A 115343-nucleotide genomic window follows, 5' to 3' on the forward strand; every position below is an offset into this window, starting at 1 on the left:
CATGCCAATGGGTTCCGCACCTATGGGATACCAGTTGTTCGCCAAGACGATGAATCATAACCCGGATCACCCAACTTGGGTAAACCGTGACCGTTTTGTATTGTCCGCCGGACATGGCTCCATGCTGCTCTACAGCTTACTTCACCTGAGCGGCTATGATCTGCCGATGGAAGAATTGAAGCAGTTCCGCCAATGGGGCAGCTTGACACCGGGACATCCGGAGTTCGGCCACACTGCAGGTGTAGATGCGACAACCGGTCCGCTTGGACAAGGTATCGGTATGGCTGTAGGTATGGCGATGGCTGAAGCGCAGCTGGGTGCTACTTACAATAAAGACGAACATAATGTAATTGACCATTACACATATGCGATCTGTGGCGATGGCGACTTGATGGAAGGGATCTCTTCCGAGTCCGCTTCGCTTGCCGGCCATTTGAAGCTGGGCAAACTGATTGTAATGTACGATTCCAATGATATTTCCCTCGACGGCAAGCTGAACCTCGCGTTCTCCGAGAATGTGGCCAAACGTTTCGAAGCTTACGGCTGGCAGGTTCTGCGCGTAGAAGACGGCAACGATCTTCCTGCACTCGGTAAGGCTCTTGCCGAAGCTCAAGCAGACAGTAGCAAACCAACATTGATCGAAGTGAAGACCGTTATCGGCTACGGCAGCCCGAACAAACAAGGTAAAGGCGGACATGGCGGTACTCACGGTTCCCCGCTGGGTGCTGATGAAGCGAAGCTTACGAAGGACTTCTACAAATGGGTATATGAAGAAGATTTCTTTGTACCGGACGAAGTGCGCGCCAGCTTTGCTGAAGTGAAGGCCAAAGGAATCGCGGCTAACAAAGCATGGGATGAGAAGTTTGCAGCCTACAAGAAAGCTTATCCTGAGCTTGCAGCACAGCTTGAGACTGCACTCAGCGGCGAGCTTCCTGAAGGCTGGGATGCCAATCTGCCATTCTACAAAGCAGAAGACAAAGCAGTGTCCACCCGTGTAGCTTCCGGTAATGCGCTGAACGGTTTGACTGCCGGTATCCCGCAGCTGGTTGGGGGTTCTGCTGACCTTGAGAGCTCGACGATGACTCACTTGAACGGTCTGTCCCAGTTCACTTCGGAATCTTATGACGGCCGTAACATTTACTTCGGCGTCCGTGAATTCGGTATGGCTGCGGCTATGAACGGAATTGCACTGCACAGCGGTCTCAAAGTATTCGGCGGTACGTTCTTCGTATTCACGGATTACCTGCGTCCGGCTGTCCGTCTGGCTTCCATCATGAAGCTGCCGGTAACCTACGTGCTCACGCATGACAGTATCGCTGTCGGTGAAGACGGCCCTACCCATGAGCCGATTGAACAGCTGGCTTCCCTGCGTATCATTCCAGGCCTTACGGTGCTTCGTCCGGCTGACGGTAACGAAACTTCAGCAGCCTGGGCTTATGCTATGGAGAACACTGCAAATCCGGTAGCGCTGGTACTGACCCGTCAGAACCTGCCGATCCTGCCAGGAACAGTGGAAGGCGTACGTGATAACATCAAACGCGGCGGTTATGTAGTATCTGATTCCAAGAACGGTACTCCACAGGCTCAGATCATTGCTACAGGCTCTGAAGTACAACTGGCTGTTAAAGCTCAGGCTGCTCTTGCCGAAGAAGGTATCGATGTTCGTGTAATCAGCTTGCCGAGCTGGGATCTATTCGAGAAACAGGACAAGGCTTACCGTGATTCCGTAATTCTGCCTGAAGTGAAAGCCCGCCTGGCGATTGAAATGGCACAAACCTTCGGCTGGGAACGTTATACAGGCGATCAAGGCGACATCCTGGGTATCACTACCTTCGGCGCATCCGCCCCTGGCGATACAGTAATCAGAGAGTATGGCTTCACCGTGGAAAATGTAGTCAGCCGCGTGAAAGCCCTGCTATAATAGACCGATTAACCTTAAAGGGGAGAATAAGCATATGAGTCAGTTCACCAATGCGACAATTCAAAAAGCAGCGAACATCTATTACGACGGAAAAGTTACCAGCCGTACAGTTACTTTAGAGGACGGCACCAAGGTGACACTCGGCATTATGCTGCCTGGAGTGTATGAATTCGGCACAGAAGGTCCAGAGACGATGGAAATCCTCTCCGGCAATCTTAAAGTACTGCTTCCCGGTACTGACGTGTGGAAAGACATCGACGGAACAGAAACGTTCCATGTTCCCGGCAACTCCAAGTTTGCGCTGGAGGTCTTCGCATTAACTGATTATTGCTGTTCTTACCCGATTGTGTAATTCAAAGCACTGAAATGAAGAAGTATTCCGGAGCCCTTGCTTCCGGGGTGCTTCTTTTTTTATTCCACTATTCGACAAAAGAAGAATATATTTAATCCATTATTGACGAAATAGATACATTCTCATATACTTCCACTATCAATTTGCCAACTGGCGCTTCTGCTAGTAAAAAGATAGAGGAGATGGGGATGTGAGCAAGTCAGGCTTTTGCAAGGAAATACATAAGGTTGCGCTATTATTGTTCAGTTGTCTATTATCGCTACTGATATTTGTACCTTCAGGGACAATCTATGCAGGGGCAAATATAGTGAATCCCAATCAGGTCTATTCCTATACCCTTATGCAAAGGGATATTGAGAGATTAGTAGCGGAATACCCCGACCTGGTATCATCCGAATCTTTGGGGGAGACTCCGTATGGACGTCAGCTGTGGGCTGTGAAGCTGGGGCGGGGAGAATCTGCGCTGTTTCTTAACGGTTCCCATCATGCCAGAGAATGGATGACCAGCAGCCTGTTGATGAAAATGACCGACACTTACGCCCAGGCTTATGATAATAATGAGACGATAGGCGGCTATAACGTACGCAGTTTACTGAATGAAGTCAGCATTTGGATCGTACCGATGGTCAATCCGGATGGGGTTGCCTTGTCCCAGCAAGGGACGGCAGGACTGCCGGCTGATTTGGCCCAGATGCTGCGTAAATATAACGGGAACAGCAGCGATTTTACCCGCTGGAAAGCAAATATGCAGGGAATTGATCTTAACCGCCAGTATCCGGCGAACTGGAACAGCATTAAGAATGCAGGTTCGTATCCATGGTATCAGAATTATAAGGGAAAGATGCCGGGGGAAGCTCCTGAAGTGCAGATGATGATGAACTTTACGCAAAGAATTGATCCGGAAGTAACGATTTCTTATCATAGCTCCGGTGAAATTATTTTTTGGCACTTCAACACACCCGGCAGCAATGTGAACCGCGACAAAGCCATGGCCAGATCGCTTGCCAATCTGACCGGATATTCTCTGGTCGCTCCTGAGAAGAATCCTTCGGGCGGCGGATATAAGGATTGGTTCATCCAGGAATACGGCCGTCCAGGATTCACGATTGAAATTGCAAGCTATGCAGGGGAGAGCAATGTTCCGTTAAGACAGTTCAGCGGCATCTGGTCTGAGAACAAGGTGGTTGGATTGTATTCTGCAGGACAGTCCTATTCCTTGTGGCTGAATAAGCAAAAGGCGGAGTATCTGCAGCAATCCATGAGCCTGCTGGCGGGCACGGAGCTTTATACGAAGATAGGGGCTTCTGCCGGAGGTATCCCTCTGCAGCCGCAGCAGCTTCAAGTCATTGCCAGGAAGGGTGACTGGTATCAGGTTCAGGCAACGGAAGGACTGGGATGGATTCATCCGTCCCCCGGGAAGCTGGCCATCATCGAGGAGATTACGGCAAATGCCGGATGGAGCGAACGTATACCTGCTTATCAGTATCCGGATGCATACTCGCCGAAAGTAACCTTTCTCGATCCGCAGACCGTCCCGGTATCGGGAAGATGGGGGACCTGGCTGCTGGCTTTGACGCCGGGCGGGAACCTGTGGATTGACGGGCGTAAGGCAACGATTACCTGGCCCGAAGAGGAGATAGTGCAGGATCCGGCAACAGGTGCCGGGATAACCGGAGGAGAACAGCCGGAAAGTGCTGCGGGTACTCTTTGAACAATGATAGGATCTTTACACTGTGATATTTAGCCTTCCGGGGGGCTGCTGTTGTCACAGGAATCTCTCGATCAAAGAGCTCAGGTAACTTTTTTGAAATCCTGCCCGGAATACAACATTTTCCTCATTAAATCAGCCCGAATCCATTTCATACAACAATTCTCCTGTACACCCAGGTATCGAGGAATCAGAGTTATATAACTTACAACATGTATGTCTACAGCGTTACTAAGACTAAGAAGTCTACATTCTGCAGGCAACGAATTAGCCTTTATAATTATGTATTTACAGATGCTCCGCTAATTAGCGGGGCTTTTTGGTGTGAAATAGGAAGCGTATATTCATATGTTAATGCTTGCCATATAACCGGAAATTTGTTACCATTATATAAGAACGTATGTTTGCTAATGGTTATTTAGGGTTGTTCAGAGGAGTGGAATATATATGCGGTACTCAGATAATTACATAAGCTTCAACTATGAGGAAGCCGGGAAGGGCAAGCCATTGCTGATCATTCACGGTAACGGTCCGGATCACCGGATGATGGCCGCATGTATGGAACCACTGTTCACAGAGCAGGATCACTATAGGCGGATATATATTGATCTTCCCGGAATGGGCATGTCACCAGGAGCAGACTGGATCAGATCCTCAGATGATATGCTGCAGGCGGTGAAGCTGATGATTGAAGCCTTGATTCCCGGAGAACGTTTCATACTTGCCGGCCAATCCTATGGCGGATATCTGGCGAGAGGATTATTACGGGATTACGCGGAGCTTATTGATGGCTTGTTGCTGCTCTGCCCATGTATCATTGCTGAATCCTCCAAGAGGACGCTTCCTCGCCATGAAGTGATGGAACATGATGAAGAATTGCTGGGAGAACTAAGCGCAGCGGACAGGGAAGAATTCATTTCCATTGCAGTCGTTCAGAATAGAGCAATATGGGAGCGGTTCGAGCATGAGATACTAAGCGGACTGAAGCTGGCAGATGAGGCCTTTATGGAACGGATAAAAGCGGCAGGCGGATATTCGTTCAGCTTTGACGTGGATGCTGTCCCGCGCTTTGACAAGCCGGCTCTAATTATAACAGGAAGACAGGATTCGCTGACAGGGTTCAAGGATGCGTGGAAGCTGCTGGATGTCTATCCGCATGCGACTTTCGCCGTGCTCGACCGTGCCGGCCATAATCTGCAGCTGGAACAGGAAGAGCTGTTCGCGGTGATGACCAAAGAATGGCTGGCCAGAGTAAGCAGCGGCAGTTAGCGGCAATTAAAGAGAAGTTTGTTTTATATAATGCTGCATTTAAAAAGCGCAGCCAGAAATCCGGCTGCGCCTGCAGGAATTGTTGATTGAGTATGGTTTATTATTTCTGGTCAGCCTTGCCGCCGATCTTCTGGCCGATCCAGTCTTCGTAAGATTTCACCACAGCAGACAGGTCTTCATCCCCGTAGCCGTGATTGAAGCCCGCCTGGAACATACTCTTGGCGACACCAAGCATAGGCGAAGGTACGCCGGTAGAATCGCTGAGCGAGGATGCCAGCTTGAGATCCTTGAGCATCAGAGCAAGGGAGAACTGGTTGCTGAAATCATTATCAATAATCTTCTGTCCCTTCAGCTCAGCCTGCTTGCTGCCTGCCGATCCGTTCTTCACCAGCTCGAGGAACTTATCTGCGGGAACACCTGATTTCACGGCGATGGAGAAGCCTTCGGCGAGGGCGACATTATGAATGCCGACCATGGCATTGTGAGCGAGCTTGGCTACGGCACCGCTGCCGTTAGCACCCATATGCAGCAGCAGTCTGCCCATGGAGTCAAAGATATCACGGTGCTCTTCAATCACTTCGGCGCTGCCGCCAACCATGAAGACCAGTGTGCCTTCGATGGCAGCAGGTTTGCTGCCCGTTACCGGAGCATCGAGGAAGCTGCCGCCCCGTTCTTCTACAGCTGCGGCAATTTCCTTTGCGAGCCCGGGGGAGATGGTGCTTGAATCTACGACGGTTGTTCCCGGCTGGAGGACAGCCAGAATACCGTTATCACCGTAGAATACTTCCCGGATCGAATCATCATTGCTGATCATGGTGATAATAACATTCTTGCCTTCAGCCGCAGCCTGCGGAGTTGCGGCAACCTTCGCGCCTTCCTGCTCCAGAGGTCTGCATTTCTCTGCTGTGCGGTTGTACACCGTAACCTCAAAGCCGCTGCGCAGCAGGTTAGACGCCATAGGCGCTCCCATCGTTCCGAGTCCGATAAAGCCGATCTGTTTCATTTCATTTCCACCTTTGCTCTTTGAGATCATAATATAGAAACTAAGTTTGTCTACATTCTATCAGAAGGTCCTGGCATGTTCCACAGAACAGGTTTCCGGTTCCGGGCAGTAAACGCTTCCATGAAATTTTCATAAACATGGTTCCAAAGCCGGGGATATGCCTTAAGACCTTGCCAGTCAAGGCAAATTAAAGTATCCTAGATAATAATGTTGCAACAAACGGTGTCAAATCTAAAGAGATAAACAGGAGGCTACCATTACCGATGTCCAAGAAGATTAATTTTGACTACACCAAAGCCCTTTCCTTCTTCAGCCAGACTGAGATTGACTATTTCGCCGCTCCGGTGAAACTGGCCCACGAACAGCTGCATAACAAGAGCGGAGCCGGCTCCGATTACCTGGGCTGGATTGATCTCCCTACAGCGTACGACAAGGAAGAATTCGCCCGTATTCAGCAGGCTGCCAAGAAAATCCAAAGTGATTCCGATGTACTGATCGTTATCGGTATCGGCGGATCTTACCTGGGAGCACGCGCAGCTATTGAGGCGCTTTCGCATTCGTTCTACAACAACCTGTCCAAGGACAAGCGCAAGACTCCGGAAGTTTATTTTGCCGGCAACAACATCAGCTCTACCTACATCACACATTTGCTTGATCTGGTAGAAGGCAAAGACTTCTCCGTGAACGTAATCTCCAAATCGGGTACGACTACTGAACCGGCTATTGCCTTCCGTATCTTCCGTGCAGCACTGGAGAAGAAATACGGCAAGGAAGAAGCCCGCAAACGTATCTACGCAACTACAGACAAGGAGAAGGGCGCACTCAAGAAGCTGGCTAACGAAGAAGGCTACGAGTCGTTCATTATTCCTGATGATGTAGGCGGACGTTATTCCGTTCTGACACCGGTAGGCCTTCTGCCAATCGCTGTAGCTGGAATCAACATTGAAGAAATGATGCAAGGGGCCGCAGCTGCAGCCGATGAGTTCAACAATCCGGATGTAGCTACGAACCAGAGCTATCAATATGCCGCAGTACGTAACGCACTTTACCGCAAAGGCAAGACTACGGAAATCCTCGTGAACTACGAGCCGTCCCTGCACTTTGTATCTGAATGGTGGAAACAGCTCTACGGAGAAAGCGAAGGCAAGGATTACAAAGGAATCTATCCTTCCTCCGTTGACTTCTCGACAGACCTGCACTCCATGGGTCAGTTCATTCAAGAAGGTAACCGCAATATCTTTGAAACGGTTATCCAGGTAGAACAGGTACAGCACCATGTATCGATCGAGTCTGATCCTGATGATCTGGACGGACTGAACTTCCTGACAGGCAAGACGATGGACTTCGTGAACAAGAAGGCCTTCCAGGGAACCATGCTGGCGCACACAGACGGCCAAGTGCCGAACCTGATCGTCACTATTCCTGACCAGACGCCTTATACTTTCGGCTATCTGGTGTACTTCTTCGAGAAAGCCTGCGGCATCAGCGGATACCTGCTGGGTGTGAATCCGTTCGATCAGCCGGGCGTTGAAGCTTACAAGAAGAATATGTTCGCATTGCTCGGTAAACCGGGCTACGAGAAAGAAAAGGCAGAGCTGGAAGCCAGACTTACTGAGTAGTTGTAACCATACGCGCAGATCATTCATACTAAATGTAAGTCATCAGGGAGCAGTCCATAGGTAACCATTACCGGGGGCTGCTCCTAATATATATCAAGTTATCATATGTATATTAAGGAATGGACAACAAATGCTGGAACAATACCGGACGGTACGTGCTCCCGGTTCACGGGAAGTCGTAATCCGTAAATCACGCTTCATCGGACATGTAATGCCGGTGGAGAGCGAAGAAGAAGCCGTGCTATTCATTGAAGACATCAAGAAGCAGCACTGGAACGCTACACATAACTGTTCTGCTTATATGATTGGTGAGAGGGATGAGATCCAAAGACAGTCGGATGACGGTGAACCGAGTGGAACGGCCGGGAAGCCGATTTTGGAAGTAATCCGCAGCCAAAAGGTTAAAAATGTCGCTATTGTAGTTACCCGTTATTTCGGAGGCATTATGCTGGGCGCAGGCGGACTGATTCGTGCCTATACAGACGGCGCAGTGCTGGCACTTGAAGCCGGAGAGGTGATCACCCGTGTGCTGAGGCGGGAGGTGTTCGTGGAAATCGAATACACCTGGCTGGGCAAGGTGGAGAACGCGCTGCGGGGCAGAGGCATCCAGACTGGCGAAACTTTATTTACGGATAAAGTTACGCTGCTATGTCTTCCGCGCAATGATGAAGGTGACGCATTTATCGCATGGATAACCGATCTTACCGGGGCGCAAGCCCAGGTTACGGAAGGGCGGCGGCTTTACTACAGCGAAGGGGAATAAATTTATGGCAAGAAGAGCAGTGGAGCAGGAATTGTCGAGAGAAAGGATATTGGAGGCGGCGAGGCATCTTTTTATAACCAAAGGGTACCGGGCCATTTCGATGCGCAGCATCGGCCAGCATCTGGGTTATAGTCACGGTTCTCTCTATTATCACTTCAAAGAGAAGGCTGAATTATTCTACGCAATCGTAGTCGAGGATTTCAATCATGTGGCCACACTGCTGAATCAGGCAATGAGCATGCCCCCTGAAGAGGGAATGACCCGTGTTGAACAACTGATCATGGAGTTCATCCGTTTCGGGCTGGATCATCCGTACCAGTATGAGATTATGTTCATGATCCGCGATGAAGAGCTGCTTGCCTATTGTAGAGCAGAACAGGGCCGATGTTTCGAGTTGTTTGCAGGTATTGTCCGCCGTCATATGAAGGAAGAGGGATATGTGTCGGAAGACTGGCAAAGTGTGCCGCTGACCCTGTTCTTGTCTGCTCACGGATTTATTTCATATTATATTCAAGATAAGGTGCTGTTCGAAGATGTGAAGCAAGCCGCACTTACGCATGTCAAAGTACTAAGCCGCAGTTTATAATAGCTGTTTTTTTTAGCAATCCGCACTTTAGAGCGTTGCATTGGTATAACATTGATTGGTGAAAGTGTTATAGAAGCTATAAATAATATAGAAAGCAGCTCCGCAGGAACCGGCGAAGCTGCTTTTCTATAAGCTTTTATACGGAATAACGGACTACCCCCCGATGATTTTCAGATAATACTGCCGGTGTCTTGGACCGTCGAACTCACAGAAATAGATCCCCTGCCAGCGGCCCAGCAGCAAGGCTCCATCATGAATAATAATGGTTTGGGAAGGGCCTGCTGTGATTGACTTCAGATGGGAAGCGGTATTGCCCTCGGCGTGGCGGTATTTCGGATGTTCCCACGGATAGACTTCATCCAGGCGCATCAGCACATCATGTTTCACATCCGGGTCGGCGTTCTCGTTAATCGCAATCCCCGCGGTGGTGTGCGGACAATACACTACAATAATTCCGCTTCGCACTGCGCTTTTCTTCACATAAGCTTGGACCTCGCGGGTGATATCCCGTAACTCATCCCGTTTGCTGGTGCTGATCTCCATAGTATGAAGCATAATGAACTCCCCTCTCTTACATAGGCAAAATGAATGTTATATACTTTAACCCAAAAGCTACGAAAGTAATTGACGGCAGCAAGCGGTCTTTGGTAAAGTAGTGATAACTTTAAACCAAGTATATTAATAGGAATAATTACAGCTTTAAAGACGAGTATACCGACCGGATAGCCGGAGGTGGGAGGCTTAACCATTGAATTCGTTGATTAGACACAAAGGCTGGACCTGGGGATTCCGTACAACTATTTTACTTTATTTTGTAGTGCTGATCGTGCTGCCGATACTCGGTGTCTATTACAATTCATTCTCGCTCGGTATTGGCAGTTTTGTCGAGAGTATTATGGATCCGATTGCCTGGAAGTCGGTTTTACTGACGCTTAAGCTGGCGGTTATCGCCACACTCATTAATGTGCTGCTGGGGACGATGATTGCCTGGGTGCTTATACGCTATAAGTTTCCCGGCAAAGCGCTGCTGAACAGCCTGGTTGATCTCCCGTTTGCCCTGCCTACTGCCGTTGGAGGCCTAATGATCCTTCTGCTGCTGGGTCCAGGGAGCCTAATCGGCGGTCTGGCGGAGTCGCTGGGGTTCGAGATTGTTTTTCACCAGCCGGCGATTGTGATTGCCATGGTCTTCGTCACTTTTCCCTTCGTGATCCGGGCGGTGCAGCCGCTGCTGGAGGAGCTGGACGCTTCTGAAGAAGAGGCGGCGTATACGATGGGGGCTAAGCCCAGCCGGGTCTTCCTGCAGGTCATTCTGCCGTCGATGTCACCGGGTATGATTGGCGGGGGGATGCTGGCCTTCTCCCGGGCGCTCGCTGAATTCGGAGCGGTTGTGCTGGTGGCGGGCAATATTCCGGGGCGGACGCTGGTGTCATCGGTATTTATTTTCGGCGAAGTTGAGAGTGATAATCCGGTGGGGGCCGCAGCGGTCTCGATTATTCTCCTGACCTTGTCCTTTCTTATTCTCTGGCTGATTAGTCTGCTGCAGATGCGGGGGAGAAGATCATGAGAAGACTCTGGATTACACTGACGTATCTCGTATTCTTCCTGCTGATTGCCGCGCCGCTGGGTAAAATGACGATCGGTGCCTTCAGCGAAGGCTGGGGCGGCTTCTGGAATGCCCTGACCCGGCCGGAGGCGCTGCACGCGCTGATGATGACCGGATTCGTGGTGGTCGTAGTCACGCTGCTGAATACGCTGTTTGGCATCATGATGGCTTTGTATCTGGTGCGGGCGAACTGGCTGGGACGGCGCCTGAAAAGCCTGCTGAACAGCATCGTTGACCTGCCTTATGCGGTATCGCCGGTGATCGGCGGTCTGATGATCGTCCTTCTGCTGGGGCCGGACAGTGCGCTGGGTGCGCTGTTTGAACAAATCGGAGTGAAGATTGTGTATGCTTTTCCCGGAATGGTCATTGCCACATTGTTCGTGACCTTCCCGCTGATGGTGCGTGAGGTGATGCCGGTGCTGCAGGAGATTGGCTCCCAGCAGGAGGAAGCGGCTTCGACGCTTGGTGCATATGGATGGACCACCTTCTGGAAAGTAACCTGGCCTTCGATCCGCTGGGCCGTGATCTATGGAGTGATTCTGACGGTGGCCCGTTCGCTTGGTGAATTCGGTGCGGTGCTCGTTGTGTCCGGCAATATTATGAACAAAACGCAGACTGCGACCACGCTGGTCTATCAGGATGTCGAGAATTTCAATGTTACGGCTGCGGGCGGTATAGCGCTGGTGCTGGCCGCGTTCTCCGCGGGTCTGCTGCTGTTGATGGAATGGAGCAAGAGAAGAAAGGGTGTGCACTAGTTATGCATGTAGAGGTCCGGGGACTGAATAAGCATTTTGGAGATTTCCACGCCGTGAAGGACGTCAATTTCGGGATTACCAAAGGTCATCTGATCGGGCTGCTCGGCCCAAGCGGAGGCGGCAAAACCTCCATCCTGCGCATGCTGGCGGGACTGGAGACACCGGACAGCGGGGAGATTATTTTCCATGGCAAAACTGTGAATAACTTGCCGCCCCAGGAGCGTGAGATCGGCTTTGTGTTCCAGAACTATGCGCTGTTCAAGCACATGACCGTGTTTGAGAATATTGCCTTCGGGCTGAAGGTGAAAAAGAGTTCGAAAAATGCCATCCGTGACCGCGTGGCCGAGCTGGTGGAGCTTACCGGGCTGAAGAGCTTCGAGAAGCGGTATCCGCATCAGCTGTCAGGAGGTCAGCGCCAGCGGGTGGCTTTTGCCCGGGCGCTCGCGCCTGAGCCGCAGCTGCTGCTGCTGGATGAGCCGTTCGCGGCGATTGATGCCAAGATCCGCCAAGAGCTGCGCTCCTGGCTGCGGGAGCTGATTGAGCGTGTCGGCATAACCTCGATCTTCGTTACCCATGACCAGGATGAAGCGATTGAGGTGGCGGATGAGATTATGATCATCAACCAGGGCCGCCTGGAGCAAAAGGGTACGCCATGGGATATCTACAAGGAGCCGAAGACACCGTTCGTGGCGACCTTTATCGGGGAATCGACGCTGATTGAGAGTGCCTCCGAGCTGAAGGGCTTCAAAGGGGCAGGCGGCGGCAAACCGACCAAGGCACTGATCCGTCCCGAGTATATCGAGGTAGGCCACCTGCATGAATTCAAAATGGCTTCGGCCACCGAGCAGGGCATCGTGAAGCATCTGCATTTCCGCGGCAGCGAATGGCTGGTGGAGGTTGAGGTGAACGGTCATAAGCTGGTAACCTATCGCTCGTTGGAGAAGGAGACGCTGACTCCCGGGCAGGAAATTTCCGTGCTTGTGCACCGCGCCTACCTGTTCAATGATGAACACAGCTGGATTCAGGAGAACGGGCTGAAGGAAGATCCGATGCCTGTATTTATCTAGAAATATTTAAAAATATAAGATGTAGGATGTGTCGCCGGTATGAGGCTTTTCAGAAGGAGCAGACAACTGCACGGCTGGCTGGCTGTCTTAATGCTGGCGGTGCTCACACTGACCGCCGCCGGCTGCGGAAATGAACAGGAAGGTTCAACAGCTGCTGCGGCGCAGCAGGGGGATTTGACCCTGGTGGTCGGTGCGTACAGCGTAGCGAAGGATGCGATGGGTGAAATTCTGCCCTTGTTCGCGGAGGAATGGCAGGCTAAGACCGGCCAAAAAATCGTATTCCAGGAGTCCTATGAGGCTTCCGGAACCCAGGCGCGGGCGATTGCCGGCGGATTCGAGGCGGATGTCACTCTGCTGGCGATGGAAGGCGATGTTGAGAAGCTGGTCAAAGCGGGCCTAGTGGAGAAGAGCTGGAAGGAACGCGGCGAGGCTGGAATGGTCACGCGTTCGGTTGTGGCCTTGGGTACACGGGAAGGCAACCCCAAGGGCATTCATGATTTTGCCGATCTGGCGAAGCCGGGTGTGAAGGTGCTCTATCCGAATCCGAAGACGTCCGGCGGTGCGCAGTGGGACATCAATGCGATCTACGGGGCGGGTCTGAAGCTGTCTGAGGCGCAGGAGGGGGCGAAAGACCCTGCTGCCGCGAAAGCTTTTCTGGAGAGCATACACGCCAACGTGGAGTCTCTGGATAAAAGCGGACGCGCTTCGATGGCGGCCTTCGAATACGGGGTAGGCGATGTAATCGTCACTTATGAGAATGAGCTGCTGGCGCGGATAGCCCAAGGGGTGAAGTATGAGGTGATCATCCCGCAGAATACAATCCTGATCGAGAACCCCGCTGCAGTGGTGGACAAATATGCGGATGAGCATGGCACCCGCGAGGCATCAGAGGCGCTGGTGGATTATCTGACCACGCCGGAGGCGCAGGAGGTCTTCGCCAAATTCGGCTTCCGTCCGGTGAACGAGCAGGTCTACGCGGAGCATGAGAGCCAGTATCCGGTTCCAGCGGGACTGTTCGATATCAGCTACCTTGGCGGCTGGGAAGAAGTCCGTACGACCCTCTATTCCAAGCGTGGAATCTGGTATCAGGTGCTGGCCGGGATTTAGTTGGGAAGTTCGGACGGATACGGTATGACAGATGGTTGCTTATGGGAATCGCAAGATTCGTGATTCCTGCTTGCGGTGAGATGCGGGCGATTATGAGAGCTGGTCTGCGGCGGATGCTGCCGGACGGCTCTTTGTTTTTGTATCGGAATCCCTCTGAATCCGCCGAAAGTGGGCGGTATGAGGAAATTAAAGGGATAAATCCCTCTGATTCCGCTGAAAGTGGGCGGTATGAGGAAATTAAAGGGATAAATTCCTCTAATTCCGCTGGAAGTGGACGGTATGAGGAAATTAAAGGGATATATCCCTCTGATTCCGCTGGAAGTGGACGGTATGGGGAAATTAAAGGGATAAATCCCTCTGATTCTGTTGAAAGTGGGCGGTATGAGGAAATTAAAGGGATAAATCCCTCTGAATCCGCCGAAAGTGGGCGGCAGGAGGAAATGAAGGGCAAAAGTGCCCCTGAATCCGCCGAAAGTAAGCGGCCTATAATCTACATAAGCTGCACAGGCTGCATAAGCCGATGAGTTTGTTCGTCTTCGTGTTGTGGGAGGGGGAGCGGCGGGAATCGGGATGCAAAGGGACGGCTGCTGTTTTATAATATACAGATTGAGATACTCTGAAATATTGCACAATGAAGGAGGGCGGGCTTATGGATACATTGATTTTTGGGGGAACAGGGGATGCCATGGGCGTACCCCGGGTCTATTGCGACTGTGAAACCTGCACGGAAGCAAGAACGAGCGGCCGAAATAACCGGCTGCGTTCTTCTGTCTTTATAGATAACGGCAGCGGCTTTCTGACGATTGACTGCGGACCAGACTGGCGCAAGCAGATGGAGCTGCTGGGGCACCGCAGCATGCAGCGGTTGCTGGTGACGCATGCTCACTTTGACCATATCGGCGGATTGCCGGAATGGGCGGACAGCTGCCGCTGGATGGGCTTCAGGGGGGAGCTCTACGCTCCGGCGGAGGTGATTCCCGTGATCCTGCGCCAATACCCGTGGCTAAGTGCTCATATCGACATGATTCCCTGCGATGACGGCATTACACTGGACGGCTGGCAGATCAGCACGTGGCGGGTCAACCATGGCAAGAACGGCTACTCTTACGCCTTCCGGCTGGAGAAAGAAGGTTATGTCTGGGTCTACTGTCCGGACTCCATCTCCCTCACACCGGAGGAAACCAAACATATGCACGGAGCAGACCTGCTGGTGCTGGGAACAAGCTTTTATTACGAGGCGGCAGAATTGTCTACGCGTTCTGTATATGATATGACAGAAGCAGCAGACCTGCTGGAGATTGTGCAGCCGCGCCGCGCGGTATATACGCATATGTCCCATGATGTGAATCTGGAGAAGGATTATATTCTGCCGGAGAAGGTCACCCTTGCCGTTACCGGGATGAGGCTTCCGCTGTATCGCGAGGAGTCTTGAACAGCCGGATCAGCGGGTGACTTCAGCATGAACGATCCGTGTATATACAAACAAAGAAGCTCCGGATCTCCCGGAGCTTCTTAACATGCAACCCTAATTATTCTTGCCCAAGCAGCTTCTCTGTTTTGGATAAGAAGGTATCCAGTGCTGCAGCGAAGTCAATATTCATCCGTTCAGCCAAAACCATCAGCCACCACGCACATTCGCCAAGCTTATGCTCCAGTTCAGCTGCAGTATCCCCTTGAGCCAGCCAGCGCCCCTGCTGTGACATGGTCAGACGGCCCACCAATCCGGCATCTGTCAGGAATGCCAGTGCATCCTCTTCGACTGTCCACTCCTTATCATGATGCTGCCGTTCCAATTGATGATAGAGCTGTCTGATTTGAGCGGAACGTAATGCCGCCTCGTTAATATTCATATCTATTGCACTTCTCCCCTATGGCAAGTTAGTATATCGCCTGCCCAATATAGCACGCCTAATTAGACGGCATTATGTCATATTAGAATATGACTCCTGCTTAATATGACATAATGTAGTCCTGTTACAGGGCGTATAGTGGACTTGTGAACTTGGCCGGTAGCCGGGCTGGCAGCGAAGATGACGGACAGGAGTGAGTATACTAATGAGTCAAAATGAACCATCAATACCACAGGTTATTATTGATTATATGGATGCTTCCAATGCACACGACGTCGAGGCCTACATGAATACGTTAACGGCAGATCTGCTGTAAGCGCGGGTGAACATATACATGACAACACTGCAGCATGATTTTGAGCTGGATAATGCAATTTTTTTCGGCAGCTATGTTCTGGTTATAACAGAGGGGAAGATGACTGGCGGAGGGCGTGTGAACGGGTATGATGAGAATGAGGTAGTGGTGGGAGGACGGCAGCATTCGCGGCGCACCTCAACGTTCATTCTTACGCAGCCTCCGCAAATTCAGATAGACTTTATTTAATGCTTAGTCAGAAGGAACTCCGCTTCAGAACTCGAATATCTAACGTAATCGGCTAGCTGACAATGTGATGATGGAGAGGAGTCGGATGCGATGATAAAAGGTTTCGGAGGAATATTCTGGAGAACTACTAATCTTGAGTCTGTAAAAAAATGGTATAGTGATGTGCTGAAGCTTGAAATCAACAACTGGAATGGGACTGTGATTAATCCCCAATCCGGGGATGAGACGATCTTTTCGTTCTTTGCGGAGGATGACAGTTATTTTCCAACCGACCAACAGGTGATGCTGAATTTCCAGGTGTATGATATAAACGAGACTATTCAGCACTTCGAAACAATAGGCGTACCGCTTGCCAAGGAACAAGAGAGCAGCGAATACGGCAAGTTTGTGTGGATTAAAGATCCTGACGGGCGGCTGATTGAGCTTTGGGAGAAATAGAAGGTAGAAATTCAATTTCATACGGCGAATCTGTTAAAAAGGGACTTCACCCGGCGGCGCCTGCCGCAGGTGAAGTCCTTTTATTGTAATAATAAATTTGAAAAGTTATCAGGGTCCATGAGAGGCCCCGCTTTATGGGGGGATTGCGTTAGTTCATCGTCATGCCGCCGGTGACATTGATTGCCTGGCCGGTCATGTAGGAGGCGAGCGGGCTGGCGAGGAACAGCACTACGTTCGCTACATCCTCCGGCTCAGCCGTCCGGCCGAGCGGGACCTGCGAACGGTCCTCGGCGAGAATATCCTCCGGTGTCATTCCGCGCAGGGCAGCACCTTCCACACGCTCGCGCTTCTTCATGTCCGTCTCGACGATCCCCGGGCAGACCGCGTTCACGAGAATCTGCTCCCGGGCCAGCTCCAGCGCCATGACCTTGGTGAAACCAAGGACCGCATGCTTGGAGGCTACATAATTGCCCATGCAGCGGTAGCCGTTCTTGCCCGCCTGTGAGGCAATATTGATGATCCGGCCGCCGCCGCCTTGGCGGAGCATCTGGCGCGCCCCGGCCTGGGAGACCAGATATACGCCCTTGGCGTTGATATCCATTACCTTATCCCAGTCTTCCTCCTTGATGTCAACGGCAAAGTCCATCGTCGATGTCCCGCTGTTGTTCACCAGGAAGTCGATCCGGCCAAAAGAATCCACCGCACATTCAACCAGCCGCGCGGCATCCTCACTTGACGTGACATCGATGCGGATCTGCACCAGCCGCTCATGGATCTGTTCCACGCCAGGCTTACAGGCGATATCGCCAATCACGACATTCGCACCAGCCTGCAGGAATAAATCGGCAATGCCTTTGCCGATTCCGGTCAGCCCCCCGGTGACTACCAGCGTTTTTCCAGTAAAATCGATGTTCAGCATGGCAGCAGGCTTCCTCTCATTCTAGCTTCTGAAGGGATCATCGCTGATTCCGGCATCCAGGACCTGTCTGGCGTACTCTTGGGCGCTGAATAGGGAATGGTCTCTATAGTTGCCGCATTCCAGTGCAGAGACCGCAGGAACAACCTCTGTATCCAGTACTTTATGCAGAACTTTGGTCAGCGCGGCAGCAACATCGGCAGGGTTATGCTCATCCCAGATAATCAGATAGAAGCCGGTCCGGCAGCCCATCGGCGAGATATCAATAATGCCCTCCAGCTCATCACGCAAATAAGTGGCCAGCAAATGCTCCAGGGTGTGGACAGCGGCAGTAGGCAATGCATCCGCATTCGGCTGCAGGAAGCGCAAATCATATTTCTGGATGGTGCTGCCTTTCTCATTCTTCTCCGTACCTGCAACCCGCACATAAGGGGCCTTTACCTTCGTATGATCCAATTGGAAACTTTCAACCTTCGCCATGTTATTCCTCTTCCTTTCAAGCTTTTCATATCAAACTATCACAACGTATAAAAGATGTAAATAGACAAAGCCGATTAATCCAATCATCTTAATTAAAATGTGTTGACATGAATATTAATGCATTGTAACATATGAATCAACTTAATTCTGATGCTTTTACTAGGTTTAATTGTCGGTTGTTGTTGCCGGATCGTCTGGCTTGGGTTTCTGCAGAAATATCTACATTGGGGGAGAAATTACATGTTGAAGAAAAAATGGATTCATTCCGCGCTGTTAGTCATTGCCACCACTTTGGTTATCGCAGGCTGCGGTAATAACAGTGAAGCTTCCGGTTCAGGCAGTAATTCCTCCGAACAAGAGAAGAAGACGCTGCGCATCAGCTTCAATCCCGGACCTTACAGTGACCAGTTCAAGAACGGTGTTGCACCCTACCTGGAGAGCAAGGGCTACACCATTACTTATAAAGAATTCACCGATGGTATCCAGCCCAATGTTGCCGTAGCGAATGACGAGATTGACGCCAACGTGTTCCAGCATTCGCTGTACCTCGAATCTATCAATGAGCGTGAGAAAATCGACCTGGTAGGTGTGGTGAAGGTGCCTACTCCGCCGATGGGCCTCTATTCCAAAAAACACACCAGCCTGGATGAAGTCAGCGACGGCGATCAGGTCAACCTGCCGAACGAACCGGTGAATATGCTCCGCGCGCTTAACGTCCTGAAGGATGTGGGCTGGATTACACTGAAGGAGGATATTGATCCGCTGCAGACTTCACTGGCAGATATTACATCCAATCCCCACAATCTGAAGTTCATCGCCACTGAGCCGGCCCAGGGCCCGCGCGCACTGGAGGATGTGGATTACGCTGCTATTCAGGGGAACTTCGCCGTCTCCAATAATATTAAGCTGACCACGGCATTGCAGCTGGAGAACATGACGGACCCGTTCACGAATATCGTGGCGGTCGACAGCAAGAACAAGGATGCCCAATTTGTCAAAGATATTATCGAAGGCTACCATTCTGCTGAGTTCCAGGAGTACATCACGTCGAATCCGGATTATGAAGGCTACAAGCTGCCGGACTACTTTACGAAATAACAAACCATTATAGCGCTGCCTGGTGATCTGTCATTTCCCTGTCTGGGAGAAGTGGCAGATCGCCTTTGTATATTCCAGCCTGAAGCTTGAAGTCTCAGAGATCTTGTGAAGAGGTGTAAGTGTATGGATTTTGAACCCGCTAATGTTGTAAAAGAGTTGTCCGGGAATTACTTTAACGCGCTGAAAGCCAGAATCGCCGATTACCGCAGCAAAGGGATAGACGTGATCGATCTGGCCAGCGGCAACCCGGATCAGCCCACGCCGCAGCCCATAATTGATGCCCTGAAAGCGGCAATCGATAAACCGGAGAATCAGGGCTACCCGCCGTTTTACGGTAAAAAAAGTACGCTAGAAGCCATCGCCGTCTTCTATGAAAGGGAGTATGGCGTTGAGCTTGACCCGGAGCATGAGGTCGCTGTGTTCACTGGCTCGGGCATTGGGGTGGTCGGCATCCCTCAGAGTCTGCTGAATCCGGGGGATCTGATGCTTACCGCCGATCCGGCTTATCCGGCCTATCATGCCGCTGCCCAGCTGGCGGGAGCCCGGGTTCATACCCTCTCTGTCTATGAAGAGGACGGCTACCTGCCGGAGTACGGGCGTGTTCCTGAAGAGATCCTCCGGCAGGTGAAGCTGCTGATGCTGAACTATCCCAATAATCCGACCGGGGCGGTGGCTACGAGGGAATTCTGGGAACGGACGCTGGAGCTTGCCGCCCGCTATAAGTTCCCGGTGCTGAATGATTTTGCCTATGGCGCGTTCGGCTTCGACGGCCACAAGCCGCTTAGCCTGCTTCAGCATGCGGACGGCAAAGTCTATGGAATTGAAACCTATACTGTGTCCAAAACCTACAACATGGCAGGCTGGAGGTTCGGCTTCGCCGCCGGCAACGCTTCGATCATTGCTGCCTTGAAGCATTATCATACGCAGGCGTACAGCACCGTGTTCGGTGCAGTGCAGGATGCGGCAGCGGCGGCTCTGCTCGGACCGCAGGATGCGGTGAGGCGGCTGGGAAGCCTGTATCAGCGGCGGCGCGATGTGCTGGTAGAGAGACTTCGGGGCATCGGCTGGGAGGTTCCGGCTCCGCAGGGCACCTTCTTCGCGTGGTTCAAAGTGCCTTCAGGCTATACAGCGGAAACCTTCGCCCAGCGGCTGCTGGATGAAGCGCAGGTGGCTGTGGCGCAGGGGGAAGGCTTCGGAGAACAAGGAAGGCAGTATGTGCGGCTTAGCCTGGTGAACAGCGAGGACAGGCTGAACGAAGCGGTAGACCGGATAGACGCGGCGGGTATTTTCAAGCAGACGGTGGTCACGGACCTGAGGGGGGCAGCTCAGCATGATTGAGCTAAGAGATATTTATAAGACGTTTGAACGGAAGGGCCAATCCATTGAAGCTTTGCGCGGGGTAAGCCTGCATGTGGACAAGGGTGATATTTACGGGGTTATCGGCTACAGTGGTGCAGGTAAAAGCACCCTGATCCGGCTGGTCAACTATCTGGAGCGGCCGACAAGCGGTGAGGTGCTAGTGGAAGGTGAGCCGCTGGCGGAGTACAATCCGGCGCAGCTGCGTGCGGCCAAGAAGAAGATCGGCATGATCTTTCAGCATTTCAACCTGCTGGAATCCAAGACCGTATTCGACAATATCGCGATTCCGCTGGTGCTGCTGAAGCGCAGCAAGAAGGAGATACAGGACCGGGTCACCGAGTTGCTGAAATTCACCGGGCTGGAGGATAAGGCGAAGAGTTATCCCAAGGAGCTGTCCGGCGGCCAGAAGCAGCGGGTGGGCATTGCCCGGGCGCTGGCTACCAATCCGTCGATCCTGCTATGTGATGAAGCGACCTCGGCGCTTGATCCGCAGACGACCAAATCCATTCTGGAGCTGCTCAAAAAAATAAATAAAGAGTACAACATCACCATTATGATCATTACGCATGAAATGGCTGTCATACAGCAGATCTGCAACAAGGTTGCCGTGATGGAGCAGGGGGAGATCATCGAGCAGGGCAAGGTGCTGGATGTGTTCGGCAGTCCGCATCACCCCACTACGCAGAGCTTCGTGCAGACGGTTATTCATAACAGTGTGCCGCAAAGTGTGCTGAATACGCTGAAGGCCGAACCGGGGCGGCGGCTGTTCCGGCTGAAGTTCGTTGGAGGCACAGCCTCGGAGCCGATTATTAACAGCCTGATCCGCAGATTCGAAGTCAATGCGAATATCCTGTTCGCCAACATGACGGAAATCCAGCAGACAACGCTGGGGACAATGATTCTGCAGCTGCACGGCGAGCATACAGTGATTGATCAGGCGGCGGCTTTTATCGTCAGCCAGGGTGTGGACATTCAGGAGGTGGAGGTTTAATGCTGGATACAGTGATTACCTCGGAGCAGCTGTTTCAGGCGCTGCGGGAAACGGTGGTTATGGTTGGGGTTTCGTTGTTTTTTGGAGCGCTGCTGGGGATTCCGATCGGTATCATCCTTGTTATTACACGTCCGGGCGGTGTGCTGCCGAACAGAATCATCTATTCGGTGCTTAATCCGATCATTAATATTGTCCGTTCCCTGCCATTTATCATCTTGCTTGTAGCTATTATTCCATTCACGCGGCTGCTTGTGCACACCTCTATTGGCACCAGCGCAGCGATTGTACCGCTTGTTGTATACATAGCGCCTTATATTGGACGCCTGGTCGAGAACTCTCTGCTTGAGGTTAGCCCGGGGATTCTAGAGGCTGCGGAAGCGATGGGAGCGACTACGTTTCAGGTGATCTGGCATTTCCTGCTGCCGGAGGCGTTCGGGTCGCTAATCCTGACGATGACCACGGCGATGATCGGACTCGTCGGGGCCACAGCAATGGCGGGAACGGTCGGGGGCGGCGGGATCGGCGATCTGGCGATCTCGTATGGCTACCAGCGGTTCGACACCTTCGTCATGATCGTTACCGTGGCCATTCTAATTATTTTCGTTCAGGGCATTCAGTCTGCAGGGAACCGGCTGGCTCGTAAGGCGCGGCGGGACTAGGAATGAGGCTGAGGTGGTTGTTAGGCTGAGCGTAGGATTACAAAACTTAAGCGGATGCTTCCGAAGCAAGTTTTGTATGAAGGTGATTCAAGAAGCGTAGGATTACAAAACTTTGAAGGAGGGTCCATTATGGCGGAACGTCTTATCGTGCGCGCGGCACCGCAGGAATTCGTCTGCCGGGAGGGCAGCTGGAATGACCTGGAGGAGCATCTGCGCAGACGGGGAATTGAGCGGGTACTGGTGGTGCGCGGTGTGAAGTCCTGGGCGGCGGCCGGGCGGTATTGGCCGCAGCTTGACGGAACGGAGATCCATTATCATGTCTATGGCGGAGAATGCACCTACGGGGAGCGTGATGCCATAGCCGGTTACGCGGCCGAGCATCAGCTGCAGGCGATTGTTGCTGTAGGCGGCGGGAAGATCACGGATGTGGTCAAATCTGCTGCAGCCAAGCTGAATCTGCCGGCGGTTATTCTGCCGACGCTGGCCGCTACCTGCGCCGCCTGGTCCTCACTGAGTGTGATGTACGATGCTCAGGGCGCTTACATCCGCTTCGATGTGTTCCCGCGCAGCAACGCGCTGGTGCTGCTCGATCCGGCCGTCATCGCCGCTTCACCTCCAGAGCTGCTGGCAGCCGGCATTGGCGATACGCTGGCCAAATGGTATGAGGCTGACGCCATCATCCGCCATCTGCCTGCGCCTCCGGTTGAAGTGGAGCTGGCCTTGTTCACGGCGCGTAAATGCCGTGATCACCTGCTGGAGTACAGCGCAGCAGCGCTCGCGGCCGTTTCGGCGGGAGTGCTGGATGATGCGTTGACCCGGACGGTAGAAACGATCATCATGGTGGGCGGTCTGGTCGGCGGCTTCGGTGAAGATTACGGCCGAACTGCCGGTGCGCACTCCGTCCATGATGCGCTTACGGCTATCCCGGAGGCCCACAGCCTGCTGCATGGCAGCAAGGTGGCTTACGGTGTGCTGGTTCAGCTTGCGCTGGAAGAGAACTTCGCGGAGATAGAAGAACTGCTACCGTTCTACCGGCAGATCGGCCTGCCAGCCAGTCTGGCGGATATGGGGCTGGACTTCCTGACTCCGGGCGATCTGCTGGAGCTGGGAGAACGTGCGGCGGCGCCGGAGGCCTCCATTCACAGGATGCACGGCGTGATTACTGCCGCGCGGATTGCGGATGCGGCGGCTGAACTGGAGCGGTTCGTTGGCAGCTGGCGCCGGGATTCCGCCGGAGGACCGGGACGGGCGTTAGGTACCGGTGAAGTGGCTCAGACAAACGATACTGCAGGAGCAGGGTATGTGGACGAAGCTGGCTGGAAAGTGGACACGGACGATAGCTATCAAAGAGGGCAGACGGCGTCCGGTGTGCGTCAACAAAATATCATGGTCAGGGGGCAGTAACATCATGAGTATTGCGATTATCGGCGCAATGGAAGAGGAAGTAGCGCTCTTGCTGTCACGGATGACGGGGGTGCGCAGCCTGAAGGCAGGCGTGGGAAGAATTCATTCCGGCAGGCTGAACGGGCTGGATGTGGTTCTGCTGCAGTCCGGCATCGGCAAAGTGAATGCGGCAGTAACTACAACGCTGCTGCTGGAGCGGTTCCACTGTGAGCTCATCATTAATACCGGCGCTGCCGGTGGCTTGGCTCCGGAGCTTAGGGTTGGCGATGTGGTCATCGCCGAGGAACTGATCTACAGCGATGTGGACGCAACAGCATTCAGCTATGCCTATGGGCAGGTGCCGCAGATGCCGGACCGTTATCCGGTCGCGGGCGATCTGCTGGCTGCGGCGAAGCAGGTGATTGCCCGCACTTCCAGGGCGGAGGCAGTCGTCACCGGACTGATTACTACGGCGGATTCGTTCATCAGCCGACCGGAGCGGGCCGATGAGATCCGCAGCCGCTTCCCTGCAGCTAAGGCTACAGATATGGAAGGTGCAGCGATTGCGCAAACCGCCTACCAATTCGGTGTGCTGTTCCTTGCTGTCCGTGCGATCTCCGACATAGCCGGATCAGAAGCGGCCGGATTATTCAAGTCGCATCTGGAGCTCGCCGCCACCAACTCGGCGGAGATCGTTACGGAGATTCTGGCACTGTATACGGCGGCGGAGACTCGTGGCGCGAAGTGAGTGCCTGATAGGTGACTAAATTCTAAGTGACTGAATACTAAGTGACTAAATAATAAGTGACTGAATACTAAGTGGACGGACCAGTAACAGTGAGCAACTGGCCTGAGCAACTACTATCGGCCAATTTACTAAGAAGAACAACTACTATAAACCGCACTATTGATCAAAACCAAAACAAGTATCCGGTCAACACTAGCAATTGTTGTACGTATTACAACTTGGCTCCCCAGAAAGCAACATGATTGGACAGATTGTTGTATGAAATACAATAATTGTCCCTTTAAACCGTTTGGATGAGCGGGAATGATGCCTTTTATACAACAATTTTGGATTTCGCTCGATATTAGGAAGGAATTGTTGTATTCCGTACAACATTCACTGAGGAAAGGTAAGTATGCGTAAGTATTCAAGTTCAGCCTATAGAGTTGAATATAATAAACTTGTGTAGCTTGAATTGAAGAAGACAATAACAGATGAGAATAACTGAGGGGGATTTTGGAACTGTAGGAGCGCCAGCGACCGCCTTTGTCACCGGATTCTACCGCTAAAAGCGGTAACAATCAAGAAATCTGGTGACAACAGCAGCTGAAAGTCCAAGTATTCACCGCAGTTATGAACAACATCCCAATTGGAATAATTTCAAGTTCAATCTACCCGGAACCGCCTGTGAGTACTGAACGGAGCTGCTGAAGAGCTTTGTTCGTGGCTTTAAGAGCGGTTTTTTGCTGTGTAATAGTTACATTTTTCAGCCCCAAGACCGACCCGCGAATCCGCCTGCCGCCGCTGGGCGCTTTCCCGCAAGCTCTGTAAACTAAAGGCATCCAAGCACGGAATGTAAATAAACAATGAGCCCGCCTTCCAATTTTAAGCAACTAATGTGTATTTTTCATTATTTCCAAGAAAAGGAGGACGCACTATAATATAACGATATTCGATTATAGTGGAGGATGAATTTGGTATGAGTGAGAATTTGCTTCCAATTCTACTGGATATTCCAGAGAGCTTTGAAACGGAGCGCCTGCTCGTCCGGGCTGCGCGGCCGGGAGACGGGGCGGAAATGAATAAGGCGATCGGAGAGAGCCTGAACGAGCTGAAGCCGTGGATGCCTTTTGCCCAGAGCATGCCGGCGGTGGAAGAGACCGAGGTCTATGTCCGGGAGTCGCGGGTAGCGTATCTGAAGCGCTCGACACTGAATATGCAGATCTACAGCAAGGTGGACGGCACATATATCGGCAACATCGGCCTGCATCATATCGACTGGGATTGCCGCCGTTTCGAGACAGGCTACTGGATTAGGAGCTCCTGCGCGGGCAACGGATACATCACGGAAGCGGTGAACGGAATTACCGCCTTCGCAATACGAGAGCTGGAGGCCAGCCGGATTGAGATCCGCTGCAGTGCGCGGAATGCCAAAAGCGCTGCTGTCGCCGAGCGTGCCGGGTTCACGCTGGACGGCATTTTGCGCCGGAGCACACGCGAGGCGGACGGGGAACTCCATGACAGCAAAGTGTACGCTAAGGTGCGGGGTGTTGAATTCTAAAGGGAGATGATGATGTGAAGAAGAAGAAAGGTGCTTTTGCCAGATTAAGTACATACATGCTCAGACATAAGCTGATTTATAGCATATTACTGCTAGTTACCCTGTTTAGTATTGTCCTTGATCTGACGATGGCCTGGTTCCTGTCCCGGATTACGGATGCGGCGGTCCGTCTGGACGTAGAGGCTTTTACAGACCTTGCCTGGTTCGGAGTTATATTCTTGACGGTCGCCGGAATCAACACCTTTCTAAGTGTGTATCTCAAAACCAATATCTCGGCCAAAATCAGAAATGAACTGCGCCAGGACATGATGGGACATACCCTGGCTTTGCCGCAGTCTTATTTCGACCGCAATCATTCAGGCGATCTGTTGTCCCGGTTCACGAACGACAATCAGTCGGTCGGTGAAGCCTGCGGACATGTCATGATGGACCTGCTGCGCAATCCGCTGCTGGCGGTGGCCTCCTTCGCTTATCTGATCTATATCAACTGGCTGCTTGCGCTGATCTGTCTGTCCGTAGGGCCGCTGCTGTTCCTGACCGGCAAAATATTCGGCAATGCGATGCGTGCCAACAGTGTGCGGGTACAGGAAAATATGAGCAGAACGACGGCTTTTCTGAATGATATCCTGGGCAGCAGCATGGTGTTCAAAGCGTTCTCGATTGAGCGCAGGCTGCAGAAGCAGTATATAGAATATAGTGAGAGCATTGCCTCCGGGGAGAAGAAGAAGGCGAGAATCGAAGGAGCAACGGGGGCGATCTCCTCTGTACTGGGCAACCTTACCTTCCTGCTTGCGCTGGTCATTGCCGGGTGGTTTGTGGCCAAAGGTTCGCTTGAGGTCGGGGCGATGATTGCCTTCATCCAATTGATGAATTATCTGGTGGGGCCGTTCTCGGTACTGCCGGGCCTGGTCGCTTCCATGCAGCAGTCGCTGGGTGCGGCGGAACGGATTTTTGAAGTGATGGATGCTGCTCCCGAGGTTGAGGTACTGCCTGACCAGCAGATGCAGCAGCCTGATTTCAATGTGCTACAGCTCGCAGACCTGTCATTCGGATATCCGGAGAGTGAGAAGCAGAGTCTAAGCAAGGTTAATCTGGAGTTAATGCGCGGAAAGCAGATGGCCGTGGTGGGCCCGAGCGGCGGCGGTAAATCAACGCTATTCAAGCTACTGCTCGGTTTCTATAAACCGGATGCAGGTGAGATTTCAATTAATAATCAGGCGATTGCCGGGATGCCGCTTGAGCAGCTGAGAAGTTATTTCGCCTATGTGCCTCAGGAGTCGGGTCTGTATACCGGAAGCATCCGTGACAATATCGGTAACGGCAGACCGGGCGCTACGGAAGAAGAGATTATAGAAGCGCTGCGGCAGGCGAACGCTTATGATTTCCTGATGGAACTGCCGGAAGGCATCCACACCGATATTGGTGAGCATGGTTCGAGATTGTCCGGAGGGCAGAGACAGCGTCTCTCCATTGCCCGAGCGATGCTGAAGAACGCGCCGATTCTGCTGCTGGATGAAGCTACGGCGGCTCTCGACAATGAGTCGGAGAAAATGGTCCAGCAGGCGATCCGCAAGCTGATGAAGGATAAAACAACGCTGGTCATCGCCCACCGCCTCTCAACCATCCAGAATGCCGATATTATTCTGGTGATGGAGAACGGGGAGATTGTGGAGCGGGGCGGACATGAGGAGCTGCTGGCGGCAGAGGGACGGTACTTCGAGCTGTATAATTCCCAGCTGGAGCAGGAGGCTGTGGAGGAAGGGCAATATTCTTCTTTGGGCGGTGAGAGCTTGAGCAGCGGCGGAACGGCCCCCCTCAAGCAGGAGACAGCTGCAGCAGGTACGTTATAATAGTCTTCTTCAGCTATGTTCTTGGCTTTCAGCATGCGCTACGCGCTACTTGGCAGAGAGAGCGTCAATCGCTTGAACAGCCAGCTTCAAGGCTTGGAGTCTTCTTTCTAAAAGAGTTTGTTGTGGACTGCGAGCCTTGGATTTTGCGTAACTATGTTCAACAGATGGAGTTATTTCAATCAGAACTTTGCGGGCTTCTGCTATATCTTCATGGGAGTACTGATGAGGTTGTTGATTCCAGACGTTCTCCAGAACCGCTAAGCCGATGCGTGAAGCATTGAGCCGTTTCTTTACCAGCGTAATGTTTGTGCCTTTTTGAGTCATTTGAGCAAAGGCATTTTCAAGTTTTTTGATGGTCGATTGCCAAGATTTAATGGATTCGAGCTGGTCCGCAGCAGATACTTCTTCCATGGATGACCTTCCTTTCTTCTTGGATTATAAAAGGTGGCTTACAGCGGTTCAATAAACTGAACCGCTGTAAGCCACCTTTGTCATATAAGATATCCGCTCAGAGAGGTATGCCTGTTATTCTGCACCGAGAATGAATTTATCGATGGCGAATTTCACGCCGTCCTCATTGTTGCTGAGGGTAACGAAATCGGCAATTTCCTTCAGGGCAGGAATGGCATTCGCCATAGCGACACCGAGGCCGGCGGCTTCGAGCATCTCGTGATCGTTCCAGGAATCGCCGACAGCGATGGTCTCGGACAGCTCGCAGCCGAAATGCTTAGCCAGGAATTCAAGCGCCAGGCCTTTGGTGCCTTCGTGATGCATGATTTCCAGGAAATGCGGCTTGGACTTCGTGATGTGAACCGAATCACCGAGCAGGTTGCGCAGGATCGGGGACAGCTCATCCAGGAAGGCCGGATCGTCGATGATGAGCATTTTAGGTGTTTTTTGCGGGACCAGCTTCTCTTCCCAATTAGGCTCAATGTAGTACTGGGTCTTGTTCAAGGCAGCATAATCGATCAGCTTCTGGTTCTCCTCACGGGCATACAGCTTGTCGTCGATGTAAGTCTGCAGATGCAGGTCATGCTCCACACAATACTGGAACAGCTTGCGCACCGCATCCTGCGGTACATAACGCTCATAGAGCACTTCCTCGTCCAGCAGATTCTTAACGAGTGCCCCCTGATAGGTGATGATCGGCACATTCAGTCCGGTCTGGCGGGCAATCGCCTGGGCGGAAGCATAAGCGCGTCCGGTAGCGAGGGTAACCACAACGCCAGCGGCAACAGCCTGTTCCAGCGCAGTTTGGGTGGCAGGGGTAACTTCCTTGTCGTCATTAATCAGGGTGTCGTCAATATCGATAGCAATCAATTTGTACATTTGGGTTCTCTCCTAAAAGGTTGGTTTAGTCCGGCTTTCCGGGGAATCTTCTATAAGAAGGGGAACGGAAGCACGACTTTTTGTCTGAAGCATGTAACTATAAAATGCTGCTAGCCCTCCGCCTGCGTCCGCGCCGGATCAGGACTCAGCTCCGCCATCAGCATGGCGGCAAGAATGCATCCACAGCCTAGCGCAGCAGACAGGCCGAGTGTCTCTCCGCCGAAGAGCAGGCCTGTTACTGCAGCGAATACCGGCTCTGTGGCATAAATAATCGCCACCCGGGACGGGGTGGTGTATTTCTGGCAGGCGGTCTGAATCCAGAAGGCGAAGGCGCTGGTCGGGCCGATGGAGATTAGCATGGCCCAGAGCACTTCCGGCTTCGCGAGCAGCTCCCCGCTGTGCATAAGCGGTGCGGGGCCATCCACCAGAAGGGTGGCCAGAACGCTGAACAGGCCCACAAAGGCAAGCTGCAGCGCGGCCAGCGGCAAGGCCGGATAACGCGGCGCATATATGCCGGTATACACGATCTGCAGCGCAAAGAAGGCAGCGCAGAGCAGGATCAGGCCATCGCCCTTATTAAGGGAGAACGCAGAGCCGGTGAAGGTCAGCAGATACAGGCCAACCGCTGCGAGGCCGGCACTGAACCAGGTGTAACGGGATATGGCATGCTTCAGCAGCGCCAGAGACAGGAAAGGTACAAGTACCACCGACAGTCCGGTAATGAACCCTGTATTGGAGGTGGTGGTATACAGCAGTCCCATGGTCTGGAAGCCATAGCCCAGGAAGAGCAGCAGGCCCAGCAGCAGAGCATGCAGAACCATACGTAAGCTTAGCTTCTTCCATTCCTGACGGTAGAAGACGGCGGTAATTAGTGCAAGCAGCAGGGCGGCGCCTGTAAACCGGATGCTGTTGAAGGCAAGTGGCGGCAGTACCCGGACGGCAGATTGCACAATAAGAAACGTACATCCCCACATCATCGCCACCAGCAGCAGACTTAGATCGGCGATTCGGGAGCGGTTCACAGGGTGTCATCCTTTCAGGGCCGTATGAGTTGTCCAAATTGTATCCTAAATCAGGGGGCAGGACAAGCCGAAACTGCGTAGCGGCCGTGTCCGCACGGGATGAAGGAGGCCTGTAACCCGTTATACGCTGGACAAAAAAGGAAAGCCTTGGTATACTTCGATAACCGCACACTTGTTCTTATTTCGGGCATCCAGAATCATTATACTCTCATATGAAGGAGCGGATTCACCATGATGGGCAAATCCCATTTAGTTATCAGCACCGGGGTTACCTTGTCCGCCATGAGTTTGCTTGGGCTTGAAATCACTCTTCCGGCCGTCGCCGTTGCGGTGGTCAGCTCGCTGCTGCCCGATATCGACGAGCCGAATTCACTGCTGGTACGCAAGGCAGTTCCCGAGTTTCTGCTGCGTATCCTTCAGGTATCCCTGATCGGGGCAGCTATTTATCTTTATTTTGCCGGAATCGCTGCTCCGCCGTGGAATATTGCCCTGGCTCTGCTGGTCGGCAGTGTGTCTTTCCTGCCGGGCCGCAGGCTGAGGCATCTGGTGATGCTGCTGATTGCGCTGGCGCTGTTTGCTTTTGCCGATGCCTATGATCCATGGAACTATATTGCCGCCTGTGTGCTGGTCGTAGCTTCCGTTGTCCCGCACCGGGGAATCACGCATACGCTGTATGCCGTGGCCGGCTGGGGGGCGCTGCTGTATTTTGTATCAAAGGGCATGGATGACGGCGGCAGTCTCTGGATTGCCGGGAGTATGTCCTACGGCCTGCATCTGCTGGCCGATTCCCTGACCCAGCGCGGAATTACGCCGCTGCCCCCGCTGCCGGTCAAGCTGCGGCTGAAGCTGATGAGCACCGGCACGAAGAAAGGTAATGCAGTGGAGAAGGTGTGCGTAATGCTTACGCTGGCGCTGGTTGTCTATGTTTTTGTGCTTACGCCTTCTTTGGTGTAAAGGGCAAGCAAGAGCTGGGCAGCAGCTTAAGAGATGAACAACGAGATAAGAGATGGACGGCAAGACAAGAACCCCACGATCAGCTGCGCAGGATGCGGCAGGATAGCGGGGTTCTTTTTACTGTATAAGTACCTGCTTGCCGGAGTGGTGTCTGCGGTGCAGAGCCCTACTCCTCAAGAAATACCAGACCGATGAAGTCCTCCGGCTCAATGCGGCCGAAGTAATGCTTCAGATCGAGATCAGCCAGTGCCTCTCTGACCTCAGCTTCCGCATAACGTTTGCCGCGCAGCGCGTTCTCCACATCCGCCACATCGCCGACACCGAAGAAGTCCCCGTAGATTTTGATCTCGCGGATGATGGAATCCTCAATGTCCATGCGGATATCCACTAGACCGGCCGGGAATTTGCGGGTGTGCTTCACATTGCTCTTCGGCGACAGGCCGTAGTTCCAGTCCCAGTTCTGGTAGTGTTCCTTGGAGATTTCATTGATCCGTACCCAGTCATCCATTGTCAGCTTGTACTGGGGAACCTCGGACGCCTCCATACCGAAGATGGAACGCAGCAGACCTTCGCGGAACTCCTCAATCGTCATATCGGGGTTGCCCAGCAGCTCCTTGATATTGGCTACACGGCTGCGTACGGACTTGGTGCTCTTCGACTTGAACTTCTCGGGATTTACGTTGAGTGAAGCCTGCACATCATCCAGATTAAGGTCAAACATCAATGTGCCGTGGCTGAACATGCGTCCGCGTGTGGAGAACTGGGCATTGCCGGAGATTTTCTGCTCCCCGACCTGAAGATCGTTGCGTCCACTCAGCTCGGCATTCACTCCCATCGACTGCAGATAATCAATCACAGGCTGGGTGAATTTGAGGAAGTTATGGAAAGACTGTCCGTCATCCTTGGTAATGAAGCTGAAGTTCAGATTGCCCAGATCATGATAGACTGCGCCGCCGCCGGATAACCGCCGTACGACCTGGATATTGTTGTCCTTCACATATTCCTGGTTGATCTCTTCGATGGTGTTCTGATGCTTGCCGATAATAATCGACGGGCTGTTGATATAAAAAAGCAGATAGCTCTCGTCCATCGGCAGGTTCTTGAGTGCAAATTCCTCAATTGCCAGATTGACCGATGCGTCTGTAATTCCGGTGTTATCGATAAAAAGCATAGTGATTCCTCCGCTTGGCCATAGTAAACTGCTGTACTTATTCTAAACTAAAAGAGAGATTTCCACAAAATCGAAAGTTTAACTTATCCGGCTGGCGTTACGCAAGGGCCGCCAGTTTACCCTCCATTGAGGCTGCAAGCGGACTTCTGCCGGCAGAATAAGCTTCGCCCGGTACTTCTCCGCTTGATAAGTGCCAGGGATCATCATGCCGGGCGCACCTGTGCGTTGCTGTAAGAGCATTGACGTACTTCCGGCAATAGGCCGATAATTGGGTGAAGGATTGCTAAGTTTCACACAGATTGTTGTATGAGATACAAGAATTGTCCTGCTAAACCGCTTGGAGGGGACGAAATGCTGCCTTTTATACAACAGTTCTGGATTATTGGCGGGATCATGCGGAGAATGTTGTATTATGGGCAGGATTATTGCAGCGGCTGATCCGCTACTCAAATAAGTGTAGTTCAATTAAATTAATGAAGTAATGATTGAGCGTAAAGGGAGTGTACTCATGCTTGAAAAATACGGACACGGCGGCGATCTGCTGACAGCGGCCGAGCTATACGGGGAGAATAGCGGCGGCTTCCTGGATTTCAGCGCCAATATTAATCCGCTGGGCCCGCCGCCGGAGGTGCTCGCGCTGCTGCGGGATGCGGTCTCCGCGATTACAGCTTATCCTGATCCGGGACACCGGAGGCTGAAAGCGCTGCTCGCGGAAAATCTGGGAGTGGGCACGGACTGGATTACCGTTGCCAATGGAGCCGCCGAGTCGATGGCCCTGCTTCTGCTGGCGTCGGCCCCGCGCCGCGTAGGCATCGTCGAGCCCTGCTTCTCCGAATACCGCCAGCTGGCGGAGCAGTTCGGTGCAGAGGTTTCATCCGTTCAAGGGACCCGCGGCAGCGATTACCGGGCCTCCGTGGACGAGATCTCCGGCCTGCTGGAGCAGACGGATCTGCTGTTCCTCGGCCAGCCGAATAATCCGAACGGCGTCCAGTATCCGCTGGACGAGCTGCGGGTGCTGGCCCGCAGGGCGGAAGCCTGCGGGACGATTCTTGCCGTGGATGAAGCGTTCATTGACTTCATCCCGGAGGCGGACCGGCAATCCCTGCTGCCGGAGCTGGGGGCTTACCGTCATATGGTGCTGGTGCGCTCGATGACGAAGTTCTTCGCCATTCCCGGGCTGCGGCTGGGCTTCACTGCCGCACATCCGGAGCTTGCCGCGGCAATGACCGGCAAGCAGGTGACCTGGAGCGTGAACGGCCTGGCCCTGCTGGCCGGGGAAGCTTGTCTGCAGAGCGGCGACGGCTACGTGCAGGAGACGCGCGCGCTGATCGCAGCAGAGCGGCAGCTGCTGCGCCAAGGTCTGCTTGAGCTCGGCTGCGAAGTGCCGCCGGGCGAAGCGAACTTCCTGCTGCTGCGGCTGCCCGCTCCGTGGAGCGCGCAGGAGATGCAGCGGCGGCTGGGCGCGGGCGGCATTCTCGTCCGCAGCTGCGCGATGTACCCCGGCCTTGAGCCGGGGCATATGCGCGTCGCGGTGAAGGGCCGGGCGGACAATGCCCGGCTGCTGCGGGAGCTGGGGGCGCTGTTGCGGGCGGGGATCTGAGAGCTGCAGCAGTTGAGAGCGTGCCAGCCACCAGCAGTTAGCGTGCCCAGCCACCAGCCGTCAGCGTGCCAGAAGCCAGCCGCAGGGGGCCAGAAGCCAACAGTTAGCGAGCCAGCCGTCAAAGGTTCTCCGACTCACTTCGCTCGGTGTGCACGCAGCCTCTCCACAAGAAATAAGTGGAAAAAGAGCATTTATTTAGCCTGAACCAGACAATTTCGGGACAGCAGTTGGAAAAAGTACATCTATTCGTCCCGCATCCCCGTTTGGAGGCGGAATCAAGAGAATTAGATGCCATTTTTCCACTTAATAAATGCATATACGGTTAAATCATATAATTAAATGTCATAAATCCACTTATTTAGCCGGCTTTAGCACGGAACGGAACCCGTCTCTTACCGGAAGGGTCCATCATCAACCTAATGTACAAAGAAATCGCTCCTTTTGAAATGGCGGGTAGTACCTCCATTAATTACAGGAACGGTTTTTTTTGTGTTGTTTTGAAGTATGTATGTTACCGGAAAGTTAATTCGCCACGTGTTCACCCCGCAGACTTGTTACTAAGCGTGCATGAACCCAAACATTATGTTTACCCGGATGGCCGGGCCGTAAAGAGGTAAAAAAAGTCGGCTGGATGTAAAGATATTCGTATGTTTAAATTTGCCGGGTTTTTATATGCTTAAATCAAATACACAAGGAGGTTAAAGAATGCTCAGAATACCCTTACGAAAAATCCCCATCTTGATATTGCTGGCTTCACTGGTCCTATCCTCAACCCCGCTTGGCCAGCCCCGGGCCGCCTATGGAGCAGACGGTGCAGACGCCGCAGATGCCGCTGTAAGCTCCTCCGCACTTGATATTACCCAAAGTAAAGTAGAAGGTGAGTATGCGCTGGATCTGTCGGAGATTGGGAATGTAGACTGGCTGCATCTGAAAGGCAACGGCCCGGATGACATCATTCAGATTAAAAAGGCCGTTCCCAGCTCTGTAACCTTCAGCGTGTACGGGAACGGTACGACAGGTACCGAAGGGAAGCCAGATAGGGGCAATGACGGGAATTATTTGTCCTATTCCTGGAATGACGGCATGGCAGGTTATGAAAGGGCTGTCAAGGATACCGGATTCGGCGTGTTTTTCCCCAAGAACAGAGATTCGGGGATATACGGGGATGTAGGCTGGACCTTCCAAGTTGTCCCGCAGCCGCAGGAGTCAACGGTCGTCTTCGGCATCGGGTTATGGCAGGCGAAAGCTGCTGTGAGGATCTATGCAGATATGAACCTCATGGAGACGAAGGAGATCAGTGCGGGTGGGACTTCGGAAGTATATAAGTATCAAATTAAGGTACCCGCCAATGTGCAATTAAAGGTTGAGGGTCTGCAGGCAGAAACCCTTTCACGGTACGGTAACATGTCCCTCTCGGGACTTGCGGTAAGCAGCAAGGAGGTAGCCGATAAAAGCATGCTCCAGCTTGCCTATAATCGAGTGAAGGACAAGCTCCAAGGCGTATACACGGATGAATCCTGGCAGGAATTTGCCAAAGTAAGGATTCAAGCCAAGGAGGTTCTGGACAAGCAGGATGCCCTACAGGAGGAAATCGACAGCGCCCTGTCGCTTCTGGAGCAGAAGCAAGCGGCTCTGGTAAGAAGAGAAACCAATCTGATGATCGATTACACAGGTGCTGCGGAGAATGAATACGAATTCGGCAGCAGCGGGGATCAGCAGGACAGATATCAGACCTTTACGGCTCAGGAGAGCTTCGAGATGCAGTACGCACAAGTAAATGTGAGAAAAATGTCCAATAGCGTAAGCGACTTGACCGTGAAGCTATATGGGACAGACCCTTCCGGCTTCCCGGCAGGTACTCTTCTTGCAGAAACAGTGGTCAGCCGTGACCGTGTTGCGGACGGTGAAATGACTACGATTCCACTCCGTTATAGTCTCGCCGGAAATACACGGTACGCTCTGGTTTTATCGCAGAAGAATCTGTCCGCCGGCAAATACCGCTGGATGGTCATGAAGAAGAACGGGGAAACGGCAAGTGAATTTTTCGGCAAAAGTGTCTCCGGTGCCTTCCAATCCGAAGCACATCTGGGCACCGGCATCTTAAGAATTATTAAGAATACGGATGTGGACAGAACCGCCTTACAGGTCTTAATCGATGATATTGCCAAATCTAACTACAACAGCAGGCTGTACACCGTGCAGTCGTGGTCTGCACTCGAAGCTGCGTTGGCTAATGCCGGCCTGGTTTTGAACGATTTTGACGCTGACCTGGAGGAGATCAATGCAGCGCTCAGCCATTTACAGGCGGCAAGGGGCCAGCTGGAGATTAATATGGATATGGCGGCGATTGCCGGGCAGATCGATCTTATTAGCCGGGCCGTCATCAAAGGCTACACCCTCAGTTCCCTGAACACCTTGAATGCAGCTGTGCAAGCCGCCAAGGCGCTGGATGTTAACGCTCCGGATAACGAGAAGCTGACCGCCTTCTCCACTGTTTTGGAAGCGGTTCATAATTTGAAGACCGCAGGCAAATACCAGTACGATACGCATGCGCAAATGACAGCAGCCTTCGGCTTCGAAGGCGACAAGAATGCTTCGCTTGCTTTTCTGGACGGATCATATCAGATCGGCGGAAGCCGTCCGGAGCAGCATGGTCCGGTAGCCCCTAAGCAAATGGTCACGTTCGGAGTTGCAGATACAAGCAACATCCAGTGGACCAAGGGGGAAGGTTATTTACCTGTAATGATCAGTGAATATACGAAGAATAAAGTAGACTACAAGATTGAGACCTTCGCCAACAAGCACACGGTGGACCAGAAGGATTATGTCGTCAACTATTCCAGAGTCACGGCTACGAATCATTCAGGCGAGCTCATGCTGCTGCCGGTCGTCTCGGGCAATCTGGTTCCAATCAATGCGGACGCTGTAAATATGTACACCGTTCAGCCGGGCGGGAGCGTTGTCAGGGAATATGCAATTGAAGCTGATAAATATGAATATTTTGACAAGAACGTGACCCGGTTTACTTCCTTGACCAAAGAGCAGGTGGCGGGTCTGGGAACCTTCGAAGCCAACTACAGTGAGATGAAAGCTTATTGGCTGAATAGACTCTCCGCAGTAGTGGATATCGGCTTGCCGAACCGGGAGCTTGAGAATGCGTTCAAATCCGGCTATATCGATACGCTGATTATTAAAGATGATACGTATCTGCATGTGGGTGAAAACGGCTATGCCCGGTTATTCTCCCATGATACGCTGGGCATTCTGGTAAATCTGATTCAGAGCGGGGATTTCGCTCATGCGCAGGATTATCTGAAGAGTATCCCGCTGACAGGCGGAATCAACATTGAGACGGGTCAGGTGGACAGCAATCTGTATTGGGATACCAACTGGAAAATTCCATGGGCCTACGCTGTTTACTTAAGTAAAACCGGTGACGCCTCTATCTTCGATGAGCAGATGACCGCCGATGACGGCTCTACCGGCACCGTATTTGAGAAGCGGGTTAAATTCGGAGCGCGAACCATTGAGAGTGACCGCAACGCTGACGGAATTATGAAAAAAACGTATGCGATTGATTCCGAGGGCAACTGGACGATCGACAATTACTCTGCCCTGACCGGTCTGACCGCTTATGAATATGTAACCCGCGAACTCTACCGTTTAAAAAATGATGAAACCTATTTGCAGGAAGCGGAGTGGGCAAAAGCAAGGTATGACGACTTATTGGCCAAATTCACAGCCAAGCTGCAGCAGACGATAACCGAAGAAGGGCTTGATTATATTCCGGCATCGGTCGTTGAGACCAATGATGAGAACCGGATGAGAGACTCCAGAGATGCGAACTGGGCCTCCATGTTCCTGTTCGGCAGATGGCACTGGGACGGGTATCTGTATGGGGCAGAGCAGCCCGAGGATAATATCAACCTGAAGCTGCTGGATGATACGTATTCCTATGGAATCAACCGGCGTATCCAGGAGGATACGACAGATTCTCCTTACAATTTCGGGGGTTATCCGCATGGCTTCTACTCAAGCGCATATAATGCTGGTTACGGAAGCGCTGCACTGCGCGGAGAAGAATACCGGGATATGGGCATCAAAGCGTATGAATTCATGATTGAAAATTCGATGAGCGGGCCGTTCAGCTGGTGGGAAGGGATCAATTATCCTGTCGCAGGAAGCCCTTGGGCACAGACGAATGATCAGCTGAACCTTCAGAATACACCGGGCGGCGGCGGATCGGCCCAGCATATGTGGGGACAATCCGTGAACTCCAAGGTGCTCATTGATTCCCTGATTGCCGAGCGGATTTATGATCAGAATCAGAAGGCTGAGATTATTGTAGGCCGCGGGATCCCTAAGGAGTGGGTCAAGGACGCTGCCAAGAACAATAATGTGGTGGCCAGTGTGCAGAATTACCCCGCTCTGCAGGGCGGCAGAGTCGGGTACAGCATTGTAAGACAAGACAATCAGCTCGTGGTGACCTTCAGCAGCGATTTGAGTCAGGCGAAGGTAGAGGCCGGAGGGGCCAGCTTCAGTGTCCAATTGCCAAGCATGGTGAACAATATTACGGATGTATCTGCAGGCATAATGGATAACAGCAAAGGTATCGTTACGGTCCCGTTAAATACAGCCTCAGTAACGATAACTTTAGGGGATTTACCGAAACCGCTGGCTGTTAACTTAGATAAGGATAAGCTTGAAATAGTTTATGCTGATGGAGACCTCCAGACCTCGGTTACGAAAGATGTTATTTTGCCGGCAGCAGGCGAACATGGAAGTGAAATTACCTGGACCTCAAGTAATCCCGATATCATCTCCAGTAAAGGGGAGGTTAAGCGTTCGGCGAGCACAACCGGGGTGACTTTGACGGCCACTCTGAAGAAAGACGGGGCAGAGGCCCAGAAAAGCTTCGTATTGACGGTGCTAAAGGCAGACACCAAGCCTGACGGAGGCACGGATACAGGGAACAATGGCAACAACGGTAACAACGGTAATAACGGCAACAACGGCAATAATGGGAATGCGGGTAACAACACAGGGAATACCGGTACTATCGGCACTATCGTAACCACCGGCAATACGGGCAGCATAGGCGGCGCAGGAAATACAGGCGATGGCGGTATGGCTACTCAGCCTGCGTTCAAGGATGTAGAGAAGCACTGGGCAAAAGAGAGCATTATAACTGCGGCGCAGCGCAAGCTGGTGAACGGTTATGCAGACGGAACCTTCCGTCCGGACGGAGCCGTTACGCGCAGTGAATTCGCGGTGATCCTGGGTCGCGCCTTACAGGTGGACCTTGCGCTATCCGGACTTTCCTTCACGGATGAAGGCAGCATTCAGCCATGGGCGGAGCCGTATGTTGCCGCTGCGGTTAAATCCGGCTGGATTACAGGCTATACGGATCAGTCCTTCCGGCCCGGCGGAAAGATTACCCGCCTTGAGATGATTGCCATGATTGTCCGGGCGCTGGAATGGAAGACAGACTCCAAGGCTAAGGCAGCTTTTGCTGATGCGGAGCTTATTCCTTCATGGGGTCAGCCGTATGCGGCAGCCGCCTATGAAGCGGGTCTGGTTGAAGGCCAAGGCAATAACCGGCTGGCTCCGAATGATCAGGCAACGCGGGCAGAGGCAGTAACCCTGATTCTAAGACTGTTAGACATAACTGAACAGCAGTAGCATACGGCAGAGCAAGCTGGCGTCCGGATTTCCGGCGTCAGCTTTTTGTTTGCAGGCTACAAACATTGATACAGAGAAAACGAGATACTATATAATGATATAGTCGGTTTAGGAATAGTTTACTGCGCGAGAGGAGCGGATGTATTGTGAAAAAAGTGAATGTGAACCTACCCTTTAATCTTGACGGTGGATTGGCGGTGTACCAGAGCAGGGTCTGGCAGGGACTAACGCTGGAGTGGCGGGAAGGCCATCTGCTGCTGGAATTTCCGGCTGAGGTAGACAGTATATCAAGCGCAGTGTATGGCGGAGGAACAGGCCGCCTGAAGCGGGCGGTGAACCAATATGTCACCCGGGACTACGAATGCAGCAATCCGGTACGGGATATGGAAAATAAGCTGCAGGAGTGGGGTTATCCGCTGGAAGGCTGTGCCGGACTGATGACGGCAGTTCCGCTTGAGCATGCTGCAGTTGCCGAGGAGAATACCGGCTCTGCGGGGATAATGTGCTGCGTGACAGCGGCTGCGGGCAATGCCGCCCGCGCCGGATCGCAGCGCAGCGTGCTGGCGGCTTACCGCCCGGGCACGATCAACATCATGCTTGGCATTGACGGCTGGCTGTCGCCGTCTGCCATGGTCAACGCCGTGATGACGGCCACGGAAGCGAAGGCTGCCGCACTGGCGGATCTCGGAATCACGGATTCCGAGAATGGGCTAACCGCAACCGGAACCACCACGGATGCGATCGTGCTCGCGGTGAGCGGAAGCCGCCGCTACGCAGCGGAGCATGTCTACGCCGGAACTGCGACTGACTTGGGCGGAGCCATCGGCAGGCTGGTGTACAGTGCGGTGACGGAAAGTCTGAGTTCGGTGAAGGCGGCAGAGGCTGCGCGGAGAGCGGAACTAGCTAACTTGGCGCAGGCAGAGCAACTTGCAGCTTCTGCGGAAACTGGGCAAGCTGCGGGTGGAGAAGAAGCAGTTGCAGTCGAAGCAGTAGTGGCAGCTGAACTGTTACCGCCTCAAGAAGCACTAAATGGGCAGCCCGGCCATCTGATGAAGGGCGGCCGGGAATAATGTCTGGAATGATGAAGAAGGACCGCCAGGAACCGCAGCGGGGTGAACCAAGGTGAAGCTTGCCATCATACTGTTGGCCGCTTATGTTGTGGACCGGATTGTCGGCGATCCGCGTAATCTTCCCCATCCCGTTGTCTATATGGGGAAGGCCATCAGCGCGATAGAGCAGCTTATCCGCCGCTTCGCATCGGCGCCCCGCGCCCTGAAGCGGGCGGGGCTGCTGCTTCCGCTCCTGGTAGCAGGAGGCGCATGGGTGCTGACAGCGCTGCTTGTCATGCTACTCTATAAGATATCCCCCTGGCTGTCCGGGGCTGCCGAAGTATGGCTGATCTCCACAACGATTGCCTCCAAAGGGTTGAAGGATGCAGGGTTGGCGGTATTCGCAGAACTCCGCCAAGGAGATATTCCCGCTGCCCGCAGAGCGCTGGGAATGATCGTCGGCCGGGATACGGCGCATCTGGAGAGCCCGGAGATCGTCCGCGGCACAGTGGAAACAGTGGCGGAGAACATCGTCGACGCGATCATCTCGCCGCTGTTCTTCGCCCTGCTGGGCGGGGCTCCGCTGGCTATGGCTTACCGTGCGGTGAACACGCTGGATTCCATGGTCGGCTACAAGAACGACAAGTACCGCGACCTCGGCTGGGCATCTGCCCGTCTGGATGACGTGGTCAATTACATACCGGCGCGGATTACAGCGCTATTGCTAACCTTGTGTGCAGCTCTGCTGCGGCTGGACTGGCGGAGATGCTGGCGTTCCGTGCGGAGGGATGCACGTCTTCATCCCAGCCCGAACAGCGGCTACCCGGAATCGGCAGTTGCCGGAGCACTGGGCATCCGCCTGGGCGGAGAAAATGTATACCACGGCGTAACCTCCTTCCGCGCTTACATGGGGGATCCCCTGCGGACAATGGAGCCGGAGGATATTATCGTGACTTCGCGGATGATGATGCTGTCTTCAGCCATATTTGTCTGCCTGTGTGCAGCGGTTGCCTTGTTATGGCAGGGGATGGGGGGCTGAGCGGAGTGCAGATGGACAAGGACGAGGGTAAGGATACGGACAAGGACAATGACAAGGACAATGACAAGGGCAAGGGCAAGGGCAAGGGCAAGGGCAAGGGCAAGGGCAAGGGCAAGGGCAAGGGCAAGGGCAAGGGCAAGGGCAAGGGCAAGGGCAAGGGCAAGGGCAAGGGCAAGGGCAAGGGCAAGGGCAAGGGCAAGGGCAAGGGCAAGGGCAAGGGCAAGGACAAGGACAAGGACAAGGACAAGGACAAGGACAAGGACAAGGATGCGGACAATGACAAGATAAGCCACTTGAAGGATTCGGCTCTGGTAGCTCGCAGCGTTCTAAGTAACCCGGCACCGCAGCAGGAGTTGGGGCTGGGGCTAGGGCGGGAGTTGGAGCAAGAGCTGGGGCTAGGGCAGAAGTTGGAGCAGGAGCTGGCGCGGGAGCCTCAACATGAGCAGGAACTGGAGCAGGAGTTAGAACTGGAGTTGGAGCAGGAGCAGGAACCTCAACTGGAATTAGAGCTGGTGCTTATCCGCCATGGGCATACGCAGTGGAACAAGGAGCGCCGTTATTTGGGCAGCACCGATCTGCCGCTGCTGCCGGAGGCGCGTCAGCAATTGTCCGCACTAAGCGACCAGTCGGCGCTCGGCGGGGAATTCTGGCGTGTCTATTGCAGTGACCTGCTCAGGTGCAGGGAGACGCTGGCAGCTGTGGCTCCACACCTGGAGCGGCAGGCCATCTATGATTCGCAGCTGCGCGAGCTGGATTTTGGTGCTTGGGAAGGCGGCGATTATGAGCAGCTGAAGGATAACGGGCATTACCGCAGCTGGATTGACCACCCCGAATTAGTAACACCGCCGGAAGGGGAAGCGTGGGAACAATTTGAAGCCCGGGTGGATGATTTCTGGACTCAGCTGGAGCAGGAACTGGAGCATACAAGCATTAACAGGGGGATGCCCTGGATTGAAACCAGCGAACCAAGGGTGGTTCCACCAGCGGTAGTTCCACCAGTGGCAGATTCACCAGTGCCCATTTCATCTGTGATAGTTCCACCAGTACCAGATTCACGAGTGCCGATTCCATTTGCGGCAGTTCCACCAGCGGCAGATTCACCAGTACCAATTTCATCTTCGGCAGTTTCACTAGTGCCAGACTCATCACCCAATCCCCCGCCTCCGCGCGTGCTGATTGTGACTCATGGCGGCATCATCCGGCTGCTGCTGGCGCGTCTGACCGAAGGAGTAACCTTCTATACAGTAGCTGCACCCGCTCCGGGTGAAGTCACTGTACTGAATCTTCGGAAGGATGAAGGAGCCTGGCGCATGATGCCACGCGAAGTGTAGCTACCGCAGCTGGACTAGGGACCGCTACAACTCGGGTGCGAAAAACCGAATACAATGCGCCGCCGATAGGGTTAATTAGCCAAATGTATGCGAAAAACCGAATACAATGCGCCGCCGATACGGTTAACGAGCCAAATGTATGCGAAAAACCGAATACAATGTACCGCTGTTCGGGTTAACAAGCCAAGTGTATGCGAAAAACCGAATACAATGCACCGCCGATAGGGTTAACGAACCAAATGTATGCGAAAAACCGAATACAATGCGCCGCCGATAGGGTTAACGAACCAAATGTATGCGAAAAACCGAATACAATGCGCCGCCGATACGGTTAACGAACCAAATGTATGCGAAAAACCGAATACAATGCACCGCCGTTCGGGTTAACGAGCCAAATGTATGCGAAAAACCGAATACAATGCACCGCCGTTCGGGTTAACAAGCCAAATGTATGCGAAAAACCGACTACATTATCCCCCTTAGAACCACAGCCGGAAGAAAATCCCGGGGCTGTGGTTCTTTTTTTACGGCGGCGTCTGTGCCATGATAGCTATGGGGGCGATAGCGGTATGTTTAAGGATTTCAAGCTCATTGCCGGACGTCCGGTATATATCCAGGTGAAGGATTACATGAAGCATCTTATTATCAAAAGCGCGCTCCAGGGCGGGCAGAAGCTCCCCTCAACACGGGAACTCAGCACACTCCTCAAGGTCAGCCGCAACTCGATTATCTCGGCTTATGAGAGTCTGGAGGATGACGGCTTCGCGTATACGGTGCAGGGCCAGGGGAGTTATGTCTCACATGGCGCAGCAGCGGGGCACGGAGATCCGGAAGCGGCATCCTGGAGCGTGGACTGGAAAGAGCGGCTCAGCGGCCAGGCGCTGCTCGCGGAAGAGCTGGACATTATGAAGCGGGGAATCCGCGCGGGGAAAGGAACGATTTCTTTTACCAGTATCGCGCCGGATGAGAGCCTCTTCGATCTGGATCATGTCCGAAGAGCTTTTCTGGAACGCATGTCCGTGGAGGGCAACGTTCTGCTGAATTATGGATATGCCAAGGGATATAAACCTTTAATAGATTATTTGCGGCAATATATGGAGCACAAGGGCGTGGATATGCGCGGGAAGGATCTGCTGATTACGAACGGGTTCACGGAGGGCTTCGACATAGTGTTGTCTGCTCTGGGTAAGCGGCATGGCGCTGTGATCTGTGAGAACCCGACGCATCATACGGCGATCAAGAATCTGAAGCTGCACGGCTTCGGGATACACGGGGTAACGATGGAGCGGGATGGCATCCACCTCGGCGAACTCAAGCGCGCGCTCGAAGAGCGGGAATACGACTGTGCGTATCTGGTCCCCTCCTACCACAATCCTACCGGAATTGTGATGTCTCCCGAGAAAAGACAAGGCCTGATGAAGCTCATGTCGGATTACAAAGTGCCGGTTATCGAGGATGGTTTCAACGAGGAGCTGCGTTATTCGGGTGCCCATGTGGCTCCGTTAATGGCGGCGGCGGGCAGCGGGAACAGTGTCATCTACCTCGGCAGCTTCTCCAAAGTGCTATTCCCCGGACTGCGGGTGGGCTGGGTGCTGGCGGATCAGGAGCTGATCTATTATCTCGAAAGTGTCAAAAGGGCACGCAGCATTCATACCTCAACGCTCGACCAGTCTATTTTGTACCAATATCTCCTGGGCGGCAATCTGGAGAAGTATCTGAAGAAGGCCCGGCTGGAGTATAAACGCAAATACGAGCTGACGCTGGCCTGCTGCAAGGAGCATATTCCGTATGCCTCATTATCGGGGGACGGGGGGCTACATCTGTTTGTAACGTTCGCTGAAGGCTTCAGCACAAGGGAATTGCTGGCGGCGTGCCACGGGCAGGGGGTTATTTTTACGGCGGGGGACATCTTCTTCACAGACGGTACAGGGCAGAACACGCTGCGGCTGGGCTTCTCCAGAGTGGCGGATGAGGATATACGCAGAGGGATCGAAATTATCGGCAGGACAGCACGGCAACTTATGGGATGAAGGGGTGTACGGATATGATTAGAGTGGGAGTTATTATGGGCGGCGTATCGTCTGAATATGAGGTGTCCATGAATACCGGCAGGGAGATGCTGAAGGCGCTGGATCCGGCAAAATACACCGGGATTCCGGTTCCCATCACCTCGCGTAAAGAGCTGCTGGAGGGAGTCGTGGGGCTGGACTTCGCTCTGCTCGCCCTGCATGGGACTTACGGCGAGGATGGCACCGTACAAGGTGCGCTTGAAACGCTAGGCATTCCTTATTCGGGGAGCGGCGTGCTGTCCAGCAGTCTCTGCATGGATAAAGGGCTGGCCAAGACGGTTATCCGCAGCAAAAGCATCCCCACACCCGACTGGCTGTGCTGGGACAATATCAATGAATATGCACCTGAAGCCGTGGACCGGCTGGGTTATCCGGTGATGGTCAAGCCGAATTCCGGCGGCTCCAGCATCGGCATGACCAAGGTGAATCATCCGCAGGAGCTGCGCGGGGCGGTGGAGAAGGCTTTTGCCGCTGACTGTTCGGTGCTGATTGAGCGTTATACAACAGGGCAGGAGATTACCTGCTCCATTCTCGGTGGAGAGCTGCTGCCGGTAATCGGGATTCAGTCGCTCGGTGCCGACTGGTTCGATTACAGCGCCAAATATGAGCAGGGCGGGGCGGAGGAACAGATCATCCAGTTGCCTGCGGAGGTCGAGGAACGGGTGCGTACGGCGGCACTTACCTGCTACCGGGCGCTGAAATGCGCGGTGTATGCACGGGTGGATATGCTGCTGAAGGACGGCATTCCTTATGTGCTGGAAGTGAACACGCTGCCCGGCATGACCGCAACCAGCCTGCTGCCGCAAAGTGCAAGGGCGTCTGGCATCTCCTTCACCCGGCTGCTGGATGAGATTATCACCGGATCGCTGCGGGAGCGCGGAGGTATGGGTGGAGCAGCGGAAGCACCAGAAGCACCAGAAGCACCAGAAGCACAACTGGCACAGCAAGGGGGTGGCAGGTTATGAACAGAAAACAATCTGCTTTGCCTGTGGACCGCCACCCCCGCATCCCGAGCCTCACTGGCATCTCCCTGCACAGCGACCCCATTACTCCGCGCTTAAGGGAGATCCCGCCTTCGGGCATCCGCGCTTTTTTTGATCTGGCTGCGGGTAACAACGATATTATTTCACTCGGGGTTGGTGAGCCCGACTTCGCTACTCCTGAACAGGTCAGAGCGGCCTGTATCCGCGCCCTGGACCGCGGGGAGACGATGTATACGCCTAACAGCGGGAGGATGGAGCTGCGGGAGGAGATTGCCGGGTATTTGCAGAAGGGCTTCGACCTGCAGTACGATCCTGCGGACGAAATATTGGTTACTGTAGGGAGCAGTGAAGCCGTGGATCTGGCGCTGCGCGCCTTCATCGCACCGGGCGATGAGATTCTGATTCCTTCCCCGGGTTATGTCGCCTATGCGCCTATCGCCTATCTGAATGGCGGAACGCTGGCCACGGTGGAGACGACTGTGGAGCAGGGCTTTAAGCTCACGGCCGAAGCACTGAAGCGGGCAATCACTCCGCGATCCAAGCTGCTGATGGTGAATTTTCCAAGCAACCCTACGGGGGCGGTAATGACCTATGAGGACTGGCTGCCGGTAGCTGAGGTGGTGAAGGAGCATGGGCTGATCGTGATTTCGGATGAGATCTATGCCGAGCTGACCTACGACAGCACACATGTAAGTATTGCCTCACTCCCGGGCATGAAGGAGCGGACGGTGGTGATCAGCGGGTTCTCGAAGGCTTTTGCCATGACCGGCTGGCGGGTCGGATATGCCTGCGGGAACCGCGAACTGCTGGCGGCTATGCTCAAAATTCATCAATACACAGCCATGTGTGCGCCTGTGCTGGGACAGATCGCCGCTGCCGAATCCCTGCGCAGTGCTCTGCCGGATAAAGACCGGATGAAGGCCTGCTTCAAGGACCGCCGGACGCTGTTTGTGGAGGGGCTGCGCGATGCCGGACTGCACTGCCATATGCCTGCAGGGGCATTCTACGCCTTCCCGTCCATTGCCCACACCGGCATGAGCTCGGAGGAATTCGCCTTAAGGCTGCTGAAGGAGGCGGGAGTCGCAGTGGTTCCGGGCCATGTGTTCGGGGCTGGCGGAGAAGGGTATATCCGCTGCTCCTATGCGGCTTCTACAGCGAAGCTGACCGAGGCGCTGGAGCGGCTGGAAGGCTTCATGAAGGTAAAAATCTAATTGTAAGATCAATCTATATCACCTATAATCCTTTAAGGAAGAAATAGGGATATGTTAGAATTCAATTGGCTTGCAGCCAAGTCAGCGGAAGCTCCCTTCTTCAGAGCAGGGGAGCTTTTTTTGTGTTCTGATGACAGTATGCAGAGCAGATAGAAGTGGATTATTTTCAGTAGATTGTTTTCAATAGAATATACAATAGATAACAGGAGGTAATATCATGATCACAGCCATACAAGAAGTAACCGGACGGATCGCTCCGCCTGATGAAAAAGCGACCTTACGCGCGGTGCTCCGCCTGAACAGCCTGACCAAGCCGCCGGGAAGCCTCGGGCGGCTGGAGGCGCTGGCCGTCCGGCTGGCCGGGATCTCCAAAGTAGAACAGCCCTGTTACAGCAAACGTACGGTAGTAGTTATGGCAGCGGATCATGGGGTCTGTTGTGAAGGGGTCAGTGCTTTTCCGCAGGAGGTTACAATGCAGATGGCCTATAACTTCCTGAGCGGCGGCGCCGCAGTGAATGTGCTGGCCCGCCAAGGCGGTGCAGAGGTGCAGTTCGTGGATATCGGCATTAACGGTGACATCAGCCATCCGCAGCTCATCGACCGCAAAGTGCGCCGCGGCACGGACAATATGGCGGCAGGTCCGGCCATGAGCCGCGATGATGCGCTGCGTGCGATTCTGGCCGGGGTTCAGGTGGCCCAGGAAGCGGTGAAGAACGGAACGGAGATTTTTATTACCGGTGAGATGGGAATCGGTAACACTACGGCCAGTGCTGCGGTGCTGTGCGCACTGGAAGGTATTCCGCCAGAGACGGCAGCCGGACGTGGAACAGGCATCGACGACGAGCGGCTGCGCCACAAAATATCGGTGATCGAACGCGCCCTGAAGGTTAATGCGCCGAATCCGGCTGACCCGATCGATGTACTCTCGAAGGTAGGCGGACTTGAGATTGCCGGCCTGGCCGGTCTGATTCTGGGAGCGGCTGCGCTGCGGATTCCGGTCATTCTGGACGGTTTTATTTCCGGAGCGGCAGCTCTGGTAGCAAAGGCATTAGCGCCGGAATCCACGGCTTATATGATTGCTTCCCATGTCTCAGGCGAGCAGGGGCATAAGCTGATGCTGGACCGCCTCGGTCTGGAGGCCCTGCTGGATCTCGGACTGCGCCTCGGTGAAGGCACCGGCGGCGCGCTGTGCCTGCATTTCATTGAAGCGGTCTGCCGGATTATGCGGGAGATGGCGACCTTCGAGAGTGCGGGGGTCTCCGGGTCGGAGAGCGTATGAGCATCCTTGTAACCGGAGGGGCACGCAGCGGGAAAAGCGGCTTCGCCGAGCGCTTAACCAAGAAGCTGGCAGACCCGCAGCAGGCGGTCTATGTGGCGACCGGGCAAGCGTTCGATGAAGAGATGAAGGCCCGGATTGCCCTGCACCGGCAGCAGCGGGAGGAGGGCGGCTTCCGCTGGGAGACTCTGGAGGAGCCGCTTGAACTGTCGGCGCTGCTCCGGCGGCTGTCCGGCAGCGGCAGCGGTCAGACAGTCTTGGTGGACTGCCTGACGCTCTGGCTGTCCAACCAGCTGCTGGCTGTGGAGGAACGCAGTGACCGGCAGCAGCTGGTGGAAGCTGCAATTGCCGGACTGGAGCAGAGTGTCTCCAGCTTCCAGGGAACGCTAATTTTGGTTACCAATGAAGTAGGCGACGGCATTGTGCCGGAGTATTCACTCGGCCGGCTGTACCGTGACTTGGCCGGACGGATGAACGCGCGGCTTGCCCGGCAGTGTGAGCAGGTATTCCTGGTTACGGCCGGAATACCTGTTGAGCTAAAGAGCCGGGAGTACCTGCTGTGAGCGCGCGGGGGGATGCCGCTGCCGCGTTTCAGTTCCTGTCGCGGTTTCCGGTCAAATACAGCCCGGATTTCTCGCCTGAGCTGCTGCGCCGCAGCGTGGTCTATTATCCGCTGGTCGGCGCAGCCATCGGCCTCAGCGCCGCGCTTGGCGGAGCTGCCGCCGCCTGGCTGCTGCCGGCCTGGCCTGCCGCTGTCATCACCCTCATCCTCTGGGTGGGGCTGACCGGCGGGCTGCATCTGGACGGCTGGATGGACAGCGCCGATGCGCTGCTCAGCTACCGCTCGCGGGAGCGGATGCTGGAGATTATGAAGGACAGCCGCGTAGGCGCTATGGGCGTGCTGGCCTGCGTGCTGCTCCTGCTGCTGAAGGCCTCGCTGCTGGCGGCATTGATTGAAGGCGGCAGCTACAGCATGCTGCCGCTGCTCCTGCTGCCGCCGGTCTGGAGCCGCTGGTACATGGTGCGGGCCATGGCCCGCTATCCGCTGGCCCGCGGCAATGAAGGGCTGGCCGCCAGCTTCGGCGGGCTGCCTGCCCGGCTGGAGCGGCGAGCGCGTCTAACCGCCGCGCTGCTTACGCTGGCCGCTGCCGCGGCGCCTTTGGCGCTCGGCGCGGGCAGCGGGGCCTGGCCGCAGCTGGCAGCGGCGGCCGTCCTGGCGCCGGCGGCTGCGGCAGCCTGCGGCATGCTCGCAGCGCGGCGGATCGCCAGCCGGCTCGGCGGGCTCACCGGCGACGTCTACGGCGCGCTGGGTGAGCTGCTGGAGACGGTGGTTCTGCTGGTGCTGGTGCTGCTGCAGCACAACCTGTAGCGGACAGCGTCCGCCATGCACTTAGGGCAGCGCCGCACAGCGCTCCAATAGGCCATAGGGCTGCACCGCCCTGAACACCGGCTGCAGCCAGAAAGCGAGGAAGATCAATATGGAAGATACAACTGCATGTAAGGCTGCCGCCCAGGCCGCACCGGGGCCTGCGGGTGAAGCGGATAAGCAGCAGCCAGTTACCGTCCAGGCAGCGCCGGGGGTTGCAGATGGACGCGGCAAGCAGCACCCCGCCGCTGTGCTGATGGTGCAGGGAACTGCCTCCGATGTCGGCAAAAGCCTCGTCACCGCCGCCATCGGACGGATTATGACCCGGGACGGATACCGTACGGCACCGTTCAAGTCGCAGAATATGGCGCTGAATTCATATGTTACAGCAGACGGCAAAGAAATCGGCCGCGCCCAGGGGATGCAGGCGGAAGCCTTCGGTATTACGGCTACCAGCGACATGAATCCGATCCTGCTGAAGCCATCTGGTGAGATGAGCGCGCAGATTGTGGTGCATGGTGTGCCGCATGCCGCGCTCAGTGCAAGAGAATACCGTGAGAAGTTTCTCCCCGAAGCCAAAGGGACGGTGATGGATGCGCTTGGCCGTCTGCGGGAGGCCTATGATGTTGTGCTGATGGAAGGCGCAGGCAGCCCCGCGGAGATCAACCTCAAGGCGCGGGATATCGTCAATATGAATCTGGCAGGCTGGGCGGATGCCCCGGTGCTGCTGGTTGCCGATATTGACCGGGGCGGCGTGTTTGCCTTCATTGTAGGCACGCTGGAGCTGCTGGAGCCGCATGAACGGGCCCGGGTCAAAGGCTTCATTATCAATAAATTCCGCGGCGATGTCTCGCTGCTGCAGCCCGGGCTGGACTGGCTGGAGGAGCGTACAGGCATTCCGGTGCTGGGGGTGCTGCCGTTCCTGCCGCAGCTGCGGATTGAGGCGGAGGACTCCGTAGTTCTGGAAGGAACCTCAGGCCGCGTGCACCAAGAATCCGCCAGGGAACTTGATATTGCCGTCATCCGTTATCCGCGCATCTCCAATTTCACCGACTTCGATCCGCTGGAGGATGAGCCGGATGCTGCCGTACGCTATGTCCTGTCGGCAGACGAGCTTGGAACGCCGGATGTCATTATATTGCCGGGCACGAAGAATACAGCTGCCGACCTGCAGTATTTGCGGGAGCAGGGGTTCCCGGAGGCCATAGAGCGTGCACTGGGACAGGGGACGCAGCAGCTTGCCGGAATCTGCGGCGGGTATCAGATGCTGGGGTTGAAGCTGCTTGATCCTCATGCGGTTGAGAGTGCTGAACCGGGTGAGAGTGAGGGCCTCGGGTATCTGCCGCTGTCAACGGCGTTCCTGCAGCAGAAGACCACAGTACGCGTAAGCGGAACACTGACTGCGGATCATCCGCTGCAACTAAGCACACAGGCGCCTGCCTCAATCGGAGAGATGCCCATTACCGGCTACGAGATACATATGGGAACGACGACGAATCATGATGATGCTTCGGTACGCAGCCTGTTCAGTCTGGACGGACCGGAAGGGCAGGCTGTGCCGGAAGGCTGGGGAACCCCGGACGGCAGAATCTGGGGCAGCTATCTGCATGGCTTGTTCCACAATGACGGGCTGCGCCGCAGCTGGCTGGACGGATTGCGTATTGCCAAAGGACTCGCACCGCTATCCGTAACCTTCTCGGCTGCTGCGCTCCGTGAGCAGGAATTTGACCGGCTGGCGGATGCTGTAAGATCACATCTGGACATGGAAGCCGTGTACAATATTATGGGCTTGCGGGGAGGAGGTGAATAGGGATGTTTATTGCGGTTCTGCTGTTTATTGTTGCCGGACTGGCCGAGATCGGGGGCGGGTACCTGGTCTGGCTCTGGCTGCGGGAATCGCGGCCGCTGTGGTACGGATTGGCAGGCTCTGCCATCCTGATCGCGTATGGTATTATCCCGACGCTGCAGAAGTTTCCTTCCTTTGGCCGGGTATATGCCGCCTATGGCGGAGTATTCGTCGTGCTTGCTGTGCTGTGGGGCTGGCTGGTGGACCGGAAAACACCGGATCTCTACGACTGGATCGGCGCCGGCATCTGCGTGATTGGGGTCTCTGTCATCTTGTGGGCACCGAGACACTGAGCATGGTCCTAATCAGTTATCGCACGAATCCCTCTATTCTCATCCACGGATTGTGATGGAACCTTGTTATTCTATGAATCCTGCCCAAAATACAACATTTTGCGGATTACATCGCTTTTATATTCAAAAATGTTGTACGGAAGGCAGGATTTCTCCTTTTCTAAACAGGGAATCAGGAAAATTATTGTATTACATACAACAATCCTTCTAAAAAACCTGGTATCTATGAAGCGGAGTTGTAAATCGTACAACATTTATGCTGAAATGGCGTGAACTTAACAAACCCAATTTGCCGGTTACGAATCAAATTTGAGGAATTGAAGGATTGTGCTTGTCCCTATGCAAAAAAGCAGCTCCAACAGCCACGAGGCCTTTGGAGCTGCTTTTTATATTTTACTATTAAACAGCTTTATAGATTTGATTGAACAGAAACTAGCTAAATCTTAAACTGCTCGACAGCCTTCTGCAGCTTCACGGCCTGCTCATGCAGATGCTCTACGGTCAGCGCGTGGCCTTCCAGCTCCTGGTGCTGGCGGGCAGAGTTGCCGGCCAGCGTATCGGCGCTCTGCTGCGACTTGGCTGTAATCTGTGCCGTTTCTTCCACCGAGGCGCTGACTTCTTCGGTGCCTGCCGAAATCTGCTGGGTAGCGGCAGATACGGACTGGATGCTGTGGTTGATGCTCTGGATAAGAATCAGCAGATGATTGAAGGCATTGCCTGCTTCCACCACTTTGTTCATACCTGAAGCTACTTCTGTATTTACGTGGTTCATCTCGGATACCGAGTGGTTCATATCTTCCTGAAGTCCGAGCAGGAATTCGCGGATCTGCTCATTGGATTCCTTGGACTGCTCAGACAGCTTGCGCACTTCACCGGCCACGACAGCGAATCCCCGGCCATGCTCTCCGGCGCGCGCTGCTTCAATAGATGCGTTAAGCGACAGCATCTGAATCTGCTTCGTGATTTCGGTAATGCCCTGCACCACTTCCCCGATCATCAGCGAGCGTTCATTCATGATACGGAATTGCTCCAGCGACTGTACTGAGGCCTGTTCCACCTGGCGCATCTGCTGCACAGCACTCTGGGCAATGTCATTACCGCCCATCGCTTCGGCGGAGGCTTCACTGATCTGCTCCGTGACCTCACCGGCGGCGGAAGCGATATGCTGGATGCCAATGTTGATCTCATCCATGGCCCGGGAATTATCGAGTGCGCTGCTCGCAATCGTGGTGCTGCCTTTACCGATTTCCTCTACAGAGACAGCGGATTGCTCAGCCATATTGTTCAGAATCTGAACACGTTCCTTCAGATCATTGGAATCGGCAACTACTGCGCCCGATGTATCCAGCACATGTCCGATCATCTCCTTGAGCCGCTCGCTCATGATCCGGAAGCTCTCGGAGAGCTGGCCTACTTCATCGTTGCCTTTGATCGTAAGTGCTTCGGTGAAATCGCCTCCGGCCAGCTTGTTGCTGTAGGCCGCCAGCAGTTTGATCGGACGGATGATTCTGCGGCTCATCAGTGTGGCGCCGGAGAGCCCGATAATAAGTGCCAGCAGGGTGATTCCCGCACTGGTCCACAGAATGCTGCTCATCTTTTCTTGGATAAAGCCGACATCCGAGCTTACGCCAACGAGCATGGTGGTACCGGGAACGCCAACAAATGCACTCTTATGTATACCATGACTATCACTATAGATTTCACTAAGTCCGGATTTTCCTTTGGAGGCTTGCTCCATGGCAGGCAATACCTCAATGGACTCTTCACGCTGAAGCTTGGCGCTATGATCCGCGACCAGAACAGTAGCTTTGCCTTCCTTCAGGTCAATGAGGAAAATGGTTTCAACATCGTGCTGCTTCCGCTTTTCCTCGAAATAGAATTCTACATTGGTCCCCGCCTGTTCATTCTTGTTAAGGGCCTGCTGCGCGCTTGTAGCATTCAGATTCTTATATACATCCTGGGCTGAGGCAGTCAGAGACTTGTTGATCTGCGGCATCACATAGCTGTCGATGATATTAATGGATATGAAGTAGAAGCTGATGCTTAGCAAAAGAGAAGTGAGTAACAGAACGACAAACAGCAGAAGCGTAAACTTGCGGCTAATTGATTTTTTGAAACGGAACATTTCTTTCTCTCCTTTTCTGTCAATTGCATCTGAATATCCCAAGCCAGACAAAGAGCCAGGCAAGCAGCAATATATTCCATTGGTGTAGGTCATATATGAAGCTATCTGTGAACGGGAATTGTGATTGATAACTATTCTATAGAATTAACCTCAGGTTGAATAGTGAAAGTTTGCTCTATACTGCATTATTTTTCAGAAAAAATTGAATATTTAACGAGTCTATCACCAATTTACCGAAAAAAATGAATTATACGCTGTTTTCATGAAAATTTTAAATTTCATAGCATGTTAGCTTTTTCTGTGGTAGAGTATTAATGTTTTGTTTCTATAAGAGTGGATAGCCGCGGTTCGTAACCATCCCGCGTAACCAAAACTAGGAGGAGTTAACCGAAATATGTTTAATTTGTTGTGGGGGATTTTGTTTGTTGTTGTTAATTTTGTGTTTTTTCTGCTCTGCTACCGGTTGTTCGGTAAAAAAGGCCTCTATGCCTGGGTCGGCATGGCAACCGTGGTCGCCAATATACAAGTCGCCAAGACAATTGCGATGCCTTTCGATATTGTAATGACGCTTGGAAATACGATGTATGTCACGTTATATATGACCAGTGACCTGCTGAATGAGAGATACGGGCGGGCTGAAGCGCGGAACGCCGTCTGGTTCGGATTCTTCACTCTGCTGATGACTACCGTCATAATGCAGATGGTGCTTGTATTTGAGCCGCAGGAGACGGATATTGCCCAATCCTCACTCCAGACGATCTTCGGCCTGATGCCGAGACTTGCACTGGGCAGTCTTACCGCATATTTTATCAGCCAGTTTCTGGATGTGCGCTTATACGCATGGATCCGCAAGTACTACGGCAGCTCACGGCAGCTCTGGATCCGCTCTAACGGTAGCACCATGATCAGCTCTTTTGTTGACACTTTGATCTTCTGTACGATTGCTTTTGCCGGAACCTATGACCTGAAGGTATGGACAGAGATTCTGCTGACCACCTATCTGGCCAAATTCCTGCTTACAGGTGCAGGCACACCGGTGCTATACCTTGCCCGTTCCTTTAAGTTCGCTGAAGAAGAGCAGACCGTCCCCTCCCAGGAGACCAAGCGCAATATTTCATAGAATAGTTTTATATAAAAAAGCCCTAACCTCCAGTGATCGGGAGATTGGGGCTTTTTTGGATTTCTGAATTACAGGCTCAGCACTGTCAATTCTTTGGGGAAGCTGGTCAGCGTCTGCGGGCCCTCTGCCGTAACGAGCACATCATCCTCAATGCGCACGCCGCCAAGATTCGGCACATAAATCCCCGGTTCTACTGTGAAGACGTTGCCGTTTGCGATAATATCCGTGTTGAGTCCATGCAGTGATGGATATTCATGGGTATCCATGCCGAGACCATGTCCGACGCGGTGCATGAAGTATTCGCCGTAGCCGGCGGCTTCAATAACGTCCCGGGCAGCCTTGTCAACAGAACCGAAGGTGGCTCCGGCAACAGAAGCGGCAATACCAGCTTCATTGGCAGCAAGCACAGTATTATAGATATCTGTCAGCTTGCTGTCGATTTCGCCTACAGCGAAGGTGCGGGTAATATCGGAGGCATAGCCAGCGGCGTATACGCCAAGATCGAACATCAGCAGATCACCCGGCTGGATGATGCGTTCACCCGGTACGCCATGCGGCAGGGCCGTATTCGGGCCGGAGAGCACCATGGTGTCGAAGGAGGGGCCGGAGGCTCCGGCTTTTTTCATCAGGTATTCAAGCTCCGCTACCAGCTCATTCTCGCTGACACCGGCTTTGACATGCGACAGGCCCCGGCGGAGAACTTCCTCCACAAGTTCGGCGGCATGCTTCATAATGCGGATTTCTTCAGGCGTCTTCATGGCGCGCATAGCGCGGAGCAGATGGCCGATGTCGCTGAATGCCCCCGCTGGGATGGCGTCTGCCAGCAACTCATAGCGGCTGACGGAGAAGTGCTCCTTCTCTATGCCGAAGCTGCCCGGAGCAGCGCCGCCGAAGCGGGATTTGAGCAGCTCGTACGGGTTGTCCGTATCGCTGTGCGTCAGAATAGTCTTCACCGAGGAGGCGGCATGCGCCGCTTCGGCGTCCAGCGCCGGAACGATCAGCACAGGCTCCCCGCCGCGGATTAGCAGCAGGCCCAGAAAGCGTTCATGCGGGTTGCTGGCGAAGCCGGTCAGATAGTATACATGCTTGGGATCGGTTACGAGGAGAGCATCCAAGCCCCCTTCTGTAAGTCCTTGCTCCAGTTTAAGCAGAGCTTCATTCATTGCAATAATTCCCCTTTCATATACACGCGTGAAACAGCATTATTCTCATTATAATTCATAATCCGGGAGGCTGCACGTCCCTCGAGCGGATGCTAAAGGGGGTTTAGTGAAGTTAAGCACCGGGTAATAGTTGCCACAATCATTTCTGGTTTCTATTCCCGCTTCACTTAACAGGAGGTTATGAATATGTCCGGTACATCAGTCCTCTTCCGTACATTTCTGCTGCGCGGAACTTTGGTCCTGCTGATGGGCCTGCTGTCAGCCTGCACCTCTTCTGAACAAGATACTATGCAAGGGCAGCTGACAGGAGAGAATCCGCGTCTTGACGCACAGCCTGCCGGCACTGCTCTTCCATCTTCGATGACTACGATGACCGAAACGCCGGTGACAAGAACACCGGGAGCGTCTGCGAGTGCAGGAACGGGTGCGCCGGTTGGCGCAGCATCACCTGGTGCTTCTGGAAGCACACAGGCACCGGAAGTAACGGCTGCCGCGCCGAAGCCGCCAGTTTCGTCAGCCTTCCCTTATACCGCGCATACGCTGGCAGACGGATTGAATGTGCCTTGGGAGATGGCGTTCGCTCCGGACGGGCGGATCTTTTTCACCGAACGGCCGGGCAGCCTGCGGGTCATAGAGAATGGCAAGCTTCGTGAGGCCCCGCTGCTGGAGCTTGAAGCCCCCTTTATCAGTAAGGGAGAGGGCGGGTTGCTGGGACTTGCGCTTGATCGGGAGTTTGAGAGCAACGGATTGGCGTATGTATATCATTCTTACCGCAATGCGGAGGGCGGAGTGGCAAACCGGGTCCTGCGGATTAAGATTGGCAGCAGCAAAGCGGAGATCAAGCAGGTTCTGCTGGATAATATACCAGGGGACACCAATCATAACGGCGGACGGGTCAAGCTGGGACCGGACGGCTACTTGTACATCACCACAGGTGAACGCTATGAGCCTGAGCTCGCGCAGGATAAGACCAGTCTGGGCGGAAAAATACTGCGGATTACCACCAGCGGCGGCATCCCTGAAGATAACCCGTGGCCGGGGTCTCCGGTCTATAGCATGGGCCACCGCAATCCGCAGGGTCTGGCCTGGCAGCCGGAGAGCGGAGTCTTATACAGCTCGGAGCATGGCCAGTCGAGCCATGATGAGATCAATCGTATTCAGGCCGGGACCAATTACGGCTGGCCGCTGATTGAAGGCGATGAGACCCGAGCCGCTAAGCTGAAGCTGAAGGCTCCGCTGGCACACAGCGGTGAGGTGACCTGGGCGCCGTCGGGCATGACCTTTATTACGCAGGGGCCATGGAGCGGCGAACTGTTGGTTGCCGGTCTGGCGGGGCAGCAGCTGCTGCGGGTATCTTTGTCTCCTTCGGGCGGCAAGCCTAAGATTACGGCTTTATTCAAAGAGAAGTATGGCCGAATCCGCAATGTGGCGGAAGGGCCTGACGGCACCCTGTATATTATGACCAATAACCGGGATGGCAGAGGCAACCCGCGCGCACAGGATGATAAGCTCCTTGCGCTGCGGCCGAATTGGAAATAAGGGCTGTTAGCTGAATTTTCCGTGTACTTCCTCCGGCACTTTACCAGGCTATGCTAATGGAGAAGGGATTTCTCGGCCATCCGCCGCTGATGCGGACTGAGAAGCCGTTATTTTCGGATAATAGCCCGGTTTCTGTCCGTTGCGGACTCAGATGACCTTAATGGCTCAGTTTTACCGTGTTCGGGTCTATAATATTCCGAATAAGGGCTTCTGAGTCCGGATAAACGTCAAAAGTAACCTTTTCCGCAAAATAGCGTCATCTGAGTCCGTTTCACTCTATAACTCTGTAACTATGTAACTATGTAACTATGTAACTATGTAACAAACAAAGGCTGTCCTCCTTGCAGATCATCTGCATAGAGGACAGCCTTTCCTGTTATGGGCTTGCAGCGTGTAAACCCCGCCTACAGCCCGCCCGCAAGCAACCGATCAGGACCTGCGTGCTGCTTACATACCGTGCACCATGGGTAGCAGACGATATTCTGTACCGTCAGGTCTGCGAGCTTACGAGACTACGCAGTGCAAGCGGCTTACCCGGGGTGGCCGGTTCAGCGGGTCCGTTACGCGATCGGCGTTCCGTTCGGAACCTGCTGCTCCGGAGCCAGCAGGATCACATCGCCTTCCTCCGGCACGCCGCCGAGGACGAGCACTTCCGAGAGGAAGCCGGCAATCCGTCTGGGCGGGAAGTTCACGACAGCGGCTATCTGCCGGCCGATCAGCTCTTCCGGAGTGTAATGTTTGGTGATCTGCGCACTGGAGGCCTTAATGCCGAGTTCCCCGAAATCGATCTGCAGCTTAATCGCCGGTTTGCGTGCCTCAGGAAAAGGCTCTGCGGACAGAATGGTTCCTATGCGTATATCCAGCTTCAAGAAATCTTCAATAGTAGCCATGTACTCGCCCCCTGTAATTGATAAGTTGCTTCTAACCGGGAATAAACTTCTTGAGAAGTTATTCCATGCCCAGGGGCTATTTTAACCCTCAGAAATGATGTAACATTATCATAAAACATATACTCTGAAAAGGCTACGCCATGCCCCGGCCTGGCTGGCCCGCAAGAGAGGGGAAGATGTCCATGAAAGGAAAGACCGTGCTTGTCACCGGTGCGAATTCCGGCATGGGACTGGCTACGACAGTGGAAATGGCCCGCAGAGGAGCCCATGTAATCATGGCCTGCCGCAGCCGTAAACGCGGGGAGGAAGCTCTTGCGGAAGCAGTGCGCCAGAGCGGCTCTGATCAAATCCGGCTGATGCTGTGCGATCTGGGATCGTTCGCAAGCATTCGCGCTTTTGCAGAGGAATTCACGGCCGGCTACCCGGTGCTTGATGTTCTGATCAATAATGCTGGCGTAGTCGCCATCAGACGTGAGCTTACTTCAGACGGCTACGAGCAGGATTTGGGCGTGAATCATCTGGGTCATTTTCTGCTCACCATGTTGGTATTGGATAATCTGAAGCATGCTGAACAGGGCAGGATTGTGGTAGTGGCTTCAGGTGCTTACAAGATTGGCAAGCTGCATCTGGAGGATCATACGCTGTCACGCGGCTTCAACCCGGCTAAGGCTTACGCCCGTTCCAAACTGGCCAACATCCTGTTTACCCGCGAGCTGGCTGCTCAATTGAAGGGCACCAGGGTTACTGCGAACTGTGTGCATCCGGGAGCGGTGGGGACGAGCATCGGAGTGAACCGGGAGACAGGCTTTGGGCGCTCGCTGCTGAAGCTGCTGTCCTACTTCTTCCTGACGCCTGAGAAAGGTGCGGACACGGCCATTTATCTGGCGGCTGCGCCGGAGCTGAGCGAAGTTAGCGGGCAGTATTATTACCGCCGCGAGATCAAGGAATTATCGCCAAGGGCGAAGAATACAGAAGAAGCCGCACGGCTGTGGAAGTGGAGTCTGGAACAGACAGGGCTGAACTAGTTTGGAACTGAGGAGCGGTAGCGACCGCCTTTGTCACCGGATGTGGGCCGCGAACAGCGGATTAGATCAAGAAATCTGGTGACCATCGGCCGGAAGTCCAAATGTTCACCGCAGTGACGACTAAGCTTCAAGTTCGAATCTTTAGTGTGGCGTAAATGGCTTGAAATTTAAACACAACTTTTAGGAGGAATCATAGCATGGATTGGCAAGGTTACAGCATAGAGGATGCAGCAATTGAGGATTTGGGAGCGATTGTGGAGATTTATAACACGACGGTTGCCGGAAGAATGGTGACAGCGGATCTTACGCCGGTAGCCGTGGAGGATAGGGTGAAGTGGTTCCATGAGCATAACAGCCATCACCGTCCGCTCTGGGTTCTGCGGCAAGGCGGCGAAATTGCGGCCTGGTTCAGCTTCCAGTCATTCTACGGGCGTCCGGCCTATAATGGAACGGCAGAGATCAGCGTCTATGTAAGTGAAAAATTCCGCGGCAGCGGCGCAGGAAGTATCCTGCTGACCAAGGCGCTTGAGGAATGTCCGCGTCTTGGTCTGCAGAACCTGGTCGGCTTTGTGTTTGGCCATAATGAGCCAAGCCTTGCACTGCTGCGGAAGTTTGGTTTCGGACAATGGGGCCTGCTGCCGGGTGTCGCCGTGCTGGACGGCATTCCGCGTGACCTTGTTATCGTAGGCCGCAAGCTGTAAATTTATATAAGGCTTTCGCAGAAACAGTGTGTGAAACTTATTGCGGAGGAGCGGCTGAAGCAGACCGGCATTCCTCTTCCGTAATCCAGTCTTCCGACCATACCTGCAAATCACGGATGACGGATTCCAGGGCCCGGCCCTTGTCAGTTAACGAATACTGGATTCTTACAGGTGTTTCGGGAAAAACCTCGCGCAGGACGATACCCTCCTGCTCCAGTTCCTTCAGCCGCTCGGACAAAAGCCTGCCGCTGACGGGCAGCGAAGCTTCAATGGTGCCGAAGCGCTGGGGACCTTGCAGAAGCTGATAGATGATTAAGCCCGTCCAACGTCTGCCGATAATATCCATGCTTTTTTGTAACCTTGGACATAACTCTGTGGATTTCATTAGGCTCACCTCTTACTGTACATTATAAACGAAAAGACCTATAACTAAAACAAATTTGAACTATTTGCACTACTTGAAAGGATGATTCCCTTGGCTAAAAAGAAGAAGATAACTCCGGCTCCGCGCCCTGCTGCGGCCGATGCTCCGGCAACGCTCAAAGACCTGCTCAGCCGCGAGGTGCTGGACAAGCTGAAGGCGCAGTCCGATGCGCTCAAAGCCGAAGAGCAAGGCAAGAAAGACGCCGCCCTCAAGGATGCGGAGGACAAACGCAAGGCAGAGCAGAAACGTCTGGAGAATGATTTCGGCCACCTGCTGGAGAACAGCAATCAGGACTGGTCGAAATTCAAATAAAACAAACTTTACCAGATTCAGGGTTGACAATCTGCAGCAGCGCCATATATTATTGGGTTTATCATTTAGAGAAGGGAGGCCGATGGGTCATGATTGGAACAAATGGTTTGAGAACGCCGCACAGTCACATTACAACCGCATATGAACAATCTGATCTCATCGCCTTCGTCCGGAAGACATAATACGCAGCGTGCTTATTATGTCACAACTGCATACGGGTGTCCCGGCTTGAATTCGAAGCTGCACCCAGCGCTCCGGGAGCCGCATGATCAGAACTGATCTGCGGCTCTTTTTGCGTACCACAAAACTGGAAATTATCTTACCAACCTGAGAGGAAATGAAAACATTTATGAATAGCATGAAGCAGCAAGCGGGGGAGATATCCCGCTACAAACATGAGGTAGCCCTTCCGGGCGGCGACCTCAAGGTATATGCCAGTGAGCAATTATTTGGCTCACTTGATTACAAGGTCCTGGAAATGGCTAATAACAATCTGCAAATCCCGAATATAGAATATATGAGCTACACTCCTGATGTGCATGTAGGCGTCGGAACCTGCATCGGGACTACTGCGGTCTGGGATGCCGCGTCAGGTTATGTCTCGCCGTCCATTGTAGGCAGCGATATCGGCTGCGGCATGCGTGTACATCTGACCAATCTGCATATGGATGATCTGCGTGAAGTGAAGCTGCGCCGGAAGCTGGTCCGTGCAATTGAGAAGTATCTGCCGATGGAGGCCCAGCAGCGCGGCCACTACAGCGATATCCGGCTGGAGAATATCGTGCGCAAGGGCCTGCACGGCCTGCCAAGCAAATATGTTCCGGACAGCTACACTCCGAAGAAATCAAGCGCACTGTCCCATGTGGAGATCAGCAAGCTTGCCTTCGATGACGAGATTCTGAATGAGCTGCCGGATATGGCCTGGCACCGGGGGCACCGCCAGCTCGGCACCCTTGGCGGCGGCAACCATTTCGTTGAGATCCAGGCGATTGAAATCGCCGAGGAGCAGCGGGAGGTGGCTGAAGCGTGGGGCCTGAGAGACGGGCAGATTGCCGTGATGATCCACTCCGGCTCCCGGGCCTGGGGAGGCATGGTCAATCAGTTCTGTACCCCGGCCTTCGCCAAGGTCATGGGCCAGCTTGGACTGGGCAGCGCTGACCCGCGCCTGATCTATGCGCCCCTGTCACATCCGCAGGCTCAGCGCTATGTTAATCTGATGTACTCGGCGCTGAACTATGCGGTGGTGAACCGCCATCTGATCGCTTATGGTGTACGTGAGGGCTTCCGTGACGTCTTCGGCACGAAATGCGAGCTGCGCACCCTCTACGATCTGATGCACAATTATGCGTGGGAAGAGGAGACCTCCTCAGGCACCAAGTTTGTTCACCGCAAAGGGGCGACACGCGCCCTGCCTGCAGACCATGCGGATAATCCGCGGGCTTACGCGGCGACCGGGCATCCGGCGCTGATCCCCGGCTCGATGGGCACCGCTTCCTACATCATGGTCGGCCAGCCCGGAGGAGAAGAGAATTATTATTCGATCTGCCATGGTGCCGGACGCATCCGCTCGCGCTCGGCAACGAAGCGTCTGGTGTCTGTCCATGAATTCTCCCGGTCGATGAAGGTGGGGACGGCAGACGAGATTGTAGTGAATCAGCATTCCCTGGAATCTATCATTGACGAATCTCCCCAGGCCTATAAGAATGTAGATGAGATTATAGAAAGCGTTACGGGCGCCGGCCTGGCTGCTGTTGTAGCCAAATGCAAGCCGCTCGCAGCGATAAAGGGGACGAAATAGGATGGAGCAGGAGATTAAGAAACCTACTGTAATCTACGAATACGATGAAGACAGAGCCGGAATCATCAAAGGTTATGATGTGTACGCACGCCTGGTTGACGGCATACTTGAAGCGCTCTACAGCCGCTACGGCGTACGTTATGAGCTGTATGCGAGCGATGATCCCAACAGTGAATACTGGAAGCTGCTGGAGAACGATGTGCAGAGCGGGAATGCCGGGGTGGAGCATGTGGCGCGGATTTTTGACCGCCTGGAGGACCGGACATTTGTGTACGACGATGATAAAGAGCAGCCGGAGTACAATATCCATCTCTCGATCCGCAATAATGTGCTGGCGTATCCTGCCATGGGCATTGCTCTGGCGCGGGTGCCTGTGTTCCAGGAGAACGGCATCAACTTCCAGGACTATGTGTTCGCGGCATCTGACGCGCAGCTGCAATTCTTCCTGGCCAATGTGCGTACCCGGCAGCGGGAGCAGAACATCAATAAGGTGACGGTGTTCACTGACCGGCGTAACGGAATCTTCCGTGAGGATGAACCCATCACCCGCTCTGTCGGGCGTGAGGAGGTCGTGCTGGACGCGGGGATCAAGAAAGAAATCTACCGTTCGCTCGACCAGTTTTTTGATTCGGACCGCAGCTTCTACGTCACTTACGATATCCCGTACAAGCGGGGCATTCTGCTCTACGGGCATCCGGGCAACGGCAAGACTACGCTCGTCAAATCGATCGCCGGAAGTGTACCGGGACCTGTGATCTACTGGCAGATTACCGAATATACGAGCAGCGAGTCAGTGAATGAGGTGTTCGAGGCTGCGGCCCGGCTGGCGCCGATGGTACTGGTGATTGAGGACATCGATTCCATGCCGCAGGAGGTCCGGTCCTTTTTCCTGAACACGCTGGACGGGGCTACTTCGAAGGAAGGCATCTTCCTGATCGGCACCACCAATTATCCGGAGAAAATCGACCCGGGCCTCATGAACCGCGCCGGACGCTTCGACCGGGCCTATGAGATCAAGATGCCAAATGAGGCGCTGCGCCTCGAATATCTGCAGCTGCGCGGGTTCTCCGCCTTCGCAGGTGAAGAAGGTACGGCCACCGCTGCGCGCCTGACAGGAGATTTCTCCCTGACCCAGCTTGGCGAGCTGTATGTCAGTGCGGCACTGGAATGGCATGAGAATGGCACGGCTGATGTCGAGTCTCTGGTGCGCGGCATGCGCGGCGAACTGGACAAGGGGCGCAAACGGGAATGGATGAAGGATGCTTCGTCCAGTATCGGATTTTATTAAGTAAGAGAGAAGCGACTGTAAAGGGAAGGTTTGGGGAGCCGTGAGGCTCCCTTTTTGCGTGGGGATGCAGATAAATCTGCTATAGTAAGATGGATGATTCCTGAAATTTCTGGCTGGAAGCTGTAACTTTTGGCATTCTCATACGTGGATGGATTAAGGGGGGAGGAGATGGAGCCGAATACGCTGGATGATCTATATGAGAATTATGTGGCGGACATCTACCGCTATCTGTGCTCCCTCTGCCATGACCACCATGCGGCCGAAGATCTGATGCAGGAGACCTTTTACCGGGCATATCTGTATCTGGAGGATTGCCGGGAAGAGCGGATTAAGCCGTGGCTGTTCCGCGTGGCTTACAATGCCTTCGTGGACTTCAAACGCAAGGAAAAGCGGAGTGTGTCCAAGGAAGACGGGTTTTTCAGCAGGCTGCCCCATCCCGAGACCACGGAGGGGACTTTGCTGCGTCAGGAACGCTGGGAAGAGACAGCGCTGGCACTCAGCCGTCTGCCGGAGGGGCAGCGCCATGCGCTGCTGCTGCATGATTATCACGGGCTGACCTACAAGGAAGCTGCTGGCATCATGAACGTAGGTTTGTCCCAATACAAGATATTGGTATTCCGCGCCAGGCAGAAGCTGCGTGAGGCGGACCGGAGGAGGAATGAGCATGAGTGAGGAGTTCAAAGAACAACTGAGGAAATACAGTGAGGGAACACTTCCGGAGGAAGAACGGGAGGCGCTGGAGAGTGAACTGGAGAAGCTGGAGGCTTATCAGCTGTATCTGGAGGAGCAAATGGAGCGGGAAGAGCAGACCAGCGGACGGTGGACCAAGGCGGACACGGAAGGAGGGGCAGCTACAGGGCTCAAGAAGGCGAAGAGGAAGGCGAAGCGAAGAGAGAAGTCCATTATCCGCCGCGGCAAATGGAAGGCGCGGCTCGTGAACACCCTTACTGTATTTGCGGCCTTCATTGTCTTCATGATCATCAGTAATATTATTACTATAGTATTCTACAGCACCGGGAACCGTGGTGAGACCTATAGTGATGTTGTATCCTCGGCGATTGCCGTGACCCGGCCCAACACAACCACATATCTTTCCAGCAATGCGAAATCGGTCTTCCGGATGAATCTGACCGGTAAACTGCTGAAGCAGGTAGGCGGGGAGAAGGTTCAGATGGGTAATTACAACCAGACCTTTCTCCTGGGGCTATCCTATCCCGGAGTGTTCAACTGGATGGATGACCGGAATGCGAGTAATTACATTTTCTACTATCCGTCAGCAGATGGTTCCGTCAGCAGCGGGGATAACAGCGATGAGTGGAACAAGCTGGATAAGCTTCCCGAGGGTACGGTTGCCGAAGCTTATCTGTCGTTCGACCACTTATACACCACGGAGGAGCTGCTCAAGGAGTTTGAGCCGCTGAATATCCTGCCTGTGTGGTTCGGAGCAGATACGGGTCCGTCTACCCACGATGAGGTGGTTACTTCTCCGCTGGGATTTCCCTATGATCCGATCTGGCATGACGATGATATGTTGAAATCAGAGGTCACCACCCAAAAAACAGGCTGGTTCAGCTCGGTCTCCTCCTACAGCAGCGTATCGCCTTCTGTTGAACCCTATGGGGATGGGGCACTGCGTGATGCCAACTTCATCAAAACGCTTAAGCTGCTGCAAAAGCATCGGTCACTGGCCAGGAAGGCAGCGCCGTTTATTGAACTGGATACTTCGCTCTCCTATCTTCAGGAGCACGGAGTTCAGATCTATGGAGCCGTTGCTACAGGGCCGGTCAAGGAACTGCTGAAGCTGCGCGAGGCTTCCTGGGTCAGCTATATGCGGGTGGGTGAAGTCCGGCTCTGGAATTGGCGGGAATGAGGCTTAGGCCGGGCACGGCTTGCTTCTAAGTTCTGCAAATCGTACAATTATAAGTACGTAAACTTGAGAAGGTTGATGTGAAATGGCTGAGGAACGTTGTTTACAGCGTTTCTCGGCTATTTTACTTCCAGTATCTTGGGTCATTTTTGAACACTTGGAATTACAATGGAAATCTACCGGGGTGCCGGCAGGATGACTATAAGAATTAGGAGCTGAAGCAGATGAAGATTGGAGTAGTATCGGATACACATCTCTCAAGCAGGGCCAAGGGGCTGCCCTCCGTGCTTATGGAAGAATTCAGCAAGGTGGATATGATTCTGCATCTGGGCGATTGGGTATCGCTGGAGATCTATGATCTGCTGGCCGGGCTTGCTCCGGTAGAGGGAATTGCCGGCAATAACGACGGATATGAGATCATTCAGCGCTTCGGAGAGAGCAAGCTCCTTACGCTGGAGGGCATGCGTATAGGAATGATTCACGGACATGCGCCGTATTCCCGTAAAGGGACAGATGGAAATGCGCTGCTGGCCTTTGAAGGCCAGGAGGTGGACTGTATTCTCTTCGGCCATTCCCATCAGCCGCTGATGCGCCGGGAGAACGGTATTCTGCTGTTCAACCCAGGCTCGCCTACGGACAAACGCCGGGAGAAGCAGTATTCCTTCGGACTGATGGACATTGAAGACGGGAAGATCACAGCCCGTCATGTCTTTTATGACTCCAAGGAATAAAGGAAGCTGGTAGAAGGAGGGGAGAGCCATGTTGAATTTTCGTTTTGAACGGGCAGGTCTTGAGGATGTGGAGGAGCTCGCTCCGCTGTTTGATGAATACCGCAGCTATTACGGCCAAGTCTCTGACATGGAAGCTGCGCGGGAATTTCTGAAGGCGAGACTGTCCAATGATGAATCTGTAATTTTTATAGCAGCAGCCGGTGAGGGTGCGGACAAGCGGACGTATGGAATGGCACAGCTGTACCCTTCCTTCTCCTCCATTACAGTTCAGCCCGTATGGATTCTGAACGATCTGTTTGTGACGGAGGAGCAGCGCGGGCATGGACTTGGCTCACTGCTGCTTGAAGGCGTGCGCGGATTTGCGCAGGGTACTGGTGCGAAGGGACTGACGCTTTCAACGCTGACGCATAATACCGGCGCACAGCGTCTGTATGAAGCCCAAGGCTACATCCGGGACGAGAGCTTTTTCACTTATCATTTATATTTCTAAAGATATAGTTAGGGGAGTTTACGTGGAGACAAGCAATAAGCTAGCCGTGTTTTTTGATCTGGATGATACGTTGTACGACCATTTGGTGCCTTTCCGGGAAGCGGTGCGCGAGGTGCTGGCGCCAGACGAAGACAAGCTGGATTATGCGGAGCTGTTCTACACCGTCAGGCATCACAGTGATTTACTATGGCCGAAATATCTGCGCGGGGAGCTTGAGCTGGAGGAGACCCGGGTGATGCGGCTGGAGCTGGCTTTTGCCGAATATGGCCTGCCCTTGAACCGGGAGCAGGCAACCAGAGTTCAGGCCTCCTATATTGCCCGCCAGTATACGATCGGGATGATCGAAGGCGTGGCGGAGCAGCTTCAGCGCTTTATTAGCCTGGGGCATCCGGTAGGCATTATCACCAACGGCCCGCTGGAGCACCAGATGGGCAAGCTGCGCGGGCTGGGTATAGATAAGCTCATTCCGCAGGAGATGATCTTCATCTCGGATGCTGTCGGTCTGGCTAAGCCCGACCCGGCCATCTTCGCCCATGTCAATAAGATGACGGGAACTGCACCTGAGAACAGCCTCTATGTAGGTGATACATGGGCTAATGATGTGGTCGGTGCGCTTGCGGCAGGCTGGAAGGTATGCTGGTACAACCCGCGCGGCCGGCAGCCGGGTGGAGATCACACGCCAAGCTATATTTTCACCAATTATAAGGAGTTCAGTGAGCTGCCGCTGGTATGACAAAAAAGGTGCCCTCCCCCAAAGGAAGGCACCTTTTCTGCTTGCATACGATGCTGCACATCCATCACTGCGCGGTATCAATCAGCGAAGCTGTACGTAGGATCGGTCAGATTCAGCCGTTCTCTCAGCGAAGAGGTGGCATAAATCTTGTTGTCGTCTGTGATGAAGAAGGCATCGACCTTCTCCGGGAGCGCTTCTAGATACTTCATGCCGTCTTCGAGACCCATCAGGAATACACCGGTTGACAGGGCATCCGCATCTGTTGCGTTCGGACTCATAATGGTAATGCTCTTCAGCCCGTTCTGGGACGGGAAGCCCGTCCGCGGGTCCAGAATATGATGGTAACGCACACCGTCCTGCATGAAGAAACGTTCGTATACCCCGGATGCATCAATAACCTCGTCAGAGATTTTGATTGTACCCAGCTGGGTACCGCGGCTCTGATCGGGGTCCTGCAGGCCGATATTCCACGGCGAGCCGTTCGGCTTGTTGCCAAGCGCAATAATACTGCTGCCGCCGAGATTGATCATCGCACTGTCCAGACCTTGCGCCTTGAGATAGTCGGCGATCCGGTCAGCGGCATACCCTTTGCCGATCCCGCCCATATCCAGCACCATGCCTTCTTTGGCCAGCTTCACCGTCTTCGCGGCATCATCCACAATAACATCCTTGTAATTGGTCAGGCTGCGGGCTTTATCAATCGCTGCCTGATCGGGAACATGCTCTCCGCCTTCACCGATTGCCCAGAGGTCAACGAGCGGTCCAACAGTCGGATCATATAGCCCGTCCATTTCTTCGGCATATTTGAGGGAAAGCTTCACGATATCTAGCGTTTCGTCGGATACGGCTACGGCTTCTTTACCGGCTGCCTGATTCACAGCGTATAATTCCCCGTTCTCCTTGGTGCGGCTGAACTCGATGTCCATCCGTTCCAGCATCGCCTGAATATCATCCATATTCTTCTGCTCTACAGTATCACCGAAGACCTTGATATTCACGACCGTATCATAAATATAAAACGTCTGTTCCAGGGACTTCGTATCGCCATCTTTTGTGACCGTTGCACCGCCGGGGGTTTCAGTAGTTGTGCTGTCTTTTCCATTGTTGCCCACCAAGAGCCAGATGCCCACAGCTGCGACGATAACAATGACGAGAGCGGCCAGAATAACGCCGGATTTCTTGTTCTTAAACATATTCCACCATCCATAAAGTTAGTTTCTTGATCACATCTTTATTATCATACCCCAGAAAGAATGGCAAGGGATACTAATTTCATGACATTTTGTGCAGAAGAGCAGCTTGCAGAACGGAAGCGGATTGAAACTTTTATCAAAAAGTTGTCTTCTTCCCGGGGACATGGTAAATTGATTTGTGACTTAGTGACCAAAAATTAAATTCAGTCAATTTATGGTCGTACAGAAAGAAAGGAGTTTTACTATGTCCATTGACCGCAAGGCTTTGATCCTGCAGGCAGCGACCCTGTCCTTTGTACAATTTGGCTATAAAGCTACGACTATGGATCAGGTATCCAGAATCGCCAATGTGGGCAAAGGCACGATCTATACTTTTTTCAAAACCAAAGAAGAGCTGTTTGAGGAAATTCTGGACAAGGCTTCGCAGGAATTAATGTCGGTGATGAACCGTGTAGCGGCGGAACAAACGACCTTTGTGCATAATTTGCTTAATCTGCTGGATTCCATTCTGGAATTCCGGTCTGATCATGAGCTATTTGTGAAGCTCGCCCAGGAGGTGCGGGACATCGGAACAGCCCAGGCGCTGGAAGGTGTTAAGCGGATGGAGGCATACGCGCTGGATTTCTTGAGACAGCAGATTGAGGAAGCCATCGGCAGCGGTGAAGTGAAGCCCTGTGATTCCAGTGTTGCGGCATTTATGATTCTGCGAATGTACCTGGCGCTCACCACGGAATGGAACAAATCCCATGAGCCGCTGGACAAAAACCGGATTAAAGAGCATATGATCCTATTCATTTCTACAGGGATTTTACTATAGTATGGTGGACAAACTAGAGAATTATTGTAATAACTTAACAAAGTCCGTCTTTCCCGGTTGAGCGTAGTCCGCCTCCCGTCTATAATGAGAGCGTCTTCATATATACCGGAAAGCGAGCTGATCCAAGTGAAGGGCAATAACATTGATTTTACCGGCGGCAGATTGGAAGGTCCGGCGGCCCCCAAAGATCCGGAGGAGAGAAGAAGCGGCTTCTTCGTCATGTTCGAAACAGCGATCGAGGCGACAGCCAGAGCGGAGGGCAGTCCATCCCAGGAAGTGTATCTGGAAGGCAATTATCTGACGGATAAGGCAAGATACATAGGCGGGATTACGGATGAGGGGATGCTGGCGCTTCTGACAACCTGGGCGGGGTTCCGTGAACTGGTGCATAGCATCGGGGTGTCCGTGAAGACCGGTACCGGCAGTGAAGGGGGAACGGTCTCCTTTCTTATGCAGAACTGGGGCAGAAGCAGCAAGTATGAGACAGGAACGCAGCTGCGTGTCCCCTGTCCGGGGGACGGGACGGAGGTATTGCTGAAGCTGGAGGAGGTCATGTGGTCCGGGGACGATGTAAGTCCCGGCAAATTCGCTTTTGAATTTGGCCGTGAAGGAGAGCTGGCAACGGCGAGTATTATTTTCTATTTGAATGATGGCTATACTGCGCCAGAAGCTACAATGGAAGCTCCGGTTGACTTCGGTTCACTGGAATACCGCGCAATGATTGCTAAGTCTCTGCTGCATTCGGGCAATAATTACCGGCTCAGAACAGCAATAGACAAGGCAATTAAGGGTGAGGATGTCACCATTGCTTATATTGGAGGATCCATCACCCAGGGTGCAGGGGCTAAGCCGACCCACACCGGATGTTATGCCTACCAGTCTTATTTGCAGTTCAAGGAGCTGTTCGGTAAGGACGGTGGAGAGAATATCCATTATGTGAAAGCCGGAGTAGGCGGGACGCCTTCTGAGCTTGGAGTAATCCGTTATGAAAGAGATATTCTGCGGGAGGGTGCGGTAACGCCGGATATCGTGGTGGTGGAATTTGCAGTGAATGACGAGGGTGATGAAACGAAGGGCAATTGCTTCGAGAGCCTTTGTCTAAAAATCCTGTCTGACCCGGCCCGGCCCGCCGTGATTCTGCTGTTCAGTGTGTTTGTGAATGACTGGAACCTTCAGGAACGGCTCGCTCCTGTGGGCAGGCACTATAACCTCCCGATGGTCAGCATCAAAGATGCGGTAACCGGACAATTCCGTCTGAGCAAGACTGAGGGGAACGTCATATCGAAACGGCAATTTTTCTACGATATTTATCATCCTGCTAATGACGGACACCGGGTAATGGCAGACTGTCTGGGTTATTTATTCTCCGAGACCTGCCGGTCGCTCCGGGACGAAGAGGATATTACAACCGCTAAACGGCCGGTTCTCGGAAATGATTACGCGAATATACGGCTGCTTGACCGCAAGAGCCTGACTGGTCTCAGTGATATCGGAGTGGAAGCTGGCGGTTTCGGGGCGACCGACACGGATTTGCAGCGGGTAGAGCTGGATGCCGATCCCTTCGGCACCCCGGAATTTCCGCATAACTGGCTGCATACGGCAGCATCCGGTGAGGATAGCTTCAGGATGACCCTCACCAGCAGCAATCTGATCCTCGTATACAAGGATTCGGGCAGCCCTGAGTTTGGCAGAGCAGATATCTTCGTCGATGGCAGCCTTGTGCTGACTGCTGATCCGCATGTGAACAGCTGGACGCACTGCAATCCGGTCATTCTGTACCAGAATGAGCAGAGTCAGCAGCATGTCATTGAGATCCGCATGGCGAAGGAAGATAAGGACAAATGCTTTACGATACTGGGCTTCGGTTATACAGTGTGATGGTTTAAGAACTGGCACACAACAGGACTGAAGAAGTGAGTTCATTCAAACAATGCAGCAACTTATGTATTCAGTCCAAGTGGAAATTCAGTGATAGTTGTATTATGTACAATTAAAACCTGCGAAAAGGGTTGTTTCCGTCTTATAACTGCAGTCTGTACAACTAAATCCGCCCGAATCGGACAGAACCCTCTACAACCGGCATTTTAATTGCACGAAATACAACTAAACGGATAATGGGTTGGTAAACAGATGATTTAGTTGTACAAAGTACAATTAAGCATATCGGATACCGTAATCCGATCACTGTAATCCGGTCACCGCAAACCTTCAGTAGTGGCGGAGGAGAATTTTGGAACTGTAGGAGCGACAGCGTCCGCCTTTGTCTGCGGATTTCCAACGCGAACAGCGGGTTAAATTCAAGAAATCGGCAGACGGGCAGCGGCCGGAGGGTTAAACATTCTCTGGAGTCACGGCAATCCCATAATAGAAAAAATACAAGTTCAATCTATATAGGTTGAATCTGGCGCTGCTAGTCCAGCATAAATTCCCTGTATTTATCCTTGCGGGGGTTCAGTACGAAGAGAATTCCGCTGGCATAGCCCGAGACGGCATTGAAATTCCGCTTGAGGGTAGCTTTGCCGGTTAAATAGGTCAGTGTCCACAGCAATGCGGCATAATTCTTCACCGGTGCCTTGCGCAGATTAAGCAAATAATAATGATTCACTGCAGTAGCCCGGGCCACCCGGCCTGCCTTATCGCGGGAGCTGGGAGATTCATGATGCATAATCTTCATCTCCGGGTTGATGACAAGCTTGCCGTATCTGCTGGCCAGATGGCACATATAGATATCGTCAGCCACCGCGTAGCTGGTCATCCAGGGGTAAGGCTTCATATCCTGCAGCGCAGACGTCCGGAAGGACATATTGCAGCCATGGAAGAAATCCGTCTCGAAAATATTCTCGGTCTCCCCCCACAGCAGCAGGGAGCCTGCCAGTGTGCTTGCCGACAGCCTGCCGGGTGAAGCCGACATCTGGCAGGTCAGCCTGCCGAGCAGTTTGCCGGACTTGCTGCTGGAGAGGCCCTTGGCGATGCCGCCAACTCCGGCAATGGACGGGTCCGAAGCGTAGGTGTCCAGCATCCGGCGGATGTAGAGCGGATCATCCAGCTCGGCATCGTCATCGAAGCTGAGCAGAATCTCACCGTCGATAAGCCCCAGGGCTTCATAGCGGGAGAGCCAGACGCCGGGTTTGGTTTTGCGGTAATAGCGCAGCTCGGCTTGAGGCATACGCCCCAGTACCTTGCGGAAATACTCCAGCACTTTCTCCTCAATCTCGCCGTCATCCACAATCAGCAATTCAATTGAAACATCCTCCAGCTCTGTCTGCCTGCCGATGGATTCAATGCACAGGGTCAGATCGCTGATCCGGTTGCGTGTAGGAATTACTATAGACAGATCATGCATACCGCTGACTCCTCCCGGGACGTCCTAGACTGTCCGCTTTATTTTTAGATTACAATGCACCGAAAGTACGTGTTGATCTAATTTTACTCCCCCTTTTGTAGGCCGTATATACCACTTTGGTTTACTTTTATTTAGTACAGTTGCGCTTATAATAGAATTAATTTCAGAATGTATATGCTTTCAAAACCTAAGCGGATGCTTTCGAAGCAGGTTTTGTACGAAGTATCATCTGAAGAAGCAAAGCTAACAAAACTTTTAGGAGGGGACGTTATGCATGTCGGGATCTTTATGCATACCAATTACTTTGAAGATTTCTTCGTAAAGGGTCTGGGTCTCAGTGAAGAGGAATATGTACATTCGTATCATAACGATTTTTCTTTCGACTATGCGCGTCTTCTGCAAACCAAGGGGATCCGCACGACCATCTACAATTTCACCAGGATTGGGAGTGAGGTCCGCACCTATCAGCACGGAATCGTGGATTGTACGATTAAGTTTATCCCGGTGGGCATGCTGTATAAATGGTATTCCGTCATTCCCTTGTCCCACCGGACACCGATCGGCAAATTCGTATCACAATATATATCCACGATTCAGAGAGACCTGTGTGATATTCTACGGGGAGACGGAGTCAGCCTGATTTATGCCCAGGAATATGCTTCCGGACGGTTTGAGCGGCTGGCTGCCGCTGCGAAGAAGCTGAGCATCCCGATCATTGCCGCTTACCACGGGGGCAGCATCCATAAGTGGATTCTGCCGATCAAGAAGCATACGCTTCATAAGGCAGCATTCATGACTACGCTTAACGAAGATGAGCAGAACAGCATGGTGCGCCACTTTCCGCATCTGGAGGGGCGGATCCGGCTGCTGCCGAATTTCGTGAATTCGGCGATCTTTTACCGGCGGGATAAGGATGAGGCGATAGCCGCATTGGGGCTGGACCCCGGCTGCAGATATATCATTACCGTTGGACGGCTGTTTGAACATCAAAAGGGCCATTCGCTGCTGGTGCAGGCCATGGAGCAGCTGAAGCAGCACCCTGACCTTAGAATATTGGTTGCCGGCGGCGGTCCGGATGAACAGAGTCTGAAGGATCTGATCCGGGCCAAGGGGCTGGAGGACCGCTTCATCATGCTCGGTACAATTCGCAACAAGGATATGTTGGCCAGCTATTACAGCGTCTCTGAGCTGTTTGTGCTGCCTTCGCGTTATGAAGGATTGCCGCTGGTTATCCTGGAAGCGGGAGCCTGCGGTCTTCCAACCGTTGCTTTTAATGTGATGGGGGTCAGAGGTCTGGTACGCCACGGGGAGAGCGGACTGCTTGCTGAAGGGCTTGACCCGGCTAAACTAGCTGCATCCCTGGATCAGCTGCTCGGCAATCCTGATATGTGTCGGGAGATGGGGGCAGCAGCGCTACAGATCGTCCGTTCCGAATATTCGGAAGAGATTATCGGAGCCAGACTCTACAATCTGCTTCAGGAGAGCTTGGGGCTTGATCCGTCCGTACCGCTCTTCGGTGAGGGGTATGCTTCGGAGTTAACGTCTCCCTTGTAGACCGCTGTCTTATTGTTGTGCCGTTGTGACTGAGGCCGCGGCTGCCGAAATACGGCGGATGGTCACTCCTCTAATTGGCGAACCCGTTGCAGATCCGATGCTCTGCGACTACATAGAAGCCTATAGCTGCTGTATACCTGGATAGAGGCCGATAGAGGCTATACAGGCATACTGCAGCTTGTTGCGGAACGGGGCGATTATTTTGGGATAGCTGCCGCATATATAAACAGACCCGCTATAAGCAAGCATCCAATCTGCGGATGATCACCCCGGAATCCTCTCTGAACAATGGAACGCCTCCCTAAATACATCTGCGGACTTGATATGGAATTCACCTGCCGTCTAATCACCAATTAGTCAATGTAATGATCCATAAGCACCGGAACAACGCCATCTGTATCCCGGCAGAAAGTTTGTTTGTAATTTTCGGTTTTTAACTATATAATAGTAAGTGACATGTAAGACTCGTCGATTGTAGTACAGCGTTGCATCCAATACATTTCAGGAGGAATTCCCATGAGAATAGATATATGGTCCGATTATGCCTGCCCGTTCTGCTATATCGGCAAAAGACGGCTGGAGCACGCCCTGAGCCAGTTCCCGGACCGTGACAAGGTGGAGGTCGTATTCCGCAGCTTCCAGCTGGATCCGAATGCGCGCACCGACGAAACGAGAGATATTCACGATATTCTGGCTGCCAAATACGGCATGACCCGTGACAAGGCTAAAGCTACGAACGCACAGCTCGCCGAACAGGCGCAGGGTGTGGGTCTTGAGTTCAACTTCGATACGGTCCAGTCGACCAATACGTTCGACGGTCACCGCTTAAGCCATTACGCGGCTACAAAGGGTAAAGCCCCGCAAATGACCGAACGGCTGCTGCGCGCGTATTTCACCGACTCGCTGAATCTCGGTGACCGCAAGGTACTGGCTGAGCTGGCCGCAGAGATCGGACTCGATCAGGCTGAGACGGCTGCGGTGCTGGAGAGCGACGCTTATGCTGATCAGGTGAATGCAGATATTGATGCGGCCCGGCTGCTGAATATCACCGGCGTGCCGTTCTTCGTCTTCAACAACAAATACGCGGTGTCCGGCGCGCAGCCGGGTCCGGTATTCACCGAAGTCCTGGACACCGTATGGGCCGAAGAACAGAATGCTCCTGTGCTCCAGGTAGTCGGCAAGCCGCAGTCCAAGGCAGAAGATGCTGACGGCTGTGATGATGGCTCCTGCAGCATCTGATTCCGCTTAGGCAGACTGCACACAAATACCCCGCTGTATGGATTCTCTCCATGCAGCGGGGTATTTCGTTTGCCTATTCCGGGCCATATAACCGTACTATCTGAACGAAGTCACAAGGCTCGATAACAGCGTGCGCACATCATGCTGGTATTCCTTGATCGGCTCCACCGGACGGTTAATGCCGAACAGGGTGTAGACAGCGATTCGGGCTGCACGGACGGAATATTCTTCCGTGAAAACCACATCGTCCGGGATTTCGCAATATTGGCCGACAAAGGCCAAGTTGGTGGAGCCTTCAGGCACAACCTGCGGCCGGTCGCTGTTCAGTCTTGGCATGAACTGGGACGTAATGTACGGCATCATGCAAGGAATGCAATTGGCAGTAGCCATAATCTCTTCCTTATGCGCCTCGAAATGGAGATGGCCAATCAGCTCCTGCATGATCTCTTCGCCGGTACAGTCGCACATTTTCTTGTGAACATAATCGCCGACCTTGTCCGGATACAGTCCGTAACCCCAGAATACCTTGACATGCTCCGGCTGGTTGCGGAAATGCGGCTGGAAGGCCAATACAACGGACATCAGCCAGCTGGAATCCTTGAAGGTCACGAGTGCTCCGGTGCCGGCCCGGTTGCGCGTGAAGTCTTCCATCAGGTCGAAGAACTTCGAGTCCTGGAAGGTAACCGTGAAGGATTCCCACTTGGACTCGTCCACATGATCGTCGAAAGACGAAGGATTGCCGAGACCCGGCTTCTTGGCGGCGATATTCTCCCACAGCTTCCAGGAGCTGCCCTTGCCGTTCAGACGCGGCGCCGAGGTCATCGAGCCGAGGCTGGAGCCTTCGGTCATCGAACCGTTGGTGATAATCACACGGTCGCCTTCGTTAATCTCGATCACGTCTTCCACGCCTTGGCGGGAGACCTTCATTTTCGTAACGGTAATGCCGTCGCCTTCTTTGAATTCCAGATCAGTTACCGTACATTTTAACGTGAAATCTACGCCAAGCGGTTCCAGATACTGGTGCAGCGGCAGAATAATCGAATCATATTGATTGTAAGGGGTGCGGGTTACGCCTTCGAGCGTCTGAATTCTCGGGAATTCATGAATGAAGCGGATCATATAGCGTTTCAGTTCAACCGCGCTATGCCAAGGCTGGAAGGCGAAGGTAGTCGCCCACATATACCAGAAGTTGGTGGTGAAGAAATGCGGGCCGAACCAGTCATTGATCCGTGCTTTGCCCATTTTGGCCTCCGGAGTAATGATCAGCTTGCCGAGAGCCAGGCGGTCAGCCATATCGAAGCCCATCGAATTGACATCCTGAATCTCACCCTTACTGTCGACCAGGCGGGCCTTGGAGCGGGTGGGATTGGCATCATCGAACTGGGTGATTTCTTCCCGCAGGCTCAGCCCCGGCTGATCGATGGATGGAATCGTATTTAAAAGTTCCCATAGGTTCTCATAGGTTTCGTCGTTCAGCATCCGGCCGCCCCGGATCACATAGCCGTGCTCCTCATTGCCTGAGCCGTCATTGCTGCCGCCGAGGATCTTCATCTCTTCAATAATGTGAATGTTCTGTCCGGGAAAACCACAGTCTCTGACGAGGTATGCCGCACCCGCAAGTGATGCAATTCCGCCTCCGACAAAATACACCTGCTCGTTACCGTACTCTTTTTTCACTGATTGTCGCCTCCATAGGTTTGCTTGATTGCTGTACCTGAACCGAGTGTAATATAGCGCCGCTGTGGAAGGTATCATCAAAAGTCCGCGAGTGTATGAAATTTGGTCATATGGAGCAAAGTGTATAGTTTTTGGACAGGAAAATAACCCCAAAACATATTATTTCATTAAAAAAGCCGCAACCCGGAGGGTTACGGCATCGCCTGTTCGTATTTATGCAGCGCTTTGAGGAAATTTCCCTCGATCAGCACGCTGAGCTTCTCAATCATATGCTTCGGCTGATCCTTCATACCGTCGCGCATCCACTGAATCACAAGCCCGGTGAAGGCCAGCGTGTAGAAGTTAGCGATAAATTGCTTATCCTCCAGCCTGATATCCATCCCGGCGGCCAGCTCGTTAATGACCCCCATGATCAGATCATTAGTTACTTCATACAAGTAGGCATCGAGATGTGTCCGTCCCAGTGAGTCCAGCGTGTTGCAGCAGAAGGCTTTATTGCTCTCAATATAGCAGAAAATCCGGTGAAATCCGTCCGTCCACGTGCTGTAACTGCGGTACTGGGCAATGCTCTCAACCGCCTCAGTCTTATAGATCCAGCCCAGGAGGTCGAAGATATCCTGAAAATGATAATAAAAGGTCTGCCGGTTCACTCCGCAGTCGTCGACCAGATGCCTGACGGAGATTTTGTTCAGCGGAATATGTGCCATCAGCTCTTTCAGGGAGCGGGCGAGCGCATTTTTGGTCAGCAAGGAATTGGACATCAGGGTCATCAGCTCCTCTTGTAATCCTGTATAAGGGTAGAGTCCGGCCAGCAGAAGGCATCAGCGTCTGCGCAAATATTGAACAAGCAGCCGGCTGCCTTCCACAAGCAAACCAAGGACGAAACCACCCGCCGTGAACAGGAGAAAAGACAGAAAGCCCGCAAGATCCTCCCAGCCTGACATATCGCGGGAAGTGTAAATGAACATCAGGCTGATCCCGAGCACAACGCCTGCGGTCGAGAATATCCACACCAGCCGGGCGCCATACCAGCCGAAGCTGTTAATAATACCGGAGAGCACGATAGAAAGAGCAGCCCAGCGAAGTAAAATCAGAAGATCGAAGCCCTCGCCGAGCAGCACGAACCGGTGCAGAATCAGCAGCAGCCACACAATCAGCGCATAACTGACATACCACCAGAGCCAGCGGCCCGTCCTTGCAGGAGGCAGAAAATTCATATGCAGTTCACCCCGCCTTAAGAATTATACCTCCTCCAGTTCCCCGGCGCTTTGCAGCAGGAACTTCAGAAGGTTCGGAATATCTTCCATCTGTTCTTCAGTGATTTGTCGTTTGAACTGCAGTTCTATGCAGTTATTGTACGTATCGCCTTCCTGGCCGTAGCGGAAGCTGAGGGACTGGACAGGCTGGAAATCCGGCCCCCAGATCGTAGACAGAATCTTCTCCGCCGCTGGACACTGCACATTCACATCGTCAATCTCCATATAAAAGCGTAATAGAAGAGTGCAACCGGGATCACTCCCCGGTGTTTCCATAATTTCGTCGCTCAGATCCTTCACCGAAGATTGCAGCATAATTTCGGAGGTTACATTATTGCCTTCAGTCAATTTGAAAGAGAGACTGAACTCCCGTGACATCAGCGCGAGGTTCAGCAAATCCGACCGGTCCGTCACGACAAGGATTCCATCCAGATTATCATAGTCGTAGATCTGGTTCTCAAAAGCAATTTTAATATTGTCAAATACAGTAGGATGGAACAAGAGCGGCACCTTCTAACGTTTCTCTGTATTGTACCATGACGCGGAAAAGAGTGAAAATTAAGAAAACATAGTTGACAAGTAGGCATTATGTGAATAAGATGATTACCACAGTATGTGAGGTTTTTGTAAGAATTTTAAATAGTTTGGCAGAATTGTACATAGGGCAATCATCGTTGCTCACAAAAATCCAAAGGCGTCTTAAGCCGCCTATAAAGTGGGGTTTTCACATTTGAATAGTTAGTTTTAGCTGCATTCATGGGGGATTTTATTTACAGACAAAGGGTTGTGAATGGTTATGAATTTGGATTGGGAGTTTATCGCCGAGAGCCTGCCGCTGTATGGTGACGCAATGTGGCTGACCTTGAAGCTGGCCTTCTGGGCCATTCTGTTCTCGCTGGTGCTGGGACTGATATTCAGCGTTATCCTGTATTACAAAGTGAGGGGCATCAGCTTCATTATTCAAGCTTATATCGAGCTGTCGAGGAATACCCCGCTGCTGGTACAGCTGTTCTTCCTATACTATGGCTTGCCCAAGGTTGGCCTTCGGATGAGTGAGGTCACATGTGCCATTGTCGGGCTGACCTTCCTGGGAGGCAGTTATATGACCGAGGCCTTCCGCGGCGGAATGGAAGCTGTAAGCAGGACACAGGTGGAGTCGGGACTTAGTATCGGATTATCCCGGACCCAGCTCGCCAGATATGTTATTCTTCCGCAGGCTTTTGCCATCAGCATTCCTTCACTGGGAGCGAATGTGATTTTTCTGCTCAAGGAGACCTCCATTGTCGGAGCAATCGCCTTAATGGATCTGATGAATGTGGCGAAGGATCTGATCGGCATGCATTACAAAACAGCGGAATCCCTGCTGCTGCTGGTGGCCGCTTATCTCATTCTGGTGCTTCCTCTGTCGGTTGTGCTGAGCTGGCTGGAAAGGAAGGTAAGATATGCAGAATTCGGGGATTGAGGTACTGTTTGAAGGCTCGAACTTCGAGCGTCTGCTCGGCGGTCTGCTGGTCACCATTGAAATTTCGTTTGTTTCCATTGTGATCGGGACGGTGCTGGGCATAGTGATGGGGCTGCTCCGGACGCTGAACGTGAAGCCGCTGCAGGCATTGCTACGTTTGTATCTGGAGGCCTTCCGGATCATACCGATTCTGGTCTGGCTCTACGTTGTGCATTTCAGCTTCACACCTCTATTAAATATCGACATTAGCGGTGAGACGACTTCCATTCTGGTGTTCAGCCTGTGGGGAGCGGCCGAGATTGGCGACATTGTGCGGGGTGCGCTGCAGTCCATGCCGAAGCATCAGGAGGAATCGGGTGCAGCGCTGGGACTCAGCCGGGGGCAGCTGTACCGGTATGTTCTTATCCCTCAGGCTATCCGCAGAATGGTGCCTGGCGCAATTAACCTGGCGACACGGATGATCAAGACCACCTCGCTCGTTGTGCTGATTGGAGTGATAGAGGTCGTGAAGATCGGGCAGCAGATCATTGAGCTTGGGGTCATCAAAGCGCCAAACGCTTCGTTTTGGGTGTATGGCTTCATCTTTATCCTGTACTTTGCCGTATGTTTCCCGTTATCCCGTATTTCCCGGAGAGTGGAACGCAGATGGCAGAATTAGCCGTTAGGAAGGAACGATAATCATGATAAATACCGGCGAACTGTTGCTGGAGGTAGAAGGATTGCAGAAAAGCTTCGGAGAACGGCTGGTTCTAAGCGGCATTGATCTGCAGGTGGTTAAAGGGGAAGTAACAGTTATTCTCGGCCCGTCCGGCTGCGGAAAAAGCACGCTCCTGCGATGTCTTAACGGGCTGGAGCCCGTGCAGGGCGGAAGAATCAGCTACCATGGCCAGGATCTGGCCGGACCCCAGGTGAATTGGCGTGAAGTCAGGCAGCGCATCGGGATGGTGTTTCAGAATTATGAGCTGTTCCCGCATATGACGGTGCTGGACAACATTCTGCTCGGACCTCTCAAGGTGCAAAAGAGAGAACCGAAAGAAGCGCGGCAGCAGGCAGAGCAACTGCTGGACCGGGTCGGGCTGCTGGACCGCAAGGATGCTTATCCCCGGCAGCTGTCCGGAGGACAGAAGCAGCGGATTGCGATTGTACGGGCGTTATGTATGAACCCCGAGATTATGTTATTCGATGAAGTAACGGCTTCGCTTGATCCTGAAATGGTGCGCGAAGTGCTGGATGTTATTCTGGGACTTGCCGAACAGGGCATGACGATGATTATCGTGACCCATGAAATGGGCTTTGCCAAGTCTGTAGGTGACCGGATCGTATTTATGGATCAGGGCAGCATTTGTGAGATCGCGGAGCCGCAGCAATTTTTCACCAAACCAGCGACAGAGCGTGCACAGCACTTTCTGGATATATTTCAGTATTAAAAATCATAGAAAACAGGGGATGAAGAGGAATGAGAAAAGGATTGAAGTTGGCAGGATCACTTATAGCAGCGGGTTTATTGCTGGTGGGCTTAACCGCTTGCGGTAATTCGGATAACAAGGACAATAGTGCAGGGTCGGCATCATCCAAGTTTGCTTCTATTGAACAGCTGAAGAAGGACGGCAAGGTCCGGATTGGTGTTTTTGCGGATAAACCGCCATTTGGATATGTGGATGCTGACGGCAAGAATCAGGGCTTCGACGTCTATATCGCCAAAAGATTCGCCAAGGACCTGCTCGGGGATGAATCCAAGGCGGAATTCGTTCTGGTAGATGCGGCCAGCCGCGTCGCTTACCTGGAATCCAATAAAGTAGATATCATTATGGCTAACTTCACCGTAACGGATGAAAGAAAAGAAAAAGTGGATTTTGCCAATCCGTATATGAAGCTGTCCTTCGGGATCGTATCCCCTGACAGTGCACCGGTTACTTCGATTGACCAGCTGAAGGAGAAAGGCCAGAAGCTTATTGTTGCCAAAGGAACTACAGCAGAAACTTACTTCACCAAAGAGTACCCGGACATTGAGCTGCTGAAATTTGACCAGTACACAGAGATCTTTGCAGCACTCAAAGACGGACGCGGTGCAGCGATTGCCAACGATAACACCGAGCTGATCGCCTGGGCGAAGTCCAATCCCGGCTTCACGGTAAGCATCCCGGCGTTTGGGGGACAGGATACGATTGCCCCGGCAGTAGCCAAAGGCAACACGGAGCTGCTGAACTGGATCAATACAGAGCTTGAAACCATCGGCAAAGAGCAATTCATTCATCAGGCCTATAGCGATACATTGAATGAGGTCTATGGAGAAGGCTATACTGACGAGCTGGTAGTTGAAGGCGGTAAGGTAGAGTAATTTAGCCGCGCTATGGCGTCAGGTCTGAGGAACTGGTACGAGATCAGATAGTGAGCATGAAAAGGCACCCTTGCGGGTGTCTTTTTTAGGTGAAAGAGGATTTCACAGGATGGTAATAGAGTTAAGCAGACTAATCCTATATACTAAGTTTAAAATTGGATGATAGTGAATCGAAAGAGTGTGCAAGAAACACTGTAGACATAAATGTTGTACGTTTTGCAACTTTGATTGATGGATAGCCGGGTGATCGGGAGGATTGTTGTATGAAATACAAGAATAATTCTGCTGAGCCGTTTGAAAGAGATGAAATGCTGCAGTTTGTACAACAATTGTGGATTTGGGCCGGTATGAGGAGGGAAATGTTGTATTATGTGCAGGATTTCATAGAATGGTGCCGGATCTCTGCCTCAAAAAGCGGATGAATCGGGGAATTCCCGAAAGCGACAAATGAGAGGCATAAATGCCTCTCATTTTCCTTTAATTACGCAAATAAAAGTGTCTGGAGTGGAATCAAACTCTAGTAATTGACAAAGAAATTACCCAGCTTGTTTAGTTCGTCGGCGCAGGTGCGGTATACTTCAGGAATGTCTTTGGAATAGGACTCTCAAAGGTGAGGATTTCCCCGGTAGTCGGATGAACGAACGAAAGTACGCGGGCATGCAGTCCGAGACGGCCGACAGCTTTGGTCTCGGCGCCGTATTTCTTGTCGCCGGCAATTGGATGCCCGATGTCTGACATGTGGACACGGATCTGGTTCTTCCGTCCGGTCTCCAGGTGGACTTCCAGCAGGGAGAAATGCCGGTTGGCCTGGATCAGCTTATAACGGGTTACGGCATGCAGCCCGTCCCCTTCATGCGGACTGGAGTACATCTTCAGCGTAGACGTCTCCTTCAGCCAGGAGCTGATGGTGCCTTCGGATTTCTTGACTGCGCCTTCCACCAGCGCCACGTAGGAGCGTTCCTTGACGGTCTCTTTCCAGCTGTTCTGCAGGGACTGCTGAATCGCCTCGCTTTTGGCAAACATCATGACTCCTGAGGTATCACGGTCCAGGCGGTGTACCACAAAGACGCGGTTCTTAGGATTCGTCAGGCGCACATGCTCCATCAATTGGCGGTAAGCTGTCAGTTCATTGTCTTCTCCGGTAGCAATCGACAGCAGTCCGGCATCCTTCTGAATGACGATGATATCATCATCCTCATGGACAATGGTCAGCCCGAGCATTTCTTTGGCTTCTGCATGCTTCTCCTGATCAATAGTCACGGTCTGACCGGGATGGAGCTGATGGTTATGCTGGGTTACCGGCTTGCCGTTTACCGATATCTGTCCCCGGGACAGCATCGACTTGACCGCATTCCGTCCCTTATTCGTAATCGTCTTAAGCAGGTAAGGCAGCAGCTCTGCGGGCTCGGACACCGTATAGGATTTTATCTGTGCAGGTGTTTTGGTTGTTGTTGTGGCAGGTGCTCCCGGTCTTGCCCCCGGTTTATGGTTAGAGGTCTTGTTCCCCTGATTTCTGGTTCCTGATTTAGGCTGAGCCTTGGAGGCTGCTGCGGGCTTCACGCCCCGCTTGGAACCCTCTTTCGGATTTCTTCTTGTATTCATGCCTGCATTCTCCGTCCTGTAATATTGTACTCCTCAATATACCATGGGCCGTGAAGAAATACTACGGAGGGTGCCGGGACAGCTATACATAAATGATCAGCCCGATAAGGATAGCCAGGGAGATGACGCCGTAGGCCCATCCCAGAACCATAGCGTATTTTTTCTCCCGGAGCCAGCCTTTGCTGTTGTAAATCCGGGCATCTACCGCCAGCAGCATCAGTGTGGAGATTAACATTATGATAACCAGACTTCCGAACAGGCGGACCATGCGGATCGCTCCCTTTTAAATATAGATACATGAACTTAATTACTGGTTATTGGTCTTTCAGTCCCACTCTCCGGATATGAAGCTTCATTTGAATGTCTATCTCAATGCTGCCATACAGGCTTTCCCAGTCATCTTTGTCATGGATATGCTCTTTCCAGTAGGCAGGATGGTGACTCCGGATCATTTCGCCCATGCCAAAAATATCGGAGTGATCCTTCTGGGTCTGCTTAACCAGTCCGGTCAGTATGCTTCGGACCTGTTCCTCGAAATCCCGTTCAATTTCCTGCAGCTTGGCGGATGAGTCGACAGGGATATTGCTGCCATATTGCTCATCGAGATCGGCCTCCAGGAAGACCTGATACGACAGAACGGGTTTGCCGTCCTTGATGTAGCTCCGCGTCCGGGTGAAACGCTCATTGATTTTGGTCATGACGATACCCATCTTATTGGTATGAAAGAGGGTAGAATAACCTCCCGGGTCGATTCCCTGGAGTGCCATGAAGCCGCCGATTTCAATCGGAGCGGTCTTGTTGACCATTCTTCCGCCGCTGAAATAAGCCAATCCTTTGATCAGGATATTATCTCTATTGCGCAGTGCGACATAAGGCAAGTACGCGCTCTGGCCCCACTTGGTATCCGCCGACCAGAATGTGCCGATATAATCCCGGGGGAACTTCCCGGAGGACACCGACTTCTCCATCATGGACAAAATATAAAGTGTGGGCACACGCTGAAGCGGCGGATTCACATCCATGAAATCAGAAGCTTTGCCTTCGGATACCAGCAGCCAGGTCCTGCGCCGGATTTCCGGATTGCGCCGGAGATAGTCGTTGAGTTCTTCGAGATTGCCCCGGGCGATATCCTCGCTGATGATAATGATCCGCAGGTGAACCAGATAACGCGGGTCGGCAATCTGCTGCTGCAGATTATTCATGGCATCGTCGAGTGAAATGCCGCGCACGCTAACTACCCAGACCGGGCTGGTCTTGGCGTCACCCGGGTTGCCTCCTCCGCTTCCGGGACCCAGGGGAACTCTGCCGGGAACCGCAATCTGTGCGGTCACACTGATCATTTCTGCAGGCAGATTATCATGGTTAATATGGGTGACTTCGTCTCCTTTCTCTGCCTCTTCGGCCGAGATCTTATCGATGGACAACCCGAGTACAAGCGCCCGGTCTTCAATTTCTACCTGATCCCAGCAACCGCTTAGAACAGGGGCAGCCATAGCCAGCATTAGGATTAGGGCGAATGAGCGCGGAAGCCTTCTGATCATGAGGAGGCCTCCTTCCCGGCGCGCCGGATGAAGTAGGCCATCCATAGCAGCAGCGGATATCCAATCATCAGTACCATTCCCGCATTGCCCAGGTGAAGAATCCATTCATAGGCCTCGAAGACATTGGGGGGCAGCATCGCCAGAGCAAAGATCAGCGGCAGCAGTATACTTGCGGCCATACTCTGATCACGGAGAGCGAACAGGTTCTGCATCAGGTAAGCGGATATGTAATACGTAGTGTACACCGTTGTATAGACCGAAATGACCCAGATAATGATGAAGATGGCATCCAGCCGTTCAAGAAAACCCTCACCAAATGCTGCGGAACGCGCCATTTCCAGCGTGGGATAGATCAGCAGCTTGGTCTCCTCCGCACCAAACATTCCCACAGAGGCAATCACGATCAGTACATAGATGGCACCCGACATGATTATGGCCAGCGCGCCCGCGCGGAATGCGTGCTTCGGCTTTTCCATGAAAGGAATCAGCAGTGTAATCACGAAGGAGCTCTGGAACAGATAGCTTGCCTCCCGTGCACCATTCCAGAATTCGAGGGTAGGTGACATTAGAATGGGCTGCAGATTAAGCAGATCAACGCTTTTCAGGGAGATGAGGATCGTGAGTACGATGGAGCCGACAATCAGCGGCAGGTAGAAAAAATGGATATACGAGAACTTCACAACATTGCGTCTGGAGGAGAGCAGGCTAACGAGCAGCATCAGAAAAATGGTGGCTTCAATTGGTGTTTTTTTATACAGCACGGTTGTGGCGACATCTCCGAACTGGCGTGTAGTGATCCCTGTCAGCGTAATAAACAATATCAGAATTACGGCGGTGAAGACGGTGGCTAGCGGACGTCCGATCAGCCTGCGGCTGAACACAAAGAGGGACTCTTTGGGGAAACGCTGGCACAGGGAGGCGAGCAGCCAATAGCTGAGGAAAGACAGGATGACGCCGCTGAATGCGATGAAGGGCGCGCTGCTGTTCCCGGCTAAAGCCATGTAACGGGGGAAACTGAGAATCCCGACACCGATAATGGTGCTACTGATGACAGCGGCTGCGCGTAGCGTTGTGATCTGCCGGAGACTGTTCACTGGGTTCACCTTCCTGCCTGAGGATCTGATCTACATGTACTGCGGGAACATTGCGGGACAGCCTGTCACTATTCTGGGCATGCAGGAAGCTCGGACGGCGGCGCATCCACCACAGCGGCACACGTACCAGCGTATCCTTCAGGTCACGCCATTTGCCGGGAATGAAAGGGGACATATACGGGACGCCGAAGGATTCCAGGAACAGCAGATGGTTCAGAATGAGAATCGTACCGATCATCACACCGTAGAGACCGAACATTCCGGCCAGTATAATCAGCGGAAATCTTAGCATCCGCAAGGCAATAGCGGCATTATAGGCTGGAGTGGCAAAAGAACCGATGGTCGTCAGCGCCACAATCACCACGGTAATCGGACTGGCGAGTCCGGCACCTACTGCTGCCTGTCCAATCACGAGAACGCCCACGATGGATAAGGCGCCGCCGATCATCTGCGGCAGACGGATCGTAGCTTCACGCAGCACCTCCATGGAGACCTCCATGATCAGCACCTCCAGAACGGCAGGAAACGGCACACCTGCTCTTCCGCCCGAGATAGCCACAGCGAAATCCGTCGGCATTAATTCGGGATTAAACGAGATCACAGAAACATATAACGCAGGGAAAAAAAGTGAGAAAGACAGCGCGATGAGACGGATTATACGGATCAGGCTGCCCATAATGAAACGCTCTGTGTAATCATCTACCGTCTGAAAGAACTGGTTGAATAGAGCAGGGACGATTACAGCAAAGGGAGAACCGTCGACAAGCATGGCAACCCGCCCTTCCAGCAGAGCGGCAACCGTCTTGTCGGGCCGCTCTGTGCATTGCACCTGCGGGAACGGGGACAGCGGCTGGTCTTCAATGAACTGCTCAATGTATCCGGCATCAAGAATTCCGTCGGTATCAATCATTGAGATTCTGCGCATCGCTTCAGCAACGAGCCCGCTGTCGGCAATGCTCTCGATATAGCATAAGGCCACCCTCGACTGGGTACGGGTTCCGATCGGGCTGATTTCAATCCGGAAATCTGTGCTCTGAAGCCGGTAGCGCAGCAGGGACAGGTTGTTCTCCAGCTTCTCTACGTACCCTTCACGGGGGCCGCGGATGACCTGCTCGGTCTGCGGCTGCTCCACGCCGCGCATATCAATCTGGCGCATATCGAGCACAAGGGCTTCGGGCACTCCCTCTATCAGCAGAATCAGCTCACCCTTCACGGCAGCGTCCGGCAGCACAGAAATGTCTGTAGTGGTTGTTCCCTGAGTTACCTGGACGGCTGTGCTCCAGATATAATGGATCATACCGGCCATATGCTCCGGAATTTCCTTATGCCCGGTGGGCCCGGCCATTAAAGGTTTAAGGACATGCTCGCGCACCTGCTCCGTATTAACCAGTGAAGAGAAGAAGAGCATTACGGCCTGGTGGGCTCCGAAGAGCTGGAAGTCGCGGACTACGAGGTCGCCGTTGTCACCAAGCCGTGCCTGCAGCGCTTGTAAATCGGCCTGCAGATTTCCTGTAAGCGGACTTTTGTCAGGCTCCGGAGGAGAAGCTTGCTGCTGCTTATGCACATAAGCGGTATATTTATCTTTCCAGGCTTGCAAATGGCGGCCTCCTCAGCAGTACAATTCGAATGTATTTCTATAAAGTGTTGCTTGATCGCGTGATTTTTATGTAAATTTTATGTAACAGGCCCAAAAGGAGTGCGAGGATATCTGCTTCAAGCGGTTGCCTAAGTACCCTGTTGCCCGGTAAACTAAAGGTAGAAAGTCTTAAGGAGTCAGAAGAGATATGAAGATGCAAGGATCACTAATGGAGCAAGCGCAGGCTGAACTGCAAAAATATTACGGGTATCCCGATTTCCGGGAAGGCCAGAAGAAAATTGTGAACAATCTGCTCGAAGGCCGCGATACGCTGGGCATCCTGCCTACCGGAGGCGGTAAATCGATCTGCTATCAGGTTCCGGCACTGCTGCTGCCGGGACTTACACTTGTTGTATCCCCGCTGATCTCGCTGATGAAGGATCAGGTGGACGCCCTTACTACTGCCGGGATTCCGGCTGCCTATATCAACAGCACCTTAAGCGGCAAGGAAGTGAATGACCGGATCCGCGCCGCCCGCCGGGGCGAGCTGAAGCTGCTCTATGTGGCGCCGGAACGTCTGGAGCTGGACTGGTTCCGCCTGGAGATGGCAGGGCTGTCGATCTCCTGCGTGGCTGTCGATGAAGCGCACTGCGTATCGCAGTGGGGCCATGATTTCCGTACCAGCTATCTGGCGGTGTCGCCGTTTGTAGAGGAGCTGCCGCAGCGGCCGATTCTGGCTGCTTTTACCGCTACCGCTACACCTGAGGTTATGGAGGATATGGTCCGGCTGCTGCGTCTGCGCGATCCGGGCGTCTTCATGACAGGACTTGGCCGTGATAATCTGGCCATGCAAGTGCTGCGCGGAGAGAATAAGCGTGAATTCGTACTGGACTACACGGCGCAGCATTCGCATCAGCCGGGTATCGTCTATGCCGCCACCCGCAAAGAGGTGGATGATCTCTATCAGCGGCTGCAGGCGACGGGAGTCGCCGCCGGCCGCTACCATGCCGGGATGAGCGACCAGGAACGGGCCGAGAGCCAGGAAGGGTTCCTGTATGACGATATCCGCGTCATGGTTGCCACGAATGCTTTTGGGATGGGGATCGACAAATCTAACGTTCGTTATGTCATTCACTACAATATGCCGAAGAATATGGAGGCTTATGTCCAGGAGGCCGGACGTGCCGGCCGCGACGGGGAGCCGAGTGACTGTATTCTGCTCTTCAGTGCGCAGGATATTATGACGCAGAAGTTCCTGATTGAGCAGAATCCGCAGGACACAGAGCGCAAAGCCAACGAATACCGCAAGCTGCAGCAGATGATTGATTACTGCTACACCACCCGTTGCCTGCGCAGTGCACAGCTGGATTATTTCGGCGAGAATCATGACGATGATCCGTGCGGCATCTGCAGCTCCTGCACCGATGAACGGCAGCTGGTAGACATGACGGTGGATGCGCAGAAGATCTTCTCCTGCATCCACCGCATGCGTGAACGCTACGGGGTGGCGCTGGTATCCTCAGTGCTGAAGGGCTCACGCAATCAGAAGGTGCTGCAGTACGGCTTCGAGAAGCTGCCGACCCACGGGGCGATGTCCGGCCGCAGCGAGAAGGAAATTACCGAGAGCATCAATGTGCTGATCTCGGAGGGTTATCTGGCCTTGTCCGAAGGCCAGTATCCGGTCGTGCGGCTGCAGCCGCTGGCAGCCGAGGTGCTGCGCGGCCAGCGTGAGGTCCACCAGCGCGTGGCCCGCACGCTTGTCACCTCCGGCACGCGGGACCGCAGCCGTACGCGCGACCATTCGCCGTCGGCCGTCAACGAGACGGTCTTCGAGCAGCTGCGCCTGATCCGCCGCGAGCTGGCGGGGCGCGAGCATGTGCCGTCCTACATCATTTTCAATGATGCGACGCTGCGCGAGATGAGCGTGGTTTGCCCGCAGACGGAAGCGGAGATGCTGAGGGTGAAGGGTGTCGGCGAAGTGAAGTACCGTAAATACGGCAAGGCATTCCTGGAGTTTTTTCAAAATGAAATGTAAAGAAGGTTATAAGGCATGAGAATCATCCTGGCCACATTAAATGCCAAATATATTCATACGTCGCTGGCGATCCGGCTTCTGAAGGCGTACAGCGAGCATGAATTCGAAGATATCCTTTTGGCGGAATACACCATCAAAGATCCCTTGATGAATATCGTGTCGGACCTTTTCCAGAAGCAGCCGGATGTGATCGGCTTCTCCTGTTATATCTGGAACATCGAAGAAACGGTCAAGCTGGTCGCGATCCTCAAGCAGGTGATGCCGGAGGTGAAGATCGTACTTGGCGGGCCGGAGGTGTCTTATGAGCCGCTGTACTGGATGAAACGGGAAGCCGGAATCGACTTCGTAGTCAACGGGGACGGGGAGGAGACCTTCCATCATCTGCTGCAGGAGATCCGGGATGAGCACAAGTATCATTTCGTATACGGCGCTGCCTACCGCAAGGGGGAGGAACTGATTGTCAACCCGCCGCGTCCCAAAAGCGACCTTAATACCCTGCCGACGCCCCACCGTTTCGCGGAGGATCTGCCGGAGCTCAGCAAGCGGATTGTGTATTTTGAGACAAGCCGGGGTTGTCCCTTCAATTGCCAGTTCTGCCTGTCCAGCATCGAGGTAGGCGTGCGTTATTACGATATTGAACGGGTGAAATCCGATCTGCTCTATCTGATTGAAGGCGGGGCCAAGGTGATCAAATTCCTCGACCGCACCTTCAATATCAACCGCAATTATGCGATGGAGATGTTCCAGTTCCTGATCGACAATCATCAGGGCTGTGTGTTCCAATTCGAGATTACAGCGGATATTATGCGTCCGGAGGTGCTGGATTTCCTGGCGCAGAATGCGCCGCCCGGAGTTTTCCGCTTCGAGATCGGTGTGCAGTCGACCAATGATGAGACCAACGAACTGGTCAAACGCCGCCAGAACTTCACGAAGCTGTCCCGCACGGTAATGAAGATCAAGGCCAGCGGCAATATCGACCAGCATCTCGATTTGATTGCCGGACTGCCGATGGAGGATTACTCGACCTTCCGCAAGACCTTCAATGATGTATTCGCCATGGAGCCGGAGGAGCTGCAGCTGGGTTTCCTCAAAATGCTCCGCGGCACCGGGCTGCGCGCCCAGGCAGCCAAATATGACTATACGTACATGGAGCATGCGCCGTACGAAATTCTCAGCAGCCATGTCATGCCGTTCTCGGACATTATCCGGCTGAAGCGGCTGGAGGACGTGCTGGAGAAGTACTGGAACAGCCAGCGCCTGGCTCATTCGGTCAAATATCTGATCCGCCATGTCTTCCCGTCACCATTCGATTTCTTCCAGGAATTCGGCGACTACTGGGAAGCGAGGGGCTGGCAGAAGATCGGGCATCAGCTCGAGGATCTGTTCACCCGGCTGCATAATTTCCTCACGGACCGGGGGACGGCGTCCATGGACATCATCACCGGACTGATGAAGCTGGATTATTTCCTCGGCCACAAGTACAAGCCGCGCAAAATCTGGTGGGATGAGGTGATGGGCAAGTCAGAGTGGGCCAAATACCTGAAACAGATTGCCGGGCAGCCGGAGCTGATTTCGGCCAAGCTGGCCGAGGCGGGCTTAAGTGAGCGTGAGCTGCAGAAGTACATCGTACTGGATGTCCTGCCGTTCCGGCTGGAGCCGGTGCTGGATTCGATCAGCGGGCTGCGATTTGACGGCTTGGCTGGTGCTGAAGGCGAAAACGCTGGCACGCTTGAGAGTTCAGCGGACAGCGCGGATAGCAAGCCGGGAGCGGGAGCTGCAACAGAAACAGCAGGTGGCCTCGCGGATAAACGGGCGGGAGCTGCAACGGACATAGCAGGCAGCCATGCGGATAAAGGGGCGGGCAGTACGGCCGTAGCAGAAGCGGCAGAGAATGCGGCGGTAGCTGTGGCCGGGGACATAGTGCCGGCTGTGACGAATGCGCATCCCGGTTCCAGTGGCGGCAATACGCTGCTGATCGTGCTCTATCAGCAGGACGAGAGCCAGCGGGCGCAGTATTACACGCTGCCTATATAGCGGGAAGCCAGATGCTGAATCAGCATAAACTTGCGGCTATATAACCCGCACTGGGGACTACAACCCAATCAAACAAGTAACTGATCAATCGCTTCGGCTATGGGACAAGCCGGAATTGCCCGACTCCTCAGTTACTGATTCCCGGATTGGTTGCTGGCAGAATTAAACTTTTTAAGTTCGCGCTTGTATCGGCATAAAAGTTGTACGTTTTGCAACTCGGATTCCTAAATACCAGGGTGTTCAGGCGGATTGTTGTATGAAATACAAGAATTTTCCCCGTAAGTGCTCTGGAAGAGGAGAAATGCTGCATTCTATACAACAATTCTGGATTGAGGCCAGTATTATCAGGGAAATGTTGTATTTTGGGCAGCATTTCAAGAAAAGTAATAGTAAACAGCTTAAGTTTGGCTCATGGGAAAGATGCTGTTTGGGGGAGGGATGTAAGGATGAGGCTGGATCAGCGCATTACATTGTTCAGGTATGAAGAGAAGCATGAGGAGACATTCAAGGACCAGTTGCTGAGCTTTCAGCTTCCTCCGGAGCAGGCGGAATTTACCGGACTGCCGGAGCAGACGCTGCAGGATGCCTGCACGGATGCCGGCAAAATGGGAGTCGTCATTGCCCAGGGAGACCGGGCGGTAGGCTTCTTCGTTCTTCATACAGGCGAAGGTATCGCAGACTTCTTCCAAGACTACTCCGGCGCAGTGCTTCTGCGCGCCTTTCTGATGGATTTTGCCTGCCAGGGACAGGGCTTCGCCAAAGCAGCGATGGCCCTGCTGCCTGATTTCGTCCGCCGCCATTACCCGGAAGCACAGCAGATTGTGCTGGCCGTTAATGAGCGCAACATTCCTGCCGGACAGCTGTACGCCCGCGCAGGGTTTCAGGATTACGGGCTGCGGCGCAGCGGGAGCAAGGGAACGCAGCTGATTTTACAATATGAGCTGGCTACTGAGCCCGTGGCTCCGGCTGCCCATGGATGAGGGGGAGATCCTTCACAATCGTCTGACGGAGCTGTTCTCCCGCAGTGCGCTGCTGATGGATATTTTCAAGCGTGCGCAAGGGCTGGCACCTTTTCCTTATTATATTGGAGCAGGGTGTCTGGTTCAGTCGGTGTGGAACGAGCTTACCGGGCGGGATCCGGATTACGGAATTGGTGATATTGATATAATCTACTACGATGGGCATGATTTGAGCTATGCTGCGGAGGACCGGATGATCGCCAACGGACGTGAGCTGTTTGCAGGTATTTCTATTCCGGTGGATCTCAAGAACCAGGCCCGGGTTCATCTGTGGTACCGTGATAAGTTCGGTGTAGAGCTGGCACCCTACGCTTCCCTGGAAGATGCAACTAACAGCTGGCCGACAACGGTCACATCGCTGGGGGCGAGACTCAGCAGCGAGGGGGAGTGGCAGGTATACGCACCGTTCGGTCTGGAAGATCTGTTTCAATTAGTCCTGAGGCCGAACAAGGCGTTAATCAGCGAGGACGTCTACTTGAATAAGACACGGAAATGGAAGTCGAAATGGCCGGAGCTTACGGTTGTCCCATGGGGGCAGTGAAGCTTCGGCTTTTTGCTGTGTTCATGACGTTCTACTACATCAGCAGATGCGATATGAAGAGCGTGGCAGGCTTCCATTAAGAAATACGACCGGGTAGGATTGTGTAGCAGGAGGAGCGAATAGATTTAGTACCAAAAAAAGATGCAGGGGGATTTCAATGACACAGTTTTATCTCATTCGGCATGGTGAACCCGAGTGGAACATCAATGAGCAGTACAAATTAAAGGGCCATGGCCGGGATCTGGTACCTCTTACGGAAGCAGGAGTGAACCAGGTATATTGGACAGCAAAGGATGAGCGTTTAAAAGAAGCAGAAGTGATTGTCTCTTCTCCCTACACGAGAGCACTTCAAACGGCCGCTATTTTATCCAAGGAACTCGGTTTAGACATAAAGGTTGAATTGGATTTAAGGGAATGGCAGCCTGACTTAACCTTCGAATATGATTCCCTGGAGCGGCTTGCAGAGCTGGGGAACGATTATGATACTAATCATGGAGTGTATCCTCCCGGGGTAACCAAGCTTTGGGAGTCCAAAGAACTGCTGAAGAACCGCATTGAGAAGGTAATTGACAGATATCTCGGATATAAAAAAGTGATCATTACCGGACACGGCATGGCTTTTCGTACCCTGGTAGGAGAGGTGGAAGAAATTCCGCATGCTTCGATTACCGGATATAATAAAACGCAGGCTGTAATAGAAACAACGCAATTGTAATTGGTGGTATCCGGTGTTAATATCAGAAATGAGATGCCTATAAAGGAGCATAAACCGTATCATGTGGATGACTCTGTAAAGATTAACAAGTCTAAAGAATGCCTGTGATAGTGAACGCGCTATTGTATTAGGCATGTCTTTCTTTAATCTTACAGGGTATGCAGGATAAGGTGTATCATAAAGCCACTTCTGCGGATACCTTTGGGTATCCGCTTTATTTTTGAGGGAATAACGCATCTCCCTTGATTCTTACCTGCCTATCCTCCTGAAAATGAATGGAGGAACTACTATATGCAAACTAAATTGATCTTAATTGAGGGCTTACCGGGCTCCGGGAAATCAACTACGGCTCAGCTGGTGCAAGAAATTCTTACGGAGAGAAATCTTAAGGCCAGGCTATTCCTTGAAGGAAATTTGGATCATCCTGCTGATTATGATGGAGTCGCTTGTCTAGATGAAGTTGAATACGATGATCTATTGAGCGCCTATGAGGAATTTAGGGATTTATTAAGCCCATATACATGGAATCAAGGAAATAGTTATTTCGTGGAATACCGGAAACTAATCAATGAACACGGTTCAAGTATTCCAAATGAAATGCTGGATACTTTGGTGAAGCATGATGTGTATGAATTGCCGCTAGACCGAAACAGGGAACTGATTACGGCAAAATGGAAGCAGTTTGCGGAGAGTACCTTAAATGACGCAGACCTTTATATTTTCGATTGTTGCTTCATACAGAATCCTGTAACCATGGGAATGATCAAACATGATGCCGCCAAGGAAGACGTCACAAGTTATGTTATCGAACTGGCAGCCATTGTAGAAGTGCTGAATCCGCTTCTGATATACGTTGACCAGAACGATCTTGATTACTCCTTCGGCAAGGCTGTTGAAGAAAGACCCCGGGAATGGTCAGACGGGTTTATTGACTATTACACCAAACAAGGGTTTGGCAAGAAACAGGGGTATATCGGGTTTGAAGGAACTCTGAAGGTGCTTAAGGCAAGAAGGGGACTGGAAGAAAGGATCTTTAACGGCGTAAATATAGCTAAGACAAAAGTGAACAATTCTTCATATGATTTAGATGTGTACAGAGAGGTTTTAGTGAAGATATTATCAGAACATTTTGGCCTGGAAAAAGAATCTGTTTAGTACGGCTTAACTTAAGAGCCATCAGACTCGTGAATCTATTGCAGAAAGTCCAATCAGGGATGACCGATACCGTTCTCAAGCAGAGAGCCTAGCAAATAATTGTATTTCGTGCAGTTAAAATACGGCGAAAAGCCGGATGAGCAGGGATAACTGTATTCTGTACAATTAAATTAGAGAATAATGCGCTTTTATGGCATAGGAGCATTTTATAAGTGTATAGAGTGCAATTAAAACTCCTTCTGCGCAGAAAAAGATCGTTTTAGTTGTACATTTTACAGTTAAAGCTTGAGGGGGAGTCTCATACCGGGATGCGCAATTCCGCGGGGATCCTGCAGAAAATACAGCAATAGTTGCTGCTGCAATGTCAATCAGGTGGAGACACCCTGGGTAGCAGCAGAACTTTGGCAGCATAAGCGAAAGCGAGGTACGCCGTCAGAGACGTCGTACCTCGCTTTATTTTGGATACATACCGATTTAAGCTACTGACATTTCTCAGCATTTTCACTGCGGGTTACACGAATGGTCAGCCAGGTCACCAGAGTCAAAGCTCCATTGAAGCTAATTCGCCGTAGGCTGAAGCCGTATGGAGCCGGCAGGGAGGTGGCGGGCAAGCCAGTCCAGCACATCGGCGGTGACCTCATCCCGGTTGACCTCGTTCAGCATCTCATGCCTGCCTTCAGGGTACAGCTTGCACTCTACGTCCTGTATTCCCTGCCTGCGGTACAGTTCGGCCAGACGCTTCACCCCTTGACCGTTCATCCCCACGGGGTCTTTCTCCCCGGCGAAAAGATAGACAGGTTTATCTCTGCACAAGGTTCGCAGGGTGGCCCTGGTATGAAGCTCCCGCAGCATATGGAAGAAATCCCGGAAGAAGCGGGTAGTGCAGATCGCCCCGCAGAACGGGTCGGAGATGAAGTGGTCCACCTCCACCGGGTCTCTGCTAAGCCAGTCAAAGGCGGTCCTGACAGGAGAGAAGGCACGGTTATAAGCGCCAAAGACAATGCCGTTCAACAATACGCTGCGATGGTGGTCTCCCTGCAGCCTTAGCTGCATTGCCGACAGCGATTCTGCCAGCCGCAGCATGCTCCGCGGACCGTTGGTACCGCTGAGAATGAAGCCGCTGTAAATTTCATTACCTTCTTCGCACATCAGCTTCTGGGCCAGGAAGGAGCCCATGCTATGGGCGAACAGGTAAATCGGCACATGCTGATGCCGGGAGCAGGCGATTCCCGCAAGCTGCAGCAGATTGCGGCGCATCCAGTAGAAACCGTTCTCCCCGGTATCGCCTAGCAGATTGACTTGGCCGGCGGTGAGGCCATGGCCCCGGTGGTCATTGGCATACACCGCATAACCGGCTGCGGTGAGCGCGGACGCAAAACGGGCATAACGCGCAGCCGTTTCACACATGCCGTGAGAGATCTGCACGATCCCTCTGACGTCAGCTCCAGCTTCCGGCAACCATTCATAGACATGGATTTTGACACCTAGTGGATCGGTCATCGTAAAAGTGTTCTCTGTCATCGCCGTCCTCCTGAAAGTTAAATTCAGCAATCCTAGCGTAAGAGTACTTCGTTAAACTAAATCTGCCCGGTATACCAGTTATGGTTGCTTACGGCAGATAAGAGCGGAGAACCGTGGACATGCCTTCGATGCCGTAGGCGCCGAGGCTGGACGGGAGCAGGTAGCATTCGCCTGCTGCATAAGGCTGGGAGCCGCCTTCCCAGATCAGGTGGCCGCTGCCTTCACAGATCACCAGAATAGTGAAGCTGTCGTCCGTGGTGGCAAGCTGCCATTCACCGGCGACCACACCTTTTTCAACGATGAAATAAGGGGAGGAGGCGATTTGCAGCCATTCACCGGCCACTGCACCGTCTGTCTTCATCGAGGTCGCGCCTGCACCTTCATAGGCAGTAACATTCAGGGAATCCTCAATATGCAGCTCGCGCGGTTTGCCGTCCAGGCCGGGACGGTCGTAATCATAAATCCGGTATGTAGTGTCGGAGTTCTGCTGGATTTCGGCTACAACGACACCTGCGCACAAGGCGTGAACGGTGCCTGCGGGAATATAGAAAGAATCTCCTGCCGCTACAGTCACTTCCTGAAGGCTGTCCATAACGGTCCCGTTCTCAAGTGCATCCTGCAGAACCTCGCGGGTTACGCCTTCTTTCAGACCGTAGATAATTTTGGCGCCCGGCTTGGCATCCAGCACGTACCACATTTCTGTTTTGCCCAGTTCGCCCTTGGGTAATCCGGCATAATCATCAGTAGGGTGTACCTGTACGGAAAGATTGTCATTGCAATCGAGCAGCTTGATCAGCAGCGGGAATCTTCCGCCGTCTTCCGTAATGCCCTTGCTGCCGAACCATTCATGTCCGAACTGCTCACGGATGGCATCCAGACCTAGTCCGGCGAGCTCGCCGTTCACAACAGAAGAGGTTCCGTTCGGGTGGTCAGCGATCATCCAGCCTTCGCCGATATGGCCTTCAGGCAGCTCCAGGCCGAATTTCTCCAGCGCACGGCCTCCCCAGACACGTTCTTTGAACTCCGGCTGAAATTTCAGAGGATATGGTTTTGTCATTACAACATCTTCCTTCCTGATTATAGAATGTTTAAGACTTAATATTTAAACGGTACATCGGACTATAACCCAATAAGTAACCGGTCAAACGCTGGTCAGACCCTGGTCAATCAAGCCGGATCATATGTGACACGCTTAAGCTCACACATTATTGGCAGCATCATGGTTATGTTGTACTTATTACAACATTGATTGAGCGATACCAGGGTGATTGGCAGCATTGTTGTACAAAATACAAGAATTTTGCCGCTAAAATACTTGCAGGAGGAGAAATGCTGCCTTTTGTACAACAATTTGGATGGGAATCGCTATTTATGAAGTAAATGTTGTATTTCGTGCAGGATTTGTAGGACTGTGCGCCGGCTGGAAGAACTCAAGCTTCTCGCTGTCCGGTCCCTCGAAGAAGAAATAGCGGCTGCCGTTCGCGAGCTCTGAAATACCGGTCAGTGCCGGGATGCCGAGTCCGGCAAGTCTTCTGTGCTCTTCCTCAATGTCATCGACTGTGAAGGCGGTATGGCTTACCCGTCCTTCCTGCGGCAGACCCTCGAATGCCCGTTCAATCAGTTCAATCTCAACACTGGCCTGTCCGGGGAAGCTGAGAAAGGCGAGACGCACTTCATCTCCAGGCTGGCCCAGAATACCCTGAAGCGTCAAGCCGATGACCTCCTGGTAAAATTGCAGTGAACGCTCAAGAATGTCCACTTTAATGCCGACATGCTCCATTTTGGTTACTGCCATTTAGTGATCAGCTCCTTTTTTCTTCTCTACAGCTACAACATACGGGGCAGAATCGCGCTGCAGCTGGCGGTACACGATGGATTGCGCGTCCGGCTGGGCCAGTCCGGCGGCCCAGGCTTCCACGGCGGCAGCTTCACGGCCGCCGCCTTCGTGGCCGGGATACAGCACGGCCGTGATGATCCCGCCCGGGCGCAGCAGCAGCAGCGCGGCCTCCAGCGCGGCCAGCGTGCTCTCCGGCTCGGTGATGATGGTCTTGTCGGCATCGCCCGCAGGCAGATAGCCGAGGTTGAACATCACCGCCGAGACCGTTCCGCGCCAATCGGGCGGAACGGCTTCAGCCATTGCTGCATGGCTCCGCTGCAGCAGCGTTACGGGAGACAGCGCAGCAGGCGCTTCCTCCCGGGCCAGCCGCAGGCGCTCTCCGGCAAGAGCCAGCGCCGCGTGCTGGATGTCGAAGCCGTAGACCCCGCCGCGCGGCCCCGCCGCCTTGGCGAGGAACAGGGTGTCGCTACCTGTGCCCACGGTGGCGTCAATGGCCCGTCCGCCGGGGGAGAGCCGCTCGGCGGTTAATTTATGAGCAAAGCTAAGGACGGACATGAAGCCCATTAGCCCTTCCTCCAATACTTACCCTGCCAGGTATCACGGGCAATCAGCTCGTGGTCAATGGCATTCAGAACTTCCCACTTCTTCAGGCTCCACATCGGGCCAACCAGGGAATCACGCGGAGCATCGCCGGTCAGGCGGTGGACAATCATGTCCGGCGGCAGAATCTCCAGCGAGTCGGCAATCAGCTTCACATACTCATCCTGCTCCAGGAATCGCAGCAGGCCGGCTTCGTACTGCTTCACCATCGGCGTTTTGCGCATGAGGTGAAGCAGGTGGATTTTGATCCCCTGCACGCCCATGTTGGCAACAGCAGATACAGTCTCCAGCATCATCTCATGCGTTTCCTGCGGAAGCCCGTGAATGATATGGGTGCAGACCCGGATACCGTGACGGCGGAGCTTCGCAACGGCTTCGGTATAACAGGCTGTATCATGCGCCCGGTTAATCAGATCGGAGGTGGACTGGTGGATGGTCTGAAGACCCATCTCCACCCACAGATAGGTGCGCTTGTTCAGATCGGCAAGGTATTCGACCACATCATCGGGCAGGCAGTCCGGCCGGGTAGCAATGGCGAGACCGACCACACCCGGCTGCTGCAGGATAACCTCATAATATTCCCTTAGCTCCTCAACGGGAGCGTACGTATTAGTGTAGGCCTGGAAATAGCCGATATATTTGGCGTTTGGCCATTTCAAGTGCTGGCGGTCACGTACATTGTTGAACTGGGTAACCAGATCATCGCGGCGGCTTCCGGCGAAATCACCAGACCCTCTGGCGCTGCAGAAAGTGCAGCCTCCTTTGGCGATGGAACCGTCACGGTTTGGACAGGTGAAGCCGGCATCCAGCATGACCTTGAACACCTTGGTATCCATCTGATCACGCATTTCATAGTTCCAGGTATGGAACCGTTTATCCCCCCACAGAAGCGGAGAGGAGGTCTGTAGAAGATTAGACATGTGCAGCTCCTTTCATTAACCTTCCCATTGTATCAAAAATCAAAGAAGAGCGTAACAATTACTCCCGGAAATCCGGCGGAAAAGAGCTAGAAATAGGCAGGAAACAGCCGGGATTTCGCTTGTAAATGCTTACACAATATGTTATATTTAAAGTGTAAAAAAGCCGCTGCAGCAACCACAATCACATTTTTGAATTCATAATTTCGTGTCGTCCGGTCCATAATAAACCATAGAGGTGATAACGATGAATTCTCCAACGGTGTTTCCCGATAATAAAGGTTCGATTGATGTGCAGCTGACTCCCGATGAGGCCCTTGCCCTGACAGGCGTGGAATTTAACGGCAACCACAAGATTAAGACCGAAGCGCAGCGCAAGATCCGCAGTGCCTTCGAGAAGACATTTGATTTTAACGCTCCGGCAAGGTAGACTATGTACTGTTGAAAAGTGGACCCCAATTCCAAATACAACAAAAAGGGATTTTCCAACCGGCCTTTTTAAGGCTGGACGGGGAATCCTTTTTTTTGAATTTTTGCAGGGATATTTTCAGCTTCCTGCTTAAATCCCTTTACTTTTGACGGCAAGTTCGGCACAATATTGCAAGTGGCAGTTATCCTAGAGACTGCGACGAAATAAAGTACCGCTAATTTGTTGACAAAACTCCCAAAACCGTGGAGATTTTGTCAACAAAAGCGGGTACTAATTTCCTCGCAGCTCCCTATTCACAGATAATGCAATAAGAGATAAGCGGAGGAATACCTAATGCGTTTACGCGGAAGAAAAGGAATACGTGAAAGCCTTGAGGAGCAGACTGACCTGGTCATCCTTGATCCACGCAGCCTGAAGGGCCGTTGGTCGGAGCTTTTCGGCAATGATCATCCGATTCATGTGGAGTTCGGAATGGGCAAGGGGCAGTTCATCAGCCAGATGAGCTTCAAATATCCCGGTATCAATTTTATCGGCGTTGATATGTACGATGAACTGGTCCGGCGTGCAGCCGAGAAGGCCAGAAATGTGTGGGAGCCGGCAGGGGAAGAGACGCCGCCGAACGTCAGAGTGGCACTGGCCAATATCGATTATGCGGAGGAAGTATTTGCTCCGGGTGAACTGGAGCGGATCTACCTGAATTTCAGCGATCCGTGGCCGAAGAGTAAGCATGCCCGCCGGCGTCTGACGCATCCGCGTTTTCTCGACAAATACCGCGGGCTGCTTAGTCCGCTTGGCGAAATCCACCTGAAGACGGATTCCCGCAGCCTGTTTGAATTCTCCCTGAATGCTTTTGCCGACTATGGTCTGCAGATGAAGAACATTTCCCTTGATCTGCATGAAGGCGGCGTGATCAATGAAGAGCATGTCATGACGGAATATGAAACCAAATTTTACGGACGCGGTGTGAACATTCAGCGCTGCGAGGCCATTGTCGGGGAAGAGGCGCTGAAGCAGTATCAGGCCTCCCGGCTGGACAAATACCGCCTGTAGTCCTTTCGACATTATTAGCTGTATAGTGCAAATGGCAGTCCGGGGAATTCTCCCTGGGCTGCCATTTGCCGTTTATCATCCAATATAAGGAGGTGTATGCCTTAGGTCCCATTGTTCTATAAGAATGCGGGGGCTATTCCAGCATGTCAATGATGCTCTGGGCGCTTTGCAGCGGGTTGAACCGGGAAATCTCCTCCAGATGGGCTTGGCGTTTGGCCCGCACATCCCCGTAGTCGCCCAGCAGCCGTTCCATCCAACGGTCGACCACATCGAGGGAGCTTATCGGTTCCCCGAAGCCGGCGGCCGTGAAATAACGGCAGTTTTCTTCTTCCTGCCCCGGCAGCGGTGAATGGAAGAGCATAGGGATGCCCTTGGCCAATCCTTCGCTGCAGGTCATTCCGCCGGGCTTGGTGACCAGCAGGTCCGAGACCTCCATGAGCTTATCGACTTCACGGGTGAAGCCCAGCAGCTTGATGTTGGGGTGGCTGTAGCGCGGGTCTTCCTGCATTCCGCGCAGCAGCTTGTCATTCTGTCCGAGGCAGAACACAAGCTGCACCTTCTCCCGCCAGCCGGCGAGGGCTTCGTTCACCACCTCATCGTTCATCATGCCCCAGCCGCCGCCCATGACCATGACCGTAGGCATGTTCCGGAGGCTGAACTGCTTCTGGATCTCTTCCCGGCCGGGATGTTCCCAGAAATCGGGATGTACCGGCATACCGGTTACCCGGATTTTGGCGGCAGCAACACTGCGGCGGCGGAGCTTGGCCTTGACCTCCGGTGTAGAGACCAGATAACGGTCTACTTCAGGACTGATCCAGCTGGCATGGGCGTCGTAATCCGTGATGACTGTGATCAGCGGCGCTTTCAGCGACGGGTCCAGCCGTTTCAGCCGGGAAACCACAGCGCCGGGAATGAAATGAGTGCAGACGATGATGTCCGGCTTCAGCTGCTTCACAATATTTTGCGTATGCGTATAAAATATGCGGTGCAGGGCAAGTGTGGTAAGACGATTGAATGATTTCTGGTGCCGGTAGACATAGCCCATCAGCCGGGGCTGGGAGATCACCGTTTTGCGGTAGGCAGAGACAATGATCGGCGCCATCTTGGGATTGAGGAAGCTTCCGAGCTCCAGCACCTTCGTCTGCACATCAGGCGACAATTTGCGCAGGCTGCTCGACAGCGCGTATGCTGCCTGGGTATGCCCTGCGCCGAAACCTTCCGACAGCAATAATACTCTTTTTTTGCGCAATGTATAGTTCACCTGTTCTTTAGTGGTATTCAGGGGTCCGCAGCCGGGAGGGCGTCAGACCCATAGCGCAAGCGTGCCTGCGGCAACGCCGGAGCCGATTACCGCACCAGCGATGACATCGGACGGATAATGCAGCCCGAGATAGATCCGGGAGAAGCCGACCGTGCAGGCGAGCGGAAGCAAGATATAGGTCAGGGCAGGGTAGGCCATCATATAAGGAACCGTAGAGGCGAAGATAGCTGTAGTATGGCCTGAAGGAAAAGAATGATCCTTAAGCGGATTATGAAACGTATTGGTGCCCGGCAGCGCCAGATAAGGCCGCATGCGCGGATAGAGCTTTTTGGCAACGGCAACGGGCAGATGGCTTACAGCCAGTGCTGTCAGTGCCTGCAGTCCTGTAGTTCTCCATGGCTGTGGACACAGTGCCCAGATCAGAATATTGATACCGATGGAGCTCGTAGCTCCTCCGAGATGAGTGAGGTACCAGAGCCAGAAGTTCAGAAAACGGTTGTGCAGCCGTCCGTTAATCCATTGAAAGAGAAGCCGCTCCAAGAGATGCAGTTTCTTGAAAAAAGGTCTCATATCTTGTCCCTCCGTTAGTCCGGCTAAAGATATTTGGCGCAGCTTAAGCAGCAGGTTCCAAGACCTGAAGCTGTCTTTATCATACTTTTTTAAGGCAGTCCATTTCAAGAAAAAGCTCGGAATCACTCGAAAAATGCCAGTTTTGACTTGTGTACCCCAATGCGTCTACAATGATTCAAGCAGGAAGATCCCGTTTATAAGGTAACAGAGAAATAAGGATTCGGCCATGATCCGGATACCATGTTCATATCTTAGGAACGGGGCTATATACAATTCGGAAGCCTGCCCGAGAAAAAGGGATAATTCTTGTCTGCTGTAAGGGATGCAACAAAAGGGTCAGAAAGAACGTTAACAAGCCTGAGAGAGAAAGAGAACATCTAGACTTGGAAAAGGGGGCATCAAAAGATCATGACAGACGCATTGTTTGTTACGCTCCAAGTGATCTTGGCGGCAATTGCAGTTTATCAGTTTGCATTCTCACTGTTTGGGCTGCACAAGAAAAAGAACAAGGTTAAGTATGCGCCGCAAAAGTCATTTGCCGTACTGGTTGCCGCGCACAACGAGGAAGAAGTAGTCGGCGCGTTAATGGAAAATCTGAAGCAGCTTAATTATCCCCAGGAACTGTACGATGTATTTGTCATCTGCGATAACTGTACGGATAATACAGCAGCCATCGTACGGGAGCACGGCATGAATGCCTGTGTACGTACCAACACGAATCTTCGCGGAAAAGGTTATGCTATCGAGTGGATGCTCAAGGAGCTGTGGGCGCTGCCCCGCCAGTATGATGCTGTCGTGATGTTTGATGCCGACAACCTCGCGCATACCGAATTCCTGACCGAAATGAATAATGATCTATGCTCAGGCGGCCGTGTAATTCAAGGTTATATCGATACCAAGAATCCGGAGGATTCATGGATTACCGCTGCTTACGGCGTATCCTACTGGTACATCAACCGGCTCTGGCAGCTGTCGCGCCATAATCTGAATATGGCCAACTTCCTCGGCGGAACAGGCATGTGCTTCGAGACGAACCTGCTCAAAGAGATGGGCTGGGGGGCCACAAGTCTGGTGGAGGATTTGGAATTCACCATGCGCAGCGCTTCTAAGGGTGTGTATCCAAGATTCAACTATGATGCCAAAGTCTTCGATGAGAAGCCGCTTACGTTCAAGGCTTCCTCCAGACAGCGTCTGCGGTGGATGCAGGGGCATTTCACAGTCGCCCGCCGTTATTTCTTCCCTTTGCTGTGGCAGAGCATCAAAGAACGCAGCCTGACGAAGTTTGACTTGGCGCTCTATGGAGCGAACGTCTACATTGTGCTGCTGACGTTCCTGATGACGGCGGTAATGTGGATCGACAACTCCATGTTCGATGGTCCGCACATTGCTAATATTTACGGTCATTTGCCGCTCTGGCTGAGCTACTTTGCCATTGGCGCCAATATTCTGACCTTCCTGCTGGCCATGGCGCTGGAGAAGGTGAAGTTCAAGAAGGTATATCTGTACCTCCTGGCCTTCCCGGTTTATCTGCTCTCGTGGTACCCCATTACGTTCTACGCGTTCTTCACGCAGAACAACAAGCAATGGAGCCATACCAAGCACACGCGTGTGGTGCGGCTTGAGGAAGTGCAGAGCAAGCAAGTGTAGTATAATGCCTGATTGTTATCTAAGTATTTTTTGGGGAAGATATTGACACCGTTCGCTCAGTGTTGTATAGTATTCAAGTATGCAAAACATAGGGATTGCAAGCAGAAGCACCGGCTTCTCACCTGAACGGCTAAATTGCCGGCTGGTTTTGATCTCAATGCTTTATGAATGGTTATAATTCATGAACGTTGATCAAACGGGGTGTCGGGGAGTTACCGGCATCCCTTTTTTATGGAGAACCGCATTACAAGAAGATCCGGAGGTGGAGTATTATCAGTAAGGAACATATGATCAATGATGAAATTCGGGCCAAAGAGGTCCGGCTGGTTGGAGCAGAAGGTGAACAAATCGGGATCAAACCGATCCGCGAGGCGTTGCAGATGGCGATCGATCTTAATCTTGATTTAGTCAATGTAGCACCGCAGGCGAAACCGCCGGTATGCCGCATCATGGATTACGGCAAGTTCCGTTATGAAACGCAGAAGAAAGAGAAGGAAGCGCGCAAGAACCAGAAGATCGTGGATATCAAGGAAGTCTGGTTCCGTGCTAACATTGAAGAACATGATTATCAGACCAAGTTCCGCAATGTTATCAAGTTCCTGGGCGAAGGCGATAAAGTGAAGTGCTCCGTTCGTTTCCGCGGACGTGAGATTACCCATGCGAGTATCGGCCAGAAGATCCTGGAGCGTGTGAAGAACGAAGTGGAAGATATTTCTGTTGTTGAGCGCCAGCCTAAGCTGGAAGGCCGCAGCATGATTATGATTTTGGCTCCTAAAGCCCAATAATCCTGGAGTCACTTGCACAGCAATTTGGCGCCGCATAATATTCAAGGAGGAAACACCATGCCTAAAATGAAAACACATAGCAGCCTGAAAGGCCGCTTTAAGATCACTGGAACTGGTAAAGTATTGCGTTACAAAGCTCACAAGAACCACTTGCTGTCCCACAAATCGAAACGCGCAAAACGCGTATTGAACGGCAATCCAGTAATGGCCCCTGGGGATGTAAGACGTTTGAAACAAGGACTTGCTAACTTGAAATAGTTAATTACACATTTTTGGGAGGTTTATTAATATGGCAAGAGTTAAAGGCGGATTTGTAGTTCGTCGTAGACATAAAAAAGTATTGAAACTGGCAAAAGGTTACTTCGGTTCCAAGCACCGCATTTTCAAAACAGCTAAAGAGCAAGTAATGAAATCGATGGTTTATGCTTACCGTGACCGTCGTCAGACTAAACGTAACTTCCGCAGACTGTGGATCGTTCGTATCAACGCTGCAGCGCGTTTGAACGGTCTTTCCTATAGCAAGCTTGTATACGGCCTGAAATTGGCTGGCGTAGAAGTGAACCGTAAGATGCTGGCTGATCTGGCAGTGAATGATCTGAACGCATTCAACTCCCTGGCTGTAGTTGCCAAAGAGAAGATCAACGCGTAAGAATGATATAAACCGAAAAGCACCGCCTGCGGGATGTCCCGCGTGACGGTGCTTTTTTGTGCCGTAAGGCTGAGCTGCTGCTCCCTGCTATATTGAAGGAACAGAATTCCGGAGAGTGCTATTCCCAGTACTTTGTTGTGCTAAGCTGTGAAGCCAGCTTCTTGCTGCTGGCGCGTCTGATCTTGCGCAGCTCCGAACGCTCGTTGGCCGATTGGCAGATCAGCTTCTCTTCCTCAGTCTCGGCAATGATGGCCGGAACAGGGGATGGAGTGCCATCTTCATGGACTGCAACGAAGGTAAGGAACGATGTAGCCGCAACAGCACGTTCACCTGTATAGAGGTTCTCCGAGATGATTTTGACGAATACCTCGATGCTGGTGCGTCCCGTCCAGGAGACGAAGGATTCGAAGCAGACAGAATCAGTTGGCCTGATCGGTAGAAGGAAGTCTACAGAATCAGCGGAGGCGGTTACCACATTCGTACGGCAGTGGCGCATGGCCGAGATAGAGGCAACTTCATCAATTGTGCTCATCAGTTTGCCGCCGAACAATGTTTTGTGGTTGTTAACATCATTCGGGAAGACACGGCCGGTTTTGAATACGCGGGATTCGTGGCAGTATTTAGAGGCCGGTACAACTTGAGGTTTGTTTTCTTGATCCATTTCAGTAACTCCCTTTGCGAACAATATGTAAACATTCATGATAATAGAAAAGCCATCACTGTGCAATAATAACGTTAATGCGCGGGTATCACAAGATGAATTTCGAGGTTTCCTGACACCTACCATACATAGCGGTTACATGCCATGTCATGGTAAGCGGTTTCTTGTTGAAAAATGCAAATTATTATTGACCTGAGGTCATTAATAGACTGGATTTTAGCTTTTTTTGCAGGTATAATTTGTTCTAATGGTATGTCCAAGCAGAACACAGAAGACATCCAATTTTCTAAGGGGGATCACATTCGATGAAGAAGTTTTACCAACTATCTTTAGTTATGGTTATGGCATTCACTGTTATTTTGGCAGGATGCGGAAACAATAACAACGCAAACACCAATGCTGGAGCAGCAACTACTGCACCAACCACAGATGCAGCAGCAACAGAAGCACCAGCAGCAACTGAGGCTCCTAAGGCTGTCAAACTCGGTCTCGTAACTGACGTGGGCGGCGTTAATGACAAATCCTTTAACCAATCCGCTTGGGAAGCCCTGCAGGCTCTGGAAACAGAATCTGGCGCTGAAATCAAATACCTGCAAAGTAAATCCAATGCAGACTATGAGCCAAACCTTAACCAATTCGTTAAAGGCGGCTATGATCTGACTTGGGGTATCGGTTTTGACCTTGGCGATGCAGTATTGAAGGTTGCTAATGAGAACCCGACTGCTAACCTGGCAATCATTGACAGCGTAGTAGAAGCTCCTAACGTTGAATCTGTTACGTTTGCTGAGAACGAAGGATCCTTCCTGGTAGGTGTTGTTGCAGGTCTGACAACCAAAACTAACAAAGTAGGCTTCATCGGCGGTATGGAAAGCCCGGTTATCAAACGTTTCGAAGTTGGCTTCAAAGCCGGCGTAGAAGCTGTAAACCCTAAGGCAGAAGTGAAGATTACTTATGCAGGTGCTTATGACAAGCCAGATACTGGTAAATCCCTGGCTGCAACCCTGTATGATGCAGGCAATGACATCATCTTCCCGGCTGCCGGCGCTACAGGTAACGGCGTATTCAATGAAGCTAAATCCCGCAACAAAGCTGGCGGTACTAAAGTATGGGTTATCGGCGTAGACAAAGACCAATCCCTGGAATTTGGCGACGACGTAACTTTGACTTCCATGATCAAACGTGTTGATGAAGCGGTTAAGAAGGTTTCCCAACAAGTGGTTGACGGAACATTCAAAGGCGGCACTACAACTGTTCTTAGTCTGAAAGACAACGGCGTAGGCCTTCCTGAAACATCCAAGGCTAACGTTTCTGCAGAAATCCTGGCTAAAGTTGACGAGTACAGCAAACAAATCATCGATGGAACAATCACTGTTCCTTCCGAGTAATTCTTTGCATCACCTTTACTGGATTTAACCATATCAAGAAACAAGGCCGGTTACTTGAGCTGGCCTTGTTCTCTGTTACAACATTTGTTATAGGTATACACAGCGGTACCGTCCTGCATAGGGCGGTACAGCCGTGTCTATAAGGCAGTATTATATATTCTGTGATGAGGGTGATACCATGAGTGCTGCGGCTCCTGTCGTAGAGTTGAAGCAAATCACAAAACGCTTTCCCGGTATTGTCGCGAATGACTCTATCAGTCTGACGCTGGAAAAAGGCGAGATACATGCACTGCTTGGTGAGAATGGGGCAGGCAAATCAACCTTGATGAATATCGTATTCGGACTGTACCAGCCCGATGAAGGCAGCATCGAAATCGACGGGAAACCGGTTATTATCGATAACCCCAATAAGGCTATTGAGCTTGGCATTGGTATGGTTCACCAACATTTCAAGCTAGTAGAGCCTTTTACGGTAACCGAGAACATTGTTCTTGGCATGGAACCGAAAAAAGGTCTTAAAATCGACTATAAATCCGCTGCGGAGCAGGTTCGTAAGCTATCGGAGCAGTACGGTCTTCAAGTCAATCCAAATGCCAAAATTCATGACATTTCGGTAGGCATGCAGCAACGGGTAGAGATTATGAAAACCCTGTACCGCGGAGCGGATATACTTATATTCGACGAGCCTACCGCTGTACTTACGCCCCAGGAAATTACTGAACTGATGGCGATTATGAAGCGGCTCGTTGCCGAAGGCAAGTCCATTATACTTATTACCCATAAGCTGAAAGAAATTATGCAGATTTCCGACCGTGTAACCATTATCCGGCGGGGCAAGGTAATTGATACCGTTAAGACCTCCGGCACGAATCCGAACGAGCTGGCCGAAAAAATGGTCGGACGCGGTGTTACCTTCAAAGTAGACAAGCAGCCGGCACATATTGGTGAAGGCATCCTGAAGCTGTCTGATGTCAGAAGTAAAAGCAAGGATGGGGTCCCTGTGCTGAATGGCCTCAGCTTTGAAGTGAAAGCGGGCGAGATTCTGGGGATTGCAGGCGTCGACGGCAACGGACAAAGTGAGCTTATTCAGGCGATTACCGGTTTGCGCAAGATCGATTCCGGTTCAATTACAGTTTCGGGCAAGGAAATTACCAACCTCTCTCCGCGTAAGGTGTCTGAAATGAATGTCTCCCATATCCCGGAAGACCGGCACAAGCATGGACTGGTACTTGATTTCACTGTAAGTGAGAATATGGTGCTGGAAACGTATTATAAGAGCCCGTACAATCAGAACGGATTCTTGAATAAGGTTGTTATCAACAAGCATGCAGAAGATCTGGTGAAGCAATTCGATGTGCGTACGCCTTCAATTGAGAACAAAGCCCGGTCATTATCCGGCGGTAATCAACAGAAAGCGATTATTGCGCGGGAAATAGACAAAAATCCGACGCTCCTGATTGCAGCACAGCCTACACGCGGCCTTGATGTCGGAGCCATTGAATTTGTTCAGAAGCAGCTGATTGCCCAGCGTGACCAGGGCAAAGCCGTATTGCTGATCTCTTTTGAACTGGACGAAATTATGAATGTATCCGACAGAATTGCCGTTATTTATGAAGGGCAGATTGTCGGAGAAGTATTCCCGCAGGATACGAATGACCAGGAACTGGGTCTGATGATGGCGGGCAGCTTGAAGCGGGGAGGCCACGCGGATGTCTAGAATCAAAAAAATATTCGCTACAGACACCTACATTATTCCGCTTATTGCGATTCTGTTGGGTTTCCTGGTCGGCGCTATCGTTATGCTGATTGGCGGATACGATCCGGTTGCAGCCTACTCAGCGTTATTCAAACGTGTATTCGGCAGTCCATACGATTTCGGTGAAGCTGTGCGCGAGATGACTCCGCTAATGTTCACAGGTCTCGCGGTAGCCTTTGCTTTCCGTTCAGGGATGTTCAACATTGGCGCGGATGGCCAGGTGATGATCGGCATGACGGCTGCCTCAGTAGTCGGCATCAAGCTTGGCGGCGTATTGCCTGCATTCCTGCTTGTACCTCTTGCGGTGATTGCAGCGGGTGTATGCGGCGGACTTTGGGCGGGGATTGCCGGTTACCTGAAGGCCAAACGCGGAATCAACGAAGTTATTACTACGATCATGTTGAACTGGATTGCGCTCTTCCTGTCGAACTATATTGTCCGGACCTTCCTGCTCTTACAGGGACAGAACCGTTCGGAAGATAACCCGGCATCGCTGTCGATGACCTTCCTGTTCTCCACATTCGACAATGCCCGTCTGCACTGGGGAACGGTTATTGCCCTTGCAGCAGCTACATTCTTCTACGTCTATTTGTGGAAAACCAAGCAAGGTTACGAAATGCGTGCGGTAGGTTTAAACCCGCATGCTGCAGAATATGCAGGTATGAATGTAGGACGCAATGTGATCAAAGCGATGTTCATCAGTGGTGTGTTCGCCGGATTGGCGGGAGCTGGTGAGGTACTGGGTGTGTTCCATTATCAATCGGTATTCGCGGCATCACCTGGTTATGGATTCGATGGTATCGCTGTGGCTCTGCTCGGGCTGACTCATCCGCTCGGCGTCATTCTCGCTGCTATTCTATACGGTACGCTTACGTATGGTTCTGCAGGGATGAGCTTTGGTGCTGATGTACCTCCGGAGTTGATCCGAATTGTCATCGGTTCAATTATTTTCTTCATTGCTGCGCAAGGCATTGTACGCTGGGTGCTCAAACCGTTTTACTTCAAGCGCAAGAAAGAGAAGGTGTTATAGATGGAAGTCTTAGGCCAACTGCTCAATACAACGCTTGTTTTTTCCACGGCGCTTATATTTGCCGCCCTTGGCGGCATCTTCTCTGAACGATCCGGTGTCGTCAACATCGGACTTGAAGGCTTGATGATGTTTGGTGCATTTGCTGCAGCAGTAGGCGGGTACTATGCTCAGGAAGCAGGAATGGGTGAATGGGCGCCATGGGTTGGTGTGCTTAGTGCCATGGCTGTGGGTGTGATTGGTTCACTGATTCATGCGGTGGCTTCGATAACCTTCAAGGCCGATCAGACGATAAGTGGTACGGTCATCAACTTCCTTGCCGCAGGCAGTACACTGTACATGGTTAAGCTAATCTTCGACGGATCCGGTGAAACTCCGCTGATCGACGGTTTTAGCAAAGTAGCCATTCCCGGACTTTCCAAGATACCAGTGATCGGAGAAGGGATTTTTAATTCCTATCCAACGACCTACTTAGCGATTATATTGGTAGTTGTTATTTATTTCGTCCTGTTCAAAACTCCGTTTGGACTCCGTCTGCGTGCAGTCGGTGAACATCCGAGTGCAGCAGATACACTTGGTGTAAATGTAAACAAGATGAGATATATTGGTGTAATGCTTAGCGGCCTGCTGGCTGGTATCGGCGGAGCTACGATTACTTTGACAACTACCGGTACGTTTGCACACAATACCATCTCCGGACAAGGCTTCATTGCCATTGCGGCGATGATCTTCGGTAAATGGAATCCGCTCGGTGCTTTCGGAGCAGCCGTATTCTTCGGTCTGTCCCAGGCCATCCGTAACTATGTGCAATTGTTTGAATGGTCCAAGAGTATCCCGCAGGAATTCATTTTCATGATTCCTTATGTACTAACCATCATCGTCCTGGTCAGTGCAGTCGGACGTTCTTCGGCACCTAAGGCTTTGGGGGAACCATACGATCCGGGCAAACGCTAGGGTCGGTATCTCCTGTTTAATTCTTTTTCGTTGCAGAGCGCATTTCCGGTTATCCGGAAATGCGTTTTTTTGTTAGCGGTGATGCTGCTCCTTCATGATTCGGGCAGGACAGATGTACAGGCAAATACCGGCCGAGGCGAATAGACTGCTTAAGAAACTCATTAGGAGGGATATTATGGCACAGCCGGTTACGAAAAAACAAGTCATGAAGCTGGTGGGTAAAAATATCGTTGCAGTAAAAAAAGACGGCTCCAAGGTGATGGGCAAGTTACTCCGTGTTTCGGGCAACCGTCTTGTTCTACAGCGTATCAGTGGTAAAAAAGTACAAACCAAAGCATTGATTCCGCTTGTATTGTTTGATTTGCTGGCTATAGGTACGGCTCCATATGGCTATGGCGGTGGAGGCTATGGCTATGGCGGTGCCCCTTATGGAGGCGGTTATGGCTATGGCCCAGGGCCTGTTCCAGGTCCTTACGGCGGTTATGGTCCAGGTCCCGCTTATGGTGTTCCACCTATTGGATTCTTTTAAGCTGTAGAACGGCCTGAGTTCATCAGATGAACTGTTTTTCAAGCTCATAACAGTAGTTTTGCGGTTGATAACGGGCTACGCTGTAGCCCAGTTTTTCATAAAAGGCAAGGCCGGCTGTATTCCCGGTATCCACAGAGACCTTGGCCCGCCGGCATGCGCGTGATAGTGCAAACCGCTCCGCTCTATCCATCAGCATATTCCCGTAACGCCTACGCCTTGCATTAGGCGCAATGGCGAGCATATCGATATATAACAAATCTCCATGCAGCATAAAGTGTACGAACCCCAGCGGATCACTCTCATAGTCAGGACAAGCCACGAGAGTAACGCCTTGCCCCAGACGGCGGGGCAGATCTTTTCTGACCTGATTGATAATCGTCTGTGGAAGATGGGATAGCGGGACAAGCTGCTTTTCAATCAAGTCAAAAATGACGGTGTCATCCTGCTTGGGTCTGCGGTAACGAATCATAAAATGCCCCCTTTCCACGCATTGTCGTACATCATATGCCCTGCCTGGTGTGGGCGTTCCGGTAAGGGTAGAACAACATTTTGTGAAGAATTTAATATATATCCGCAAGATGGGTATTGACTTACCGTGTGAGGAAATCATATAATGTGTCTAAACATTTTAACGAACATACATGTATCGGCGATGAAGAGGACGAAGTTTTAAGGGCTCTTTTGTTCAGAGAGTGAGAGGAACTGCTGCAACCTCCACCAAAATCCCTTATATACGAGCTCACCTCGGAGCTGTTTCCCTGAAAGGTCCATCAGCAAGAGCGGTGGAATTATTAGGGGGAATCGTTTGGTCCGCGTTAGGGACTTCAGGTTACAGAGATTTGGGCCCTGCCTACATCGATGGATTTTTGTATCCTGATAAGGCATTTCATCGTGAGATGTAATGCAAACATGGGTGGTACCACGGAAGCTAAACCTTTCGTCCCTCACGCGCTTATTCTGCGCGTGGGAGGCGAGAGGTTTTTTTGTTGAATAGGGAGGATTTACAGCCTGTTCGTCAATATTAAATGTTGTATAAAAGACGTCCTGTCATTTGAATAATGAATGTGAACAATCGAAGGGAGGAATACTGATGAGCGCGCAATTACCGGAAGAAGTGCGGTCTATAGAGCAGTTACGTGAGAAATGGAAAAATCCTGAGGTGATTACAGGTTCCGAAGTCCTGCTGCGCAGTCTAGTACTGGAAGGTGTGGATACTGTATTCGGATATCCGGGCGGGGCTGTACTCTATATCTATGATGCTCTTTATGGATTCGATGATTTCAAACATATTCTGACACGCCATGAGCAGGGAGCGATTCATGCAGCTGACGGATATGCCAGAGCGAGCGGCAAAGCAGGCGTATGTATCGCCACTTCAGGCCCGGGGGCAACTAATCTGGTAACAGGAATTGCTACTGCATTCATGGACTCTGTTCCGCTGGTGGTAATCACCGGGAACGTATTCTCCAGCCTGATCGGCACAGATGCTTTTCAGGAAGCGGATATTACCGGCATAACGATGCCGATTACGAAGCAC

At 52.7% G+C, this 115343-nt stretch carries 107 protein-coding genes and 1 pseudogene (2 of these 108 running past the window's edge); 75 read left to right on the forward strand and 33 right to left on the reverse strand.

Going from position 1 to position 115343, the window contains the following annotated elements:
* From tkt to P40081_RS06995, 4 genes are all read left to right on the forward strand, one after another.
* Positions 1-1921 carry the 3' portion of a transketolase gene (tkt, locus tag P40081_RS06980; RefSeq protein ID WP_042134353.1) on the forward strand. Its footprint begins 131 nt before the window's first position, so the window shows 1921 of its 2052 coding nt (coding positions 132-2052); its start codon lies off the left edge, out of view; it ends in the stop codon at positions 1919-1921.
* 34 nt (positions 1922-1955) lie between these two features.
* A complete protein-coding gene (gene ppnP / locus P40081_RS06985) occupies positions 1956-2273 on the forward strand; it encodes a pyrimidine/purine nucleoside phosphorylase (RefSeq protein WP_042134355.1) in 318 nt (105 codons plus the stop codon).
* A 307-nt stretch (positions 2274-2580) separates the two neighbouring features.
* Complete coding sequence (locus P40081_RS06990; RefSeq protein ID WP_052421708.1) at positions 2581-3984, forward strand: M14 family metallopeptidase; 1404 nt, start codon at positions 2581-2583, stop codon at positions 3982-3984.
* Between the two features lie 444 nt (positions 3985-4428).
* A complete protein-coding gene (locus tag P40081_RS06995; protein WP_042134357.1) occupies positions 4429-5250 on the forward strand; it encodes an alpha/beta fold hydrolase in 822 nt (273 codons plus the stop codon).
* Positions 5251-5350: 100 nt separating this feature from the next.
* On the opposite strand, the gene P40081_RS07000 is transcribed toward P40081_RS06995, so the two are convergent.
* A complete protein-coding gene (locus P40081_RS07000) occupies positions 5351-6253 on the reverse strand; it encodes an NAD(P)-dependent oxidoreductase (RefSeq protein WP_042134359.1) in 903 nt (300 codons plus the stop codon).
* 263 nt (positions 6254-6516) lie between these two features.
* On the opposite strand from P40081_RS07000, the gene P40081_RS07005 reads away from it, so the two are divergent.
* From P40081_RS07005 to P40081_RS07015, 3 genes are all read left to right on the forward strand, one after another.
* A complete protein-coding gene (locus tag P40081_RS07005; RefSeq protein WP_039296447.1) occupies positions 6517-7872 on the forward strand; it encodes a glucose-6-phosphate isomerase in 1356 nt (451 codons plus the stop codon).
* A 130-nt stretch (positions 7873-8002) separates the two neighbouring features.
* Positions 8003-8635, forward strand: coding sequence for a YigZ family protein (locus P40081_RS07010; protein WP_042134362.1), 633 nt, complete (start codon positions 8003-8005; stop codon positions 8633-8635).
* 4 nt (positions 8636-8639) lie between these two features.
* Positions 8640-9221 carry a TetR/AcrR family transcriptional regulator gene (locus P40081_RS07015; protein WP_039296452.1) on the forward strand — a complete coding sequence of 194 codons (582 nt, stop codon included), beginning with the start codon at positions 8640-8642 and terminating at the stop codon, positions 9219-9221.
* A gap of 153 nt (positions 9222-9374) precedes the next feature.
* Here P40081_RS07015 and P40081_RS07020 read toward each other — a convergent pair whose 3' ends face one another.
* Positions 9375-9776 carry a secondary thiamine-phosphate synthase enzyme YjbQ gene (locus tag P40081_RS07020; RefSeq protein ID WP_042134363.1) on the reverse strand — a complete coding sequence of 134 codons (402 nt, stop codon included), beginning with the start codon at positions 9774-9776 and terminating at the stop codon, positions 9375-9377.
* Between the two features lie 193 nt (positions 9777-9969).
* Between P40081_RS07020 and cysT the strand changes: the two genes are divergently transcribed.
* The 5 genes from cysT (at position 9970) to P40081_RS07050 (ending at position 15185) form a co-directional block, all read left to right on the forward strand.
* Positions 9970-10785, forward strand: a complete 816-nt coding sequence (gene cysT, locus P40081_RS07025) for a sulfate ABC transporter permease subunit CysT (protein WP_042134365.1) — start codon at positions 9970-9972, stop codon at positions 10783-10785.
* Positions 10782-11579 carry a sulfate ABC transporter permease subunit gene (locus P40081_RS07030; RefSeq protein WP_042134367.1) on the forward strand — a complete coding sequence of 266 codons (798 nt, stop codon included), beginning with the start codon at positions 10782-10784 and terminating at the stop codon, positions 11577-11579. Before cysT ends, P40081_RS07030 begins: the two co-directional genes overlap by 4 nt.
* A 2-nt stretch (positions 11580-11581) precedes the next feature.
* The gene (locus P40081_RS07035; RefSeq protein WP_042134369.1) at positions 11582-12646 is read left to right on the forward strand and encodes a sulfate/molybdate ABC transporter ATP-binding protein; all 1065 of its coding nucleotides are present in this window, start codon (positions 11582-11584) and stop codon (positions 12644-12646) included.
* Positions 12647-12685: 39 nt separating this feature from the next.
* On the forward strand, positions 12686-13753 hold the full coding sequence (locus P40081_RS07040; protein ID WP_042134371.1) for a sulfate ABC transporter substrate-binding protein: 1068 nt from the start codon (positions 12686-12688) through the stop codon (positions 13751-13753).
* A 649-nt stretch (positions 13754-14402) separates the two neighbouring features.
* Positions 14403-15185, forward strand: coding sequence for an MBL fold metallo-hydrolase (locus tag P40081_RS07050; protein ID WP_042134374.1), 783 nt, complete (start codon positions 14403-14405; stop codon positions 15183-15185).
* Between the two features lie 97 nt (positions 15186-15282).
* Here the strand turns inward: P40081_RS07050 and P40081_RS07055 are convergent, their stop codons facing one another.
* Positions 15283-15603, reverse strand: coding sequence for a MazG-like protein (locus P40081_RS07055; protein WP_042134376.1), 321 nt, complete (start codon positions 15601-15603; stop codon positions 15283-15285).
* 334 nt (positions 15604-15937) lie between these two features.
* On the opposite strand from P40081_RS07055, the gene P40081_RS07060 reads away from it, so the two are divergent.
* Together P40081_RS07060 and P40081_RS07065 are read left to right on the forward strand one after the other, a co-directional pair.
* Positions 15938-16147 carry a hypothetical protein gene (locus P40081_RS07060; RefSeq protein ID WP_042134378.1) on the forward strand — a complete coding sequence of 70 codons (210 nt, stop codon included), beginning with the start codon at positions 15938-15940 and terminating at the stop codon, positions 16145-16147.
* Positions 16148-16237: 90 nt separating this feature from the next.
* Positions 16238-16585: a VOC family protein gene (locus P40081_RS07065; protein ID WP_042134381.1), complete on the forward strand. Its 348-nt coding sequence runs from the start codon at positions 16238-16240 to the stop codon at positions 16583-16585.
* Positions 16586-16733: 148 nt separating this feature from the next.
* Here the strand turns inward: P40081_RS07065 and P40081_RS07070 are convergent, their stop codons facing one another.
* Together P40081_RS07070 and P40081_RS07075 are read right to left on the reverse strand one after the other, a co-directional pair.
* Entirely contained in the window at positions 16734-17504 is a 771-nt protein-coding gene (locus tag P40081_RS07070) for an SDR family NAD(P)-dependent oxidoreductase (protein ID WP_042134383.1), read from the reverse strand.
* Between the two features lie 21 nt (positions 17505-17525).
* Positions 17526-17981 (reverse strand): S-ribosylhomocysteine lyase, encoded by a 456-nt coding sequence (locus tag P40081_RS07075; protein WP_042134385.1) that lies wholly within the window; start codon positions 17979-17981, stop codon positions 17526-17528.
* Positions 17982-18221: 240 nt separating this feature from the next.
* Here P40081_RS07075 and P40081_RS07080 point away from each other — a divergent pair, with 240 nt between their 5' ends.
* From P40081_RS07080 to P40081_RS07115, 8 genes are all read left to right on the forward strand, one after another.
* Entirely contained in the window at positions 18222-19079 is an 858-nt protein-coding gene (locus P40081_RS07080; RefSeq protein WP_231575299.1) for a MetQ/NlpA family ABC transporter substrate-binding protein, read from the forward strand.
* A 123-nt stretch (positions 19080-19202) separates the two neighbouring features.
* The gene (locus tag P40081_RS07085; RefSeq protein WP_042134386.1) at positions 19203-20417 is read left to right on the forward strand and encodes an aminotransferase class I/II-fold pyridoxal phosphate-dependent enzyme; all 1215 of its coding nucleotides are present in this window, start codon (positions 19203-19205) and stop codon (positions 20415-20417) included.
* On the forward strand, positions 20410-21429 hold the full coding sequence (locus tag P40081_RS07090; protein WP_042134388.1) for a methionine ABC transporter ATP-binding protein: 1020 nt from the start codon (positions 20410-20412) through the stop codon (positions 21427-21429). Before P40081_RS07085 ends, P40081_RS07090 begins: the two co-directional genes overlap by 8 nt.
* Positions 21429-22088 (forward strand): methionine ABC transporter permease, encoded by a 660-nt coding sequence (locus P40081_RS07095; RefSeq protein WP_039296489.1) that lies wholly within the window; start codon positions 21429-21431, stop codon positions 22086-22088. The genes P40081_RS07090 and P40081_RS07095 overlap by 1 nt, the downstream gene beginning before the upstream one ends.
* Before the next feature lie 126 nt (positions 22089-22214).
* Positions 22215-23492 (forward strand): iron-containing alcohol dehydrogenase family protein, encoded by a 1278-nt coding sequence (locus tag P40081_RS07100; RefSeq protein ID WP_231575398.1) that lies wholly within the window; start codon positions 22215-22217, stop codon positions 23490-23492.
* Between the two features lie 4 nt (positions 23493-23496).
* On the forward strand, positions 23497-24219 hold the full coding sequence (locus tag P40081_RS07105) for a 5'-methylthioadenosine/adenosylhomocysteine nucleosidase (RefSeq protein WP_042134391.1): 723 nt from the start codon (positions 23497-23499) through the stop codon (positions 24217-24219).
* 958 nt (positions 24220-25177) lie between these two features.
* On the forward strand, positions 25178-25759 hold the full coding sequence (locus P40081_RS07110) for a GNAT family N-acetyltransferase (protein ID WP_042134392.1): 582 nt from the start codon (positions 25178-25180) through the stop codon (positions 25757-25759).
* Between the two features lie 14 nt (positions 25760-25773).
* Positions 25774-27609 carry an ABC transporter ATP-binding protein gene (locus P40081_RS07115; protein ID WP_052421709.1) on the forward strand — a complete coding sequence of 612 codons (1836 nt, stop codon included), beginning with the start codon at positions 25774-25776 and terminating at the stop codon, positions 27607-27609.
* A gap of 45 nt (positions 27610-27654) precedes the next feature.
* Here P40081_RS07115 and P40081_RS07120 read toward each other — a convergent pair whose 3' ends face one another.
* From P40081_RS07120 to P40081_RS07130, 3 genes are all read right to left on the reverse strand, one after another.
* A complete protein-coding gene (locus P40081_RS07120) occupies positions 27655-28020 on the reverse strand; it encodes a hypothetical protein (RefSeq protein ID WP_042134394.1) in 366 nt (121 codons plus the stop codon).
* 114 nt (positions 28021-28134) lie between these two features.
* Positions 28135-28938, reverse strand: coding sequence for a Cof-type HAD-IIB family hydrolase (locus P40081_RS07125; protein WP_042134396.1), 804 nt, complete (start codon positions 28936-28938; stop codon positions 28135-28137).
* Between the two features lie 110 nt (positions 28939-29048).
* Positions 29049-29960 (reverse strand): DMT family transporter, encoded by a 912-nt coding sequence (locus P40081_RS07130; RefSeq protein ID WP_042134398.1) that lies wholly within the window; start codon positions 29958-29960, stop codon positions 29049-29051.
* A gap of 231 nt (positions 29961-30191) precedes the next feature.
* Between P40081_RS07130 and P40081_RS07135 the strand changes: the two genes are divergently transcribed.
* The gene (locus tag P40081_RS07135; RefSeq protein WP_039296505.1) at positions 30192-30914 is read left to right on the forward strand and encodes a metal-dependent hydrolase; all 723 of its coding nucleotides are present in this window, start codon (positions 30192-30194) and stop codon (positions 30912-30914) included.
* Positions 30915-31080: 166 nt separating this feature from the next.
* On the opposite strand, the gene P40081_RS07140 is transcribed toward P40081_RS07135, so the two are convergent.
* A complete protein-coding gene (locus P40081_RS07140) occupies positions 31081-32085 on the reverse strand; it encodes a lipoate--protein ligase (protein WP_042134400.1) in 1005 nt (334 codons plus the stop codon).
* A 508-nt stretch (positions 32086-32593) separates the two neighbouring features.
* Here P40081_RS07140 and cobD point away from each other — a divergent pair.
* The 13 genes from cobD to P40081_RS07205 all read left to right on the forward strand — a co-directional run bounded on the left by cobD (position 32594) and on the right by P40081_RS07205 (position 51830).
* A complete protein-coding gene (cobD, locus tag P40081_RS07145) occupies positions 32594-33685 on the forward strand; it encodes a threonine-phosphate decarboxylase CobD (protein ID WP_042134402.1) in 1092 nt (363 codons plus the stop codon).
* Between the two features lie 705 nt (positions 33686-34390).
* The gene (locus P40081_RS07150) at positions 34391-39367 is read left to right on the forward strand and encodes an S-layer homology domain-containing protein (RefSeq protein WP_052421710.1); all 4977 of its coding nucleotides are present in this window, start codon (positions 34391-34393) and stop codon (positions 39365-39367) included.
* 146 nt (positions 39368-39513) lie between these two features.
* Positions 39514-40437 (forward strand): adenosylcobinamide amidohydrolase, encoded by a 924-nt coding sequence (locus P40081_RS07155; protein WP_231575300.1) that lies wholly within the window; start codon positions 39514-39516, stop codon positions 40435-40437.
* A gap of 52 nt (positions 40438-40489) precedes the next feature.
* Positions 40490-41455 carry an adenosylcobinamide-phosphate synthase CbiB gene (cbiB, locus tag P40081_RS07160; RefSeq protein WP_042134404.1) on the forward strand — a complete coding sequence of 322 codons (966 nt, stop codon included), beginning with the start codon at positions 40490-40492 and terminating at the stop codon, positions 41453-41455.
* Between the two features lie 11 nt (positions 41456-41466).
* Entirely contained in the window at positions 41467-42786 is a 1320-nt protein-coding gene (locus P40081_RS36235; RefSeq protein ID WP_231575399.1) for a histidine phosphatase family protein, read from the forward strand.
* 569 nt (positions 42787-43355) lie between these two features.
* On the forward strand, positions 43356-44816 hold the full coding sequence (locus tag P40081_RS07170; protein WP_042134406.1) for an aminotransferase-like domain-containing protein: 1461 nt from the start codon (positions 43356-43358) through the stop codon (positions 44814-44816).
* A 14-nt stretch (positions 44817-44830) separates the two neighbouring features.
* Entirely contained in the window at positions 44831-45820 is a 990-nt protein-coding gene (locus P40081_RS07175) for a D-alanine--D-alanine ligase (protein ID WP_269323241.1), read from the forward strand.
* 41 nt (positions 45821-45861) lie between these two features.
* A complete protein-coding gene (locus P40081_RS07180; RefSeq protein WP_042140833.1) occupies positions 45862-47049 on the forward strand; it encodes an aminotransferase class I/II-fold pyridoxal phosphate-dependent enzyme in 1188 nt (395 codons plus the stop codon).
* 217 nt (positions 47050-47266) lie between these two features.
* Entirely contained in the window at positions 47267-48328 is a 1062-nt protein-coding gene (gene cobT, locus P40081_RS07185) for a nicotinate-nucleotide--dimethylbenzimidazole phosphoribosyltransferase (RefSeq protein WP_042134408.1), read from the forward strand.
* The gene (gene cobU, locus P40081_RS07190; protein ID WP_042134410.1) at positions 48325-48888 is read left to right on the forward strand and encodes a bifunctional adenosylcobinamide kinase/adenosylcobinamide-phosphate guanylyltransferase; all 564 of its coding nucleotides are present in this window, start codon (positions 48325-48327) and stop codon (positions 48886-48888) included. Before cobT ends, cobU begins: the two co-directional genes overlap by 4 nt.
* Positions 48885-49694, forward strand: a complete 810-nt coding sequence (gene cobS, locus P40081_RS07195; RefSeq protein ID WP_042134412.1) for an adenosylcobinamide-GDP ribazoletransferase — start codon at positions 48885-48887, stop codon at positions 49692-49694. Before cobU ends, cobS begins: the two co-directional genes overlap by 4 nt.
* A 253-nt stretch (positions 49695-49947) precedes the next feature.
* On the forward strand, positions 49948-51501 hold the full coding sequence (locus P40081_RS07200; protein WP_042140834.1) for a cobyric acid synthase: 1554 nt from the start codon (positions 49948-49950) through the stop codon (positions 51499-51501).
* Between the two features lie 2 nt (positions 51502-51503).
* A complete protein-coding gene (locus P40081_RS07205) occupies positions 51504-51830 on the forward strand; it encodes a YnfA family protein (protein ID WP_042134414.1) in 327 nt (108 codons plus the stop codon).
* A 436-nt stretch (positions 51831-52266) separates the two neighbouring features.
* Here the strand turns inward: P40081_RS07205 and P40081_RS07210 are convergent, their stop codons facing one another.
* Positions 52267-53955: a methyl-accepting chemotaxis protein gene (locus P40081_RS07210; RefSeq protein WP_042134417.1), complete on the reverse strand. Its 1689-nt coding sequence runs from the start codon at positions 53953-53955 to the stop codon at positions 52267-52269.
* A gap of 394 nt (positions 53956-54349) precedes the next feature.
* On the opposite strand from P40081_RS07210, the gene P40081_RS07215 reads away from it, so the two are divergent.
* Positions 54350-55075 carry a queuosine precursor transporter gene (locus P40081_RS07215; RefSeq protein ID WP_042134420.1) on the forward strand — a complete coding sequence of 242 codons (726 nt, stop codon included), beginning with the start codon at positions 54350-54352 and terminating at the stop codon, positions 55073-55075.
* Positions 55076-55143: 68 nt separating this feature from the next.
* On the opposite strand, the gene P40081_RS07220 is transcribed toward P40081_RS07215, so the two are convergent.
* Complete coding sequence (locus tag P40081_RS07220) at positions 55144-56238, reverse strand: M24 family metallopeptidase (RefSeq protein ID WP_042134422.1); 1095 nt, start codon at positions 56236-56238, stop codon at positions 55144-55146.
* A gap of 186 nt (positions 56239-56424) precedes the next feature.
* Between P40081_RS07220 and P40081_RS07225 the strand changes: the two genes are divergently transcribed.
* On the forward strand, positions 56425-57777 hold the full coding sequence (locus P40081_RS07225; RefSeq protein ID WP_231575301.1) for a PQQ-dependent sugar dehydrogenase: 1353 nt from the start codon (positions 56425-56427) through the stop codon (positions 57775-57777).
* Positions 57778-58337: 560 nt separating this feature from the next.
* Here P40081_RS07225 and csaA read toward each other — a convergent pair.
* Positions 58338-58667 carry a chaperone CsaA gene (gene csaA / locus P40081_RS07230; RefSeq protein ID WP_042134424.1) on the reverse strand — a complete coding sequence of 110 codons (330 nt, stop codon included), beginning with the start codon at positions 58665-58667 and terminating at the stop codon, positions 58338-58340.
* Positions 58668-58849: 182 nt separating this feature from the next.
* Between csaA and P40081_RS07235 the strand changes: the two genes are divergently transcribed.
* Together P40081_RS07235 and P40081_RS07240 are read left to right on the forward strand one after the other, a co-directional pair.
* Positions 58850-59692 (forward strand): SDR family oxidoreductase, encoded by an 843-nt coding sequence (locus tag P40081_RS07235; protein WP_042140836.1) that lies wholly within the window; start codon positions 58850-58852, stop codon positions 59690-59692.
* A gap of 197 nt (positions 59693-59889) precedes the next feature.
* Positions 59890-60393, forward strand: a complete 504-nt coding sequence (locus P40081_RS07240; protein ID WP_042134425.1) for a GNAT family N-acetyltransferase — start codon at positions 59890-59892, stop codon at positions 60391-60393.
* Between the two features lie 37 nt (positions 60394-60430).
* Here the strand turns inward: P40081_RS07240 and P40081_RS07245 are convergent, their stop codons facing one another.
* A complete protein-coding gene (locus P40081_RS07245) occupies positions 60431-60778 on the reverse strand; it encodes a winged helix-turn-helix transcriptional regulator (protein WP_042134427.1) in 348 nt (115 codons plus the stop codon).
* A 90-nt stretch (positions 60779-60868) separates the two neighbouring features.
* Between P40081_RS07245 and P40081_RS07250 the strand changes: the two genes are divergently transcribed.
* From P40081_RS07250 to P40081_RS07285, 8 genes are all read left to right on the forward strand, one after another.
* Positions 60869-61129: a YqkE family protein gene (locus tag P40081_RS07250; protein ID WP_042134429.1), complete on the forward strand. Its 261-nt coding sequence runs from the start codon at positions 60869-60871 to the stop codon at positions 61127-61129.
* A gap of 349 nt (positions 61130-61478) precedes the next feature.
* A complete protein-coding gene (locus tag P40081_RS07255; protein WP_042134431.1) occupies positions 61479-62927 on the forward strand; it encodes an RtcB family protein in 1449 nt (482 codons plus the stop codon).
* Between the two features lies 1 nt (position 62928).
* On the forward strand, positions 62929-64215 hold the full coding sequence (locus P40081_RS07260) for an ATP-binding protein (protein WP_042134433.1): 1287 nt from the start codon (positions 62929-62931) through the stop codon (positions 64213-64215).
* 168 nt (positions 64216-64383) lie between these two features.
* Positions 64384-64887 carry a sigma-70 family RNA polymerase sigma factor gene (locus P40081_RS07265; protein WP_042134435.1) on the forward strand — a complete coding sequence of 168 codons (504 nt, stop codon included), beginning with the start codon at positions 64384-64386 and terminating at the stop codon, positions 64885-64887.
* Positions 64880-66085: an anti-sigma factor gene (locus P40081_RS07270; RefSeq protein ID WP_042134437.1), complete on the forward strand. Its 1206-nt coding sequence runs from the start codon at positions 64880-64882 to the stop codon at positions 66083-66085. Before P40081_RS07265 ends, P40081_RS07270 begins: the two co-directional genes overlap by 8 nt.
* 221 nt (positions 66086-66306) lie before the next feature.
* Complete coding sequence (locus P40081_RS07275; RefSeq protein ID WP_042134439.1) at positions 66307-66813, forward strand: metallophosphoesterase family protein; 507 nt, start codon at positions 66307-66309, stop codon at positions 66811-66813.
* Positions 66814-66841: 28 nt separating this feature from the next.
* Entirely contained in the window at positions 66842-67303 is a 462-nt protein-coding gene (locus P40081_RS07280) for a GNAT family N-acetyltransferase (RefSeq protein ID WP_042134442.1), read from the forward strand.
* Positions 67304-67325: 22 nt separating this feature from the next.
* A complete protein-coding gene (locus P40081_RS07285) occupies positions 67326-68036 on the forward strand; it encodes an HAD family hydrolase (RefSeq protein ID WP_042134444.1) in 711 nt (236 codons plus the stop codon).
* 77 nt (positions 68037-68113) lie between these two features.
* Here P40081_RS07285 and P40081_RS07290 read toward each other — a convergent pair whose 3' ends face one another.
* Positions 68114-69229 (reverse strand): FAD:protein FMN transferase, encoded by a 1116-nt coding sequence (locus tag P40081_RS07290; RefSeq protein WP_042134446.1) that lies wholly within the window; start codon positions 69227-69229, stop codon positions 68114-68116.
* A gap of 244 nt (positions 69230-69473) precedes the next feature.
* On the opposite strand from P40081_RS07290, the gene P40081_RS07295 reads away from it, so the two are divergent.
* Both P40081_RS07295 and P40081_RS07300 read left to right on the forward strand, forming a co-directional pair.
* A complete protein-coding gene (locus tag P40081_RS07295; RefSeq protein WP_039299874.1) occupies positions 69474-70046 on the forward strand; it encodes a TetR/AcrR family transcriptional regulator in 573 nt (190 codons plus the stop codon).
* Between the two features lie 219 nt (positions 70047-70265).
* Complete coding sequence (locus P40081_RS07300) at positions 70266-71924, forward strand: SGNH/GDSL hydrolase family protein (RefSeq protein WP_231575400.1); 1659 nt, start codon at positions 70266-70268, stop codon at positions 71922-71924.
* 532 nt (positions 71925-72456) lie between these two features.
* Here P40081_RS07300 and P40081_RS07305 read toward each other — a convergent pair.
* Complete coding sequence (locus P40081_RS07305; protein WP_042134449.1) at positions 72457-73389, reverse strand: glycosyltransferase family 2 protein; 933 nt, start codon at positions 73387-73389, stop codon at positions 72457-72459.
* 270 nt (positions 73390-73659) lie between these two features.
* Here P40081_RS07305 and P40081_RS07310 point away from each other — a divergent pair, with 270 nt between their 5' ends.
* Complete coding sequence (locus tag P40081_RS07310) at positions 73660-74943, forward strand: glycosyltransferase family 4 protein (RefSeq protein WP_042134451.1); 1284 nt, start codon at positions 73660-73662, stop codon at positions 74941-74943.
* Positions 74944-75459: 516 nt separating this feature from the next.
* Positions 75460-76182 carry a DsbA family oxidoreductase gene (locus tag P40081_RS07315; protein WP_042134452.1) on the forward strand — a complete coding sequence of 241 codons (723 nt, stop codon included), beginning with the start codon at positions 75460-75462 and terminating at the stop codon, positions 76180-76182.
* A 96-nt stretch (positions 76183-76278) separates the two neighbouring features.
* On the opposite strand, the pseudogene P40081_RS07320 reads toward P40081_RS07315, so the two are convergent.
* The 4 genes and pseudogenes from P40081_RS07320 to P40081_RS07335 form a co-directional block, all read right to left on the reverse strand.
* Positions 76279-77868 (reverse strand): annotated as a pseudogene (locus P40081_RS07320) (oleate hydratase); the annotation flags it as partial.
* Between the two features lie 182 nt (positions 77869-78050).
* On the reverse strand, positions 78051-78620 hold the full coding sequence (locus P40081_RS07325; RefSeq protein WP_042140838.1) for a TetR-like C-terminal domain-containing protein: 570 nt from the start codon (positions 78618-78620) through the stop codon (positions 78051-78053).
* Between the two features lie 60 nt (positions 78621-78680).
* Positions 78681-79076 carry a hypothetical protein gene (locus P40081_RS07330; protein ID WP_042134457.1) on the reverse strand — a complete coding sequence of 132 codons (396 nt, stop codon included), beginning with the start codon at positions 79074-79076 and terminating at the stop codon, positions 78681-78683.
* Positions 79077-79100: 24 nt separating this feature from the next.
* Positions 79101-79616: a hypothetical protein gene (locus tag P40081_RS07335; RefSeq protein WP_042134459.1), complete on the reverse strand. Its 516-nt coding sequence runs from the start codon at positions 79614-79616 to the stop codon at positions 79101-79103.
* Between the two features lie 295 nt (positions 79617-79911).
* On the opposite strand from P40081_RS07335, the gene P40081_RS07340 reads away from it, so the two are divergent.
* From P40081_RS07340 to P40081_RS38310, 5 genes are all read left to right on the forward strand, one after another.
* Positions 79912-80577, forward strand: a complete 666-nt coding sequence (locus P40081_RS07340) for an amino acid ABC transporter permease (RefSeq protein WP_039299936.1) — start codon at positions 79912-79914, stop codon at positions 80575-80577.
* A complete protein-coding gene (locus P40081_RS07345) occupies positions 80558-81235 on the forward strand; it encodes an amino acid ABC transporter permease (RefSeq protein WP_042134461.1) in 678 nt (225 codons plus the stop codon). The genes P40081_RS07340 and P40081_RS07345 overlap by 20 nt, the downstream gene beginning before the upstream one ends.
* A gap of 22 nt (positions 81236-81257) precedes the next feature.
* Positions 81258-82004 carry an amino acid ABC transporter ATP-binding protein gene (locus P40081_RS07350; RefSeq protein WP_042134463.1) on the forward strand — a complete coding sequence of 249 codons (747 nt, stop codon included), beginning with the start codon at positions 81258-81260 and terminating at the stop codon, positions 82002-82004.
* A gap of 29 nt (positions 82005-82033) precedes the next feature.
* Positions 82034-82915, forward strand: a complete 882-nt coding sequence (locus P40081_RS07355; RefSeq protein WP_042134465.1) for a transporter substrate-binding domain-containing protein — start codon at positions 82034-82036, stop codon at positions 82913-82915.
* Between the two features lie 263 nt (positions 82916-83178).
* A complete protein-coding gene (locus P40081_RS38310; protein ID WP_156118557.1) occupies positions 83179-83337 on the forward strand; it encodes a hypothetical protein in 159 nt (52 codons plus the stop codon).
* Between the two features lie 127 nt (positions 83338-83464).
* On the opposite strand, the gene P40081_RS07360 is transcribed toward P40081_RS38310, so the two are convergent.
* The 5 genes from P40081_RS07360 to P40081_RS07380 form a co-directional block, all read right to left on the reverse strand.
* The gene (locus P40081_RS07360; protein WP_081969858.1) at positions 83465-84517 is read right to left on the reverse strand and encodes an RluA family pseudouridine synthase; all 1053 of its coding nucleotides are present in this window, start codon (positions 84515-84517) and stop codon (positions 83465-83467) included.
* An 82-nt stretch (positions 84518-84599) separates the two neighbouring features.
* A complete protein-coding gene (locus P40081_RS07365) occupies positions 84600-84785 on the reverse strand; it encodes a CLC_0170 family protein (RefSeq protein ID WP_042134467.1) in 186 nt (61 codons plus the stop codon).
* Positions 84786-84831: 46 nt separating this feature from the next.
* Complete coding sequence (locus tag P40081_RS07370; RefSeq protein ID WP_042134468.1) at positions 84832-86058, reverse strand: Ger(x)C family spore germination protein; 1227 nt, start codon at positions 86056-86058, stop codon at positions 84832-84834.
* Positions 86055-87152 (reverse strand): GerAB/ArcD/ProY family transporter, encoded by a 1098-nt coding sequence (locus tag P40081_RS07375; RefSeq protein ID WP_042134469.1) that lies wholly within the window; start codon positions 87150-87152, stop codon positions 86055-86057. The genes P40081_RS07370 and P40081_RS07375 overlap by 4 nt, the downstream gene beginning before the upstream one ends.
* A complete protein-coding gene (locus P40081_RS07380; protein WP_081969861.1) occupies positions 87100-88749 on the reverse strand; it encodes a spore germination protein in 1650 nt (549 codons plus the stop codon). The genes P40081_RS07375 and P40081_RS07380 overlap by 53 nt, the downstream gene beginning before the upstream one ends.
* A 187-nt stretch (positions 88750-88936) precedes the next feature.
* On the opposite strand from P40081_RS07380, the gene recQ reads away from it, so the two are divergent.
* From recQ to P40081_RS07410, 6 genes are all read left to right on the forward strand, one after another.
* The gene (gene recQ, locus P40081_RS07385) at positions 88937-90763 is read left to right on the forward strand and encodes a DNA helicase RecQ (RefSeq protein ID WP_039299916.1); all 1827 of its coding nucleotides are present in this window, start codon (positions 88937-88939) and stop codon (positions 90761-90763) included.
* Between the two features lie 15 nt (positions 90764-90778).
* The gene (locus P40081_RS07390) at positions 90779-92797 is read left to right on the forward strand and encodes a B12-binding domain-containing radical SAM protein (protein WP_042134470.1); all 2019 of its coding nucleotides are present in this window, start codon (positions 90779-90781) and stop codon (positions 92795-92797) included.
* A gap of 446 nt (positions 92798-93243) precedes the next feature.
* Positions 93244-93777, forward strand: coding sequence for a GNAT family N-acetyltransferase (locus tag P40081_RS07395; RefSeq protein WP_042134471.1), 534 nt, complete (start codon positions 93244-93246; stop codon positions 93775-93777).
* Positions 93734-94357 carry a nucleotidyltransferase family protein gene (locus P40081_RS07400; protein ID WP_231575302.1) on the forward strand — a complete coding sequence of 208 codons (624 nt, stop codon included), beginning with the start codon at positions 93734-93736 and terminating at the stop codon, positions 94355-94357. Before P40081_RS07395 ends, P40081_RS07400 begins: the two co-directional genes overlap by 44 nt.
* A 157-nt stretch (positions 94358-94514) precedes the next feature.
* Positions 94515-95072 (forward strand): histidine phosphatase family protein, encoded by a 558-nt coding sequence (locus P40081_RS07405; RefSeq protein ID WP_042134473.1) that lies wholly within the window; start codon positions 94515-94517, stop codon positions 95070-95072.
* 291 nt (positions 95073-95363) lie between these two features.
* A complete protein-coding gene (locus tag P40081_RS07410) occupies positions 95364-96227 on the forward strand; it encodes a P-loop NTPase family protein (protein WP_042134474.1) in 864 nt (287 codons plus the stop codon).
* Between the two features lie 558 nt (positions 96228-96785).
* On the opposite strand, the gene P40081_RS07415 is transcribed toward P40081_RS07410, so the two are convergent.
* The 5 genes from P40081_RS07415 to P40081_RS07435 form a co-directional block, all read right to left on the reverse strand.
* Positions 96786-97748 (reverse strand): alpha/beta fold hydrolase, encoded by a 963-nt coding sequence (locus P40081_RS07415; protein ID WP_042134475.1) that lies wholly within the window; start codon positions 97746-97748, stop codon positions 96786-96788.
* 88 nt (positions 97749-97836) lie between these two features.
* Positions 97837-98805, reverse strand: a complete 969-nt coding sequence (locus P40081_RS07420) for a type I phosphomannose isomerase catalytic subunit (protein ID WP_042134476.1) — start codon at positions 98803-98805, stop codon at positions 97837-97839.
* A gap of 312 nt (positions 98806-99117) precedes the next feature.
* Positions 99118-99543 (reverse strand): VOC family protein, encoded by a 426-nt coding sequence (locus P40081_RS07425; protein WP_042134477.1) that lies wholly within the window; start codon positions 99541-99543, stop codon positions 99118-99120.
* Positions 99544-100149 (reverse strand): tRNA 5-(aminomethyl)-2-thiouridylate-methyltransferase MnmM, encoded by a 606-nt coding sequence (locus tag P40081_RS07430; RefSeq protein ID WP_042134478.1) that lies wholly within the window; start codon positions 100147-100149, stop codon positions 99544-99546.
* Positions 100149-101105, reverse strand: a complete 957-nt coding sequence (locus P40081_RS07435) for a tRNA modification radical SAM protein MnmL/YtqA (RefSeq protein ID WP_039301554.1) — start codon at positions 101103-101105, stop codon at positions 100149-100151. The genes P40081_RS07430 and P40081_RS07435 overlap by 1 nt, the downstream gene beginning before the upstream one ends.
* 244 nt (positions 101106-101349) lie before the next feature.
* Between P40081_RS07435 and P40081_RS07440 the strand changes: the two genes are divergently transcribed.
* Both P40081_RS07440 and trmB read left to right on the forward strand, forming a co-directional pair.
* Entirely contained in the window at positions 101350-101532 is a 183-nt protein-coding gene (locus P40081_RS07440; protein ID WP_039301551.1) for a hypothetical protein, read from the forward strand.
* 333 nt (positions 101533-101865) lie between these two features.
* Positions 101866-102582 (forward strand): tRNA (guanosine(46)-N7)-methyltransferase TrmB, encoded by a 717-nt coding sequence (gene trmB, locus P40081_RS07445; RefSeq protein ID WP_042134479.1) that lies wholly within the window; start codon positions 101866-101868, stop codon positions 102580-102582.
* A gap of 133 nt (positions 102583-102715) precedes the next feature.
* Here trmB and P40081_RS07450 read toward each other — a convergent pair whose 3' ends face one another.
* Together P40081_RS07450 and P40081_RS07455 are read right to left on the reverse strand one after the other, a co-directional pair.
* Positions 102716-103831 (reverse strand): UDP-N-acetylglucosamine--LPS N-acetylglucosamine transferase, encoded by a 1116-nt coding sequence (locus tag P40081_RS07450; protein ID WP_042134480.1) that lies wholly within the window; start codon positions 103829-103831, stop codon positions 102716-102718.
* 54 nt (positions 103832-103885) lie between these two features.
* Positions 103886-104413: a phosphatase PAP2 family protein gene (locus P40081_RS07455; RefSeq protein ID WP_039301542.1), complete on the reverse strand. Its 528-nt coding sequence runs from the start codon at positions 104411-104413 to the stop codon at positions 103886-103888.
* A 408-nt stretch (positions 104414-104821) separates the two neighbouring features.
* Between P40081_RS07455 and P40081_RS07460 the strand changes: the two genes are divergently transcribed.
* From P40081_RS07460 to rplT, 4 genes are all read left to right on the forward strand, one after another.
* On the forward strand, positions 104822-106060 hold the full coding sequence (locus P40081_RS07460; RefSeq protein WP_042134481.1) for a glycosyltransferase family 2 protein: 1239 nt from the start codon (positions 104822-104824) through the stop codon (positions 106058-106060).
* A gap of 287 nt (positions 106061-106347) precedes the next feature.
* Complete coding sequence (infC, locus tag P40081_RS07465) at positions 106348-106845, forward strand: translation initiation factor IF-3 (RefSeq protein WP_039301536.1); 498 nt, start codon at positions 106348-106350, stop codon at positions 106843-106845.
* A 57-nt stretch (positions 106846-106902) separates the two neighbouring features.
* Complete coding sequence (gene rpmI / locus P40081_RS07470) at positions 106903-107103, forward strand: 50S ribosomal protein L35 (RefSeq protein WP_036696104.1); 201 nt, start codon at positions 106903-106905, stop codon at positions 107101-107103.
* 31 nt (positions 107104-107134) lie between these two features.
* Positions 107135-107494, forward strand: a complete 360-nt coding sequence (gene rplT / locus P40081_RS07475) for a 50S ribosomal protein L20 (protein ID WP_036649386.1) — start codon at positions 107135-107137, stop codon at positions 107492-107494.
* A gap of 118 nt (positions 107495-107612) precedes the next feature.
* Here the strand turns inward: rplT and P40081_RS07480 are convergent, their stop codons facing one another.
* Positions 107613-108155 carry an acyl-CoA thioesterase gene (locus P40081_RS07480; RefSeq protein WP_039301523.1) on the reverse strand — a complete coding sequence of 181 codons (543 nt, stop codon included), beginning with the start codon at positions 108153-108155 and terminating at the stop codon, positions 107613-107615.
* Between the two features lie 305 nt (positions 108156-108460).
* On the opposite strand from P40081_RS07480, the gene P40081_RS07485 reads away from it, so the two are divergent.
* From P40081_RS07485 to P40081_RS07505, 5 genes are all read left to right on the forward strand, one after another.
* Positions 108461-109540 (forward strand): BMP family lipoprotein, encoded by a 1080-nt coding sequence (locus tag P40081_RS07485; protein ID WP_042134482.1) that lies wholly within the window; start codon positions 108461-108463, stop codon positions 109538-109540.
* Positions 109541-109718: 178 nt separating this feature from the next.
* Complete coding sequence (locus tag P40081_RS07490; RefSeq protein ID WP_042134483.1) at positions 109719-111257, forward strand: ABC transporter ATP-binding protein; 1539 nt, start codon at positions 109719-109721, stop codon at positions 111255-111257.
* Entirely contained in the window at positions 111250-112326 is a 1077-nt protein-coding gene (locus P40081_RS07495) for an ABC transporter permease (protein WP_039301514.1), read from the forward strand. Before P40081_RS07490 ends, P40081_RS07495 begins: the two co-directional genes overlap by 8 nt.
* Complete coding sequence (locus P40081_RS07500) at positions 112327-113277, forward strand: ABC transporter permease (protein WP_042134484.1); 951 nt, start codon at positions 112327-112329, stop codon at positions 113275-113277.
* A gap of 175 nt (positions 113278-113452) precedes the next feature.
* The gene (locus tag P40081_RS07505; RefSeq protein WP_042134485.1) at positions 113453-113806 is read left to right on the forward strand and encodes a hypothetical protein; all 354 of its coding nucleotides are present in this window, start codon (positions 113453-113455) and stop codon (positions 113804-113806) included.
* 22 nt (positions 113807-113828) lie between these two features.
* Here the strand turns inward: P40081_RS07505 and P40081_RS07510 are convergent, their stop codons facing one another.
* Complete coding sequence (locus tag P40081_RS07510) at positions 113829-114275, reverse strand: GNAT family N-acetyltransferase (protein WP_039301506.1); 447 nt, start codon at positions 114273-114275, stop codon at positions 113829-113831.
* Between the two features lie 621 nt (positions 114276-114896).
* Between P40081_RS07510 and ilvB the strand changes: the two genes are divergently transcribed.
* Positions 114897-115343, forward strand: partial view of a biosynthetic-type acetolactate synthase large subunit gene (ilvB, locus tag P40081_RS07515; protein WP_042134486.1) — the 5' portion only. The gene runs 1305 nt beyond the window's last position; only the first 447 of its 1752 coding nucleotides appear in the window; its start codon is at positions 114897-114899; the stop codon falls past the right edge of the window.

Source organism: Paenibacillus sp. FSL P4-0081, assembly GCF_000758565.1.
GTDB lineage: Bacteria > Bacillota > Bacilli > Paenibacillales > Paenibacillaceae > Paenibacillus_AQ > Paenibacillus_AQ phytohabitans.

Excerpts from the sequence above, each read along its gene's own strand:
- ppnP (WP_042134355.1), top strand. The coding sequence starts at position 1,956 with ATGAGTCAGTTCACCAATGCGACAATTCAAAAAGCAGCGAACATCTAT.
- P40081_RS06995 (WP_042134357.1), top strand. The coding sequence starts at position 4,429 with ATGCGGTACTCAGATAATTACATAAGCTTCAACTATGAGGAAGCCGGG.
- P40081_RS07000 (WP_042134359.1), bottom strand. The coding sequence starts at position 6,253 with ATGAAACAGATCGGCTTTATCGGACTCGGAACGATGGGAGCGCCTATG.
- P40081_RS07005 (WP_039296447.1), top strand. The coding sequence starts at position 6,517 with ATGTCCAAGAAGATTAATTTTGACTACACCAAAGCCCTTTCCTTCTTC.
- P40081_RS07010 (WP_042134362.1), top strand. The coding sequence starts at position 8,003 with ATGCTGGAACAATACCGGACGGTACGTGCTCCCGGTTCACGGGAAGTC.
- P40081_RS07015 (WP_039296452.1), top strand. The coding sequence starts at position 8,640 with ATGGCAAGAAGAGCAGTGGAGCAGGAATTGTCGAGAGAAAGGATATTG.
- P40081_RS07020 (WP_042134363.1), bottom strand. The coding sequence starts at position 9,776 with ATGCTTCATACTATGGAGATCAGCACCAGCAAACGGGATGAGTTACGG.
- P40081_RS07030 (WP_042134367.1), top strand. The coding sequence starts at position 10,782 with ATGAGAAGACTCTGGATTACACTGACGTATCTCGTATTCTTCCTGCTG.
- P40081_RS07035 (WP_042134369.1), top strand. The coding sequence starts at position 11,582 with ATGCATGTAGAGGTCCGGGGACTGAATAAGCATTTTGGAGATTTCCAC.
- P40081_RS07040 (WP_042134371.1), top strand. The coding sequence starts at position 12,686 with ATGAGGCTTTTCAGAAGGAGCAGACAACTGCACGGCTGGCTGGCTGTC.
- P40081_RS07050 (WP_042134374.1), top strand. The coding sequence starts at position 14,403 with ATGGATACATTGATTTTTGGGGGAACAGGGGATGCCATGGGCGTACCC.
- P40081_RS07055 (WP_042134376.1), bottom strand. The coding sequence starts at position 15,603 with ATGAATATTAACGAGGCGGCATTACGTTCCGCTCAAATCAGACAGCTC.
- P40081_RS07060 (WP_042134378.1), top strand. The coding sequence starts at position 15,938 with ATGACAACACTGCAGCATGATTTTGAGCTGGATAATGCAATTTTTTTC.
- P40081_RS07065 (WP_042134381.1), top strand. The coding sequence starts at position 16,238 with ATGATAAAAGGTTTCGGAGGAATATTCTGGAGAACTACTAATCTTGAG.
- P40081_RS07070 (WP_042134383.1), bottom strand. The coding sequence starts at position 17,504 with ATGCTGAACATCGATTTTACTGGAAAAACGCTGGTAGTCACCGGGGGG.
- P40081_RS07075 (WP_042134385.1), bottom strand. The coding sequence starts at position 17,981 with ATGGCGAAGGTTGAAAGTTTCCAATTGGATCATACGAAGGTAAAGGCC.
- P40081_RS07080 (WP_231575299.1), top strand. The coding sequence starts at position 18,222 with ATGTTGAAGAAAAAATGGATTCATTCCGCGCTGTTAGTCATTGCCACC.
- P40081_RS07085 (WP_042134386.1), top strand. The coding sequence starts at position 19,203 with ATGGATTTTGAACCCGCTAATGTTGTAAAAGAGTTGTCCGGGAATTAC.
- P40081_RS07090 (WP_042134388.1), top strand. The coding sequence starts at position 20,410 with ATGATTGAGCTAAGAGATATTTATAAGACGTTTGAACGGAAGGGCCAA.
- P40081_RS07095 (WP_039296489.1), top strand. The coding sequence starts at position 21,429 with ATGCTGGATACAGTGATTACCTCGGAGCAGCTGTTTCAGGCGCTGCGG.
- P40081_RS07105 (WP_042134391.1), top strand. The coding sequence starts at position 23,497 with ATGAGTATTGCGATTATCGGCGCAATGGAAGAGGAAGTAGCGCTCTTG.
- P40081_RS07110 (WP_042134392.1), top strand. The coding sequence starts at position 25,178 with ATGAGTGAGAATTTGCTTCCAATTCTACTGGATATTCCAGAGAGCTTT.
- P40081_RS07120 (WP_042134394.1), bottom strand. The coding sequence starts at position 28,020 with ATGGAAGAAGTATCTGCTGCGGACCAGCTCGAATCCATTAAATCTTGG.
- P40081_RS07125 (WP_042134396.1), bottom strand. The coding sequence starts at position 28,938 with ATGTACAAATTGATTGCTATCGATATTGACGACACCCTGATTAATGAC.
- P40081_RS07135 (WP_039296505.1), top strand. The coding sequence starts at position 30,192 with ATGATGGGCAAATCCCATTTAGTTATCAGCACCGGGGTTACCTTGTCC.
- P40081_RS07140 (WP_042134400.1), bottom strand. The coding sequence starts at position 32,085 with ATGCTTTTTATCGATAACACCGGAATTACAGACGCATCGGTCAATCTG.
- cobD (WP_042134402.1), top strand. The coding sequence starts at position 32,594 with ATGCTTGAAAAATACGGACACGGCGGCGATCTGCTGACAGCGGCCGAG.
- P40081_RS07150 (WP_052421710.1), top strand. The coding sequence starts at position 34,391 with ATGCTCAGAATACCCTTACGAAAAATCCCCATCTTGATATTGCTGGCT.
- P40081_RS36235 (WP_231575399.1), top strand. The coding sequence starts at position 41,467 with ATGGACAAGGACGAGGGTAAGGATACGGACAAGGACAATGACAAGGAC.
- P40081_RS07170 (WP_042134406.1), top strand. The coding sequence starts at position 43,356 with ATGTTTAAGGATTTCAAGCTCATTGCCGGACGTCCGGTATATATCCAG.
- P40081_RS07175 (WP_269323241.1), top strand. The coding sequence starts at position 44,831 with ATGATTAGAGTGGGAGTTATTATGGGCGGCGTATCGTCTGAATATGAG.
- cobT (WP_042134408.1), top strand. The coding sequence starts at position 47,267 with ATGATCACAGCCATACAAGAAGTAACCGGACGGATCGCTCCGCCTGAT.
- cobU (WP_042134410.1), top strand. The coding sequence starts at position 48,325 with ATGAGCATCCTTGTAACCGGAGGGGCACGCAGCGGGAAAAGCGGCTTC.
- P40081_RS07200 (WP_042140834.1), top strand. The coding sequence starts at position 49,948 with ATGGTGCAGGGAACTGCCTCCGATGTCGGCAAAAGCCTCGTCACCGCC.
- P40081_RS07205 (WP_042134414.1), top strand. The coding sequence starts at position 51,504 with ATGTTTATTGCGGTTCTGCTGTTTATTGTTGCCGGACTGGCCGAGATC.
- P40081_RS07210 (WP_042134417.1), bottom strand. The coding sequence starts at position 53,955 with ATGTTCCGTTTCAAAAAATCAATTAGCCGCAAGTTTACGCTTCTGCTG.
- P40081_RS07215 (WP_042134420.1), top strand. The coding sequence starts at position 54,350 with ATGTTTAATTTGTTGTGGGGGATTTTGTTTGTTGTTGTTAATTTTGTG.
- P40081_RS07220 (WP_042134422.1), bottom strand. The coding sequence starts at position 56,238 with ATGAATGAAGCTCTGCTTAAACTGGAGCAAGGACTTACAGAAGGGGGC.
- P40081_RS07225 (WP_231575301.1), top strand. The coding sequence starts at position 56,425 with ATGTCCGGTACATCAGTCCTCTTCCGTACATTTCTGCTGCGCGGAACT.
- csaA (WP_042134424.1), bottom strand. The coding sequence starts at position 58,667 with ATGGCTACTATTGAAGATTTCTTGAAGCTGGATATACGCATAGGAACC.
- P40081_RS07235 (WP_042140836.1), top strand. The coding sequence starts at position 58,850 with ATGAAAGGAAAGACCGTGCTTGTCACCGGTGCGAATTCCGGCATGGGA.
- P40081_RS07240 (WP_042134425.1), top strand. The coding sequence starts at position 59,890 with ATGGATTGGCAAGGTTACAGCATAGAGGATGCAGCAATTGAGGATTTG.
- P40081_RS07245 (WP_042134427.1), bottom strand. The coding sequence starts at position 60,778 with ATGAAATCCACAGAGTTATGTCCAAGGTTACAAAAAAGCATGGATATT.
- P40081_RS07255 (WP_042134431.1), top strand. The coding sequence starts at position 61,479 with ATGAATAGCATGAAGCAGCAAGCGGGGGAGATATCCCGCTACAAACAT.
- P40081_RS07260 (WP_042134433.1), top strand. The coding sequence starts at position 62,929 with ATGGAGCAGGAGATTAAGAAACCTACTGTAATCTACGAATACGATGAA.
- P40081_RS07265 (WP_042134435.1), top strand. The coding sequence starts at position 64,384 with ATGGAGCCGAATACGCTGGATGATCTATATGAGAATTATGTGGCGGAC.
- P40081_RS07270 (WP_042134437.1), top strand. The coding sequence starts at position 64,880 with ATGAGTGAGGAGTTCAAAGAACAACTGAGGAAATACAGTGAGGGAACA.
- P40081_RS07275 (WP_042134439.1), top strand. The coding sequence starts at position 66,307 with ATGAAGATTGGAGTAGTATCGGATACACATCTCTCAAGCAGGGCCAAG.
- P40081_RS07280 (WP_042134442.1), top strand. The coding sequence starts at position 66,842 with ATGTTGAATTTTCGTTTTGAACGGGCAGGTCTTGAGGATGTGGAGGAG.
- P40081_RS07290 (WP_042134446.1), bottom strand. The coding sequence starts at position 69,229 with ATGTTTAAGAACAAGAAATCCGGCGTTATTCTGGCCGCTCTCGTCATT.
- P40081_RS07295 (WP_039299874.1), top strand. The coding sequence starts at position 69,474 with ATGTCCATTGACCGCAAGGCTTTGATCCTGCAGGCAGCGACCCTGTCC.
- P40081_RS07300 (WP_231575400.1), top strand. The coding sequence starts at position 70,266 with ATGTTCGAAACAGCGATCGAGGCGACAGCCAGAGCGGAGGGCAGTCCA.
- P40081_RS07305 (WP_042134449.1), bottom strand. The coding sequence starts at position 73,389 with ATGCATGATCTGTCTATAGTAATTCCTACACGCAACCGGATCAGCGAT.
- P40081_RS07310 (WP_042134451.1), top strand. The coding sequence starts at position 73,660 with ATGCATGTCGGGATCTTTATGCATACCAATTACTTTGAAGATTTCTTC.
- P40081_RS07315 (WP_042134452.1), top strand. The coding sequence starts at position 75,460 with ATGAGAATAGATATATGGTCCGATTATGCCTGCCCGTTCTGCTATATC.
- P40081_RS07325 (WP_042140838.1), bottom strand. The coding sequence starts at position 78,620 with ATGTCCAATTCCTTGCTGACCAAAAATGCGCTCGCCCGCTCCCTGAAA.
- P40081_RS07330 (WP_042134457.1), bottom strand. The coding sequence starts at position 79,076 with ATGAATTTTCTGCCTCCTGCAAGGACGGGCCGCTGGCTCTGGTGGTAT.
- P40081_RS07340 (WP_039299936.1), top strand. The coding sequence starts at position 79,912 with ATGAATTTGGATTGGGAGTTTATCGCCGAGAGCCTGCCGCTGTATGGT.
- P40081_RS07345 (WP_042134461.1), top strand. The coding sequence starts at position 80,558 with ATGCAGAATTCGGGGATTGAGGTACTGTTTGAAGGCTCGAACTTCGAG.
- P40081_RS07350 (WP_042134463.1), top strand. The coding sequence starts at position 81,258 with ATGATAAATACCGGCGAACTGTTGCTGGAGGTAGAAGGATTGCAGAAA.
- P40081_RS07355 (WP_042134465.1), top strand. The coding sequence starts at position 82,034 with ATGAGAAAAGGATTGAAGTTGGCAGGATCACTTATAGCAGCGGGTTTA.
- P40081_RS38310 (WP_156118557.1), top strand. The coding sequence starts at position 83,179 with ATGAAATACAAGAATAATTCTGCTGAGCCGTTTGAAAGAGATGAAATG.
- P40081_RS07360 (WP_081969858.1), bottom strand. The coding sequence starts at position 84,517 with ATGAATACAAGAAGAAATCCGAAAGAGGGTTCCAAGCGGGGCGTGAAG.
- P40081_RS07365 (WP_042134467.1), bottom strand. The coding sequence starts at position 84,785 with ATGGTCCGCCTGTTCGGAAGTCTGGTTATCATAATGTTAATCTCCACA.
- P40081_RS07370 (WP_042134468.1), bottom strand. The coding sequence starts at position 86,058 with ATGATCAGAAGGCTTCCGCGCTCATTCGCCCTAATCCTAATGCTGGCT.
- recQ (WP_039299916.1), top strand. The coding sequence starts at position 88,937 with ATGAAGATGCAAGGATCACTAATGGAGCAAGCGCAGGCTGAACTGCAA.
- P40081_RS07390 (WP_042134470.1), top strand. The coding sequence starts at position 90,779 with ATGAGAATCATCCTGGCCACATTAAATGCCAAATATATTCATACGTCG.
- P40081_RS07395 (WP_042134471.1), top strand. The coding sequence starts at position 93,244 with ATGAGGCTGGATCAGCGCATTACATTGTTCAGGTATGAAGAGAAGCAT.
- P40081_RS07400 (WP_231575302.1), top strand. The coding sequence starts at position 93,734 with ATGAGCTGGCTACTGAGCCCGTGGCTCCGGCTGCCCATGGATGAGGGG.
- P40081_RS07405 (WP_042134473.1), top strand. The coding sequence starts at position 94,515 with ATGACACAGTTTTATCTCATTCGGCATGGTGAACCCGAGTGGAACATC.
- P40081_RS07410 (WP_042134474.1), top strand. The coding sequence starts at position 95,364 with ATGCAAACTAAATTGATCTTAATTGAGGGCTTACCGGGCTCCGGGAAA.
- P40081_RS07415 (WP_042134475.1), bottom strand. The coding sequence starts at position 97,748 with ATGACAGAGAACACTTTTACGATGACCGATCCACTAGGTGTCAAAATC.
- P40081_RS07420 (WP_042134476.1), bottom strand. The coding sequence starts at position 98,805 with ATGACAAAACCATATCCTCTGAAATTTCAGCCGGAGTTCAAAGAACGT.
- P40081_RS07425 (WP_042134477.1), bottom strand. The coding sequence starts at position 99,543 with ATGGCAGTAACCAAAATGGAGCATGTCGGCATTAAAGTGGACATTCTT.
- P40081_RS07430 (WP_042134478.1), bottom strand. The coding sequence starts at position 100,149 with ATGGGCTTCATGTCCGTCCTTAGCTTTGCTCATAAATTAACCGCCGAG.
- P40081_RS07435 (WP_039301554.1), bottom strand. The coding sequence starts at position 101,105 with ATGTCTAATCTTCTACAGACCTCCTCTCCGCTTCTGTGGGGGGATAAA.
- P40081_RS07440 (WP_039301551.1), top strand. The coding sequence starts at position 101,350 with ATGAATTCTCCAACGGTGTTTCCCGATAATAAAGGTTCGATTGATGTG.
- trmB (WP_042134479.1), top strand. The coding sequence starts at position 101,866 with ATGCGTTTACGCGGAAGAAAAGGAATACGTGAAAGCCTTGAGGAGCAG.
- P40081_RS07455 (WP_039301542.1), bottom strand. The coding sequence starts at position 104,413 with ATGAGACCTTTTTTCAAGAAACTGCATCTCTTGGAGCGGCTTCTCTTT.
- P40081_RS07460 (WP_042134481.1), top strand. The coding sequence starts at position 104,822 with ATGACAGACGCATTGTTTGTTACGCTCCAAGTGATCTTGGCGGCAATT.
- infC (WP_039301536.1), top strand. The coding sequence starts at position 106,348 with ATGATCAATGATGAAATTCGGGCCAAAGAGGTCCGGCTGGTTGGAGCA.
- rpmI (WP_036696104.1), top strand. The coding sequence starts at position 106,903 with ATGCCTAAAATGAAAACACATAGCAGCCTGAAAGGCCGCTTTAAGATC.
- rplT (WP_036649386.1), top strand. The coding sequence starts at position 107,135 with ATGGCAAGAGTTAAAGGCGGATTTGTAGTTCGTCGTAGACATAAAAAA.
- P40081_RS07480 (WP_039301523.1), bottom strand. The coding sequence starts at position 108,155 with ATGGATCAAGAAAACAAACCTCAAGTTGTACCGGCCTCTAAATACTGC.
- P40081_RS07485 (WP_042134482.1), top strand. The coding sequence starts at position 108,461 with ATGAAGAAGTTTTACCAACTATCTTTAGTTATGGTTATGGCATTCACT.
- P40081_RS07490 (WP_042134483.1), top strand. The coding sequence starts at position 109,719 with ATGAGTGCTGCGGCTCCTGTCGTAGAGTTGAAGCAAATCACAAAACGC.
- P40081_RS07495 (WP_039301514.1), top strand. The coding sequence starts at position 111,250 with ATGTCTAGAATCAAAAAAATATTCGCTACAGACACCTACATTATTCCG.
- P40081_RS07500 (WP_042134484.1), top strand. The coding sequence starts at position 112,327 with ATGGAAGTCTTAGGCCAACTGCTCAATACAACGCTTGTTTTTTCCACG.
- P40081_RS07505 (WP_042134485.1), top strand. The coding sequence starts at position 113,453 with ATGGCACAGCCGGTTACGAAAAAACAAGTCATGAAGCTGGTGGGTAAA.
- P40081_RS07510 (WP_039301506.1), bottom strand. The coding sequence starts at position 114,275 with ATGATTCGTTACCGCAGACCCAAGCAGGATGACACCGTCATTTTTGAC.